Source organism: Gluconacetobacter liquefaciens (assembly GCF_003350405.1).
GTDB classification, from domain to species: Bacteria; Pseudomonadota; Alphaproteobacteria; order Acetobacterales; family Acetobacteraceae; genus Gluconacetobacter; species Gluconacetobacter liquefaciens.
The window spans coordinates 57,672-147,303 of record NZ_QQAW01000009.1 but is presented as its reverse complement, the minus strand read 5'-3'; the positions used below and the strand labels follow the sequence as shown (position 1 = coordinate 147,303).

88 protein-coding genes, 1 tRNA gene and 2 pseudogenes (1 of these 91 running past the window's edge) are annotated in these 89,632 nt (G+C 64.7%); 27 read left to right on the top strand and 64 right to left on the bottom strand.

Annotated features, from left to right (window positions below; all coding sequences use genetic code 11):
• The 4 genes from C7453_RS15015 to C7453_RS15000 all read right to left on the bottom strand — a co-directional run.
• Positions 1-272 (bottom strand): 1-deoxy-D-xylulose-5-phosphate synthase N-terminal domain-containing protein (locus C7453_RS15015; RefSeq protein WP_281271506.1); only part of this gene is annotated, 272 nt, incomplete at its 3' end.
• A gap of 5 nt (positions 273-277) precedes the next feature.
• The gene (locus C7453_RS15010) at positions 278-1,213 is read right to left on the bottom strand and encodes a polyprenyl synthetase family protein (protein WP_114728419.1); all 936 of its coding nucleotides are present in this window, start codon (positions 1,211-1,213) and stop codon (positions 278-280) included.
• 7 nt (positions 1,214-1,220) lie between these two features.
• Entirely contained in the window at positions 1,221-1,451 is a 231-nt protein-coding gene (locus tag C7453_RS15005; RefSeq protein ID WP_114728417.1) for an exodeoxyribonuclease VII small subunit, read from the bottom strand.
• Between the two features lie 142 nt (positions 1,452-1,593).
• Entirely contained in the window at positions 1,594-1,839 is a 246-nt protein-coding gene (locus C7453_RS15000) for a sulfurtransferase TusA family protein (RefSeq protein WP_114728414.1), read from the bottom strand.
• A gap of 126 nt (positions 1,840-1,965) precedes the next feature.
• On the opposite strand from C7453_RS15000, the gene C7453_RS14995 reads away from it, so the two are divergent.
• Complete coding sequence (locus C7453_RS14995; protein ID WP_114728455.1) at positions 1,966-2,880, top strand: ROK family protein; 915 nt, start codon at positions 1,966-1,968, stop codon at positions 2,878-2,880.
• Between the two features lie 96 nt (positions 2,881-2,976).
• On the opposite strand, the gene C7453_RS14990 is transcribed toward C7453_RS14995, so the two are convergent.
• Entirely contained in the window at positions 2,977-3,768 is a 792-nt protein-coding gene (locus C7453_RS14990; protein WP_114728412.1) for an RlmE family RNA methyltransferase, read from the bottom strand.
• Positions 3,765-4,886, bottom strand: coding sequence for a Ppx/GppA phosphatase family protein (locus C7453_RS14985; RefSeq protein WP_408871603.1), 1,122 nt, complete (start codon positions 4,884-4,886; stop codon positions 3,765-3,767). The genes C7453_RS14990 and C7453_RS14985 overlap by 4 nt, the downstream gene beginning before the upstream one ends.
• Before the next feature lie 181 nt (positions 4,887-5,067).
• Here C7453_RS14985 and C7453_RS14980 point away from each other — a divergent pair.
• A tRNA-Gln gene (locus C7453_RS14980) sits at positions 5,068-5,141 on the top strand.
• Between the two features lie 151 nt (positions 5,142-5,292).
• Here C7453_RS14980 and C7453_RS14975 read toward each other — a convergent pair.
• The 6 genes and pseudogenes from C7453_RS14975 to C7453_RS14950 all read right to left on the bottom strand — a co-directional run bounded on the left by C7453_RS14975 (position 5,293) and on the right by C7453_RS14950 (position 13,630).
• On the bottom strand, positions 5,293-5,952 hold the full coding sequence (locus C7453_RS14975) for a YoaK family protein (protein WP_114728408.1): 660 nt from the start codon (positions 5,950-5,952) through the stop codon (positions 5,293-5,295).
• Entirely contained in the window at positions 5,952-7,121 is a 1,170-nt protein-coding gene (locus tag C7453_RS14970) for an oxalate decarboxylase family bicupin (protein WP_114728453.1), read from the bottom strand. The genes C7453_RS14975 and C7453_RS14970 overlap by 1 nt, the downstream gene beginning before the upstream one ends.
• A gap of 320 nt (positions 7,122-7,441) precedes the next feature.
• Positions 7,442-8,948 (bottom strand): annotated as a pseudogene (locus tag C7453_RS14965) (YifB family Mg chelatase-like AAA ATPase).
• 241 nt (positions 8,949-9,189) lie between these two features.
• On the bottom strand, positions 9,190-10,689 hold the full coding sequence (gene sthA / locus C7453_RS14960) for a Si-specific NAD(P)(+) transhydrogenase (protein ID WP_114728406.1): 1,500 nt from the start codon (positions 10,687-10,689) through the stop codon (positions 9,190-9,192).
• A gap of 429 nt (positions 10,690-11,118) precedes the next feature.
• Positions 11,119-12,576 carry an alpha/beta hydrolase family protein gene (locus C7453_RS14955; RefSeq protein WP_211311080.1) on the bottom strand — a complete coding sequence of 486 codons (1,458 nt, stop codon included), beginning with the start codon at positions 12,574-12,576 and terminating at the stop codon, positions 11,119-11,121.
• A gap of 208 nt (positions 12,577-12,784) precedes the next feature.
• Positions 12,785-13,630, bottom strand: a complete 846-nt coding sequence (locus C7453_RS14950; protein ID WP_114728402.1) for an aldo/keto reductase — start codon at positions 13,628-13,630, stop codon at positions 12,785-12,787.
• A gap of 143 nt (positions 13,631-13,773) precedes the next feature.
• Between C7453_RS14950 and C7453_RS14945 the strand changes: the two genes are divergently transcribed.
• Positions 13,774-15,042, top strand: a complete 1,269-nt coding sequence (locus C7453_RS14945) for a cation:proton antiporter (protein WP_114728400.1) — start codon at positions 13,774-13,776, stop codon at positions 15,040-15,042.
• Positions 15,043-15,241: 199 nt separating this feature from the next.
• Entirely contained in the window at positions 15,242-16,498 is a 1,257-nt protein-coding gene (locus tag C7453_RS14940) for an outer membrane beta-barrel protein (protein WP_245949066.1), read from the top strand.
• A gap of 60 nt (positions 16,499-16,558) precedes the next feature.
• On the opposite strand, the gene C7453_RS14935 is transcribed toward C7453_RS14940, so the two are convergent.
• The 4 genes from C7453_RS14935 to surE form a co-directional block, all read right to left on the bottom strand.
• Positions 16,559-17,347 carry a GIN domain-containing protein gene (locus C7453_RS14935; RefSeq protein ID WP_114728398.1) on the bottom strand — a complete coding sequence of 263 codons (789 nt, stop codon included), beginning with the start codon at positions 17,345-17,347 and terminating at the stop codon, positions 16,559-16,561.
• 42 nt (positions 17,348-17,389) lie between these two features.
• Positions 17,390-17,974: a DUF1700 domain-containing protein gene (locus C7453_RS14930; protein WP_114728396.1), complete on the bottom strand. Its 585-nt coding sequence runs from the start codon at positions 17,972-17,974 to the stop codon at positions 17,390-17,392.
• Positions 17,971-18,306 (bottom strand): PadR family transcriptional regulator, encoded by a 336-nt coding sequence (locus C7453_RS14925; RefSeq protein ID WP_114728394.1) that lies wholly within the window; start codon positions 18,304-18,306, stop codon positions 17,971-17,973. The genes C7453_RS14930 and C7453_RS14925 overlap by 4 nt, the downstream gene beginning before the upstream one ends.
• A gap of 216 nt (positions 18,307-18,522) precedes the next feature.
• The gene (gene surE / locus C7453_RS14920) at positions 18,523-19,302 is read right to left on the bottom strand and encodes a 5'/3'-nucleotidase SurE (RefSeq protein ID WP_114728449.1); all 780 of its coding nucleotides are present in this window, start codon (positions 19,300-19,302) and stop codon (positions 18,523-18,525) included.
• A 273-nt stretch (positions 19,303-19,575) separates the two neighbouring features.
• Here surE and C7453_RS14915 point away from each other — a divergent pair, with 273 nt between their 5' ends.
• The 3 genes from C7453_RS14915 to C7453_RS14905 all read left to right on the top strand — a co-directional run bounded on the left by C7453_RS14915 (position 19,576) and on the right by C7453_RS14905 (position 24,005).
• The gene (locus C7453_RS14915; protein ID WP_170143240.1) at positions 19,576-20,055 is read left to right on the top strand and encodes an RNA polymerase sigma factor; all 480 of its coding nucleotides are present in this window, start codon (positions 19,576-19,578) and stop codon (positions 20,053-20,055) included.
• Positions 20,052-20,894, top strand: coding sequence for a FecR family protein (locus C7453_RS14910; protein ID WP_114728390.1), 843 nt, complete (start codon positions 20,052-20,054; stop codon positions 20,892-20,894). The genes C7453_RS14915 and C7453_RS14910 overlap by 4 nt, the downstream gene beginning before the upstream one ends.
• A 276-nt stretch (positions 20,895-21,170) precedes the next feature.
• Entirely contained in the window at positions 21,171-24,005 is a 2,835-nt protein-coding gene (locus C7453_RS14905; RefSeq protein ID WP_211311079.1) for a TonB-dependent receptor, read from the top strand.
• A 15-nt stretch (positions 24,006-24,020) separates the two neighbouring features.
• On the opposite strand, the gene metC is transcribed toward C7453_RS14905, so the two are convergent.
• Together metC and C7453_RS14895 are read right to left on the bottom strand one after the other, a co-directional pair.
• Positions 24,021-25,211, bottom strand: coding sequence for a cystathionine beta-lyase (metC, locus tag C7453_RS14900; RefSeq protein ID WP_245949070.1), 1,191 nt, complete (start codon positions 25,209-25,211; stop codon positions 24,021-24,023).
• A gap of 47 nt (positions 25,212-25,258) precedes the next feature.
• The gene (locus C7453_RS14895) at positions 25,259-26,131 is read right to left on the bottom strand and encodes a sulfurtransferase (protein WP_114728386.1); all 873 of its coding nucleotides are present in this window, start codon (positions 26,129-26,131) and stop codon (positions 25,259-25,261) included.
• A gap of 220 nt (positions 26,132-26,351) precedes the next feature.
• Between C7453_RS14895 and C7453_RS14890 the strand changes: the two genes are divergently transcribed.
• Positions 26,352-27,422 carry an AI-2E family transporter gene (locus C7453_RS14890; RefSeq protein ID WP_114728384.1) on the top strand — a complete coding sequence of 357 codons (1,071 nt, stop codon included), beginning with the start codon at positions 26,352-26,354 and terminating at the stop codon, positions 27,420-27,422.
• Between the two features lie 62 nt (positions 27,423-27,484).
• Positions 27,485-28,120, top strand: a complete 636-nt coding sequence (locus C7453_RS14885; RefSeq protein WP_245949069.1) for an endonuclease/exonuclease/phosphatase family protein — start codon at positions 27,485-27,487, stop codon at positions 28,118-28,120.
• Here C7453_RS14885 and cls read toward each other — a convergent pair.
• Positions 28,111-29,526, bottom strand: coding sequence for a cardiolipin synthase (gene cls, locus C7453_RS14880; RefSeq protein WP_114728380.1), 1,416 nt, complete (start codon positions 29,524-29,526; stop codon positions 28,111-28,113). The two genes, C7453_RS14885 and cls, sit on opposite strands and share 10 nt — an antisense overlap.
• A gap of 97 nt (positions 29,527-29,623) precedes the next feature.
• On the opposite strand from cls, the gene C7453_RS14875 reads away from it, so the two are divergent.
• Positions 29,624-30,043, top strand: coding sequence for a YraN family protein (locus C7453_RS14875; protein ID WP_114728378.1), 420 nt, complete (start codon positions 29,624-29,626; stop codon positions 30,041-30,043).
• Between the two features lie 38 nt (positions 30,044-30,081).
• Here C7453_RS14875 and C7453_RS14870 read toward each other — a convergent pair whose 3' ends face one another.
• From C7453_RS14870 to purB, 10 genes are all read right to left on the bottom strand, one after another.
• On the bottom strand, positions 30,082-30,363 hold the full coding sequence (locus C7453_RS14870; RefSeq protein WP_114728376.1) for a hypothetical protein: 282 nt from the start codon (positions 30,361-30,363) through the stop codon (positions 30,082-30,084).
• Positions 30,364-30,554: 191 nt separating this feature from the next.
• The gene (gene grxD, locus C7453_RS14865; RefSeq protein WP_114728374.1) at positions 30,555-30,890 is read right to left on the bottom strand and encodes a Grx4 family monothiol glutaredoxin; all 336 of its coding nucleotides are present in this window, start codon (positions 30,888-30,890) and stop codon (positions 30,555-30,557) included.
• A 58-nt stretch (positions 30,891-30,948) separates the two neighbouring features.
• Entirely contained in the window at positions 30,949-31,182 is a 234-nt protein-coding gene (locus C7453_RS14860) for a BolA family protein (RefSeq protein WP_114728372.1), read from the bottom strand.
• A gap of 28 nt (positions 31,183-31,210) precedes the next feature.
• Positions 31,211-33,424, bottom strand: coding sequence for a phosphoribosylformylglycinamidine synthase subunit PurL (purL, locus tag C7453_RS14855; RefSeq protein ID WP_114728370.1), 2,214 nt, complete (start codon positions 33,422-33,424; stop codon positions 31,211-31,213).
• Positions 33,421-34,122 carry a phosphoribosylformylglycinamidine synthase subunit PurQ gene (purQ, locus tag C7453_RS14850; protein ID WP_114728368.1) on the bottom strand — a complete coding sequence of 234 codons (702 nt, stop codon included), beginning with the start codon at positions 34,120-34,122 and terminating at the stop codon, positions 33,421-33,423. Before purQ ends, purL begins: the two co-directional genes overlap by 4 nt.
• A complete protein-coding gene (locus tag C7453_RS14845) occupies positions 34,119-34,496 on the bottom strand; it encodes a Rap1a/Tai family immunity protein (RefSeq protein ID WP_114728366.1) in 378 nt (125 codons plus the stop codon). Before C7453_RS14845 ends, purQ begins: the two co-directional genes overlap by 4 nt.
• Entirely contained in the window at positions 34,493-34,735 is a 243-nt protein-coding gene (gene purS / locus C7453_RS14840) for a phosphoribosylformylglycinamidine synthase subunit PurS (protein ID WP_114728364.1), read from the bottom strand. Before purS ends, C7453_RS14845 begins: the two co-directional genes overlap by 4 nt.
• Positions 34,732-35,496 (bottom strand): phosphoribosylaminoimidazolesuccinocarboxamide synthase, encoded by a 765-nt coding sequence (gene purC, locus C7453_RS14835; protein ID WP_114728362.1) that lies wholly within the window; start codon positions 35,494-35,496, stop codon positions 34,732-34,734. The genes purS and purC overlap by 4 nt, the downstream gene beginning before the upstream one ends.
• Before the next feature lie 156 nt (positions 35,497-35,652).
• Positions 35,653-36,384, bottom strand: coding sequence for an NRDE family protein (locus tag C7453_RS14830; protein WP_114728360.1), 732 nt, complete (start codon positions 36,382-36,384; stop codon positions 35,653-35,655).
• Between the two features lie 24 nt (positions 36,385-36,408).
• On the bottom strand, positions 36,409-37,764 hold the full coding sequence (gene purB / locus C7453_RS14825) for an adenylosuccinate lyase (protein WP_114728358.1): 1,356 nt from the start codon (positions 37,762-37,764) through the stop codon (positions 36,409-36,411).
• A gap of 235 nt (positions 37,765-37,999) precedes the next feature.
• Between purB and C7453_RS14820 the strand changes: the two genes are divergently transcribed.
• The 4 genes from C7453_RS14820 to C7453_RS14805 are packed head-to-tail and all read left to right on the top strand — an operon-like array spanning position 38,000 to position 41,647.
• Positions 38,000-38,590 (top strand): YjbE family putative metal transport protein, encoded by a 591-nt coding sequence (locus tag C7453_RS14820; protein ID WP_114728445.1) that lies wholly within the window; start codon positions 38,000-38,002, stop codon positions 38,588-38,590.
• Between the two features lie 33 nt (positions 38,591-38,623).
• Positions 38,624-40,645, top strand: coding sequence for a lytic transglycosylase domain-containing protein (locus tag C7453_RS14815; RefSeq protein WP_245949065.1), 2,022 nt, complete (start codon positions 38,624-38,626; stop codon positions 40,643-40,645).
• On the top strand, positions 40,642-41,121 hold the full coding sequence (locus C7453_RS14810) for a phosphatidylglycerophosphatase A family protein (RefSeq protein ID WP_114728356.1): 480 nt from the start codon (positions 40,642-40,644) through the stop codon (positions 41,119-41,121). The genes C7453_RS14815 and C7453_RS14810 overlap by 4 nt, the downstream gene beginning before the upstream one ends.
• Before the next feature lie 28 nt (positions 41,122-41,149).
• A complete protein-coding gene (locus tag C7453_RS14805) occupies positions 41,150-41,647 on the top strand; it encodes a CinA family protein (RefSeq protein ID WP_114728441.1) in 498 nt (165 codons plus the stop codon).
• 58 nt (positions 41,648-41,705) lie between these two features.
• Here the strand turns inward: C7453_RS14805 and C7453_RS14800 are convergent, their stop codons facing one another.
• The 7 genes from C7453_RS14800 to pdhA all read right to left on the bottom strand — a co-directional run bounded on the left by C7453_RS14800 (position 41,706) and on the right by pdhA (position 48,882).
• Positions 41,706-42,044 (bottom strand): hypothetical protein, encoded by a 339-nt coding sequence (locus C7453_RS14800; RefSeq protein ID WP_141288869.1) that lies wholly within the window; start codon positions 42,042-42,044, stop codon positions 41,706-41,708.
• A 98-nt stretch (positions 42,045-42,142) separates the two neighbouring features.
• The gene (locus C7453_RS14795; RefSeq protein WP_114728352.1) at positions 42,143-42,640 is read right to left on the bottom strand and encodes a type II toxin-antitoxin system RatA family toxin; all 498 of its coding nucleotides are present in this window, start codon (positions 42,638-42,640) and stop codon (positions 42,143-42,145) included.
• Positions 42,640-43,629 carry a lipoyl synthase gene (gene lipA / locus C7453_RS14790; RefSeq protein WP_114728350.1) on the bottom strand — a complete coding sequence of 330 codons (990 nt, stop codon included), beginning with the start codon at positions 43,627-43,629 and terminating at the stop codon, positions 42,640-42,642. Before lipA ends, C7453_RS14795 begins: the two co-directional genes overlap by 1 nt.
• Before the next feature lie 127 nt (positions 43,630-43,756).
• Positions 43,757-45,166, bottom strand: a complete 1,410-nt coding sequence (gene lpdA / locus C7453_RS14785) for a dihydrolipoyl dehydrogenase (RefSeq protein WP_114728348.1) — start codon at positions 45,164-45,166, stop codon at positions 43,757-43,759.
• A gap of 71 nt (positions 45,167-45,237) precedes the next feature.
• Positions 45,238-46,506, bottom strand: a complete 1,269-nt coding sequence (locus C7453_RS14780; protein WP_114728346.1) for a pyruvate dehydrogenase complex dihydrolipoamide acetyltransferase — start codon at positions 46,504-46,506, stop codon at positions 45,238-45,240.
• Between the two features lie 12 nt (positions 46,507-46,518).
• A complete protein-coding gene (locus C7453_RS14775) occupies positions 46,519-47,853 on the bottom strand; it encodes a pyruvate dehydrogenase complex E1 component subunit beta (protein ID WP_114728345.1) in 1,335 nt (444 codons plus the stop codon).
• A 3-nt stretch (positions 47,854-47,856) separates the two neighbouring features.
• On the bottom strand, positions 47,857-48,882 hold the full coding sequence (gene pdhA, locus C7453_RS14770) for a pyruvate dehydrogenase (acetyl-transferring) E1 component subunit alpha (protein WP_114728439.1): 1,026 nt from the start codon (positions 48,880-48,882) through the stop codon (positions 47,857-47,859).
• Between the two features lie 271 nt (positions 48,883-49,153).
• Here pdhA and C7453_RS14765 point away from each other — a divergent pair, with 271 nt between their 5' ends.
• Entirely contained in the window at positions 49,154-50,572 is a 1,419-nt protein-coding gene (locus C7453_RS14765; RefSeq protein ID WP_141288867.1) for a helix-turn-helix domain-containing protein, read from the top strand.
• 24 nt (positions 50,573-50,596) lie between these two features.
• Here C7453_RS14765 and moaC read toward each other — a convergent pair whose 3' ends face one another.
• The 6 genes from moaC to C7453_RS14735 form a co-directional block, all read right to left on the bottom strand.
• Positions 50,597-51,106, bottom strand: a complete 510-nt coding sequence (moaC, locus tag C7453_RS14760) for a cyclic pyranopterin monophosphate synthase MoaC (protein WP_114728341.1) — start codon at positions 51,104-51,106, stop codon at positions 50,597-50,599.
• A 3-nt stretch (positions 51,107-51,109) separates the two neighbouring features.
• Positions 51,110-51,970 carry an indole-3-glycerol phosphate synthase TrpC gene (gene trpC / locus C7453_RS14755; RefSeq protein ID WP_114728339.1) on the bottom strand — a complete coding sequence of 287 codons (861 nt, stop codon included), beginning with the start codon at positions 51,968-51,970 and terminating at the stop codon, positions 51,110-51,112.
• Between the two features lie 2 nt (positions 51,971-51,972).
• Positions 51,973-53,088 (bottom strand): anthranilate phosphoribosyltransferase, encoded by a 1,116-nt coding sequence (trpD, locus tag C7453_RS14750; protein ID WP_114728337.1) that lies wholly within the window; start codon positions 53,086-53,088, stop codon positions 51,973-51,975.
• 6 nt (positions 53,089-53,094) lie between these two features.
• Complete coding sequence (locus C7453_RS14745; protein ID WP_114728335.1) at positions 53,095-53,691, bottom strand: anthranilate synthase component II; 597 nt, start codon at positions 53,689-53,691, stop codon at positions 53,095-53,097.
• Positions 53,692-53,835: 144 nt separating this feature from the next.
• On the bottom strand, positions 53,836-55,404 hold the full coding sequence (trpE, locus tag C7453_RS14740; RefSeq protein WP_371858479.1) for an anthranilate synthase component I: 1,569 nt from the start codon (positions 55,402-55,404) through the stop codon (positions 53,836-53,838).
• Positions 55,401-57,329, bottom strand: coding sequence for a peptidylprolyl isomerase (locus C7453_RS14735; protein ID WP_114728333.1), 1,929 nt, complete (start codon positions 57,327-57,329; stop codon positions 55,401-55,403). Before C7453_RS14735 ends, trpE begins: the two co-directional genes overlap by 4 nt.
• 224 nt (positions 57,330-57,553) lie before the next feature.
• On the opposite strand from C7453_RS14735, the gene tpiA reads away from it, so the two are divergent.
• From tpiA to kdsA, 4 genes are all read left to right on the top strand, one after another.
• Positions 57,554-58,297 (top strand): triose-phosphate isomerase, encoded by a 744-nt coding sequence (tpiA, locus tag C7453_RS14730; RefSeq protein WP_114728331.1) that lies wholly within the window; start codon positions 57,554-57,556, stop codon positions 58,295-58,297.
• 35 nt (positions 58,298-58,332) lie between these two features.
• Complete coding sequence (gene secG, locus C7453_RS14725; RefSeq protein WP_114728329.1) at positions 58,333-58,671, top strand: preprotein translocase subunit SecG; 339 nt, start codon at positions 58,333-58,335, stop codon at positions 58,669-58,671.
• 104 nt (positions 58,672-58,775) lie between these two features.
• A complete protein-coding gene (locus C7453_RS14720) occupies positions 58,776-60,407 on the top strand; it encodes a CTP synthase (RefSeq protein ID WP_114728327.1) in 1,632 nt (543 codons plus the stop codon).
• The gene (kdsA, locus tag C7453_RS14715; protein WP_114728325.1) at positions 60,404-61,234 is read left to right on the top strand and encodes a 3-deoxy-8-phosphooctulonate synthase; all 831 of its coding nucleotides are present in this window, start codon (positions 60,404-60,406) and stop codon (positions 61,232-61,234) included. Before C7453_RS14720 ends, kdsA begins: the two co-directional genes overlap by 4 nt.
• A 57-nt stretch (positions 61,235-61,291) precedes the next feature.
• On the opposite strand, the gene C7453_RS14710 is transcribed toward kdsA, so the two are convergent.
• Complete coding sequence (locus C7453_RS14710) at positions 61,292-61,765, bottom strand: DUF3429 domain-containing protein (protein ID WP_114728323.1); 474 nt, start codon at positions 61,763-61,765, stop codon at positions 61,292-61,294.
• 182 nt (positions 61,766-61,947) lie between these two features.
• Between C7453_RS14710 and eno the strand changes: the two genes are divergently transcribed.
• Both eno and C7453_RS14700 read left to right on the top strand, forming a co-directional pair.
• Positions 61,948-63,228, top strand: coding sequence for a phosphopyruvate hydratase (gene eno, locus C7453_RS14705; protein ID WP_114728321.1), 1,281 nt, complete (start codon positions 61,948-61,950; stop codon positions 63,226-63,228).
• A 112-nt stretch (positions 63,229-63,340) separates the two neighbouring features.
• Positions 63,341-63,670 (top strand): FtsB family cell division protein, encoded by a 330-nt coding sequence (locus C7453_RS14700; RefSeq protein ID WP_114728319.1) that lies wholly within the window; start codon positions 63,341-63,343, stop codon positions 63,668-63,670.
• A 209-nt stretch (positions 63,671-63,879) separates the two neighbouring features.
• On the opposite strand, the gene rpmG is transcribed toward C7453_RS14700, so the two are convergent.
• The gene (gene rpmG, locus C7453_RS14695; RefSeq protein ID WP_114728317.1) at positions 63,880-64,047 is read right to left on the bottom strand and encodes a 50S ribosomal protein L33; all 168 of its coding nucleotides are present in this window, start codon (positions 64,045-64,047) and stop codon (positions 63,880-63,882) included.
• Between the two features lie 159 nt (positions 64,048-64,206).
• Between rpmG and C7453_RS14690 the strand changes: the two genes are divergently transcribed.
• Positions 64,207-65,412: a molybdopterin molybdotransferase MoeA gene (locus tag C7453_RS14690; RefSeq protein WP_114728315.1), complete on the top strand. Its 1,206-nt coding sequence runs from the start codon at positions 64,207-64,209 to the stop codon at positions 65,410-65,412.
• Positions 65,413-65,551: 139 nt separating this feature from the next.
• Positions 65,552-66,298 carry a transcriptional repressor LexA gene (gene lexA, locus C7453_RS14685; RefSeq protein ID WP_114728313.1) on the top strand — a complete coding sequence of 249 codons (747 nt, stop codon included), beginning with the start codon at positions 65,552-65,554 and terminating at the stop codon, positions 66,296-66,298.
• Between the two features lie 128 nt (positions 66,299-66,426).
• Here the strand turns inward: lexA and C7453_RS19460 are convergent, their stop codons facing one another.
• From C7453_RS19460 to C7453_RS14665, 4 genes are all read right to left on the bottom strand, one after another.
• Entirely contained in the window at positions 66,427-66,600 is a 174-nt protein-coding gene (locus C7453_RS19460) for an RcnB family protein (RefSeq protein ID WP_245949067.1), read from the bottom strand.
• A 585-nt stretch (positions 66,601-67,185) separates the two neighbouring features.
• Positions 67,186-68,589 carry a dethiobiotin synthase gene (bioD, locus tag C7453_RS14675; RefSeq protein ID WP_114728309.1) on the bottom strand — a complete coding sequence of 468 codons (1,404 nt, stop codon included), beginning with the start codon at positions 68,587-68,589 and terminating at the stop codon, positions 67,186-67,188.
• Complete coding sequence (locus C7453_RS14670; RefSeq protein ID WP_245949064.1) at positions 68,586-69,263, bottom strand: alpha/beta fold hydrolase; 678 nt, start codon at positions 69,261-69,263, stop codon at positions 68,586-68,588. Before C7453_RS14670 ends, bioD begins: the two co-directional genes overlap by 4 nt.
• Positions 69,253-70,449 (bottom strand): aminotransferase class I/II-fold pyridoxal phosphate-dependent enzyme, encoded by a 1,197-nt coding sequence (locus C7453_RS14665; protein WP_114728305.1) that lies wholly within the window; start codon positions 70,447-70,449, stop codon positions 69,253-69,255. Before C7453_RS14665 ends, C7453_RS14670 begins: the two co-directional genes overlap by 11 nt.
• Positions 70,450-70,527: 78 nt before the next feature.
• On the opposite strand from C7453_RS14665, the gene C7453_RS14660 reads away from it, so the two are divergent.
• Complete coding sequence (locus C7453_RS14660) at positions 70,528-71,793, top strand: adenosylmethionine--8-amino-7-oxononanoate transaminase (RefSeq protein ID WP_114728303.1); 1,266 nt, start codon at positions 70,528-70,530, stop codon at positions 71,791-71,793.
• Positions 71,794-72,006: 213 nt separating this feature from the next.
• On the opposite strand, the gene C7453_RS14655 is transcribed toward C7453_RS14660, so the two are convergent.
• Positions 72,007-72,441, bottom strand: coding sequence for a DUF4167 domain-containing protein (locus tag C7453_RS14655; protein ID WP_114728301.1), 435 nt, complete (start codon positions 72,439-72,441; stop codon positions 72,007-72,009).
• Positions 72,442-72,880: 439 nt separating this feature from the next.
• On the bottom strand, positions 72,881-73,762 hold the full coding sequence (prmC, locus tag C7453_RS14650) for a peptide chain release factor N(5)-glutamine methyltransferase (protein WP_114728299.1): 882 nt from the start codon (positions 73,760-73,762) through the stop codon (positions 72,881-72,883).
• Positions 73,763-73,792: 30 nt separating this feature from the next.
• Here prmC and C7453_RS14645 point away from each other — a divergent pair, with 30 nt between their 5' ends.
• Positions 73,793-74,257, top strand: a complete 465-nt coding sequence (locus C7453_RS14645) for a hypothetical protein (RefSeq protein ID WP_114728297.1) — start codon at positions 73,793-73,795, stop codon at positions 74,255-74,257.
• Between the two features lie 67 nt (positions 74,258-74,324).
• On the opposite strand, the gene prfA is transcribed toward C7453_RS14645, so the two are convergent.
• The 6 genes from prfA to C7453_RS14615 form a co-directional block, all read right to left on the bottom strand.
• Positions 74,325-75,383 (bottom strand): peptide chain release factor 1, encoded by a 1,059-nt coding sequence (prfA, locus tag C7453_RS14640; RefSeq protein WP_114728295.1) that lies wholly within the window; start codon positions 75,381-75,383, stop codon positions 74,325-74,327.
• A gap of 3 nt (positions 75,384-75,386) precedes the next feature.
• A complete protein-coding gene (gene hisS / locus C7453_RS14635; protein ID WP_114728293.1) occupies positions 75,387-76,637 on the bottom strand; it encodes a histidine--tRNA ligase in 1,251 nt (416 codons plus the stop codon).
• Between the two features lie 109 nt (positions 76,638-76,746).
• Positions 76,747-77,889: a flavodoxin-dependent (E)-4-hydroxy-3-methylbut-2-enyl-diphosphate synthase gene (ispG, locus tag C7453_RS14630; RefSeq protein ID WP_114728291.1), complete on the bottom strand. Its 1,143-nt coding sequence runs from the start codon at positions 77,887-77,889 to the stop codon at positions 76,747-76,749.
• Between the two features lie 133 nt (positions 77,890-78,022).
• Complete coding sequence (locus tag C7453_RS14625; RefSeq protein ID WP_245949062.1) at positions 78,023-79,177, bottom strand: helix-turn-helix domain-containing protein; 1,155 nt, start codon at positions 79,175-79,177, stop codon at positions 78,023-78,025.
• Positions 79,174-80,253 (bottom strand): NAD(P)H-dependent flavin oxidoreductase, encoded by a 1,080-nt coding sequence (locus tag C7453_RS14620; RefSeq protein ID WP_114728289.1) that lies wholly within the window; start codon positions 80,251-80,253, stop codon positions 79,174-79,176. Before C7453_RS14620 ends, C7453_RS14625 begins: the two co-directional genes overlap by 4 nt.
• Entirely contained in the window at positions 80,253-81,509 is a 1,257-nt protein-coding gene (locus C7453_RS14615; protein WP_114728287.1) for an aspartate kinase, read from the bottom strand. The genes C7453_RS14620 and C7453_RS14615 overlap by 1 nt, the downstream gene beginning before the upstream one ends.
• 157 nt (positions 81,510-81,666) lie before the next feature.
• On the opposite strand from C7453_RS14615, the gene ubiG reads away from it, so the two are divergent.
• Positions 81,667-82,422 carry a bifunctional 2-polyprenyl-6-hydroxyphenol methylase/3-demethylubiquinol 3-O-methyltransferase UbiG gene (ubiG, locus tag C7453_RS14610; RefSeq protein WP_114728285.1) on the top strand — a complete coding sequence of 252 codons (756 nt, stop codon included), beginning with the start codon at positions 81,667-81,669 and terminating at the stop codon, positions 82,420-82,422.
• Positions 82,423-82,426: 4 nt separating this feature from the next.
• On the opposite strand, the gene C7453_RS14605 is transcribed toward ubiG, so the two are convergent.
• The 5 genes and pseudogenes from C7453_RS14605 to C7453_RS14585 form a co-directional block, all read right to left on the bottom strand.
• On the bottom strand, positions 82,427-83,656 hold the full coding sequence (locus C7453_RS14605; RefSeq protein ID WP_114728283.1) for a lactonase family protein: 1,230 nt from the start codon (positions 83,654-83,656) through the stop codon (positions 82,427-82,429).
• Between the two features lie 33 nt (positions 83,657-83,689).
• Positions 83,690-84,226, bottom strand: a complete 537-nt coding sequence (locus C7453_RS14600) for a DUF2147 domain-containing protein (RefSeq protein ID WP_114728434.1) — start codon at positions 84,224-84,226, stop codon at positions 83,690-83,692.
• A 53-nt stretch (positions 84,227-84,279) separates the two neighbouring features.
• Positions 84,280-84,720: a DUF1178 family protein gene (locus C7453_RS14595; RefSeq protein WP_114728281.1), complete on the bottom strand. Its 441-nt coding sequence runs from the start codon at positions 84,718-84,720 to the stop codon at positions 84,280-84,282.
• Positions 84,721-84,739: 19 nt separating this feature from the next.
• Positions 84,740-85,001 (bottom strand): annotated as a pseudogene (gene grxC, locus C7453_RS14590) (glutaredoxin 3).
• A 75-nt stretch (positions 85,002-85,076) separates the two neighbouring features.
• On the bottom strand, positions 85,077-85,907 hold the full coding sequence (locus C7453_RS14585; protein ID WP_114728279.1) for a ComF family protein: 831 nt from the start codon (positions 85,905-85,907) through the stop codon (positions 85,077-85,079).
• A 41-nt stretch (positions 85,908-85,948) separates the two neighbouring features.
• On the opposite strand from C7453_RS14585, the gene C7453_RS14580 reads away from it, so the two are divergent.
• The gene (locus tag C7453_RS14580) at positions 85,949-86,821 is read left to right on the top strand and encodes a methyltransferase domain-containing protein (protein WP_114728277.1); all 873 of its coding nucleotides are present in this window, start codon (positions 85,949-85,951) and stop codon (positions 86,819-86,821) included.
• Positions 86,822-86,954: 133 nt separating this feature from the next.
• Here C7453_RS14580 and moaA read toward each other — a convergent pair whose 3' ends face one another.
• The 3 genes from moaA to pgmG all read right to left on the bottom strand — a co-directional run.
• Positions 86,955-87,971 (bottom strand): GTP 3',8-cyclase MoaA, encoded by a 1,017-nt coding sequence (moaA, locus tag C7453_RS14575; protein WP_114728275.1) that lies wholly within the window; start codon positions 87,969-87,971, stop codon positions 86,955-86,957.
• Positions 87,972-87,980: 9 nt separating this feature from the next.
• Entirely contained in the window at positions 87,981-88,166 is a 186-nt protein-coding gene (locus C7453_RS14570) for a DUF3553 domain-containing protein (RefSeq protein ID WP_114728273.1), read from the bottom strand.
• A 126-nt stretch (positions 88,167-88,292) separates the two neighbouring features.
• A protein-coding gene (pgmG, locus tag C7453_RS14565; RefSeq protein WP_114728433.1) for a phosphoglucomutase/phosphomannomutase PgmG crosses the window boundary here: on the bottom strand, positions 88,293-89,632 show its 3' portion. It continues 64 nt past the right edge of the window; 1,340 of the gene's 1,404 nt are visible here — the last part of the coding sequence; its start codon lies beyond the right edge, outside the window; it ends in the stop codon at positions 88,293-88,295.

The window sequence follows — 89,632 nt, the reverse complement described above, 5'->3', positions numbered from 1 at the left end:
ACATCCCAGATGATGCGGTCGTCGGGCGTGTCGAACACCGCGTGCAGCGCCACCGTCAGTTCCACCACGCCCAGCGAGGCGCCCAGATGGCCGCCGGTGGTCGAGACCGCATCGACCGTCTCGGCCCGCAATTCCTCGGCCAACTGGCGCAACTGGTCCACCGACAGGTTCCGCAGGTCGCGCGGCGCGCTGACACGGTCCAGAAGCGGAAAGCGGCCCTTCGTCGGGATCGCGTCGTTCGGGATTTCGGCGTGGCTCTTGTCTTCGGCCATGGTCTTCAGCTCCTGCGATCGACGACGTAACGGATCAGGTCCCGCAACCGGTCGGCTTCGGGCCCGAAGATATCGAGATGGGCTTCCGCCTGTTCGGCCACGCGCCGCGCCTCGCGGGCAGCCCCCTCCACGCCCAGCAGGGCGACGTAGGTGGATTTGCCAGCCGCCTGGTCCTTGCCGGCGGTTTTGCCCAGTTCCTCGGCGCTGGCGGTGGCGTCCAGCACGTCGTCGGCAATCTGGAAGGCAGCGCCCAGGTCACGCCCATAGGCGGCGATGCGGGCACGAACCGATGGATCGACCTGCCCGAGAATCGCCCCGGCCTCGGCCGCGTAACGGATCAGGCAGCCGGTCTTGAGCGCATGCAGGCGCTCGACTTCCGGCAGGGAAAGCGAACGGCCTTCGCCTTCCATATCGATCATCTGGCCACCGACCATGCCGGCTGCCCCCGAGGCAGCGGCGAGGGCGGACACCAGGCCGATGCGGATGGTCGCGTCGGAGTGGGTGGCCTCATGAGCCAGAATCTCGAACGCCATCGTCTGGAGGGCATCACCCGCCAGGATGGCGGTCGCCTCGTCGAACTTGCGGTGCGTCGAGGGCTGGCCCCGGCGCAGGTCGTCGTCATCCATCGCCGGTAGGTCGTCATGCACCAGCGAATAGGCATGCAGCATCTCGACAGAGGCCGCGACGCGATAGGACCGGGCAGCATCGACATCGAACAGGCTGGCGACTTCGGCCGTCAGATAACCGCGCAGGCGCTTGCCGCCGCCCAGCGTGGCATAGCGCATGGCGTCGATCACCCGGCCTTCGGCGCCCGGCACCGGGGGCAGCAGGCTGTCGATGGCGGCTTCGACGGCCGAGGCCCGTGTCGACAGGGAAGACCGCAGCAGGCTGGCGCGGTCCGCGGTCTGCCCTGTCCGGGCGGTCGCTGTGGTGTGGCTCATCGGTACGTCAATCCATCGATTTCGTCTCCAGCGCGCCATCGGCCCGCTGGATGATCGCCTGAACGCGGGCGTCGGCCTCGTTCAGCTTGCTTTCGCAGTGTCGTCGCAGAGCCGCCCCACGCTCATAGGATGCGATGGCATCCTGGAGGCGAAGCTGTCCGCCTTCGAGCTTGCGCACGATATCTTCGAGCTGCGCGAGGGCGTCCTCGAAGGAAAGCTGGGACAGATCTTCCGTCATTGGGTGCGGTACTTCCATCATGAGGCGCAGGAATTACTCCCAGGTGGCCGCTTCTGCCAAGGGCATAGGGCGGATAGGGGGATTTTGTGCCGGATGTGGCATTTAGGGCACGTCTTTGGAACGAACAGGCAAGTGCGGCGTCCTAAGTGGTTGCCGCCGCTTCGGGTCGGCGCCTGATCACGAAAGAGAGCACACCGCCATCCTCGCCGAAAGCGATCAGCGCATGGCCCGTTTCACGGCAGAATGCCTGGAAATCGGCAACGCTGGCCCGGTCGGTCGCGATCACGCGCAGCCGGTCACCCGGCTGCATGCTCCGCAGGGCCCGATTGGCCTTGAGGACGGGCAGGGGGCAGCTCAACCCTTTGACGTCGAGCAGCGTCTCGCTCATGGCAGCGGGCTCCGGAAGGCGGCAGCGGATCACGAACCCTCTGCCTGGGGGTGACTTTACGGCACGAAAGGTCGCACCATAGAAGAAATGGCGACCATGGAAAATATCACGGCTGACGGGATGGATATGACCGGCTATCGGATTGGAATCGATTTTGGCGGAACGAAGATCGAAATCGCGGCGTTGGCTCGCGCGGACGGCCGGGAACTGGTCCGACGACGCATTGCCAATCCCGGACATTACGCCGGCGCGGTCACGGCCATTCGCGATCTCGTCACCGCCATGGACGCCGAACTGGGCGGCACGGGCACCGTGGGGATCGGTATTCCGGGCTCGATCAGCCCGGAGAGCGGCCTGATCAAGAATGCGAACGCCACCTGGCTGAACAACCAGCCCTTCGGGCGGGACCTGACCGAATCCGTCGGGCGCGAGGTCCGGGTCGAGAATGATGCCAACTGCTTTGCCCTGTCCGAGGCCGTGGATGGTGCTGGTGCCGGCCGACGCGTCGTGCTGGGGGTGATTCTCGGTACTGGGATGGGCGGCGGACTGGTGGTGGACGGCAAACTGCTGACCGGCGCTCACCATATCGCCGGCGAGTGGGGGCACATCCCGCTGCCCTGGCCGCGAATCACGGAAATGCCGTTCCCCAAATGTTTCTGCGGCAACGAAGGTTGCCTGGAACGATTCCTGAGCGGCCCGGCCCTGGCACAGGACTGGAAAGGACCGGGCCATCGCGACACGGCAGGAATCGAGGCGGCAGCCGAGGCGGGGGACATCGCCGCCATCGGCGCGCTCGACCGCTATGTGGACCGCCTGGCGCGTGCCTGCGCCATGGCGATCAACTTCCTTGACCCGGATGTCGTCGTGCTGGGTGGCGGGGTGTCGAACCTGCTCTCGATCTACGCCCGCGTGCCGTTGCTAATGCCCCGCTACGTCATCACGCCCCAGTGCAATACACCTGTCGTCCGCAACCTCCATGGTGACAGTTCCGGCGTGCGCGGCGCGGCCTGGCTCTGGTCGGCGGACGAGGTGGCGGCGTAAGAGGCCTGTAGCGGCCACTCTCGCTGCCGAGCACATTTCTGCTCAGATTCTAACTCGGGAGTCGAACGGGGGGTGGTTTGCCCCCCTTTCCAGACTCTACTCTTCCGATTGTTTCTGCAGGACCCGATCTGGTCGAAAACCGGTCGCGACCACATACAGTTCGCTCGATTCCTTGCGGCTGGCCGGCGGCTTGGCGTGGCGAACGGTCGCGAAAGCGTGCTTCATCGGTTCCAGCATCTGCTTCTCAGACCCTCCCTGAAAGACCTTCGCCACGAAGGTGCCCCCCGGTGCCAGCACCTTTAGAGCAAAATCCAGGGCCAGTTCCGCCAGGCCAAGGATGCGCAAATGGTCCGTCGGTGCGTGGCCGGTCGTATTCGGCGCCATATCCGACAGGACCAGATCGGCCGGGCCGCCCAGCAATTCCGTCAGCTTGTCCGGCAGATCGGGGTCGTTGAAATCGCCTTCGAGGATCGTAGCGCCGGAAACAGGGTCGACCGGCAGCAGATCGACGCCCACGACATTGCTCGCACCGCGCTTGACGGCCACCTGCGTCCAGCCACCTGGTGCCGCGCCCAGATCGACCACCCGCATGCCGGGCTGGATCAGATGGAAGCGGTCATCCAGTTCGATCAGCTTGAAGGCCGCGCGCGACCGCCATCCCTGCTTGCGGGCGGCCTGCACGTATGGGTCGTTCAGTTGTCGGTTGAGCCAGCGCTGCTGGGCCGTGGTGCGCCCCCGCGCGGTGCGCAGCGATACGGCCTGGCTCCGGGTCGAGCGTGCGGCGCCGGAATCCGCCGCCGCATCGCCGGTACCGGGGGCCGAACTGCTGCTAAGGGCCTTGCCGGGAACCCGTGACTTGCCACCACCGGCGGGAGGACGACGCTTCATGGAAGCGATACGCCCATCGCCGGCGGCCGGGATGCGGCAAAGGGCAGGGGAGACGGTGACGACGGCATGGCCACACTGGTCGAATCGTTAATCATGCGCAGCAGCATACCATCACGCAGGCCGCGATCGGCCACCATGATTTCCGGCACCGGCCATACCCGGTGAATCGCCTCGAAGATCGCACAGCCCGGCATCACATATTGGGCACGGTCTGGGCCGACGCATGGGTGCTGGCTCAACCCGACCGGCCCCATGGCAGCCAGGGTACGAATCGCCTCCAGGGCCGGCCCAGCCTCCAGGATCGTGCCATCCACCGCCGTCCGGCTGTAGCGCGCAAGCGACAGGGCAATGCTGGCCAGGGTGGTAACGGTGCCGCTGGTGCCGATCAGGCTGACATTGCCGCGGCTGATTTCGCGGCGAATGCAATGCACGGCCTCGAACGCCCGCAACTGGTTGGCGATCTGCTCGACCATCCGCTGGTAGCCCTGTTCGCTGAACGCGCTCTCGCCGAACTGCTCCGCCTGGGTGATCACGCCCGCCGGCAGGCTGAGATAACCGCTGAGATCCTGGCGGCGGGTATGCCGGTCGGTGCGGACCCACGCGATTTCAGTCGAGCCACCACCGATATCGAACAGCAGCGCGCGGGTGCGCGTAGGGGACACGCGGTCGTCATGCAGCAGGGCCGAACAGCTTTCCATCGCCAGTTCGGCTTCCTCGCGCGAGGAAATCACGGTGATATCCAGCCCGGTTTCCTGGCGGGCGCGCTCGATAAAGGCCGCGCCGTTGCCGGCGCGGCGGCACGCTTCGGTCGCGACCGCGCGGTAGCGATACAGCCGTCGGCGCTCCATGCGCATGGCGCAGATTCGCAATGCGTCGATGGTGCGATCCATCGCATGGGGGCTGAGTTCCCCGGTCCGTTGCAGGCCTTCGCCCAGCCGAACGATTCGGTTGAAGCTATCGACGACACGAAAGCCATCCGCATGCGGGGCAGCGATCATCAGCCGGCAATTATTCGTTCCAAGATCAATCGCGCCGAACATGCCAAGCATGCCGCGATTCGGCCGAAATCCCGAAGCACGGGGGAGTCGCGTCGCCTCCTGGCCATCGCGCCAGGACATCGTACTGTCCATCGGACGGTCCCTCTGCCACCACCGTATGGAGTATATACTGTGTGCTGACCCGCACGCAGGGCAAGACAAATATGTCCGATTGCAAAAACAGCACGGAAAGGTGCTTGTCACGCTCCGTGGCCGATGCTATCAGCCCCTCACCGCACGGCACTAAGCCCGGTCACCCGGTTGGGGGATAGTTTAGCGGTAGAACTACCGGCTCTGACCCGGTCAGCCCTGGTTCGAATCCAGGTCCCCCAGCCAATATTGCTTTCTAAATTGATGTATGAAACACGCTTTTCGGACAGAAAAGCCGTGTACGCATGTCCTTGAATGCGGAAGATGCGCCTTCCATGGTCGCCTCACGCCGGGGAATGATTGCTGCCATTGTCAGGTGATGGCAACGACCCTGTGTTCAATCCTGTTGCAGGTCGTCAGGGCAGAGAAAGCAGAGGCCGATCAGGAGCGGGACCGGCAACAGGAAGTAGCCGGATGTCGCCTGACGCATGAGGACGGAGAGAAACGCTCCGGCGACGCAGCCTGCCCAGCCGAGGCCGGGCAGGGCGGCGGCCAGGGAGAAGGCAGGCTTGCCGCGCTGTGCGTTCCAGAGAAAGCCCACGATGTTATCCGCGAATTTGACAATGTTGTTCGTGACGACGATCGTCTGCACAGAAACGCTGGAGAAGCGGGACAGCACCTCGCCCTGCATGGCCATTGCGACGGTCAGCAGCAGGGTTTCCGCTCGCGACCCCGTGGCGGCGGCATGCGACCAGTGCAGGCATTGAGCCAGCACCAGAAGGGCTGCGATCCACAGCCATTCGTGACGATAGGCGCGCAGGCTGCGGCGCAGCAGGCTGGCGGCGAGGGCTCCGCAGAAAAACAGGCCGAGAACGGTGCCGATGGCAGCCACCTTCGGCCAGTCCTGCGCGGCAAGCGAGATGCCGAAATTGGTCGAGTTGCCGGTCATGGCGGCGCTGAAGATGCCGTGGAGTTCCACATACCCCACGGCGTCCACGTATCCGGCGACGAGGCTCAACGTCGTCACCCGCAACGCCGAGCGCGTCGTGGGGAGCATCAGACGATCAGGGGCTTGTCCTGGCGCAGTTTCGACAGGGTGTCCTCATCGAGGTTGAGGTGCTCCTTCACCATCTGGCGCGGTGACAGGCCGAGCCATTGGTTGGCCGAGAAATCGGCGAACCGGTCGCTCTTGAAAGCTTCCAGGAACACCATCGGCTCGTCGCCGATATTTTCCAGATAATGACCCATGCCCAGCGGCACATATCCCACATCGCCGGCACAGTAATCGAAGGTCCGCGCCTTGCCGCCGGATGCGAAAACGGTCATGCGGGCACGGCCACGGACGAAATACTGCCATTCGTCGTTGTTGGGGTGCCAATGGAGTTCACGCAGCCGCCCCGGTTCCACAACGTTGATCGCGGCGGCGATGGTGGACGCCGCCGGAAAATTGCGTGAATCCACGACCCGCACGGTCCCGCCGGCGGCCTGGGCGGGCTTCTGCTTCAGGAAGCGATGGGTGTACTGGATTGGCGACGGCCCCTGAGGGCACTTGATTGCGTCCTGCTTCGCGACCGTGGGTTCGGTGCCGTTGAAGATCCAGCGCGTCTTTTCGACCTCGGTGGGCAGGTGGGCGAACGCGGATTCCGGGACGCCGAAATTCTTCGCGAGGATGTGTCGCGGCGTGTGGGCGAACCAGTCGCTGACAAGAAACGTCTCGTTTTCCGAGAAATTCGCATCATCGAAGACCAGCAGGAATTCGCACCCTTCCTCGCCGAGCCCCTGGATGGAATGGGGAATGCCGGCCGGGAAGTTCCAGATGTCGCCAGCCTCGACATCATCCACGAAGGGGCGCCCCTCGGTGTCGATGGCGGTGACGCGGGCCTTGCCTGCGATCATGAAGCCCCATTCGGCTTCCTTATGATAATGCAGTTCGCGGTATCCGCCGGGCTTGAGGCGCATGTTGACGCCGGCAAGCGTGGTAGCGGCAGGGAGTTCGCGAATGGTGATTTCGCGCGCCCAACCACCCGAGCCAAGGCGATTGCGCGCGTCGGCGTAGGAAAATTTCAGGTTTGGAATGGTTCCGGCATCGGTATCCGGCGACGCAAGCAGATCGGGCACTTCGCGTTCGCGGGGAAGATTGCGCGGGCCGAGAATGCTGGCGCCGCGATCGCCACGAATGGGTTCCGGCGCTTCGGGCTTTGAAGTGAGCCAGGGAAGATCGGTCATCGGAATTGCCTCCTGATCAGCCGTTGTTTTGACATAATATGTCACAAAGAGCCGATCATCGTTGACACGGATCAACGAATCCGATTGCTCACGCCCCTGTGACCTTTGCCTGCTCACGTCTTACGATCCAGTGCCGCGCGGGCGCCGGACGCTTTCATGGGTCTTCTCGTCTTCGGGAGGCGTTAAATAATAAATGAAGTAATTATAAAATAAAAAAGTCGTTTAATATATATTATGCCAATTAATATTTATAATTTCTTCCATTTTTGTAGTAAATAATCCATTTATTTAAGTAATGGCACCGCAAAACGTAATGTCGATTACGAACGTCGGTCCGGTCGACGCAGCCGGTAGGTCAGGGCCTCGGCGACATGGGGCTGGCCCGTTTCTGTGTCTCCGGCCAGATCGGCGATGGTGCGGGCGACGCGCAGCAATCTTGTAAATCCACGCGCCGACAGGCGCAGCCGGTCAGCCGCCCGCACGGCATAATCGCGGGCGAGGGCATTGATGGGGAACAGGTCGGGCGGTGCCTCGGCATTGGTCAGTCCGTCCTGGCGCGCGGCCTGGATCTCGCGCGCGGCGGCGACGCGACGCGCCACCACGGCGCTGCTTTCACCGGTGGGCAGACCAGCCAGTTCGGCGGGCGAGACCGGTTCGACATGTACGCTCATATCGATCCGGTCCAGCATCGGGCCAGAGATACGGGATGTATAATCCCTCGCCACAACGTGGTGCCTTGCGGCATTCCTGCGTCGCATCTCCCAGATAGCCGCATCGGCAGGGGTTCATGGCCGCGATCAGTTGAAAGCGGGCAGGGTAGGTGACATGCCCCGACGCCCGCGCCACCGTAATGGTGCCGGTCTCGATCGGCTGGCGCAGCGCCTCCAGCGCCGGGCGCGAAAATTCCGGCAGTTCGTCGAGAAACAGCACGCCCCGATGCGCCAGGCTGACTTCGCCGGGCCGTATCCGACTGCCACCACCCACCAGCGCAACCTGGCTGGTCGAATGGTGCGGATCGCGAAAGGGGGGCCGAAAGATGGGCAACCCCATGGGCAACTGGCCCGAGATGCTGTGAATCCGGCTGATCTCCAGGATCTCGGCACTGGTAAGGTCGGGCAGCAATGAAGGCAGACGTGCCGCCAGCATGGATTTGCCGGCACCGGGTGGGCCGGTCATCAACAGGGAATGCGCGCCGGCCGCCGCGATTTCCAGCGCCCGGCGCGCCGTTTCCATGCCGCGCACATCCGCCAGATCAGGCCCGCTTGCAAGGTCGAACGGCAGGCGAGCCGGCAGTTCGACCGATGGCAGAACCTGTTCGCCGGTCAGATGATTGACCAGTGTCAGCAGGCAATCCGCCGCGACGATATCCAGATCGTCGCCAGCCCAGCGCGCTTCGGGACCTTGCTGCGCGCCGCAGATCAGGCCGCGCGACTGGTCGATCGCGCTCAGGGCGGCGGGTAGCACGCCGGGTACCGGATTGATCCGTCCATCCAGCGATAATTCGCCGATCGCGCCATAGCGTCCGCTTTCCTCGGGCGGGACGACAGCCATTGCCGTCAGCAGGGCCAGCGCGATCGGCAGGTCGAAATGCGATCCTTCCTTGACGATGTTGGCGGGCGCCAGATTGACCACGATCCGCTTCGCCGGCAGCGCCAGGCCCATGGCCGCCAGTGCCGCACGTACACGCTCGCGCGCTTCGGCCACGGCCTTGTCGGCCAGACCGACGATCAGGAACGATGGCAGGCCAGACGCAAGCTGTACCTCGACCCGTACGGGAATGGCGTCGATACCCGACAGGGCGAACCCCAGTACGGAAGAATTGGTCATGCAGCCCCGATCGCCGGAAAATCCCGTATCGTCATGTTGTAACCCAGAAAGCCGCCTGCGGAACCCCATGGCAGCCTCCATCGTGGCGCACATATGAGTTGGCATAATATATATTATACAACATTTGGCTGTTGGCGAGGCCCGGATGGAATGCTCCTCCCACGAAGGCCGTGTCGCTGTCGAGACCCCGTTACGGCACGTCTGCGCGTGTCGATCAAGCCAACCACCTTAGCCCCCATTGTCAGGGCGTTTTTTTGGGGCTTCCACTGCCTGGTCGACGTGTCGCGCGTCGTGGCGCCGATTCCGGTGGAGAGATCGCCGGCAAGATGCCTTCCACGGCATCACGCGGCGTAATCCGGTTCCATACATCCAACGCCGCAATCTTGTATGCCTCGGCAAAGGTCGGATAGTTGAAGGTCGCTTCGATGAAATATTCGACGCTGCCATCGAAATTCAGGACCGCCTGACCGATATGGATCAGTTCGGTCGCCCCTTCCCCCACGATATGCACGCCCAGAAGGCGGTGCCCCTCCAGCCCGACGACGAGCTTCAGGAACCCCTCCGTCTTGCCCATGATCACACCGCGCGAGGTCTCGCGGAAACGAGCGATCCCGGTTTCGTAAGGGATTTTCCGTGCCCGAACCTCCTCTTCCGACAGGCCGACGGTAGAGATTTCAGGTACTGCATAGATGCCATAGGGAAAGAATTTCGGCGCGGCGGGCACGGGCTGGCCACAGGCATGGCAGGCCGCGATACGGCCCTGTTCCATGGAGGTAGACGCCAGTGCGGGAAAGCCGATGACGTCGCCAGCGGCGTAGATATTCGGAATTTCGGTCTGGAACGTGATCGGATCCACCGTCAACCGCCCACGCGAATCCGCTTTCAGTCCGGCGGCCTCCAGATCCAGGGCCTCCGTCGCGCCCTGTCGGCCTCCCGTATAAAGCAGCAGATCCGCGCGCACGCGCCGGCCACCCTCCAGGATGGCCACAGGCTGGTCCGCCTCGACCACAATCGATTCCACCGTGCTGCCCAGACGGAAATTGACGCCGCGATCACGCAGTTGATGCACGAATTCTTCCACCGTTTCATGGTCGATGAATTCCAGCACATGTTCGCGCTGATCGATGATCGTCACCCGCACGCCCAGCGCGCTGAAGATCGTCGCGTATTCGATGCCGATCACACCCCCGCCGATTACGGTCAGCGAACGTGGCAGGCAGGTCAGGCGCGTCATGCCATCGCTGTCGATGATCCGGGCATCGTCGAAAGGCACATAAGCCGGCCGGTGCGGTATGGAGCCCACGGCAATGACGATGGCGCGCCCGCGCACCCGTTGCTCGGCCCCCTCACCTTCCGCGATCGCCAGCGTATGGCGATCGAGAAAACGCGCTGCCCCCTTGGTCACGGCAATGTCGTTGCGAGCGAACTGATGCTCCAGCACCTCCACCTCGCCCTGAATGGTCTTGCTCAGGCGCATGCTCAAATCCTGCGCCTCGATACATTGCTTCACGCGGTAATTGACGCCGTAGAATTCGCGTTCCCGCCAGCCGGTCAGGTTCAGGATCGTCTCGCGCAATGTCTTGGAAGGAATGGTCCCGGTATGAACCGACACGCCGCCAACCTGGGCCTGTCGTTCGATCACCAGCACCGATCGGCCGAATTTCGACGCCTGTACGGCCGCCCGCCGTCCCGAAGGGCCGGAGCCGATGACGATCAGATCGTAATCATACACATCGCTCATAATTCTCGGCCCCCAAGCAGACCCGCAAATGGGGCACCTGACAGAAACATGACGTCGCCACCGCCCCCCGGGTTGCCTCGGAAACTATTTGCAAAGTAACCCTGCAACTGCGCTCCGCAGGGAAGCCGCGGTCTACCAGATGATAGACGTGTCGTTTCGTCCCGCTCCACTCGGTTTTCAAGATGACGAAACTCATCCGATATTGGTGACGGAATATCTGTCCGGTTGCTTTATCGCGCCGCCATGACATGCGAAGAGGCTCGAAAGCACCCTGTGTCTCGTCGTGCGTCTGCACGCCTCGCAGACGCCGCTGGACCCCTATCGCGACATCCATCGCGGTATGGGTTTCGGGCTACTTCGCGGCGCGTGCGGGCCTGTCCGTCATTCCGCACGCACCACGGGTGGGGCAGGTGCAGCAGCGCCAACTCATCACCGCGCTCGGATGGGCGCAGAGGGCCCTGCGCCTGCCGACGCTGTAGCCGGCACTATAGTGTGCGCGACGATCCAGTCTTCCACCGTTCGCAACGCGATCGGGGCAATGGTCTCCCTGATCGTGCCGTATTCTGACGGTAGCCCCGTCTGGGCTGTCTGGAACAGATGGTTCAGCCCCGGCAGTTCAAGCACCTTCGCGTCGTGATCGTTTCGCAGGGCAGCCTTGATGGCCACCAGATTGGTGTTCGCTTCCACCTGCATGTCTTTCGATCCACCCAAAGCCAGTACCGGACAGCGCACCTTTTCAAGGTCGGTCCGGGGATCGTAGGCCAGAAACCAGCGGAACCATGGTGACGAAACGACCCTGATCTCGGGCGGCACTGTGTCGGATGGGTGTCCATGCGCGGTGCTGACTGTCTGCCATGCCTTCAGTAACGCAGCGTCGGCCTCCGTCTGGTCCCGTGTGGTTTTGACCGCGTCATAGAGTGCCCCCATCGTTGCCGCCAATCGGTCCACCCGCGCATCAGGCGCGCCTGTTGCCAGTTCAAGCCGACGCTTCTGCTGGAGAAGAAGCTGTTCCCCCGGCTCGCCGGAGCCCGCGAGCATGACGATAAAAGCGACTGCCGGGTCGTGGGCCGCCAGCATGGCGGCAATGTTCGCGCCTTCACTATGGCCCATCAACCCGACGCGGTGCGGGTCGATATCCGCGCGGGAACGCAGGAAGGCAAACCCTGCCGCGGCATCTCCCGCGAAATCCGCCGTGGTCGCCCTGGCCACCTCACCCGTCGATCCCCCGATCTGCCGATCATCGACGCGCAGCACCGCAATGCCTCGCCTTGTCAGCACATCCGCCCAGAGCAGGAACGGCTTATGGTCGAACACTGTCTCGTCCCGGTCCTGCAAGCCCGACCCCGTGATCAGCAGCACTGCCGGAAAAGGGCCGGCCCCTGCTGGCAGGGTCAACGTGCCAGTCAGATGGGCGTGGCCCGCATCATTATCGTAAGCGACTTCCTCGCTCCGATAAGGAAAAGGCGGGCGCGGCGTTTGCGGACGCAGGGCGGCGCGATCGGGGGGCGTTCGGCCGCGCGTCATCGTCAGAGGCAAGGCGCCTGCCCCTTGAGACCATGTTCCGCGCAGGGTCTGGCCATCCGGTGAAAGGGTCGCATCATAGGCCGCCTGCGGAACCGCGAGGCGGATCGTCACCGCACGTCCCTGCTGCGTGACGGCCTGGGCATGCAGGCCCAGCGCGCCCTGGCTCGGACTATCCAGGGTAGCGGCCCACTGCCCGGCCGAACCGGTAACATGCAGAACCAGCGGAAGGCTATGGCCGGGCAACGGCGCCAAGACGCCCGCCCAGTCGCCCGACAGGGTCGGTTCCGGCCCGGCAGCCCATGCCATGGTGGGCATGAAGGACAGCAGGACTGCGGCAAGCAGCCGCACCTTCGCTCCCCGCATCACGGCGCTTTCCCCAGCTTTCATCCGGTGTCGAAGAAATATATCGGTCAGGAGGCACCTTTGAACCTTGCTCGCGAAGAAAAGCAAGGAAGTCCGGACCTGAACGGAAAAACGTTTAGGGACCACGCACGAACCACGAAATCCCTCAACGAAGAAAAGTCTCTTTCCTTCTTTTTCTTTGGAAAAAGATGGGTCTTCCTGGCGAAGTTCAGAATTCTTCGTAACGGGCGGGGTCCTGATCGAAGGTCCGGCCATCGGGCCGTGCCAGCGTTGCGATTTCGGCCATGTCGTCGGCGCTCAGTTCGAAATCGAACAGCGAAAGATTTTCTACCTGCCGGGCGGGGCTGGCAGCCTTGGGCAACGATACGGCGCCAAGCTGCACATGCCAGCGCAGGATCACCTGGGCAGTCGTCCGCTGAACTCTCTCGGCGATCTTCTGGATAACAGGGTCCTTCATCAGGTGGTTGGCGCGGCCGAGCGGGCTCCAGGCCTCGGTCACGATGCCGAGCGACCGGTCGAAGGCCAGTTGTTCATGCTGCGGAAAATAGGGATGCAGTTCGACCTGGTTGACGACCGGGATCACGCCGCTATCCGCGATAATCCGCTTGAGGTGCTCCGGCAGGAAATTGCAGACGCCGATCGAACGCACTAGCCCGCGCCTGCGTGCCTCGACCAGCGCATTCCAGGCTTCGGAGTAGAGGTTCTTGCTGGGGTTCGGCCAGTGGATCAGATAGAGATCGTAGTAATCGAGCTGCGCGCGATAAAGCGATTCTTCGACCGTGGCGATAGCCTCGTCGAAATGGTGGTGCCGGCCCGGCAGTTTCGAAGTAACGATCAGGTCCTGGCGCGGCACGCCGGCCTTGCGGATCGCGGCGCCGACCGCGCCTTCGTTTTCGTAATTGAAGGCGGAATCCAACAGGCGGTACCCGTTGCGAATGGCGGAGACCATTCCCTCGACGCCGGACGAACCATTCAGCTTGTAGGTCCCGAAGCCGATGGCGGGAATGGTGCTGCCGTCGTTCAATTTCAGCTCGGGAACAGCAACCTTGCTCATTCAGAAACTCCTTGCTCGGATCGGTTCATAAGGCGGACGCCACAGGGGCCTTCCAGTCCTAACGGGTAAGCCGAAGCGCCGTTCCCCCTGAACGGGACTTCAGGTGCCTTGACAGAGACACGCTCACCCTGAAGGCATGAGTCATGAACGCTCTCGGTCTTTTCGCTATCCTCACGACGCTGTCCACCCTGTTCAGCATTGTCAACCACCGGACGCTGCGCCTGCCGATGACGATCGGGGTGCTGGCGATCTCGCTGGCCGTATCGCTGGCGATCATGGCCCTGGAAGCGTTGTTTCCGTCCCTCGACCTGCATCTGGTCCCCCGTGCGCTGCTGGGGGCGATCGACCTGCCCCGGACCCTGCTGGACGGCGCGCTGTCGCTGCTGCTGTTCGCGGGTGCGATGCAGGTCGATCTGCACCACATGCTCTCGCGCATCATCTCCGTCACCGCGCTGGCGGTGCTGGGCACGATATTCGCGGTCGGATTGCTGGCCGTGTCCGCATGGTGCGTCTTTCCGCTGGTCGGGGCACCGGTGCCGTTCGTGTGGTGCGTGGTGCTGGGGGCGATCCTGGCGCCGACCGACCCGGTATCGGTGGTCGGTATGCTGCGGCGGCTGGGGCTGCCGGCCCCGTTGCAGGCCATCTTCGCGGGAGAAAGCCTGTTCAACGACGGCGTCGGGGTCGTGATTTTCGGTGTCACGATCGGGCTGGCCACCGGCGAGGTCGCGTCGGTCTCCACGGCCGATATCGCGACCGATTTCCTGCTTCAGGCCGTTGGCGGCGGTCTGCTCGGCGCACTGACGGGCTGGATCGCACTACGTCTCGTCCGGGGCGTGGATGATGCACATATCGCCCTGCTGGCCACGCTCGCCCTGGCCTCCGGCACGTTCGCGCTGGCCAACGCCCTTCATATGTCCGGACCGATCGCCGTGGTCGTGGCCGGCATGAGCCTGGGCACACGCCATGGCCATGCCGCGATACAGGACCACGCGCGCACCGAACTCCTGGCATTCTGGTCGATGGTCGACGAAGTGCTGAACGCCATGCTCTTTCTGCTGATCGGTTTCGAGATCCTGGAGATCACGCCGCGCCTTTCGGCGTTGCTCGCGACCCTGGCTGTCATACCGCTGTCGATCGCGGCGCGCGGACTGAGCGTGCTGTGCGCGACGTTGCCGGTCTATCTGCGCAACCGCGACCGCTGGCGGGCCCTCGCCGTTCTGACATGGGGCGGCCTGCGGGGCGGGATTTCGGTCTCGCTGGCACTCGGGCTGCCGTCCGGTGCGTTGCGCGACACGCTGCTTCCTGTCTGTTACGGTATCGTGGTGTTTACCATTCTCGTGCAGGGGCTGACGATGGAACGCCTGGTCGGGCGGCTGTATCGCCCGGTTCCGGCCGGCACCGACGCGGCCTGAGCCGAATATTCCGTCGGCACGGCCCAGGCGCGCGCGTCGCGCGGGTTGTCCGCTGCAGGCCGGACAGGCTACAGCCAGCAACAGAACGCTATCCTGTTGTTAAAAGAGTATATTTTTATTCCGAAACGAACAGGATGCCCCGCCGGGCCGCATGCCATATCCGGCGGGTGTGTATGCCTGCGCATCGGAGAACGGGATCATGACGAGGGCCATGCAGAGCATCTTCCGCCAGTCAGGGGGCGCACTGCGGCTGGTACTGGCTGTCTCGGGCGCCGTCCTCGCCGGCGGCGTGGCCGGTGCCCGCGCCGACACGGTCCAGGACTGGTGGCATGATGTCACGCTACATGGCCAGATCGAGGGTGGTATCAGCGCCAACCCTGCCCGACCGGCAAACGGCAATAATTTCGGCGCATTCATCGGCGACCATGCCAATCAGGCGCAACTCGACCAGGTCACCCTGACCGTGGCACGGGCGGTGGACCATAGCGCCTCCACCTATCAAATTGGATTCAATATCAAGGCCCTGTACGGCGCCGATGCCCGCTATTACGAGATCGCCGGCATCACGGACCGGATGATGAACGGGCGTTACCAGTTCATCCCCGCCGAAGCCCATCTCGACGTGCACCTGCCCTGGCTCACGCGCCATGGACTGGACATGCAGGCCGGCATCCTGCCCTCGCCGATGGGGATAGAAACGCTGGACCCGGCTACCCGCCCCTTCTACACGCTGGCCTACACCACCCAGTATTCAACGCCATTCGAACATGCCGGGGCGATGTTCCAATGGCATGCCACCGAGCGGTTCGACGTGCTGTTCGGGGTCGATACCGGCAACCAGGTCTCGTTCGGACGCGGCGACGACAACGATGCCGCCGCAGGTTATTTCGGGCTTTCGGGCAACGGTTTCGCGGACGGACGCCTGTCCTTTACCTATCTGGGCCGCGTAGGGCCGGAAAACGCCGTGCGTGCGTTGGGAAACCGGGCCAACAGCGCGCAGCGGTTCTGGAACGACCTCGACATCACCTATAAAATCAATAACCGCCTGTCGGTAACCGGCGAATTCAACGCGATGCATGATGAGGGCATCCGGGCCGATACCTACAGTTTCGTCAGCTTCCTGAGTTATACGGTCACACCGTCGCTGACATTCAATTATCGGGGCGAGATCTATCGCGACAATACAGGGCTGATCGTGACCAGCTTCCTGGACAACAACGCCTATATGCGCGCGACGCTCGGCCGGCCCGCCGATACGCAATCCGCCCCGCCGACGACTTACGGCGCGCTGACGCTGGGCCTGACCTGGCATCCTTTGCTTGGCCATGGTGTCAGCCTGTTCGAAATCCGGCCGGAGATCCGTTTCGATCGCTCGCTCAGCAATACAACCCCGTTCAACGACCTGCGGAATGCCGGCCGATTCACGTTCGGCGGGGATGCCGTGCTCGGCTTCTGACGCGCTCGGCATGGTGGAGAGGAGGACAACCACCCTCCTCTCCTGGCATCCCCCGCCTTCTCAGAGCTGCACGTCTCCCGCGCCTTCCTTCACCTTCGGCGCGTCATCGTCGTTGTCTTTGTCGTGGTCGTCATGGTTACCGTCATCGACCGTGATGGAGCCGATTCCGTTGACCTCCTTGGTCAGGGACGCCGGCTTGCGGGTCAGGTTCACCGCGCCCACGCCACTGAGACGGACGGAAGCGTGCCCGCTGGGCCCGATGCTGACATGCCCGGCACCCGAGATCGCGACATCCGCGTCCCGCACGACCATGTCCGACAGATTGGCCTGCGCCGCCCCCGCGACCTTCAACACCACCATGTCCGCCTTGCCATGCCCCGTCAGGCTGCCCGCACCCTCGACCGTCAGGGACAGGCGATCCACCGCCACATCGTTCAGCGTCAGCACGCCGGCGGAGCGCAGGGTTACCGTCTTCAGGGCCGGGGCAGTCACCACGATCCGGAGATGATGGTCGTGCCAGCGATGGTGCCCGGCATAGTCGAGGGAGAGCACATCGCCATCCAGCTTCACCCGGTCCACGAGAGCGCTGGCTCCAGTCACTGTAATGCCGGCCGTCGGTCCCTGCGTATAGACGATGCTGGCCGGAAGTTCGAACGTCAGCGCTTCGCCGCCCTTCCAGTCCAGCTTGTGCGAGACCGTCGGCGCCGCCGTCGGGCCGCCGTCATCGTCATCCAGCAGGTCCCAACCCGAGACATTCCAGGATAGGGGGCCGCGCACGGCCGCCACGGCGAAGCAGGTCATCGACAGAAACGCGCCGCCGACCGCCACCAGTATAAGTCCACGAATCATGGCTCTCTCCTCGCGCTTATCGGCGCAGTTGGACATGTTCTGTCAGTCGCGCAGCGGCGCATTGCTGCCCCTTGCGATCAGCCGGTAATGGGCCCGCCCGTAGCGGACCAGCAGGTTGACCAATCCGATGGTGAACAGGATGCAGAGGGCCGTCAGCGCGGCCCCGCCGCTCATGACGCCCAGGCTCAGAAGCCCGGCCTGCAACCGGTCGCCGGTGAAGCCGGGCAGATTGGTGATGAACGCAAAAGGCAGCATCAGCCCCCCGCCCAGCGCGGTGACGAGCCCGACCAGCAGGAAGGCGAACAGCGTGCTCACCACGCTGACCAGCACCGGCAGCACGACGAACAGGTCCAGCGCCGCCAACCCGATAATCCCCACGATCACGCCCAGTGCGGCAGCCAGGCTACGCTCGTCCTCCCACCGGCGCAGGCCGGCTTCGGCGCGCAGTTCCCTCGCCAGACGTGCCGGGTCGCCTAGCGAGGCCGCGACATCGGCATCGCTGCGACCGGCCGCGCGCCCGGCATCGAAATGCCCTTCGTAGTCGGCAATGATGTCGTCGATGGCCGATCGCGGCAGCCCCCACAGGCCGCTCCTCAGCCTCCGGAGAAACGAATCCCGCTCATTCATGATGTCTTCTCCAGATCCAGTTCCAGAATGGCGGCGACGGCGCGCGTAAAATCGGTCCAGGCCGCCTTCTGGGCATTGAGGTTTTTTCGGCCGCCTTCGGTCAGGCGATAATATTTTCGCGGGGGGCCGGATGAGGATTCGACCAGGTAAGTGGAAACCAGCCCGTCCTTCTGCATCCGGCGCATCAGGGGGTAGATCGTTCCCTCACCCATATCGATAGCGGCGGACAGACGGCTGGCGATGTCGTAGCCGTATGAGTCCGACCGCGCGAGGAGTGCGAGAACACAGAGTTCCAACACCCCCTTCTTGAACTGGACGAGATTGCTGTCCACGACGCCTCGATCCTTGAAAGGGCTCCGCACCGCACGGAACCTGTCTATGCAAGGTAGCCATCATTGGCCGGTTCCATGCAATAGTTTTCTCTGATGATCGCAGAATTTGGACACAAAAAAAGCCGGACAGGACGGCTGAGTTTGTTACATTAAAACTTAAGAAAAATAGTTTAATATATTGATTTTAAATAATATATACAGCGTATACGTTTAAGATCACACCTGTGCCGCGCGCATCCGTTCCAGCACGCCCTGATCGGTGCGTTCGTAGCGCAGCGGCGTGACCGACACCTTTCCGGACAGAACGGCTGCGGTCTCGGTCCCTTCGTCATCAGTGGTGGAAGACCGGGTCAGGCTCAGCCAGTGATAAGCACCGTTACGCGGATCGGTGCGCGCCGTGATCGAGGCACCACCGAGCAGGCCCGTCCCTTGGCTGGTCAGCACCAGCCCATCCACCTGTTCGGGCGAACGATCCGGGAAGTTTATGTTCAGGCAGGCATCGCGCGCCCAGTCGAGCCGCACCATCTCGCGAATGACGGAAGGCGCCACGGCTCGCGCCGTCGCCCACCGCACCGGCTGATCGCGGGTGAAAAGCTGGCTCAGCGCGATCGAGGGAATGCCCAGCAGCAACCCGGTCATCGCGGCGCCCACCGTTCCCGAAAACACCGTTTCCATCCCCAGGTTGGCGCCGCGATTCACGCCGGACAGGATCAGGTCCGGCGGCTGCTCGGCCATCAGATGCCTCACGCCCATCACCACGCAGTCGCCCGGCGTACCCGTGACGCCATAGCGCCGCTCGCCCCGCTGGCTGACCCGCAGCGGGTCATGCAGACTGAGCGCGTGCGAGGTGCCGCTCTGGTCCCTTTCGGGCGCCACGACCCAGACTTCAGGAGCCAGTGTCGTGGCAATGTCGATCAATGCGCCAAGTCCCGGTGCATCGATACCGTCGTCATTGGTCAGAAGAATTCGCCGCGCGATAAAATCGCCATCCATCATGTCATCATTCCCATCGGCTGCCATCGCTCGCCATCGAGGCGAAGGGCCGGGTTGCCCTGTTCAGGGCTGCGCCTGACACTATGTCCCGAATGACCCATAATGTCTGCCGCCTTTCAAGCGCATGGCCGTAAGGGCAGCGGGAAGGCCCGGCAGGAACTCATGAAGTTTTCATGATGGATATCGCGCTCGCAGTCAGCCTTCCCTATCATTCGGAATGTGAGCAAGACACCACCAATCGCGCTGAACGGCCCATCGATTGCCGACGGAGACGATTTGCGTCGATCCCTTCGGCGTTTCGTCGAGGGACGGTTACGCGATCCGGCGGACAGCGAAGACCTGGTGCAGGAAACCTACCTGCGCCTTCATGTCTATCGGCGCACGCGCAGCGTATCGGACGTGAAGGCATTCTGCTTCGAAGTCGCTCGTAACCTGATCCATGATTACCGACGCCGCCGGCAGGGCGATCCGGTTGTCGAGATTCTGCCTGAGGACGTCGCCTGCCCGCAGCCACGCGCGGATGAAATCATGACGCACAAGCAGCGCGTGGACAGCATGGTCGCCGCCATGTGCGACATGTCCTCTCTGCGCCGGGAAATCTTCATCCGCCAGAAACTGGACGGACATAGCACGCAGGAGATCGCCGAACAGATGGGCCTGAGCCGGGCCTGTGTGGAAAAACATGTCACACGGGCCATCGCCACCCTGCGGGACGCGCTGCACCGAAAGGGTTTCGATACGGGGAATGCGGGATGAGCCCGACATCCGGAAAGCGGTCGGATCTGCCGGACGATCCTGCATTGCATGAAGCCTTGGCACGTGTCGCCCAGATGGGGCGCCTGTCCGACGGGCAGATCCGCGCCATGCGCCAGCAGCGCAGGCGCCGGCTCGGGGCCGCTGGATTAGCGATGGTGGTCTGTGGCGTAGGTCTGTCCACGCTCCTGACCGTCCCAGGCAAGGTGCATTATCAGACGGAACGGGGTCAGCAGCGCGATATCGTTCTGGCCGACGGTTCCGCACTCCACCTGAATGGTGATTCCAGCATTGATGTTCGCCTCGGGCGCTCCCGCCGCAACGTTGCCCTGACGAAAGGCGAAGTCTTTTTCGACATCGTTCATGATCCGAACCGTCCTTTCGAGGTGCAGGTCGGGGACGTGTCGGCGCGGGTGCTGGGCACGGCCTTTGATATCAACATGATGCATCATCATGTCGAACTGGATGTCTATCGGGGCGCGGTTCGCTTCGCGCATGCGCTCTCTCCGACATCCGAAGGTGTCGTGGTCAAGGCAGGCTATCGCGCGTTTTACCACGATGGCGCGGTTGGAACGCCTGACCGCTTCGACCCTGCGGAAGCGGACCGGCGAGAGGGGTGGCTGGATACCCAGGGGATGTGTCTGGGCGACCTGGTGGAGATGCTCAACCGCAGCAAAGGTCCCGTCATCTTGCCTCCAGCGGGCACATTAGCGACAACGCCGCTCTCTGGCCGTTTCAAGCTCGACGATCCGGTGCATCTGCTCCGGGCCATTGGCGACGTCTATCGATTTTCAGTCGTAGAAAACGATCGCAGCCTGCAATTGGTCCCGCGGCACGAGTGACGTCGGTCGAGTCATAAAAAAGAAACATAACACAATAAAAAGCTTCGCAATTTCCTGTGTCCGGTTTGGGAGGCGCATACCGTCTTCCGTTCCGAGGGCCGCATGGATGGCCTGCGGAGACAGATCATGCGTTGCAATAAAGTTCGATTGGCCGTCTTCAGCTTTGCGACGGCACTTGCCACGGTTACGGTTCGGACACCGGCCCTGGCGGAACAGGGTGGACTGCCTGACCGTCAACAGGTCTTTTCCATCCCGCCGGGAGATCTGCGGACGGCCTTGTCCCAGTTTTCCCGGATGACCGGCATTCAGGTCATCGTGTCGCCCGACTCCGTCGCGGGGCGTCACACGAACGGCGTGACTGGAACCTACCGGGCGCGCGAGGCATTGATGCTAATGCTTGGCGGCACGCAACTGACCCCCAGTATCAATGGAGGGATCGTGGCCCTGCGTACTGGACCAGATGTGTTGCCCGCGCGCGATACGGATCGTCATGCGGCGCTGGATCGCCCGAACGGCATCACAGCCAACGCGGGTGAAAACATCGTGGTCTCGGGTTACCGGGCGAGCCTGCGTGCGGCCCAGGACTACAAGCGCAACGCGGTTGGAATGGAGGACGATATCCTGGCGCAGGATATCGCCTCGTTTCCCGACCTGAACCTCGCGGAGTCCTTGCAGCGCATTCCCGGCATCACCATCAACCGTGACAGCGGCGAAGGGCGACAGATCACGCTGCGGGGCCTTGGGCCGGATTTTACCCGCACGCAGTTGAACGGCATGGAAGTTCTGAGCAATACGGCGTCCGGCATGGATAATCGCGGCGGTGTCAGTCGCACGCGCGCGTTCGATTTCAGCCTGTTCGCGTCAGAACTCTTCAATCGCGTATCCGTCCAGAAATCCTATGCGGCGGATCAGGATGAAGGCGGCATTGCAGGCACCGTGCAGCTCTATACCGCCAAGCCGTTCGATTATCCCGGCTCGAAATTCGTCGTTTCAGCGCAAGGACAGAACAATACGAATACCAGCGGTGTCACGCCACGTGTGGTGGCCATGGCATCCGACCGCTGGGGCGATTTCGGTGCGCTGGCGTCCATCGCCTATTCCGAAATTCACAGCAACGAGTATGGATATCGTAACTGGGGATGGAACAAGGTCCAGTACAAGCCCGGCAATATCGGGCCCGATATTTCCCCCGAAACCGCCGCCTTGCTGGAGGGCGGCACGATTTACGCGCCGCAGGCCGAGTCACCCTCAACCTGGTGGACCGACCGCAAGCGATTGGGGGCGACAGCGGCCCTGCAATATCACCATGACCGCTTCAAGGCCGATATCGACCTTCTTTACGGCCGTCTGAGTGACCACCGGGACGATTATGCGATTGCCGCAGCAGGGAGCAACGCCCTGACCGGTACGCCGATCGGTGGAACGCAGGTGATTCAGTCAGCCACGATCGTCGGCAACACGCTGGAAGCCGCGAACTACACCGGTGTCGACCAGCGCAGCGAACACCACATCATCGACAACCATACCGATTTCTATCAAGCGGTGGGAAATTTCAGTTGGCAGGCGACCAACCATCTGAAATTCACGGCACTAGGCGGTTATGAGGAATCCGATTTCCGCCAGCCTGTCTTCGACAAGGTGTTCATGGAGGCCAAGAATCACGCCTTCGGATTCAACAATCTGTCCGTCGAACCATACAATATCTACGGTTTTGATCTGAAAAATCCCGATGCCTGGCAGCTCCAGCGCCTTGATACTCAGGAAAACTCTATTACGAGTCGCTACGCCAACGGCAAGCTGAATGGTATATACAAGCTCGACCAGCATTCGAGCTTTGAAGTGGGAGGCGAATACAAGGACTTCACGAATGGCGGCTATCAGTATAACAACAAGGTCTTCCACAATATTCCAACCGACACGATCATTCCCGACAATCTGAAGGAAACGATACGGCGTAGTAGCCAGATCGATTATATCGTTGGCAAGGTCAACGGCGTATTCGACTATATCGGCGATCCGAGAAACCTTAACGCCAAGTATCTGATGGCCGGAACCGATTATCAGGTCGAGGAAAAGACATGGGCAACCTATGCCCAGTACGACCTCGACACGGAGGTGTTCGGCATGCGCCTGCGGGCCAATGCCGGAGTTCGCTATTACAACACGGACCTGATTTCCACCGGTCATGTCGTGACGACGACCAATGGTGTCAGCCAGTTGACGCCCATCGTGGCAACCGTGAGCCGGCACAGCGTCCTGCCTGCCGCCAACATGGCGTTGAGCGTGACCCGTTCCCTGCTGTTCCGCGCCAGCGTGAACCAGAACGTCAACCGCCCTGCTCTTGCCGACCTGGCCGCCGCCGGCACGCTGACGACCCGTCCGAATGGAGGCACCGTTACCTTCGGCAATCCGTATCTCAAGCCTTACAAGGCGACATCGGTCGAAGGCGGATTCGAATATTACATGCAGAACAAGGGTTTCGCCTCCTTCAGCTTTTTCTACAAGGATATGCAGAGCTTCACGACCACCCAGAACGTGCAGATCCCATACAGCCAGACCGGCCTGCCCATGTCGCTCCTGGTGCAGGGAGAGGATGCCAATACGATTTTCGACGTATCAAAGCCCGTGAACGGCCCAGGTGCCGATATTAAGGGAGTCGAAATCGCCTTTCAGCATGATTTCGACTTCCTGCCCGGATTTCTCAGGCATTTCGGTATCAATATGAACGGGACGTGGTTCGACGGTCATCAGGTAGCGATCATCAATGGTGTCAATCATCGGATCCCGCTACTGAACCTGTCGAAATGGGCTGCAAATGCCACACTGTATTACGATACCGACAAATGGGGTGCCCGTATCTCGACGGCTTACAGAAGCCGTTACCTGACCAGTACCGGCAGCAACGGCAATGTGGGTGACGGCATCCGGGCCACCAATAATGTCGACGCCCAAGCCCATTACAACGTCACTCCCCATGTCCGGGCCGTCATCTCCGCCATCAACATCACCAATCAGCCGATCGAACAGTTTGCCGATCTGACGGCCAATAGAACCGAGGCATACACGACCAACGGGCGCAACTTCACCTTCGGTGTCACGGCGGACTTCTGACCGATTTCCGTAGCCTTACGATGCCGCACCTGTCAGCACATCGAGACCTGCTGACAGGTCGGCGATCAGGTCTTCGGGGTTTTCCAACCCGATATGCAGGCGGAACGCCGGGCCACAATCCGGCGCATCCGGCGCATCCGGCGTGCAGGTACGCACCACGCCACCGGTCGTGGGCAGAACCAGGCTTTCATAGCCGCCCCACGAAGCCCCGATTCCGAACAGGGTCAGGGAGTCGATCATGGCAACCATCGCCTCCTGGCTGTAGTCCGGCCGGAACACCACGCCGAACAGGGCCGAAGCGCCGCTGAAATCGCGTTGCCAGATCTCATGCCCCGGGCAGGATGGCAGGGCCGGATGCAGCACACGCGCGACTTCCGGCCGGTCGGCCAGCCACAGCGCCACGTCTATGGCGCTACGAGACTGGCGTTCCAGCCGGGCGCCCATGGTGCGCAGGCCGCGCAGGGTCAGCCAGCAATCGTCAGGGCCAGCCACCTGCCCAAGCTGGATGCAGGTGTCACGCAACACATGCCAGTCCTGCTCGTCCGCCACCGAAACCGCGCCGATGATGCTGTCCGAATGGCCGGCCGGATATTTGGTCAGCGCCTGCACCGCGATATCGACCCCATGATCGAACGGGCGGAAGATCCCGACACCCCAGGTGTTGTCCAGCATCAGCCGCGCGCCATGCTCATGCGCGACATCGGCGATCATGCGGATATCCTGAACCTCGAACGTATGACTGCCCGGACTCTCGGCTACCACCACCTGGGTATTGGGCCGCATCATCGCCCGCAGCCCCTCGGCATCGGTCAGGGGCGGATAATAGGTGGTTTCCACCCCGAAGCGGCGCAGCACCGTATTGGCGAAACGCCTTGTGGGGCCATAAACCGAGTCCGGAATCAGGCAATGACCGTCCCTGCCCAGGAACGCCAGCAGCGGCGTGGTGCAGGCGGCCAGGCCGGACGATACGATCTGGGTATGGCGCGCGCCCTCGATCGCCGCGATCGCGGCTTCGAGTTCATGCTGGATCGGCGTACCCATGGCGCCATAGATCAGCTCGTGATCATAGCGCCGGGTGCCATTGCGGTTCATGTCCGCCACCGTCGGGAACAGCACCGTCGAGCCGCGGGTGGGCGGCTGGTTGACCAAAGTGCCGCGGGCATCGGGCGGCAGGTCGCGGGCCAAATGAACCAGCAGTGTGCCCATTTCGCGCCACCCGCGCGAAACGGCCTGGTGCAGGGCGTCGCGGTCGGTCACGAAACGGCACTCCGTCCCGGCCCGGTTTCCACCGGTGCGCCAGGTGTCGAGCCCCATTCGGCCCATGAGCCGTCATAGAGCGCATCGCCCGTACGACCGCAGATCGCGAGCCCCAGCGACAGCACCGCCGCCGTCACGCCGGAACCGCAACTGGTGATGACCCGTCGATCCTCGGTCACCCCGGCTTCGGCAAAACGAGCCCGCAGGGCTTCGGGCGGCAGGAAGGCGCGATGATCGTCCAGAAGCATTCCGAACGGCAGGTTGCGCGCGCCCGGCATATGGCCCGACACGACACCAGGCCGGGGCTCCACCACTTCGCCCGCAAAGCGCCCGTGGGCGCGGGCATCGAGAATCAGCCGGTCTCCATGCCGCACATGGTCGCGCATGTCACCCAACCCTGCGACCAGCCTGAAACGTGGCGTCGGACGAAAGGCGACAGCTTGCACCGCCTGTGGCGCGCCTTCATCCACCGGGCCACCGGCACGTTGCCAGGCCGGCAGGCCGCCATCCAGCACCTGCACGCGCTCCAGCCCGAACAGGCGGGCCAGCCACCATCCCCGGGCCGCCGATGCCGCGTTGCCCTGATCGTAGAAGACCACATGAGCGGCGTCCGACACGCCCAGTTCCCCCGCCAGCGTCGCAAAGCGCGCCTGGGTCGGGATCATGTGCGGCAGAGGGGAGCCCGGGTCGGAAAACTGCTCGATATCGAAGCGGCGGGCTCCCGGCAGGCGGGCTTCGACGAAACGCTGTGCCGGATCGAACGTCTCACCCGGCAGCGGCATCGTGGCATCGAGCAGGACGAGGTCCGGCGCAGAGAGGATATCCCGCAGCCGCGCGGGCGAGATCAGGGGATGAATGGACGCATGCATCGATAAGGGCCCCATCACGGTTCCATGCTGTCCGGGGCCCAGACGGAGCGACAGGGCAGCCGCAGCACGGATCGTCCTTAGCTGAGTGGCTCGGTCCCGATCAACCGTCGGTGTCTCGGCGGCCCGCTATGCGGCGCATGCCCTTTACCATCCCGGTGCGGTGCCACATCATCGAACGGGGCCGAATGCGCTCCGGCGTCGCAAACCATGGCGGGAATGAATGACCGAGCGCATCATGATGGGATTGTTGCTGGGCGGGGTGGCCTTCGGGTGCGGCGCCATCCTCTATCCCTTCATGTCGGCGCTGCTGTGGGCGGCGATCCTGACCTTCGCGACATGGCCGATCTACGTGCGCATCCGCCGGAACACCGGGCCGGCGGTCGGCGCCGTCATCATGACGGCGCTGACCACGCTGATCGTCGCCGTGCCGTTGGTGATCGTGGTCAGTTCCAGCATCGCCGACCTTCCTGGCACGTTCGAACGCCTGACCGCCGGGCTGACCTCCGTCCACCTGCCCCCGCCTGCGTGGCTGTCGCGCATTCCCCTGATCGGCCCCGACCTGACAAACAAATGGACCCAGTGGGCGACCGATCTGGGTCATGCCGAACATATGCTGCTGCCTTATGCCGGCAATATCGCGCAATCCATGCTCAGCGGCCTGATGCTGGTGGCCAGCGGCCTGGTCCATCTGGGCATGGCACTGTTCATCGCCTTCTTCTTCTGGCTGGGCGGCGACGCGCTGGGGGCGACATTCACCGCCGTCATCCGGCGCATCGCCGGCGCCTATGCCGACCGCATCATCGGCATCATCGGCCGGACCATCCGCGGGACGGTCTATGGTATCCTGGGCACCGCAATCATCCAGGGCGTGCTGACGGGCCTTGGCTTCGCCATGACCGGCCTGCCGCAACCGGTCCTGTTCGGCATGATCACCGCCGGCGTCGCGGTCCTGCCGGTCGGCGCGCCGCTGATCTGGATTCCGGGGGCGCTGGTCCTGATGCTGACGCATCATCTCTGGCGCGGGATCTGCCTGGTGGCGTTCGGCACCATCATCATTTCCGGGGCGGATCATATCATCCGGCCGATGTTCATCTCGCGCGGCGCGCAACTGCCCTACCTGCTGACGGTCCTGGGCGTGCTGGGCGGAGTCTGGACCTTTGGCGCGCTGGGGATCTTCCTGGGGCCGGTGCTACTGGGCGTCGGCTACACGCTGACGGCCGAATTCGCTGCCAACGTACCGGGTCGGCCGAGAGAAGCCGCCCGGATAGAGGAGACCTTCATCGAACCATGAGCATCACGCACCCCTCCCCGCTGCTGCCCCCGCGTCCCGGGCAAAGTCCGCGCCCGGCCCATATGCCCGCGCCAGTCATCGGGTCGGAACGCAAGATCGTCAGTTGGAACCTGCTGCGCCGTGTCGGCGCCACCCCGCGTGATGTCATTCACCTGATCGAGGAGGAACGGCCGGACCTGCTGCTGATGCAGGAAGCGACCGAGGATTTCGATGCCCTGCCCCACCTGATCGGCGGATATTACGCCCGCGCGCCCCTGCCCGGCCGCATTCACGGCGTCGCATGCTGGAGCCCCGGCCCGTTCCGGCGCCCGCCGCTGGCCTGCACCCTGCCTTCCGGCCCGCTGGTGCGCCGGGTCGCGCAGGTGATCGAATGCGCGGCGTTCGGTTTCTCGGTGGCAAACGTCCATCTGTCGCACGGCCAGATCATGAACCGCCGCCAGTTGCGCCGGCTGGTCCAGATCCTGCCCTCACACGCCGCCGTGCTGGGAGATTTCAATCTGGTCGGCCCGACCCTGATGCCGAGCTTCCGCGATGTCGGCCCCCGCGCGCCCACCCACAGGATGGTCGACATGGTGCCGATCCGGATCGACCGCTGCCTGGTGCGCGGCCTGATCTGCACCCAGGCGCGGGTGCTCAACCATTATGCCTCGGACCACCGGCCCATCGCGGTGCGGCTGGAACGCTCGGCTCACAGATAGGGCAGCAACAGCCGGGCCGCCGCATCGCGCAGGCGGATCGGCAGCGTCCGGCGGTCCAGATCGTAATGGGTCAGGCGATCATGACGGTGCACGACGATGAAATCGTCGATCCGCGCCGCCAGGGCATCGTCATAGGCTTCCAGATTGATTTCGAAATTCAGGCGCAGGCTGCGCACGTCAAGGTTGGAGCTGCCCACGCAGGTCCAGTGCCGGTCCACCACCATCAGCTTGGAATGGTTGAAGGGCGGCCGTGCCTGCCAGACACGACAGCCCGAATCGAGAAAGCGCGGCAGGTTGGCCGCGCGCGCCCAGTCGATCAGCGTGTGGTTGCTGTGTCGCGGCACTACGATATCGACCTCGATCCCGCGCAGGGCCGCCAGCGCCAGCTCACTGAGAAACCGTTCGCTGGGCAGGAAATAGGGTGTCATCAACCGCACCGACTGCCGGGCCAGCGTGATCGCCTGGAGCATGGTGTATTCGATCTTCTCCAGGTCGGAATCCGGCCCCGCCGTCACGATCCGCGCCAGCGTGTCGCCCTTCCATGTGACTTCGGGGAAGAGCGAAAGTGGCAGGTCTTCGCCCCAGGCAAAGGACCAGTCCCGCGCGAAGGCTTCGGTCAGTTGATGGACGACCGGGCCTTCCAGCCGGAAATGCGTATCCGCCACCGGGTGGCGGGGATGAGTCGCCATCAGATTCTCTACTCCGATGTTCAGCCCGCCCATGAAGCCCAGATGCCCATCGACCACCAAAATCTTCTTATGGTTGCGCATATTGATGAAGGGCATGCGCCACGGCAGCATCGAATGCATGAAGCGCGCCACCGGCACCCCCTCCCGGCGCAGCGCGGCCGCGACGGGGCAGCGGAAATAGCCGCTGCCGATCCCGTCCACCAGCACCCGCACCGCGACGCCACGCCGATGGGCGCCGATCAGCGCGGCCAGGAACCGCGCACCGGCCGCATCGCCGCGAAAGATGTAGGAACAGAGCAGCACGCTGCTGGTGGCGCCTTCGATCGCCGCCAGCATCTGTGGATAGACCTCGTCCCCGTTATGCAGCATCTCGACATGGTTGCCGCCCATCAGCGGTCGCCCGGTCAGCTTGCCCACCATATGCGCCAGCGGGGCGAAGCTGCCCTCTTCGGCGCGCTTCCAGCGGGAGGAGAGCGTGCGGCTGTGCCAGGAGGCCCGCCCGATCAGCTTGCGCGCCCGACGATGGACGCGATTGATGCCGAACATCGCGTACAATGTGCCGCCGGTGAACGGCATCAGGATGGTAATGCCGATCCACCCGATCGCGGCGCCGACATCCTTCTTGTGCAGCAGCACATGCACCGTCACCAGGGCCGCAACCGCAATCCGGGATAGAAACACCAGCAGAAGAACGGTTTGCCAGTACACGATCAGCATGCGTCAGTTCGATCCATGATGATGGGCGGCGGCGTTGTCGAATCGGGCGCTGCGGGGCACAGTTCAAGCCGACGCGGAGAGAGGGTCAGGACGATTGATGGTGCAGCCGGAATGGGGCAAGGATCAACTCTCGGCCGGCTTGCGTACCCGAAGGCAGGTCCGCGGCGCGGCATCGCATGTACGCGGCCTGCAAGCCGAACAGGCTGCCATGGCCTGGCTGCTGAAGGGCGGGTGGACGATCCTGGGCCATCGGGCCCGCACGCGTTGGGGAGAGATCGACCTGGTCGCCCGTCAGGACGACCTGCTGGCCTTTTGCGAGGTCAAATGCCGCCCCTCTTACGTCGAGGCGGCGGAAAGCCTGACCCGTCATCAGATGCGCCGACTGGCGAACGCGGCCACGGCATTGTGCGCCGCGCATCCCGACTGGGTGTGCGGACAGATGCGTTTCGATGTCCTGCTGGTCACCGCCGACGGAACTGTACACCACATCGTCGACGCCTTCAGGCCGGAAGCATAGGCGCCCCGGCCATCCGCGACGGATGGGCGTAGCCCGGATCAGGTACGCTGACGCCCTTTATGGGCCGGACGCCGGACAGAGGCTGCGGCATGGGGATGATAGACAACATTATGAACCAGGCCGCGCGAGCGGACGGTTGCATGAGCCGAATGGCGGTCGCTGATCGAGGCCACATGCACAACACGCGCATCATGGCGATAGGCGACATGCCGCACCGGCGCGGGGATCGCGGTCAGGGCATCCAGAGTCAGCCGCCCGGCTTCATCATTCGTCACCACATGGGCCTGTGCGGCATGAGGGGGGGCAACAAGCAGGAACATTCCAGCTCCGAATGCGCCGAACGCGGTTTTCCTGAATAGAGCCTGGAACATCCATCACCTCACACCAACCATATCAGGAAAAGCTAAACGAAAGGCGGGGTGGACGACAAGGGAAAGGGCACGGTTCCACTATAAAAAACGGGCTGGTCACACCGACCGGCCCGTTCTTCAGATCGCGATGAACGAAGGGATCAGGCCGAGGCCGATACGATCCCCTTTTCCTCGAACAGCTTTTCCAGTTCGCCGGTCTGGAACATTTCGGTCACGATATCGCAGCCACCGACGAATTCGCCCTTCACATAAAGCTGCGGCACCGTCGGCCAGTTCGTGAAATCCTTGATTCCCTGGCGCAGTTCCGGGTCTTCCAGCACATTGGCGGTCTGGAACGGAACCCCGGTATGGTTCAGGATCTGCACCACGCGGGCCGAGAAGCCGCATTGCGGGAACAGGGCGGTCCCTTTCATGTACAGCATGACCGGGTTGGTATCGATATCGTTCTGGATGCGCTGCGCGATGGTTTCAGCCATATTGTTCAGTCCTGTGCAGTAGGCGGCCGGGGGCGACCGCGCAATGGGGGCGCTTGTTTCAGTCCGGCGCGGTGGTTTGCAGGGCCAGGGCATGCAGTTTGCCACCCATATGCCCTTGAAGCGCCGCATAGACGATCTGATGCTGGCGAACGCGCGACAGCCCTCGGAAGGACTCGCTGACGACGGTGCAAGCATAATGATCGCCGTCCCCTGCCAGGTCTTCGATACTGATCGAAGCATCCGGCAGGGCGGTGCGGATATAGGTTTCAATCTCCTGTGCCGTCATTGCCATCGGCGTTCCTCCTTCGCGACCAGGTCGCTCAATCGTCCATCAGGGCGGGGAAAAATGCCGAATTGACCGCTTTCATCCGCGCCTTCGATATTGTGGCGCCGCTGGGCAAAGTCAAACCGTCTCCCCCCACCTGGCCGAGGGTCCGTGTTTCCACACCGGCCGATGTCGCGGCAACGGTAAAGGCCTCGGCGTCGCGCACCGCCACAACATATCGTGACTGGTCTTCGCCGAACCAGAACGCCTCGGGCCGCATGCCCGATTGCGGCGCCGAGAGGATGCACCCGGCCTCACCCACCATGGCCATCTCGGCCAGTGCGACCAGAATGCCGCCGTCCGACACGTCATGGCACGCCAGGACATGACCGGCTTCGATCTGCTGGCGGACGAAATCGCCGTTCCGGCGTTCCGCTGCCAGATCCATCGTCGGCGGGGCACCGTCTTCGCGCCCATGGATCTCGCGCAGCCACAGCGACTGGCCGAGTTCACCACGGGTGGCACCCACCAGCACCAGCGTGCCTTCAGCCGGCATGGCCAGGCCGATGGCACGGTTCACATCCTCCAGCACGCCCAGGCCACCGATGGCCGGCGTCGGCAGGATCGAGACCGACGAACCGTCGGGCGCGCGGGTTTCGTTGTAAAGCGAGACATTGCCGCTCACGACCGGGAAATCCAGCACACGACACGCCTCGCCCATGCCTTCGATGGCGGCGACGAACTGCCCCATCACCTCGGGCTTTTCCGGCGAACCGAAATTCAGGTTGTCGGTCACGGCCAGCGGACGCGCACCGGTCGCCACGATGTTGCGCCACGCCTCGGCCACCGCCTGCGCCCCGCCCTGCCGGGCATCCGCCCGGCAATAGCGCGGCGTGCAGTCCGTGGTCAGCGCCAGACCCAGCGACGTGCCCTCGACCTTGACGATCGCGGCGTCGGCGGCACCCGGCCGCTTGACGGTCTGGCCACCCACGGTGCTGTCGTACTGGTTCCACACCCAGGCGCGGGAGGCCAGGTCCGGGCAGCCGATCAGCCGGATGAGCGCCTGCTCGATCCCGACCGGGTCGGTAATCTGGCCCAGCGGCGCGGGCTCGGGCGACGGCGCGGTCGGGCGACGATAGAGCGGCGCCTGGTCGGCCAGTGGGTCCAGCGGGATATCGGCTTCGACGCGCCCCTGATGGCGCACGACGATATGGCCGGTATCGGTCAGATGGCCGATGATCGCGAAATCCAGTTCCCACTTCTCGAAGATCGCGCGGGCGAGTTCCGTCTTGTCCGGATGCACGACGATCAGCATGCGCTCCTGGCTTTCGGAGAGCATCATCTCGTAGGCGGTCATCCCGCGCTCGCGCTGCGGCACGGCGTCGAGGTCGAGGTCGATCCCCACGCCGCCCTTGCCCGCCATCTCGACCGAGGACGAGGTCAGGCCGGCCGCGCCCATGTCCTGAATCGCAACGATCGCGTCGGTGGCCATCAGTTCCAGGCACGCCTCGATCAGCAGCTTTTCCACGAACGGGTCGCCGACCTGCACGGTCGGGCGCTTGGCCAGCGCGTCCTCGTCGAACTCGGACGACGACATGGTGGCGCCATGGATACCGTCACGCCCGGTCTTGGAGCCGACATAGACCACCGGATTGCCGATTCCGGCGGCGGCGGAGAGGAAGATGCGATCCTGGCGGGCAATGCCCACCGTCATGGCATTGACTAGCGGATTGCCGTCATAGGCCGGATGGAAATTGATTTCCCCGCCCACGGTCGGCACGCCGACGCAGTTGCCGTATCCGCCGATGCCACGCACCACGCCATCGACGATGCGGCGGGTCTGCGGGTTTTCCGGACTGCCGAACCGCAGCGCATTGAGATTGGCTACCGGACGCGCGCCCATAGTGAATACGTCGCGCAGGATTCCGCCCACACCGGTCGCAGCACCCTGATAGGGCTCGATGAACGACGGATGGTTATGGCTTTCCATCTTGAAGATGGCGGCCAGTCCCTGCCCGATATCGACCACGCCCGCATTCTCGCCAGGGCCATGGATCACCCACGGTGCCGTCGTCGGTAGCGTACGCAGCCACACGCGCGAGGATTTATAGGAACAATGTTCCGACCACATGACGGAAAAGATGCCCAGTTCGGTCAGGCTGGGCGTGCGCCCCATGATCGAGAGCACATTGCCGTATTCTTCGGCCGTCAGCCCGAATTCCCGTGCCAGGGCTTCGTCGACGGGCTTCTGCCCCGTTGCGCTGCTCATCGGACCAGAGCCTCCACCAGCCCTTCGAACAGGGGCTTTCCATCTTCGCCGCCCATCAGCGGGTCCACCAGATCCTCGGGGTGCGGCATCATGCCGCAGATACGCAGATTGGCACTGAGCACGCCGGCAATTGCCTTGATGCTGCCATTGGGATTGGTCTGCGCATCGCTCTCATCGATGCGACCGTCGGGTCGCGCGTAGCGGAATGCGACGCGGCCGCTGTCTTCCAACTCGCGGATCGTCGCGTCGTCGGCGATATAGTTGCCATCGCCATGCGCCATGGGGGCGCGGAACACGTCGCCCGTCTTCCAGCGACGGGTAAAGGGCGTATCATCACGCTCGACCCGCAGATGGCAATCCTGCGACAGGAAGCGCAGCGCGCCATTGCGCAGCAGCGCTCCCGGCAGCAGACCGGCTTCCGTCAGGATCTGAAAGCCGTTGCACACACCCAGAATATGGCCGCCAGCCTCGGCAAAGCGGCGGATCGGGGCCATGATCGGCGCATGCGCGGCCATGGCGCCGCAGCGCAGGTAATCGCCGTAGCTGAACCCGCCGGGCAGCACCACGAGATCAAGGTCCGGCAGATCGGTTTCGCCATGCCAGATCATCACCGGCTCGCGTCCGGTCACGACCCTCAGCGCGATCGCCATGTCACGTTCCCGGTTCGTGCCCGGAAAGACGACGATTCCGGCCTTCATTTGCCGCCACCGCAGGGATAGGCCTCATGAAGGGCGGTAAAGGTCAGTTCTCCGACAGGCTTGGACAACTGGTCGGTATGGCCACGCAGCCAGGAGACGACATGCCCGCGCATCTCGGCGCTGGTTACGCCAGCCTTGATGCAGAAGCCGGTCGGCGCGGTCTTGTCGCCTTCGTTGCGGTCATAGACATGCGTCAGAGCAACAGAGTCGGCCAGGCCGGAGAGGTAGGCATCGCAGATCGCAACGCTGGGGGCGCGGCTGCACAGTTCCAGGAACCGCCCACCCTGCAAATTCGAGACGCGCTGGGCCATGGCCGACGCCGGCAGGCCAGCCGCCAGGGCGGCGACCAGCAGAATGGAACGACGGGCGCTCATGCCACCACCTCGGTCACAAAATCCTCGATCACCAGATTGGCCAGCAGGCCGCGCGCCATGGCATCGGCTTTCTCGCGCGCCGCGGCGGGGTCGGTCTCGTCCAGTTCCAGTTCGATCACGCGGCCGATCCTGACCTCGCCCACACCACCGAAGCCCAGCACATGCAGCGCATGGCCCACGGCCTTGCCCTGCGGGTCCAGCACGCCGTCCTTCAGCATGACCGTCACGCGTACTTTCATTGCATCACCTCCGGCCCCTTCATGTCGGAATTCGTGGCCTCGGGCAGGATGCCGAGCCGCCAGGCCACTTCCTGATATGCTTCCTCGACACGGCCCAGGTCGCGCCGGAAGCGGTCCTTGTCCAGCTTCTCGCTGGTCTTCGCGTCCCACAGACGGCAATTGTCGGGCGAGATTTCGTCCGCCAGGACGATGCGCATCTCGTCGCCTTCCCACAGCCGGCCGAACTCGAGCTTGAAATCGACCAGCGTGATCCCGATGCCGACGAACAGCCCGGTCAGGAAATCGTTGGTGCGCATGGTCAGCGCAACCATGTCGTCCAGATCATGAACACTGGCCCAGTCGAAGGCCGTGATATGCTCTTCGCTGACCATCGGGTCGTTCAGGCTGTCGTTCTTGTAGTAATATTCGATGATCGTGCGCGGCAGGCGCGTGCCCTCGGGAATGCCCAGCCGCTTGGCCAGGCTGCCGGCGGCGACGTTGCGCACCACGACTTCCAGCGGAATGATCTCGACTTCACGAATCAACTGCTCGCGCATGTTCAGGCGGCGGATGAAATGGGTCGGAATGCCGATATCGTGCAGGCGCATCATCAGATGCTCGCTGATACGGTTGTTCAGCACGCCCTTGCCGGTGATGATCCCCTTCTTCGCCCCGTTTCCGGCCGTGGCATCATCCTTAAAATACTGGACCAGCGTCCCAGGTTCCGGACCCTCGAAGAGGATCTTGGCTTTTCCTTCGTAGAGCTGACGACGGCGGGCCATACTCGTCCTTACATGCGGCTGATGGAGGGCATGGGCTGCATGTCCTCCGATATGGGAGCCCCGTGAGGCCCCCGGAATGCGACTGCCTCATAGCAATGATTGGTCGCGGAAGATACTATTCCCTTGACGGCACGCCATGACGGTGCCGCCGGTCGCTCAGGCGGAGAGATCCACCGCCGCATAGCCCACGCGGTCCGGCGCGCCGGCTGCGAAATGCCAGGACGGCGTGGCGGCCGGATCGGCCGGCAGGCCGATGACCGATGAACTGCATGTGCCGAATCCCGCGCGCGGCGGAATGTTCAGTTCGCTTCCGGCCGGTAGCGAACGGTCGGAGAGCAGGCGCGTCCAGTTCGTCCAATCCGGCGGCACAGGGCGCTCGGCTTCGCGGAAGCGTGGCAGGTGCCGGCCGATCCGCGGGATCGACATATCGTCGGGCTCGGTCGTCGCGGCCATGTGCGTGCCGGGTTCCAGCGCCCTGACCTCCGGCGTGGCATAGCCGAGACCGGAGATGAAATAGGCGTTGTCGCGGTCGGCCACCATCATGTTGAACGACCGCCACGCCCCGGCATCCAGGTTGCCGATGGCCCGCGCCGCCTCGGCCGCCGTGGCATGTTCCAGCGCCAGCAGGGGCAATTCGCCGCGCGAACGTTTGCCCGGCGCCGGGCCCAGACTACCCACCCGATTCATCACGCCGGCAACGACGCCCGCATCGTTCAGGGCCAGCCAAGACCCGCCGGCCAGCCTGTCCCGTCCGCCGACCACCATGGGCCGATCCGGCCAGTGGCGGCCGGGCGCGTCCCATATGCGGTCCAGCCGTTCGTCACGGTTGGCGCCGAACAGCAGGGGCCAGGGGGCGCCGGGGGCAAAGGACAGGACGATCGTACACATACGGGCTCTGGCTGCTCCTGTGCCTCAGCCGGCGCGCGCCGGGCCGGCTTCGCCGAAGACGCGGGTATAGCTGTGATCCAGCGCACCCAGATGGGAATCGCTGTTCATCGCCGCATCCAGCACCTCGGCCGGCACGCGGCCCGCCACTTCGGGGTCGGCATCCAGGTTTTCGCGGAACGTACGGCCATCGGGCTCGCCCAGTCTGGTCCATGTCGCCATGGCATTGCGCTGGACGATCCGGTAGGCGTCCTCGCGCAGGATGCCGGCCCGCGCCAGCGCCAGCAGCACCTCGCCGGAATGCACGACACCGCCCAGGCTTTCCAGGTTGGCCAACATGCGATCCGGATAGATCACCAGCTTCTCCATCATGCCGGCCAGGCGAGCCAGCGCGAAATCCAGCCCGATTGTGCCGTCGGGGCAGATATTGCGCTCGACCGACGAGTGGCTGATGTCGCGCTCGTGCCACAGCGCCACATTCTCCAGCGCCGGGATGACATGGGCACGCACCAGTCGCGCCAGTCCGGTCAGGTTTTCCGACAGCACCGGGTTACGCTTGTGCGGCATCGCCGACGAGCCCTTCTGGCCCGGATGGAAGAATTCCTCGGCCTCGCGCACTTCCGAACGCTGAAGATGGCGCACTTCGATCGCCAGCCGCTCGATGCCGCTGGCGATGACCGCGAGCGTGCAGAAATAGGCGGCATGGCGGTCACGGGGAATCACCTGGGTCGAAACGCCCTCGGGTTCCAGCCCCAGCTTCTCGGCCACGAAGGTCTCGACGCGCGGATCGACGTGGGCGTAGGTACCCACCGCGCCGGAAATGGCGCAGGTAGCGATTTCGGCGCGGGCACGCACCAGCCGCTCGCGATTGCGGGCGAATTCGGCGTAATGGCCGGCCAGTTTTAGGCCGAACGAGGTCGGCTCGGCATGGATCGCGTGGCTGCGGCCGATGGTCAGCGTGTATTTATGCTCGAACGCGCGGCGCTTCAGCGCCTCCAGCACCGCATCCAGATCCGCCAGCAGCATGTCGGTCGCCTGGACCAGTTGCACCGACAGGCAGGTATCCAGCACGTCCGACGACGTCATGCCCAGATGCACGAACCGGCTTTCCGGCCCGATCTTCTCGGCCAGCCAGGTCAGGAAGGCGATGACGTCATGACGCGTCTCGGCCTCGATCTCATCGATGCGGTCCAGATCGGCCTGCGAGAAGGCGGCCATGGCGGCATCGCCCTTCTCGCGCACCACACGCGCGGCCTCCGCCGGCACGCCGCCGTACTGCGCCATGGCTTCGCACGCCAGAGCCTCGATTTCGAACCAGATCCGGTACCGGTTCTCGGGGGCCCAGATGGCGGCCATGGCGGGACGGGTATAACGCGGAACCATCGTGCTCGGCTTTCTCTCTTCGACCAGATGCCAATGGGCGGCATCGTCACGTCATGCAGCAATCCCGGATCGATCGACATCTGCTCCGGGGACGGGGCTGCCCCTTTAGCCGATTTCCCGCGCCACGTCTTCCTTCGAAAGCGGCAGAGCCCTTGCCCGGTTGCAACGGGAATGGTCAACATCACGCGGCACCGGCCGACAGGCCGACGGATTATTCTCTATCGGGAGCGAGACCATCTTCACCCTCTCCGCGCTGGCCTCGCTGTTGCAGGTCATTCTGATCGACCTGACCCTGGCGGGCGACAACGCCGTGGTGATCGGCCTGGCCGTGCGCGGCCTGCCGCATCCCCTCCGGGGGCGCGCCATCCTGGCCGGCGTCGCGGCAGCCGCGATCATTCGCGTCTGCCTGGCGATCGTCGCCGTCCAGTTACTGGCCATCATCGGCCTGACCCTCGCCGGCGGCATTCTGCTGTTGTGGGTCTGCTGGCGCATGTTCCGCGAACTGCGCCACCAAGAAGCCCCCGCGACCTCCGATGAGGCGCCGCCCGGCGCGCTGCGTTCCGCCATCATCCGCATCATCGTCGCCGACCTGTCGATGAGCCTCGACAACGTACTGGCCGTCGCCGGCGCGGCCGGCGAGCATCTGTGGGTGCTGATCTCCGGCCTGGCGGTCTCGGTCCTGATGATGGCCCTCGCGGCCTCGCTGATCGCACGGCTGCTGGAACGGTTCCGCTGGATCGCCTGGATCGGGCTGCTGATCGTGCTGGGTGTGGCGATCGAACTGATCATCAAGGGCGGCGGCGAAATCTGGCACGTCGTGTCATGATCGTGCGCCACGCCTGCTGACATGAGGCCCACCATGCCGCCATTCGCTACGCCACCCGCCCAGCGTCGCGTTCCATCGCGCTCCTGGGGCGGTCTTGCGCGCGTCGCGGGCATCGCGGCGTGGATGGTCCTCTCCTGCCTGTCTTCCCCCGCTACCGCCCGTGATATCGCCAGCGACATGGCCGCCGCACCCACCCTGTCTCCGGCGTCGGGCGACGTGGCGGCACGGGTCGAGACCTACCTGCATCTCCTCTCTCCCGAAGGCGGGAGCATCAGCGACTATCTGGCCTTCCTCGACCAGCAGCCGACGTGGCCCCGTCGCGCGGCGATGCTGGACCGCGTCCAGAGCCTGATGGCACAGGCCCCCGTCGATGACGGCGCCCTGGCACGGGCCTGCACCACGCTGCCGCTCACCTCCGCCCCCGCTCTGGTGGCCTGCGCCCGCCTGCCTGCGCCACCGCCCGGCCTGATGGCCCATGCCCGACAGGCCTGGGTGGCGGGAAACGACCGGGCGACCGATGAGGGCCCGTTTCTGGCAGTCTTCGGCTCCGCGTTCACGGAAGACGACCAGTGGCAACGGTTCAACCGCCAGGAACTGAACGGCCATGCGGATGCCGCTCGCAGGCAGGCCGCCCGGTTGCCCCTGGCGCGGCGGGCGCTGGCGCTGGCCCGGCTTGCCTTGCGAACCGCCCGGCCCGATTCCGGCGCGTCCGCCGGAATGTCCGCGCTGGCGACCGTACCACCCTCGCAGGCCGATGACCCGATCCTGATCCTGGACCGGCTGCGCTGGCTGCGGCGAACGGGACAGGCCGACGAGGCCGCCGCCCTCTGGCCGCAATCCGGCCTCGCGGCCGAGAGGCGCATGCCCCTGCCCTCCTTCTGGAGCGAACGGGATTCGCTGGCGCATGAAATGCTGCTGGCCGGCCGCGATCAGGAAGCGCTGTCTCTGGCGGTCACGACCAGCGACATGAGCCTGGCCGCCCGGAACGATGCCGATTTCCTGGCCGGCTGGATTCTGCTGCGCCGTCTGCACGACCCGAAACGTGCCGCGGAACGGTTCCGATCACTCTGCACCTCCCGCGCACTGATCAAACGCAGTCGCGGCCTGTACTGGACCGGTCGCGCGCTGGAGGAGGCCGGCGACACCAAGGGCGCGCGCACAGCATGGCAGCAGGCCGCCGCCATGCCCGGCACCTTCTACGGCCAGATGGCGCTGTCGCGACTGGATGGGGACGCGGCCAGTCCCCTGCTATTTCCCGAACGCTCCGGCGCGCTGGTTCGCGACCGGCTGGACAGCGTGCCCATGCCGACGTGGACCAACGACGACATGCACCGTTTCGAGGCCAGCGATCTGGTGCAGGCGGCCCGGCTTCTGGCTGCCCAGGGCGACCTGCCCCATGCGCGCGACTTCCTGCTGTTGCAGGATTCGCGTCAGGATAATGCCGTCGGCCATGCCCTCGCCGCGATGCTCGCGGTGCGGCTGGGCATGCCCGACGTGGCGGTGGCGATTACCCGCCGCGCGGGCCGTGACGGAATCGCGCTCCTGCCGCTCGGCTGGCCAACGCCGTTCCGGGCCACTCTCCCGGAGGAATTGCCTGCTGGCTTCGTCATGGCGGTGATCCGGCAGGAAAGCAGTTTCGATCCCGGCATCGTCAGTCCGGCTGGGGCCTACGGGCTGATGCAGCTTCTGCCGGGCGCGGCGCGGGACGTGTCGCGTTGGGCTGGCCTGGCGACCGGCACGGTGACTGGTGCCAGCCTCACCGACCCGAGGCTGAACATGCGAATCGGCACCGCTTATCTCTCCCGGCTGATGCGCAAGTTCGACGGAGCGATTCCCTATGTCCTGGCGGCCTACAATGCCGGGCCGCACCGCACTGACCAGTGGCTGGCCTCGGTTGGCGACCCTGCGCATGCCGACCCCACGCCCACCGCCATGCTCGACTGGATCGAGAGCATTCCGTTTGCCGAAACCCGCAGCTATATCCAGCGCGTGGAGGAAAACCTGGCCGTCTACCAGGCCCTGGCCTCCGGACCCGGATCGGAGGCTTCTCCATGACCCCTGCCCGCCTTGTCGCCAGTTTCGGTGGCTGCGGCTTTTCGCCCGTCGCACCGGGGACGGTCGGTTCCCTGGCGGCGCTCGTCTTCGGCCTGCTGTTCCTGCCCCACCCTTTCGTCATGGGCGTGGCGATCCTGCTCTGCTGTGCGATTGGCTATATGGCGACGGCGCGGGTCAGCGATGGCGAGGACCATCAGTGGATCGTGATCGATGAAGTCGCGGGCATGTGGATCGCGATGTTCCCGCTGACGTTTGGCCCCATGCCGGTGGACCCGCTATGGCTCGACCGGCTCGATATCCTCTGGCTGCTGCTCGCTTTCGCGCTGTTCAGGCTGTTCGACATCACCAAGCCCGGTCCCGTCGGCTGGTTCGACCGGCGACATGATGCAATCGGCATCATGGGCGACGATATCGTGGCCGGCATCATCGCGGCCCTGCTTCTCGCAACCGCGCGGATGCTGATCGTCATGGCCTGAAAGCCTCGTGGGGTGCCTCATGACGTCCATGCTGAACGAAACATTATTGGCCCAGGCGGCGGATGTGCTGGACCGGATGCGCCACGCTGGCGTGCGGGCCGTCACCGCTGAAAGCTGCACCGGCGGACTGGTCGCCGCCGCACTGACCCATCACGCGGGATCATCGGAGATGATCGAAGGCGGATTCGTCACCTACTCGAACGCGATGAAAACCGCGCTGCTGGGCGTTCCGCCGACGCTGCTGGCCCGTCACGGGGCGGTCAGCGCCGAAGTCGCGGCGTCCATGGCGCGGGGAGCGCTGGCCCACGCACCGGATGCCGATCTCGCGGTCTCCATTACCGGCATTGCCGGCCCAGGCGGCGGTTCGGCGGAAAAACCGGTCGGGCTGGTCTGGTTCGGGGCCATCCGCCGCGACGGCGAAGGCAGCACCGTCTCCCGCCACTTCACCGGCGATCGGGAAACCATTCGCCGACAGGCCGTCGAACAGGCTTTGGACCTGCTGACGGAACTGACGGACGCCACATGAAAATCGTTCCGGCCCGACCCTCAAGGCCGGACCGAAATGCCTGTCTGGATGGCCAGGCTTACTGCGGCGAACGCTCCGGCATCGTGGGCGCCGACGGGGTAGGCGGCGAAATCGTCCCGGTTCCCGCAGGAACGGTTGCGGTAGGCTCAGTGCCAGGAGGAACGACCCCGGACGGAACGGCGCCGGGCGGGACCGACGCCTCGGGTGGCGGCGGATTGCCGGCGCGGGCGGTGGCGAGGCTCTTGGCGTTCAGATCATCGGTCGTGGACGATCCCGTGGCCGCTTCCTGATGGTCTTTATGGTGATGATGATGGTGGTGGTAAGGCTCCGCGAGGACCGGCGTACCGACAACCAGGGCTGCGGCGACAATCATCGGACCGAAAGACAATTTCATCACGATCGTTCCTCCAAAGGCTGGGACGCGCCCACATGCGGGCACGCGGCGTCATGACGGCCCGGGGCCATCATACCACCTTGCGCCAATGCCAACGTCCTTCAGGCACCTCCGGTTCCGGCTGGCTGCGCATTCGTGGGCTGCGCCAATGGCTTCTCGGTCGCGGGCGGCGGCCCATAGATATCACGCGCCCGCCGGATGAAGGCCGAGACCATCAAGCGCACGGCCTCGTTGAACACCACCCCGATCGCCGCCTGCAACAGGCGCGAGCGGAACTCGAAATCGACGAAGAAATCGACCAGGCAACCCCGTGGGTCCGGCGTAAAGGTCCAGACATTGTTCAGGTAACGGAACGGCCCTCTTTCATAGCGCACGCGGATGCGCGTGGGATGTTCGAGGTCCACGCGGCTGGTAAACGTCTCGCGGAACGGACCGAAGCCGATCGTCAGATCGGCCACCAGTTCGGTCTCGGTGCGGGTGCGCACCCGCGCGGCGGCGCACCAGGGCAGGAATTGCGGATATTTGCCGACATCGGCCACCAGGTCGAACAACTGCTCCGGCGCATAGGCAATCAGGCGACGTTCCGCATGCGTCGGCATCAGACGCTCTCCGCCCCGCTGCGTACCGCCGCCAGCTTCGCCTCGCGCGCCGCGCGCAGTTCGGCGAAGTCGGAATCGGCATGGTACGAGGACCGGGTCAGCGGCGAGGCGCTCACTTGCAGGAACCCCTTGGCCCGCGCCATCGCGGCATAATCGGCGAATTCGTCCGGCGTCACGAAATGCTTGACCGGCGCATGCTTCACCGTCGGCTGAAGATACTGGCCCAGCGTGATGAAATCGACATCCGCCACCCGCAGATCGTCCATCACCTGCAGGATCTCGGGCCGTTCTTCACCCAGCCCGACCATCAGACCGGATTTGGTGAAGATCGACGGGTCATGGCGCTTCACGTCATCCAGCAGCCGCAGTGACTGATAATAGCGCGCGCCGGGGCGGATGGAGGTGTACAGCCGCGGCACGGTTTCCAGATTATGGTTGAACACATCCGGGCGCGCCGCCACGACCACTTCCAACGACGCCGGCTTGCGCAGGAAATCCGGGGTCAGGATCTCGATCGTGGTCGTGGGCGACGCCGCGCGCACCGCGCCGATGACGCGGGCAAAATGCGCGGCCCCGCCATCGGGCAGATCGTCGCGATCGACCGAGGTAATGACGACATGGCGGAGGCCCAGCTTGGCCACGGCTTCGCCCACGCGCTCCGGCTCGCCGTCATCCAGCGGGTTGGGCATCCCGGTGGTGACGTTGCAGAAGGCGCAGGCACGGGTGCAGATCTCGCCCATGATCATCATGGTGGCGTGGCGCTGCGACCAGCATTCGCCGATATTCGGGCACGCCGCTTCCTCGCACACCGTCACCAGCTTCTGCTCGCGCATCAGGGCACGGGTCTCGTGATAGACCGGATGATTGGGCGCCTTGACGCGGATCCAGTCCGGCTTGCGGGCGATGGGGTTGTCCGGCCGATGCGCCTTCTCGGGATGACGGAGCAGCGCACCGCCTTTTCTATGGTCGATCACCACGCGCGTGGACATAAGGCAGAACCCATAAAGCAGACAGACAGCCAGAAGTGGAACGTCGCGGGGGGCGCGTCAAGCAAACATCCCCCCTCCCCGCGCGCCGGCGATCAAAAGCTCTGGAGCAGCCTCCCGGCTTCTCCATTCAGATGTGCAGCGCCCCGTCATAGGCTGCCAGCACCGCCTCATGCATCGCTTCCGAGATGGTGGGATGCGGAAAGACCGTTTCCTTAAGTTCCGCATCGGTCAGTTCCGATGTACGGGCAATGACATAGCCCTGGATCATTTCCGTCACCTCGGCACCGATCATGTGCGCGCCCAGCAATTCGCCGGTTTCGGCGTCGAACACCGTCTTGACCAGCCCCTCTGGCTCGCCCATCGCAATCGCCTTGCCATTGCCGATGAACGGGAAGCGGCCGACGCGCACCTTGTGCCCGGCCTCCTTGGCGCGGGCCTCGGTCAGACCGACCGAGGCGATCTGCGGCCGGCAATAGGTGCAGCCGGGGATATTCAGCGGGTCGATCGGGTGGACATGCCGCCCGGCGATCGCCTCCACGCACATCACCCCTTCATGGCTCGCCTTGTGCGCCAGCCATGGCGGGCCGGCCAGATCGCCGATGGCATAGATGCCCGGCTCACCGGTGAAGCATGTCGCATCGACCTTCACATGCGTCCGCTCAACGGTGACGGCAGTGCCTTCCAGGCCGAGATTCTCGACATTGCCCACAATGCCCACCGCCGAAATCACGCGGTCCACGGTAATGGCGTGCGTCTTGCCGCCGGCTTCGACCGACAGGCTCACATTATTGGCGCCCTTGGTGATCGGGCCGAGCTTGGCCCCCGTCAGGATCGTCATGCCCTGCTTGACGAACGCCTTGTGCGCCAGCGCGCTGATTTCCTCGTCCTCGACCGGCAGGATGCGGTCCAGCACTTCGACGACCGTCACCTCGGCGCCCATGTTGCGATAGAACGAGGCGAACTCGATACCGATCGCGCCGGAGCCGATCACCAGCAGCGATTTCGGCATTTCGGTCGGCACCATCGCCTCGCGATAGGACCAGATCAGCTTGCCGTCAGGCTCCAGCCCCGGCAGCACGCGGGCCCGCGCACCGGTCGCCAGGATGATGTTCTGCGCACTCAGCGTCGCAACGGGCTTGCCGTCCTTGGTCACGGACAGCAGGCGGCGACTGCCATCCTTGCCCGCCAGCGCCCCGAACCCGTCGAAGACCGTGACCTTGTTCTTCTTCAGCAGATGCCCGACGCCAGAGGAAAGCTGGCCGGCCACCTGGCGCGAACGCTTGACCACCTTTTGCAGGTCGAACCGCACATTGTCGGCCGCGAAGCCGAATTCGCCCAGATGGTGCAGCAGGTGATTGATCTCGGACGCGCGCAGCAGCGCCTTGGTCGGGATGCAGCCCCAGTTGAGGCAGATTCCGCCCAGATGATTGGCCTCGACCACTGCGGCCTTGAGCCCAAGCTGGGCGGCGCGAATCGCGGCGACATACCCGCCGGGACCGCCGCCGACGACGACGAGATCGAATTCTGTCTTGTTCATTGATGTACGTTCCCGGAGCAGGATGCCGGTGCAGAAAAGCCCGTGGCCCGGACAAGCCGGGCCACAGCGGTTCAGACGACGAGGCTAAGCGGCGATTCGACCACCGAGCGGAAGGCAGCGACCCATTCGGCTGCCAGGGCGCCGTCGACCACGCGATGATCGACCGACAGCGTTACCGTCATGACGGTGGCGATCGCGAGCGCATCGCCCTTCACCACCGCCCGCTTCTCGCCCGCCGCGATGGCCAGAATGGCGGCCTGCGGCGGATTGATGATGGCCGAGAATTCCTTGACCCCATACATGCCCATGTTCGAGATCGAGAACGAACCGCCCTGGAATTCCTGCGGCTTCAGCTTGCCGGCGCGAGCACGGGCGATCAGCTCCTTCGCCTCGTTGCTGATCTGGCTCAGCGACTTGCGGTCGGCATTGCGGATGATCGGCGTGATCAGCCCATCGGGCACCGACACCGCGACCGAGACATCGACATCGTCATACAGGATGGTCGCGTCCTCGGTGTAGGACGCATTGACCTTCGGCACCCGCCGCAGCGTGACGGCAACAGCCTTGATCAGCAGGTCGTTGACCGACAGCTTGAACGCCCCCGGCCCTTCGGCTGGCGAGGACGCATTGAGCTGAGCGCGCAGGGCCAGCAACGCATCCAGTTCCACGTCCATGGCGACGTAGAAATGCGGAATAGTCGATTTCGCCTCGGTCAGCCGGCGGGCGATGACCTTGCGCACCGAAGAATTCGGCACCGCCGTATGCGGCACGTCGATCGTCGGCGTCGACTGCGGCACGACCTTGGGAGCAGCCGGCGCGGCAACCGGCGCGGCCACAGCCGCCTCGACATCGCGGCGCACGATGCGGCCATTCGGGCCACTGCCCTTCACCGTAACCAGATCGACACCCTTCTGGGCCGCGATACGTCGAGCAAGCGGTGAAGCAAAGACCCGCCCCGCCTTGGGCGCGGCCTCGGCAGCCGGAGCAGGAGCCGGCGCGGCTGCCGACTTAGCCGATGCCACGACCGGCGACGCCGCAGGGGCGGTAGAAGCCGCTTCCGGTGCCGCGGCGGTCGGCGCCCCATCGGGCACCGCCTCACCGTCCGCCACCAGAATGGCGATCGGCGCATTCACCTTAACGCCTTCGGTCCCGGCCTCGACCAGGATACGACCCAGCGTCCCCTCATCGACGGCTTCGACCTCCATCGTCGCCTTGTCGGTCTCGATCTCGGCGATCACGTCGCCAGAGGCGATAGCCTCGCCTTCCTTCTTCAGCCAACGGGCCAGTTTGCCCTCGGTCATGGTCGGCGATAAAGCCGGCATCAGGATGTTCACGGACATGGCGCGCGTTCCTCAGACCAGCTTGCGGACCGCATCCACCACCCAGGTCGGGTTCGGGAGGGCCAGCTTTTCCAGATTTGCGGCGAAGGGCATCGGCACATCGGCCCCGGCGACCCGCGCAGGCGGTGCATCGAGATAATCGAACGCATGTTCGATGACCTGCATCGCCACTTCCGCGCCGATCCCGGCAAAGGGCCAGCCTTCCTCGACGCAAACGAGGCGGCTGGTCTTCTTCACGCTGGCGACGATCGTCTCGGTATCCAGCGGGCGGATGGTCCGCAGATTGATCACTTCGGCCGAAATCCCCTGCTCGGCCAGAATCGCGGCGGCTTCCAGCGCGGTGCCGACCATGATCGAGAAGGCGACGATGGTGACGTCCGTCCCCTCGCGCTCGATCTTGGCGCGGCCGATCGGCAGGATGAAATCATCATCGACCGGGCACGGGAATTTCTGGCCGTACAGGATCTCGTTTTCCAGCACGATCACCGGGTTCGGATCGCGGATCGCGGCCCGCAGCAGCCCCTTGGCATCGGCCGACGACCAGGGCGCCACCACCTTCAGGCCCGGCACATGGCCGTACCAGCTCGCATAGCATTGCGAATGCTGGGCGCCCACACGGGCGGCGGCACCATTTGGGCCACGGAAGACGATCGGGCAGGAAATCTGTCCGCCCGACATGTAGCGCGTCTTGGCCGCTGAATTGATGATGTGGTCGATCGCCTGCATCGCGAAATTCATGGTCATGAATTCCACAATGGGCTTCAGCCCCGTCAGCGCAGCGCCGACAGCCATGCCGGTAAAGCCATGTTCGGTGATCGGCGTGTCGATCACGCGCTTCTCGCCGAATTCGTCCAGCAACCCCTGCGAGACCTTGTAGGCCCCCTGGTATTGCGCGACTTCCTCGCCGATCAGGAACACGTCCTCATCCCGCCGCAGTTCGGCGGCCATGGCGTCGCGCAGGGCTTCGCGCACCGTGATCTCGACCGCCTCGCCCCATTCCTTTTCGGGCGCGACCGTCGGTGTAGCCGGCGCGGCCTGGGCCGAGGTTGGAGCGGCCTGCGGCGCGGCCGGAGCAGCGGCCTTGGTGGCCGGCGCGGCTTCCGCACCGTCCGATTGCAGGTTCGCGATCGGCGTATTCACCGCGACATGCTCCGTACCTTCCGGCACCAGGATGTCGCCCAGCGTTCCTTCATCGACGGCTTCGACTTCCATCGTCGCCTTGTCGGTCTCGATCTCGGCGATCACGTCACCGGCGGCGATATGGTCACCGGGCGTCTTCAGCCAGCGGGCCAGTTTGCCCTCGGTCATGGTCGGCGACAGGGCAGGCATCAGGATCTGCGTGGTCATCGTTCAGCCCTCCACCAGCACATCGGTCCACAGTTCCGACGGATCGGGTTCCGGGCTGCTCTGCGCGAAATCGGCCGCATCGACCACAATTGCCTTCACCTTGTCCTCGATCGCTTTCAGTTCCGCCTCATCGACACCGACGGACAGCAATTCACGACGCACCCGGTCGATCGGGTCGTGGTTCTTGCGCATCTCGTCCACCTCGCTGCGCGGACGATATTTCGCCGGGTCGGACATGGAATGGCCGCGATAGCGATAAGTGGCCATTTCCAGCAGGAACGGCCCCTTGCCGGCACGGCAATATTCGACCGCCTCCCGCGCCGCCTGCCGCACGGCTTCCACGTCCATGCCGTCGACCTTGCGCCCCGGAATCCCCCAGGGCTCGCCATTGCGCCACAACGCCTTCGAGGCCGAGGCCCGCTCGACGCTGGTGCCCATGCCGTAATGGTTGTTCTCGATCACGAACACGCAGGGCAGCTTGTGCAGCGCCGCCAGATTGAAGCTCTCATAGACCTGGCCCTGGTTGGATGCTCCCTCGCCGAAATAGGCGATCGAAACCTCGTCGGTACCGCGATATTTGTTTGCGAAGGCCAACCCGATCCCGAGCGCGACCTGCGCGCCGACGATCCCGTGCCCGCCATAGAAATTCTTCTCGCGCGAGAACATGTGCATCGACCCGCCCTTGCCGCGGGAATAGCCACCCTCGCGCCCGGTCAGCTCGGCCATGACGCCACGCGGGTCCATCCCGGCGGCCAGCATCTGACCATGGTCGCGGTAGGAGGTAATAAGCTTGTCGCCCTGCTTCAGCTCCATCTGGATGCCGACGACCACGGCTTCCTGGCCGATATACAGATGACAGAAGCCGCCGATCAGGCCCATGCCGTACAATTGGCCGGCGCGTTCCTCGAACCGGCGGATCAGCACCATGTCGTAAAAGGCGTGCTTCAGTTCGTCCGTGGTGAAGATCGCATTATTCCGGTCGGGGGCGAAAACGCCCGCGTCAGTGCCGGACGGTTTTTTATCGTCCATGATTTTTCTCCCTTTTTGCGCACCGCGACGCCGGAACGGGATGATGTCCCCGCTCTCTGGCGCTCCGGTCAGATGGTGTTCACTCAATTTGCCGTGTTTACGGATCGGGCGTGCGGTTTTCCCGATAAACCGACCTGCGACGGCAATGGCGGAATCCGACGGCAGATTTACGATTTTCATTACCTTTTTATCGTGCTGAAAGCCGTCCTCAAAGGCGGAAAGAGGTGTAGGGTCGGAAACAAACCGAGCGCATTTGGTAAACGGAGTGAACGTGAGCGACAGCAGCGGCCGAAAGATGTTCTGCGGCAACAGGGTGCGCGCGCTGCGCACCGCGAATGCGATCTCGCAGAGGATGATGGCCCAGCGCCTGGCCATTTCCGCCAGTTACCTCAATCAGATCGAAAACAACGCCAAACCGGTCCCTAGCCGGTTGCTGATGGCGCTATGCGACATGTTCTCCGTCGCCCCGAGCTATTTCGGCGATGACGGTGAAATCCGGATGCTCCGGCTTCTGCGGGAGGCATCCAGCGACCCGATGTTCCGGTCCTCGCTGCCGGAACGCGAGATTCATGGCGCTATCAGGGACAATCCCGCTTTCGTGAAGATGTTTCTCGAACTCTATCGTTCGGTCAGAACCATGCACGAACAGGGCACCGAGAGTCAGCCCGACAAACGGACGGAAGCCGAGCGCGCCTCGGCATGGTCCAAACTCTCCTCGGCCTACGAGATCGTCGGCGACTGGGTGCAGGCTGAACGAAACTATTTCGACACGCTCGACCGTACTGCCGAACAATTGTACGAAACCGCCCGGCTGGATACCGACACGATCGGAACAGGGCTGGAACGCCATCTTCGCGATCGCTTCGGCGTCACGGTCTCCACGACGACCATCGAGCCCGTCATCGCCAACAGCAGCCCCTGCCATTTCGACAGCACCGAAAAAACCGCCCGCTTCGTCCCTGGCCTGTCCGGCCCGACCCGGACATTCTGCATGGCCCGGCTGATCGCCCATCTGGGATATTCCACGCTGATCGACGAAGCCGCCCGTCACCCGCTCCTGTCCGACGAGAACACCCGTTCGATCGCCCGCGCCGCAATGGCCAATTATTTCGCGGGCGGGCTCATGATGCCCTATGAATTGTTCGCGGCGAAAGCCAAGGCGTTCAAGCATGATATCGATTACCTGCAAACGACCTTCTCGGCCAGTTACGAGCAGGTATGCCAGCGGCTCTCGTCCCTCCAGCGTCCGGGCGCGGAAGGGGTTCCCTTCTACTTCATCAAGGCGGATGTGGCGGGGAATGTACTGAAAAGCTACAGCGCCAACCGTTTCAGCCGCGCCCGTTTCGGGGCGTTGTGCCCACGCTGGAACGTCTTCGAAAGCTTCTCCGCCGCCGGCAAGCTGATCATCCAGATTTCGCAGGATACCGAAGGCGGCCTGTTCATCAGCGTGGCGCGGGCCGTCCTCCCCCACCCTCAGTCATTCTTCGACCGCCAGCCGAAACGCGCGATCGTCCTGGGCTGTTCCGTCGCCCATGCGGACGAAGTTGTCTATTCGTCGATGCTCAACCTGCACGATCCGCGCACATTCATCTCGATCGGCCCCGGCTGCCGCTCATGCGTCCGTGCCGATTGCGAACATCGCGCGATGCCGCAGAGCGGTTTCTTCTTTCAGCCGGCGGCAAACGCCTGACCAGGCGGTCTCATAGGGACGGCCCTATTCCGATGCGTGCGCCGGCGCCTCTGCCCGCTGATACGGCCCGGATCGTCCACCCGATTTATGGATCAGGCGGACATGGCTGACTGTCATGTCCCGATCCACCGCCTTGCACATGTCATAAAGGGTCAACGCACAGACACTGACCGCCGTCAGGGCCTCCATTTCCACCCCGGTCTGGGCGGTCGTGCCGACACGGGCCTCGATCTCGATCCCGCTTCCATCGCCGGAAGGCGTCAATTCCACGCGCACGGAACTCAGGGCCAGCGGGTGACAGAGCGGAATGAGGTCCGAGGTCTTCTTGGCCGCCATGATACCCGCAATACGGGCAACCGCCAGCACATCACCTTTCTTCATACCGCCAGAGAGTATCAGTCCCAGCGTTTCGGGCCGCATCGTCACCAGCCCCCGTGCGACGGCCTGCCGTTCGGTCACCGGCTTGCCGGCAACATCCACCATCACGGCATGGCCGTTCGCGTCGAGATGCGTCAGATCACCCGCAACCGGCACGATTCAGGCATCACCCAGCAAGGCGCGGGCCGCCGCGCCCGGCGACGGATGACGCAGCAGGCTTTCGCCCACCAGAAAACCACTGGCCCCGACGGCATTGAGCCGCATGACGTCATCATGCGTACGGATACCACTTTCGGACACTACGATCCGATCCGGCGGGACCAGAGGCGCAAGTTGAAGCGTCGTCTCAAGATCCGTCTTCAATGTCTTGAGATTGCGGTTATTGATTCCGATCAGCGACGTATCCAGTGCCAGAGCCCGGTTCAGTTCGGTCTCGTCATGCACCTCGACCAGAACGTCCATATCCAGGCCACGCGCGATATCCAGCAGCTCGGCCGCCTCGCTGTCGGTGAGGACCGCCAGGATCAGCAGGACGCAATCCGCACCGATGATGCGGCTTTCATGTACCTGCCAGGGGTCGAGGATGAAATCCTTGCGCAGGATCGGCAGCGAACAGGCATCGCGCACCCGTTGCAGATCTTCTGCGCAACCATGAAAGCACGACCCCTCGGTCAGCACCGAAATGCAGGCGGCCCCAGCCTTTTCATATTCGGCGGCGATACCCGCCGGATCGTAGTCGGCGCGCAGAATCCCGGCCGACGGCGAGGCTTTCTTGATTTCCGCGATCAACCCGATCTGGCGGTCGGCCGTCCGCTGCTTCAGCGCCTGGCCGAAACCACGGGTGGGTGTGCTGACTTCGCGAGCCCGGGCCGTGACCTCCTTCAGAGGCGTCACGGTCGCCCGTTGCGCGACATCGACCCCGGTCCGGGCGCAGATGCGCGCAAGGACGTCCGGAAGTCCATCCGGGTCCGAGGCGGTGCCGCACTCGTTCTGAGCGGGATTCGTCGCGGTATCGTTCATGATCAACCCTGTATGAATTCGTCCCGCACGGGCGGCATGCCGGCGCGCGCGGATTTCAAGACAGCCAGTGCAGACCCGTCATCCAGAACACGGGCCGCCTCGGCGACCAATGCCCGCAAAGATGCGGGCTGCACTTCCCCTTCTTTCAGAATGTTCCCACGTCCGGCCACATGCAGCGCTGCCGCCGCGTTCAGCAGGACCGTATCCCGATAGGCCCCGCGGGCACCGGCGAGCAATTCTTCCAGGGCGGCAGCGTTCTCGGCAGGTCCTCCGCCCGCAATCGCCGAAATCGGTGCCGGAGGCAAACCGGCATCACCGGGCTCCAGCACGAAATCATACAGAACGCCGTCCTGCAAAGCCACGATCGCGGTGGGTCCGGCCAGCGTCAGTTCATCAACACCCTGCCCCACGCCGCATGTGCCATGGACGGCCCATGCGCACTCCGAGCCCAGAAGCTGCAACGTCTCCACGACCGGCCGCAGCCACGCCGGATCGAACACCCCAACCAGTTGACGCGTAACGTCGGCGGGATTGCACAGCGGGCCGATCAGGTTGAACAGCGTCCGCATCCCCAGCGCCGAACGCGCAGGTGCGGCGAAGCGCATGGCCGGATGGTGCGAAGGGGCCGCCATGAAGACCAGGCCACTCTCGTTCAGCCGTGTCGCGATCACGGCCGGGTCGTCCGACAGTGCCACGCCCAGCGCCCCCAGCACATCGGTCGCTCCCGAACGAGACGACAGCGCCTTGTTGCCGTGCTTGGCCACCGGTACCCCCAGCGCCGCCAGCACGAAGGCAACGGCGGTCGAGATATTCAGCGTTCCCAGCCCGTCACCGCCGGTTCCGCAGACATCGATCGTGCCCGCCGGTACCGGCGCCACCCGCCGCATGCGCGACCGCACGGCGCGCACGGCGCCCAGCAATTCGGCCCGCTGCTCACCCCGCACCCGCAGCGCCATTAGAAACGCCGCGATCAGCATGTCCGGGATGCCGCCATCCATGATCAGGCCGAACGCCTGTTCGGCATCGGCCTCGTTCAGGGTTTCCCCAACGGCCAACCGGTTCAGAATGGTTCTAAAGGCGTCGGTCGGGGTGACAGTCGGGGCCGGCGTACCATCCATCTTCTGTCAGGCCGCCTTTCGCGGCGTATTGAGGCCGCGCGCAATCGCCAGAAAATTGGCCAGGATGGCGTGCCCCTGCTCCGACGCGATACTCTCGGGATGAAACTGGACGCCAAACACCGGCAGCGTCCGGTGGCGAAGCCCCATGATCACGCCATCCTCGGTATGCGCCGTGGCCACGAGGTCGGGCGGCAGCGTATCGGGTTCGACCGTCAGGCTGTGATAGCGGGTCGCCATAAAGGGATCGGGCAACCCTTCGAACACGCCACTGCCATCATGAAAGACCGGGCTGACCTTGCCATGCATGGGCACCGGTGCCCGGACCACAGTGCCACCGAAGACCTGCCCGATAGCCTGATGCCCCAGGCAGACGCCGAAAATCGGCACATGACCAGCCGCGCGGCGGATCAGGTCGCAGCAGATCCCGGCCTCGTTCGGCGAACGCGGGCCGGGCGACAGGACGATTGCCTCGGGCTTCAGCGCCATCGCCTCGTCAACCGTCAGCGCATCGTTGCGCCGCACGTCGCACCGTTCCCCCAGATCGCCCAGATAATGGACGAGATTGAAGGTGAAACTGTCGTAATTATCGATCAGCAGGATCATGGCGACATGATGGCCTGCTGTTCCAGCCCGGTCAAACAACAGTTCAGAATTTCATCGAAATAATACGTACCGTCCAAAATTGGATCGTTTGTTACGAAAATCAGACGAGAACGTATAATTTTATAACAAAAATAGACAGTGCGGTCAGTCCGCATTGCCTCCGCGCGCAAACCGCACCGCCACTTCGGCCGCACGGAACAACGCACGAGCCTTGTGCTGGGTTTCCTCATATTCCGCATCGGGCACGCTGTCGGCGACCACGCCGCACCCGGCCTGCACATGCATCTGCCCGTCCTTGACCACGGCCATCCGCAGACCGATGCAGGTATCCATCTCGCCATTCGCACCGAAATAGCCGATGCAGCCGGCATAGGTGGCACGGCGGGTCGGCTCGACTTCGTCGATGATCTCCATCGCCCGGATCTTCGGCGCGCCGGTCAGGGTGCCGGCGGGGAAACCCGCGACCAACGCATCCAGCGCCTCCAGCCCAGGCCGCAATTCACCTTCGACATTCGACGAGATATGCATGACGTGGCTGAACCGCTCGATCACGAATTTCTCCGTCACCTTCACGCTGCCGACCGAACAGACCCGCCCGACATCATTGCGGCCCAGATCGATCAGCATCAGATGTTCGGCCAGTTCCTTGGGGTCGGCCAGCAGATCCCGCTCCAGCGCCAGATCCCCCTCCGCCGTGCGGCCACGCGGCCGGGTGCCGGCCAGCGGCCGCACCGTCATCCGCCCGTCGCGCAGGCGCACCAGGATCTCGGGGGAGGACCCGACGAGCGTGAACCCGTCGAAGGCCAGGTGGAACAGGAACGGCGCTGGGTTGATGCGGCGCAGCGACCGATACAGCGCCAGCGGCGGCAAGGTGAAGCGGGTCGAGAATCGTTGGCTGGGCACGACCTGAAAGGCATCACCGGCCGCGATATACTCCTGGATGCGCCGGACCATCGCGCAGAATGCCTCGCGCGTGAAGTTCGAGCGCGGAGGCTCCAACGGGCCGGTATAGTCCGGCTGGGTCTCATGTAGCGCCAACGGCTCCGACAGCGTCCGGCGCGCCAGCGCAATCAGGTCTTCCGCTGCCTGCCACACCTGCTCGGGCGCGCGGTCCGGGCTTGGGCGCACCGGTACCGCCAGGATCAACTCGTCCCGCACAGTGTCGAAGATCGCGAACAGGCCGGGGCGGATCATTACGCCCTCGGGCAGGTCCAGATCGTCGGGTGGGCTGTCGGGCAGATGCTCCATCTGCCGCACCATGTCGTATCCCAGATAACCGAATAGGCCGGCCGTCATCGGCGGCAGCCCCGCCGGCAGCACCATCCGGCTGTCGCGGATGATCGCGCGCAGCGAGTCCAGCGGCGCCTCCGCAACCGGGACGAAACCGGTAGGATCACGGTCGGGCGCACGATCGATCGCCGCCTTCCCGTCATGGCAGCGCCAGATCAGGTCCGGCAGCAGGCCGATCACCGAATAGCGGCCCCGCGCCACCCCGCCCTCGACGCTTTCCAGCAGAAAGGCGTTGCGCGCCGGACTGGCATCGGTCGCGCCTGCCAGTCGAGACAGGCGCATATAGGCCGAGACCGGCGTCAGCAGATCGGCGGCCTCCACGCTCCAGACCACGCTGCCCTCTCCCTGTCGCAGGGCGGACAGCGCCGCCTCGCGTTCCTCATGGGTCGGCGCGGCGGGAATGGTCTGAACGATGGTTGTCACGGGCTGCTCTCTCCGGCGCCGCCGGTCCCGCTCACCGAGGACAGGGCCGATTTCAGGGCGCTCATATTGGTCTTGGGCTTGACCACCTGCTGAAGGGCTGCGGCGTAGGACATCCCGATATCATCCGCCAGGGCCTGCGACATGGCGCTGCGGATACGCCCGACGCGCATCGCCTCCGTGTCCGGCGCGGGGTGGGTAATCGCGGTCAGCGTCGCGACATAAAAACCGTCAGGCCCATCCAGCATCATCGTCTGCCCCGTCTTGTCGAGGCGGAAAGCCAGTTGAGCCAGTTCTTCGGGCACGCCCTCCACCGCCTGTCCACGCGCCAGCGGCGCCGGATGTTCGACCGGCTGGCCGGCGGCAGCCGCCGCGACACCGCCATGGTCCTTGGCCGCAACATACAGCGCGGTGGCCGCGACATTGGCCGCATGGCGGCGGGCCTCGTCGTCCCAGGCGGCGCGCACCTGTGCGGCGGCCGCGTCGAAGGGCTGGACCTGGGCCGGCATGATGCTGTCGACCGCGACCGCGTACCAGCCATTTTCCGGCCCCTGGACCAGCGTGGGATTGGCCCCCTTCGCCTGGCTGAAGACCTTCTCGATGATCGCCTTGCGCAACGCGAGCGATGCCGGGATCGGCGCGGTCTCTCCCCCCTGGGTCATGCCCTGCGCGTTCAGCGTGCCAGCGATGGCCGCCGCGCCCAGATTGTCGGGAATATGGTCCAGTCCGCCGCCGGCGATCGCGTCCTGGAGCTTCTGCACGCGCTGGCCGATCAGTTCCACGGCCTGACCTCGGGCGATCTGCTCGCGCAGTTCCTGCCGGGCGGCATCGAACGTGGTCACGTGCGGCGGCGTGACCAGCGTAACCTTGAAAACGACCCAGCCGGTATCGACCTGCACCGGCCCCTGAAGGTCGGCGACCGGAGCGGCGAAGACCAGCTTGCCCAGCCCCGCCGAGGGAATGCCCACCTGGCGGACATTATCCATCTGCACCGTGGCAGAATCCTTGGCGTCGGCCTGGATGCGGTCCCAGTCGGCACCGGCTTTCCACTGGTCGGCGATGGCCTGCGCGCGTGCCTGGGTGGGCGCCGTCACGATCTGCACGGTACGGGTTTCCGGCACGTTGTATTTCGCGGCCTCGGCCTCATACAGCCGCTTCAGTTCGGCATCGGGGATCTCGACCGACTGCGCCACGCTGTCGGGCGACAGCACGACGATGCGCGCATGGCGATATTCGGGTGTCTGAAACAGCCAGGAATGATTGTCGTAGAAGCGATGCAGTTGCGCCGCATCGGGCGTCGGGACCACCTGGGCTGTCAGCGGAAAGCGCACCAGATCGATGGTCCGGGTCTGGGCATCGAAATCGAACACATGGCGGACCATGGTTTCTGGCGCACGGGCACCGTTCTGGAGCGGTTCGACCAGTGCGCGCACCGCGAGGTCGGCGCGGATCAGATCGAGCAGGCGCTTTTCGGTCATGCCGATCTGCTGAAGGCGCGAATCGAACAGCTTGCGGTCGAATCGGCCGTCCGGCCCCTTGAAGGCCGGCAGCCCGAACACTTCCTCGCGCAGCGCATCATCCGGCACGGTCACGCCCAGCCGCTCCGCCGACAACGTGATCTCGGACTGCATCAACAGCCGCTGCAACACCTGCTCCGCCGCCTGTCGCCGCGTCGCGACCGGCAACTGCGACGGGTCGGTCATCCCTGATTGGCGGGCGACCTGCTGCAATTCGTTCTGCACGGCCGAGAGGAAATCCTCTGTGGTCACGGTCTGACCGCCCACCCGCACGATGACATCGGCGCGCTCGCTGCCGATATTCGACAGGACGTCGCCCACGCCCCAGCCGACAAAGGCCAGGAACAACAGGCCGGCGATAACGCGCCCCAGCCAGGAATCGACAAAGACGTGACGCAGGAAGGAAATCATGAACGGCAATATCCGGGCGAAGGCGGCACAAGCGACTATGGCGACCGGATGGCCGCCTTATTCGGCCGGGCACCATAAGGATACGGCCCGCGATTGACCAGAACCCTATGCGCGGGTGCCGCGTTGGCGCGTGGCCATTGTGCTGGCGCGGTGCGCATGGTGTACGGTATCGGCGACCGGGCGGCGCACATGGCCCCACAATACAAACTAAGGGATCAAGCCACATGAGGCAGATGATCGTCGGCAACTGGAAGATGAACGGGCTCACAGCCCCGTCGCGCGACCTCGTGAGCGCGATCGCACAGGGTCTGAAAGCCATTCCCAACCCGCCGCCGGTGGTGGTCTGCCCGCCCTTCACCCAACTGGCGGCCATAGGGCCCCTGCTGAAGGGCACCGGCATCGCGCTGGGTGCCCAGAACTGCCATCACGAACCGTCGGGCGCGCATACCGGCGATATCTCGGCCGCCATGCTGGCCGAACTGGGCGTGGAATACGTCATCCTCGGCCATTCCGAGCGTCGGCGGGAACATGGCGAGCTCGACGAAACGGTGCGCGAGAAGGCCGTGGCCGCGATGGAAGCCGGCCTGACGCCGATCGTCTGCATCGGCGAGAGCGCCGACCAGCGCGCCGCTGGCGAGTATCAGGACGCCGTCGGCTGGCAGATCAAGGGCTCGCTGCCCGACAATTTCAACGGCATCGTGGCCTATGAGCCGATCTGGGCCATCGGCTCGGGCGTGCCGGCATCGACGCAGGACATCGCGGACATGATGGGCTTCATCCGCGCCGAGCTCACGCGCCAGTTCGGCGAGGCCGGGAAGACCATGCGGATTCTCTATGGCGGGTCGGTCAATGGGCGCGAAGCCCCCACCATTCTGCCGATCGCGGAGGTCGGTGGTGCGCTGGTGGGTGGTGCCAGCCTGAAGGCGGACGCATTTCTGCCGATTGTCCGCGCCGCCATTGACCTGTAAACGGTCGGTCTGCGCCGCCCTATCGGAAGTCGAGAATGATCACCGTCCTGCTTTTTCTGCACCTGTTCGTCACCCTGGCCCTGATCGGAACCGTCCTGATCCAGCGCAGCGAAGGCGGCGGCCTGGGTATCGGCAGCAGCCAGGGCATGGGCAGCTTCATGTCCGGGCGCGGAACGGCCAATCTGCTGACGCGCACCACCTCGGTCCTGGCCGGCATCTTCATGGTGCTGTCGCTGACCCTGGCGGTCATGAACCGGGGTGCCGCGACCGGTGGCGGCCATGACATCCTGGCCCAGCCGCCCGCCCCGACGGCCCCCGCGCCCGCTCCCGCCGCCCCCCCGGCCGTGCCGGCGGCACCAGCGGCCACGCACTGAAGAATGGGCTGTCTTCCCCACGGGAGGCAGCCTTTTTTTATCTCCGCAAACGCGATGGTTATTCGCTTTGCCCGGCAGGTCGAAACGGTGTAGGGAGGCCATCCATGACGCGGTTTGTATTCATCACTGGCGGCGTGGTCTCCTCTCTCGGTAAAGGCATTGCCTCTGCAGCCCTCGCGGCGCTGCTGCAGGCACGCGGTTACCGGGTCCGGCTACGCAAGCTCGACCCCTATCTCAACGTCGATCCGGGCACCATGAGCCCGTATCAGCACGGCGAAGTCTTCGTAACCGACGACGGCGCAGAGACCGATCTCGACCTCGGGCATTATGAACGCTTTACAGGCGTGCATGCCACCCGGGCCGACAACGCCACCACCGGCCAGATCTACTCGGATGTGATCGCGCGCGAACGGCGCGGCGATTATCTGGGTGCCACGGTGCAGGTCATCCCCCACATCACGGACGCCATCAAGGAAGCCGTGGTCGCGGGTACGGAAGACCTGGATTTCGTGCTGGTGGAAATCGGCGGCACGGTCGGTGACATCGAAAGCCTGCCCTTCCTCGAAGCCATTCGCCAGTTGCGCAATGACCTGGGCGCCGGGCAGACGATGTTCGTCCACCTGACCCTGCTGCCGTGGATTCCCTCGGCCGGCGAACTGAAGACGAAGCCGACCCAGCATTCCGTGAAGGAACTGCAGAATGTCGGCATCCAGCCCCAGATGCTGCTCTGCCGGTCGGACCGGCCGATACCGGATACCGAACGCCGGAAGATCGCCAATTTCTGCAATGTGCGCCCGGAAGCCGTGATCGCGGCGCTGGATGTCGACACGATCTATGCCTGCCCGATCTCCTACCATGCCGAAGGCATGGACAACGAGGTGCTGCGCCATTTCGGCCTGCCCTTCGACCAGGAGCCCGACCTGTCACGCTGGCACCGGGCCCTGGATGCGATTCGCAACCCCGAGGGCGAAGTCCGCATCGCGGTCGTCGGCAAATACACGGCTCTGCTCGATGCCTATAAATCCCTGATCGAAGCCCTGCTGCATGGCGGCATCGCCAACCGGGTGCGGGTCAAGCTGGACTGGGTTGAAGCCGAGACGTTCGAAAAGTCGGAAGACGCGCTCGAAGCCCTGCACGACGTGCACGCGATTCTGGTGCCCGGTGGATTCGGCGAACGCGGCGCGGAAGGCAAGATCCAGGCCGTGCGCTTTGCTCGCGAGCATAACATCCCGTTCCTGGGCATCTGCTTCGGCATGCAGATGGCGGTCATCGAGTGCGCCCGCAATCTCGCGGGCCTCCCCGATGCCTCTTCCACCGAGTTCGGCCCGACCGACGAGCCGCTGGTCGGCCTGATGACCGAATGGGCCCGTGGCAACGAATTGCTGCGCCGGCGCGAAGGCGGAGAGTTGGGCGGGACGATGCGCCTGGGCGCCTACCCCGCCAAACTGGCCGAAGGGTCGCGCGTCGCTGAAATCTACGGCCGGACCGACATCCGCGAGCGGCATCGTCATCGCTACGAGGTCAATGTCCATTACCGCGAGAAGCTGGAACAGACCGGTATGCGATTCTCGGGCATGTCGCCCGACGACATCCTGCCGGAAGTGGTCGAATATCCTGATCACCCGTGGTTCGTCGGCGTGCAGTATCACCCGGAACTGCTCTCCAAGCCGTTCGATCCGCATCCGCTGTTCTCCGGTTTCGTCGGTGCGGCGGTCAAGAAGATGCGCCTGGTATGACAGCACCCCGCTCGCTCGCGATCGGTGATCTGCCGGTCGGCAATCACCTGCCGTTCGTCCTGATCGCCGGCCCGTGCCAGATCGAATCCGAAGCCCACACCATGGAAATGGCCGAGGCGCTGTGTGCGATCGCGCGCGAGACCGGGGTCGGGATGATCTATAAAAGCTCGTTCGATAAGGCGAACCGCACCAGCATCGGTGCGGCGCGCGGCGTCGGCATGGCCAGGGGGCTGGACATCCTGGCCCGTGTGCGCGAGCGATTCGGCATACCCGTCCTGACCGACGTACACGCGGCCGAGCAATGCGCAGCCGTGGCCGAAGCTGTCGACGTGCTCCAGATTCCGGCCTTTCTCTGCCGCCAGACAGACCTCCTGCTGGCGGCGGGCGAGACCGGGGCTGCGATCAACGTCAAGAAGGGGCAGTTCCTGGCACCGTGGGACATGAAGAATGTCGCGGCCAAGATCGCCTCGACCGGCAACGAGCGGATCCTGCTGTGCGAGCGCGGCACCAGCTTCGGCTACAACACGCTGGTCAACGACATGCGCGGCCTGCCGATCATGGCCGAGACCGGCTACCCCGTGGTGTATGACGCCACCCACTCGGTCCAGCAGCCTGGTGGCCTTGGCGGGTCTTCGGGCGGCCAGCGTGAATACGCTCCCATTCTGGCCCGCGCGGCGCTGGCGATCGGTGTGGCGGCCGTCTTCATTGAGACCCATCAGGACCCGGACCACGCCCCCAGCGACGGCCCGAACATGATCCCGATCAGCGAGATGAAGCCCCTGATCGAGCGCTTGGCCAGCTACGACCGCCTGACCAAGACCTTCTGAGCAATCCGGCCGGCACTGCGCGCGGGCGGCGAGTCCGCGCGCAGTGCCGCAAGACTGTCAGGACAGACTGACCAGCATCGCCAGCCCCAGGCAGGCCATGAAGACGGCGGTAAGCCACAACCGCAGGGCCAGATAGCCCGAAGGCAGTTCTCCCCGGCGCCACGCCGCCCGCTCTGCCAGGAACAACCCGAAAAATCCCGCCAGCAGCACAGCCAGCCCGATCGACACATGGCCAAGGAAAGTTGCATGGCAGGCCAGCCAGCCGAGCGGCAATGGCAGAGCCCCCATCAGCAGCCGCCGATTGTCGCGCCCCGTGTCCAGACGCGTCCCCGTGATCAACATGGGACGGTCCAGCGCCAGCCCCCAATGCACGGCGCCGCTGAAGGCCAGCACCAGGGCGGCATATTCCACCAGCCCCATGGTCATGCCCGGCACCGCGCCGGAGGAAAACAGTCCTCCTACGGCAAGGGCGATGGCTGGAATCGGGCTGACAATTCCCATCAGAACCGTTGGAAGCGGCAGGCGTTTCATGTTCTTCTTCCTCCTGCCCTGCTATTATCGCTTGGCTCGCCGCCTGCCCATGATACCGATCACAGGCGGCAGGAGAATTTTGCCTGGCATGTCGGGATGACCGCGAGGACATCCCGATCGCCGTTGCATGTCGCGGCCGACCTGCAACGGGCCCAATAGTCATAAACCGAGGAATCAGACCCATGAGTGCTATCGTCGATATCGTCGCGCGCGAAATCCTGGACAGTCGCGGCAACCCGACCGTGGAGGTCGATGTCGAACTGGCATCCGGCGCGAAGGGCCGGGCTGCCGTCCCGTCCGGGGCATCGACGGGCGCGCACGAGGCGGTCGAACTGCGTGACGGCGACAAGTCCCGCTACGGCGGCAAGGGCGTGCTGAAGGCGCTGGAGAATATCGAGGGTGAAATCCTCGAAGCCCTGCAGGGGGCCGAATCGGCCGATCAGGTCGCGATCGACGAAGCGATGATCGATCTCGACGGCACTCCCAACAAGGCCCGGCTGGGCGCCAACGCGATCCTGGCCGTCTCGCTGGCGGTCGCCAAGGCGTCGGCAGAGGAATTGCAGGTTCCGCTCTATCGCTATGTCGGCGGCGTGTACGCCCGCACCCTGCCAGTACCGATGATGAACATCGTCAATGGCGGCCAGCATGCCGACAACCCAATCGACATCCAGGAGTTCATGATCCAGCCGGTGGGCGCGCCCACCCTGGCCGACGCGGTGCGCGTGGGGTCCGAGATCTTCGCCCAGCTCAAGAAGAACCTGTCGGCGGCCGGCCACAACACCAATGTCGGCGACGAAGGCGGCTTTGCCCCCGGCCTGAAATCGGCCGACGAGGCCCTGGGCTTCATCACCAAGGCCGTGGAAGCCGCCGGCTATCGTCCGGGCGAGGACGTCACCTTCGCGCTGGATTGCGCCTCGACCGAATTCTACCGCGACGGCCGCTACGTCATGGAAGGCGAAGGCAAGAGCCTGGATTCGGCCGGCATGATCGGCTACCTGGCCGACCTCGTCTCCCGCTACCCCATCGTGTCGATCGAAGACGGTCTGGCCGAAGACGATTGGGAAGGCTGGGCCGCCCTGACCGCCACCCTGGGCAAGACCGTCCAACTGGTCGGTGACGATCTGTTCGTGACCAATCCGGAGCGCCTGCGTCGCGGCATCAAGGCTGGCGTCGCCAATTCGCTGCTGGTCAAGGTCAACCAGATCGGCACGCTGAGCGAGACTCTGGAAGCGGTCGAGATGGCGCATCGCGCGGGCTACACGGCGGTGATGAGCCACCGTTCCGGCGAGACCGAGGATTCGACCATCGCCGACCTGGCAGTCGCGACCAATTGCGGGCAGATCAAGACCGGCTCGCTGTCGCGCTCCGACCGGACCGCGAAATACAACCAGCTGATCCGGATCGAGAACGAACTGGCGACTGCCGCCCGCTATGCCGGCCGCACGATCCTGAAGACCGCCTGAAGACTTTGGCCCGATTCGGCGGCATACGCGGAAAACTGTTTCCCGCCGCCGCCGAATCGGGGATAGTACACAACAGATTTGGTAGCAGGCTGAAATGGGAGAAAGACTGACCATGCAGATCGGCCGGATTGTGCGGCGGACCCTCCGTATGGTCGTCCCCCCTTCCCTGTTCATCGGCCTTACCGCCTATTTCGGCGTCAACGCCATGCAGGGCGACCACGGCATTCACAGCTATCAGGCACAGTTGCACCTGCTGGACGAGGCCCGCGCCGCACAGATGGACGCGGTCTCGGAACAGAATGCCTGGACCCGCCGGGTCAGTGGGCTGAAGGAAAAAGCACTGGACCGCGATACGCTGGACGAACGGTCACGCGCGATGCTGAACCTGGCGCGGCCCGGCGAACTCGTCATCCCCTACGGCCCGCACGACCGGCTATTCTAAGCGGCTGCCTGCAACGTCATCCCGCCGGCGATCCTGAGGGATATTTTCCGCGCTTCGCAGCACTCTCGCTCGGGAGGCTGAATTTTCAAACAGCCGCCACCAAGCGCACGCGCGTACCAACTCCTGAAACGAAAAAGGCCGGGCACCCCGCAGGATGTCCGGCCTCTTTTTTCGACCTATCCCACGCGCAACGCGCGGGATAGAGCGGATTATTTGATCTTCGCTTCGCGGAAGGCCACATGCTTGCGCGCAACGGGGTCGTATTTCCGCATCTCGAGCTTGCCGGTCTGGGCACGGGCATTCTTCTTCGTGACGTAGAAATACCCGGTGTCTGCCGACGAGACGAGCTTGATCTGAATGGTGTTGGTCTTGGCCATGGAATCCTCAGCACTGCTCCGCCGCTGCTGGAACAATCAGGTGCAGCAGTGGTTCAAGTCGGCGGAAAATGCGCATACAGAGCCCTCAGGTCAAGCGTTAGTCGCACGAATCGAGCAGATATGTGTGCATGCCCGCCGAATAAGGGAGAATTGGGACCGATGCTGAGTGTCGCCGAAGCCCAGGCACGTATCCTGGCAGATCTCGTACCCACGGGGCCGGAACTGGTACCGCTGGCCGATTCCTGGGGACGAATCGCCGCCACCGACATCTTTGCCCGGCTGGACAACCCGCCGGCCGATGTCTCGTCCATGGATGGCTATGCGGTGCGGGCAGCCGATTGCATGCCGGACAGCATCCTGTCGCTGGTGGGCGAGAGCCCGGCGGGCCATCCCTTCTCCGGCCAAGTCGGCCCCGGTGAAACCGTGCGTATCTATACAGGCAGCCTGGTTCCCGATGGCGCCGACGCGATTCTGATCCAGGAAAACGCCCATGAGGATCAAAAGGCGGTCACGGTCACCGTTCCGCCGGCTTCCGGGCAGTATATCCGCCGCCGGGGACAGGATTTCGCCCAGGGGCAGATCGTCGTCCCGGCCGGACGGGCACTGACGGCACGGGATATCGGGCTAGCGGCGGCGGCGAACCACGCCTGGGTTCCCGTGCACCGACGCCCGGTCGTGGCCATCCTCTCCACAGGCGACGAAATCGCGCTGCCGGGCGAACCGATCGCGCCGGGCGGCATCGCCAACTCCAATACCCCGATGCTTGCCGCCCTCGTGCGCGCCTGCGGCGGCATACCGGTCATGCTCCCGTCCGCACGGGATACCACATCGGATATCGCGCGCCTGGCCCAGGGGATCGAAACCGCCGACCTGCTGCTGACCGCAGGGGGCGCCAGCGTCGGCCGCTACGACCTGGTGCAACAGGGGCTGGAGCAGATCGGGCTCTCGGTCGATTTCTGGAAGATCGCCATGCGTCCCGGCAAGCCGCTGATGCATGGCCGGATCGGCCGGGTGCCGGTCCTGGGGCTGCCGGGCAATCCGGTGGCCGCCCTGGTCTGCGGCCTGGTCTTCGCCCTGCCGGCGATTCGCACCCTGGCCGGGCACACGACCCCGCACCTGCCCGAGGATCTGGCGAGTCTGGGCGGCGACCTGCCGGAGAACGACCGGCGGGCCGATTATCTGCGCGCTACGCTCTCCCGTGCGCCGGATGGCGGCCTGATCGCGACGGCCTTTAGCCGACAGGATTCGGCAATGCTGCACATACTGGCCCGCAGCGAGGCCCTGATCATGCGGCCGCCACATGCGTCCCCCGCACGCGCAGGCGAGCCTTGCCGGATCATCAGGCTGGACACACTCTCGATCTGATCCCCCATTTCCATAACGGCAATGATATTGACGACCGGGTGGGAACCAATATAGAACACAACAAGGCGGTTTCCTGTTTGTTCCCTTCTGTTGACAACGGATTGGCCGACTGACGGAACGACTGGGTCACGGGGTGCCAATGCTGACGCGCAAGCAACATGAACTGCTGCTGTTCATCGATCGGCACCTGAAACAGACCGGGTTCTCCCCCTCCTTCGACGAAATGAAGGATGCGCTGAACCTGCGATCGAAATCCGGCATTCACCGGTTGATTTCGGCATTGGAGGAACGCGGTTTCCTGCAACGCCGCCATCACCGCGCCCGGGCGCTGGAGGTCCTGCGCCTGCCGGAAATGGCCTCGCCCGCCACGCCACGGGAGCCTGCGGGTGCCACCATGGCGACCAGCCCCGCGCCAGACGCGGTCGATCATTCCTTCGTGCCCAACGTCATCAAGGGCGATTTCGCCAACCGGCTGGCGGGCGCGCCCATCGCCACCGATGCCGAGGCGGTCAGCCTGCCGTTCTACGGCCGTATCGCCGCCGGCCAGCCGATCGAGGCGTTGCGCGAGACCGGGGCCCAGGTCTCGGTTCCGATCAACCTGCTGGGCCGTGGCGATCACTACACGCTGGAAGTCGCCGGCGATTCGATGGTCGAGGCCGGGATTCTCGACGGCGACACCGTCATCATCCGCCGGGGCGACACCGCCGATAACGGACAGATCGTGGTCGCACTGATCGACGACCAGGAAGTCACGCTGAAACGGCTACGCCGACGTGGCAGCACAATCGCCCTGGAACCTGCCAACGCACGTTACGAATCACGCATCGTGCCGTCCGACCGGGTGCGCATTCAGGGGTCGTTGGTGGGTTTGCTACGCCGTTATTGATGAAGGCGTTAAGGGGGCTCGGAGACGTCAACGAAGCTTCGGGCCCGTTGGTTCTGGAAGGCTGCCAGCCTTCCAGAACCATCAAGGACCAGAGACCTGCCGCGCGAAGCGGCAGGCCGTCAGTGTGGTCAGTAAGGAGCCGGTCCCATGGGTCCCGCTCCATAAGAGTTCGCGATCACGTTGGAAATAATACCCGTCGCCAGGGCCGTCAGCAGAAACTGGTTTCCGTACTGGACCCAGTAATATCCGGGCGGCGGCGCATAAAGGCCGCGATAACGCCGCCAATCCTGCACCTGCCACATGCCCGAACGAGGCCCGTCATAGCGGTCCCCACGTCTCCACATCCGGCCGCCGCCATACTGCGGTCCGCCACGGTCATAGCCAGGACCGCCGCCGGGACCACCAGGACCGCGACGATCACCCCGGTCGCCCGGCCCGCCACGTCCGTCATAGCCGCCAGGGCCGCCACCGGGGCCACCACCGCCGCGATTACCCGGCCCACCACGCCCGTCATATGCGCCGGGCCCGCCGCCGGGGCCACCGCGACCACGACTATCGCCACGATCACCCGGACCACCGCGCCCATCATGTACGCCCGGGCCGTTGCCAGAGCCATTGGAACCATCCGGGGCACGTTGCGCGTCAGCAGTACCCGAGGCACCCACAATCAGACAGCCCAGAACCAGGCCGGTCATCAGTTTTGCTTTCACCGGATTCTCCTTTACTGGTGCGGATCATGTTGCCCACTTGTGGCGAAATCCAGACGCAATCGCGCATGCCGCGTTACAAAATGTGCGGAAAAAGGCGTGGCATAGACAACCGATCGTCGCGCTCGCCCAAACGCCCGACATTCTACCGGGATCACGTCGCCGGTCGGAATCCCGCTTTCAAACCGCCTCGAACGGCGGCAGCAACCGGGCCAATTCATCGACCTGCGCCGGGCCGATCCGGTCCAGATGGGGAAATTCTGCCAGCACCCGCGCGCCGCCAAACAGGCTGATGGCGCGTCGCGCTTCGGGGGATGGCGGTCCGTTCAGCACCACCCCGGCAATGGCAACTCCCCGCTGACGCAGGGCCTGCAAGGTCAGCAGCGTATGGTTGATCGTCCCGAGTTGGCTGCGCGCGACCAGTACAACCGGCAGCGCGAAGCGGGCGATCAGGTCGATCATCATGCAATCCGGCGCAACAGGCACCATCACGCCGCCCGCCCCTTCCACGACCAGCGTCCGTTCGCCCCGCGCAGCGGGCAGGCGCAACGCGGCGGTATCGAGCACGATATTTTCCCGTTCGGCGGCATCGAAAGGCGAAAGCGGCGCGGCCAGCACCGCGGCGGGTGGATGAAGGCGGTCCGGTTCCAGCCCGGCCAGCGCCGTCACCGTCACGCTGTCCGCGATGTCCTCGGCAATTCCGGTCTGGAACGGCTTCCAATACTCCGCCGCCCAGGCGCGAACCAGGCAGGCCGATACCAGCGTCTTGCCGACACCGGTATCCGTGCCCGTCACGAAGACCCCCTTGCGTGCAGGCGTCCGAAACAAGCCGTAGCCGACGCCGTACGTCACCGTCACGCCCGACGGCGTTTCCAGATCGCGCAGCAGGCGGCGCATCATACCCGGCGCGACCGGGCGCACGCCCTCACGCGGCAGCGAGGCGCCGATCTGGCGCAGTTCGCGCACAAAGGCCAGCGCCGTTCCCGGACGATCGAGAATCGTCTCGACTTCCCAGAACCCCTGCCCCACATGCGGCCAATCCTCCGCCAGCCGCTCCGGGGTCGGATAGGCCGGAATTGCGCAATCCTGGCCCGCGGCCGCATGAACAAGCCGCCACTCGTCGAAGCTACCGTCGCAGAGGGTGGAGAACGCCATCATGCCGCCGGGCGCCAGCATGGCGGCCAGTCGCGCCAGAGTCGCGGCGCGGTCCGTAAACCACTGCATCGACAGGCTGGAACAGATCAGGTCGTATCCCCCGCCCGCCGCTTCCGGCGCCTCCGCATCCAGCACCAGACCGCGCACTTCGCCCTGCCCATGCAGCCCCTCAAGACGGTAGAGCGCGCGGTCGCGCATTTCCGGCGCCAGATCGCTCACCGTCAGGTCCGCATCAGGAAACAGGCGGTGCAGATACTGGCTCAGAAACCCCGTGCCGCATCCCAGTTCCAGAATGCGCGTGGGCGCGCTGCCGGCGGCGACAATCCGTTCGGCCAGCCGCGCGGCGACCAGGCGCTGCACCCGCGCCGCATCGTCATATGTCTCGGCCGCACCGAAACGGGCAGCGATCCGCTGCTTGCGCACGCTCATGGCCGGCCCGTTTCCGCCATCAGGCGGGCGATCGCAGCGGCACATCGGTCAGGGTGAGTCAGCGGCAATAGATGCCCGCCCCCCTCGATCCATTCGACCGGTACACGGTCGCGGAAGCCGGCCTCGACCATCGCGGGCGGGGCAATCGGGTCCTCCCCACCAGCCAGCACGCGAATCGGCGGCAAAGCGGCATCCGCCTCCCCGTCCAATACGCCGCGCGCGTCGGCATCCCGCAGCAATTCCAGCGCCTGGTCCAGCCGTCCCGCCCGCGCCGGACCAGGCGCTGGCGTCGCGATTCCCGCACGCCCGCGAAAGGTCGCGACCACATCATCCGGATGCTGCTCCAACCCGCGCATCATGCGCTCGATCACACGACGCGGAATGCCCTGCGGATAATCGGACGTGGCGCCGAACCGGGCGAAACCGTTGATCAGCAGCATCCCGACGCAATCGGGAGGCGGATTCAACAGCAGCCACAACGCACCCAGCGAATGGCCAACCGCCACATGCCGTCCTGCCGGCCGCGCCGTCATGTTCTCAGGCCCGAAGAAGCCGAAATCCAGCATCGTCGTCTCAACCCGGCCCAACCGTGCCCGAACAGGCTGCCAGAAATCGGGCGTAAACCCCCAGCCATGGACAAGGAACAGCGCCGTCGGCGCAGCATCATCGGACAATGCCATGCTCCCGCGCCCCCTCGTCGAGTGCTCGTAGCAGACGGTCGAGCATCCCCGCATCATGCGCCGCGCTTAACGCCAGCCGGATACGGGCTGTCCCAGGCGGCACAGTCGGCGGCCGAATCGCGCCACCCAGAATGCCTTGGGCGGCCAGCGTGCGAGCCAAGGCAAGCGCCTGCCCGGCATCTCCCACCATCACCGGCACGATCTGCGTGGAGGACAAGCCGGTGGACCAGCCCCGCCCCCCCAGTTCCGTCCGCAAATGCGCCGCCAGAGACGCCAGATGGCTGCGCTCCGCATCCAGTGTCGGCACAAGGTCCAGCGCGGCATCGATTGCTCCCAGCAGGGCGGGTGGCAGCGCGGTGGTATAAATAAAGCCCGAACACGTACTGACCAACCAGTCGCACAGCGCGCGCGAGCCCGCGACATAGGCACCGAACCCGCCCAGTGCCTTGCTGAAGGTGCCCATCACCAGATCCACCCCGCCGGCCTCGGCGGAAAGGCCCCTTCCCTCCGGCCCCAGCACGCCCGTCGCATGCGCCTCGTCCAGATACAGGAACGCCTCATACTGGCCGGCCAGCGCCTTCAGGGCGACGACATCCGCCCGGTCGCCATCCATGCTGAACACGCTTTCGGTGATGATGAAGCGCAGACCCTTCCGGTCGCGATGCCGCTCCAGCATCTGTTCCAGATGGCCGAGATCGTTATGGGCAAACCGGATCTGACGGATACCGGCTGCCTGACAGCCATGATGCAGGCTGGCGTGGTTCAGCCGGTCGGTAAACACCACGGCCGGCGCGCCGGTCGCTTCCATCGACAGCCGGAACAGGGCCGGCAGGATCGCGGCATTGGCCTGCCACCCCGATGCCAGCAGCAAGGCGGCCTCAGTCCCCTTGAAACGCGCGAGTTTTTCTTCGACCAGCCGATGCTGTTCGCTTGTTCCCGTCACCAGGCGCGATGCCCCGCTGCCGGTACCGAACCGTTGCGTCCAGTCGATGGCACGCGCCTTCAGCGCCGGGTGGACGGACAGGCCCAGATAATCGTTGGACGAGAAATTCAGCAGCGTCGCGCCATCATGCCGGACCAGTACGGGGCCATCGCGCTCCAGCGGACGCAGAGCGCGCCGCAGATGATTGCGGGACAGTCCTTCCAGCGCGGTCTGGAAAAATGCATCGAAACGGGTCATGAAGCGATGGTTTGTGCCGGACCCTATGGACCCGGTCAATTCCAGTCTGCCGTCCGTCCCCCAAGGAGACCATGCCCCATGACCGGACCGGACTGGTTCGATGCCGGCCTGCCGCATATCTGGCTGCCCTACACCCAGATGCAGACGGCCTCGCCCCCCATACCCGCCATCGCGACGGGCGGCTGCCGGATCAGCCTCGCCGATGGGCGCGAACTGGTGGACGGCATCGCCTCGTGGTGGACCGCCTGCCATGGCTACAATCACCCCCATATCCGTCAGGCGGCCATCGACCAGCTTGCGCGCATGCCGCACGTCATGTTCGGCGGCCTGGTGCACGAGCCCGCGTTACGCCTGGCCCGACGGCTGGCGGACCTGCTGCCGGGTGACCTGGAGCGCGTCTTCTTTTCCGATTCCGGTTCCGTCGCGGTCGAGGTCGCGATCAAGATGGCGATGCAATACTGGCTGAACCGGGGCCAGTCAGGGCGAACCCGGCTGGTCGCGTTTCGCGGCGGCTATCACGGCGATACGCTGGCCACCATGGCGGTGTGCGACCCGGAGGAAGGCATGCACAGCTTGTTCGCCGGCATCCTGCCCCAGCATTTCATCACCGACCTCCCGCGCGACGACCACACGACCGCCGCGCTGGAACGGCTGATGGAAACCGAAGGGCAGAACGTGGCGGCAATCCTGGTCGAGCCGCTGGTCCAGGGCGCGGGCGGCATGCTGTTTCATGACCCCGCGACCCTGCGGCGCCTGCGCGACATTGCCGACCGCCACGGCGTGCTGCTGATCCTGGATGAGATCTTCACCGGTTTCGGCCGCACGGGCACCATGTTCGCGTGCCAGCAGGCGGATATCGTACCGGATATCGTTACCCTGTCGAAGGCATTGTCCGGCGGCACCGTGCCATTGGCCGCCACCGTGGCACGAGCCCATATCTTCGCGGCGTTTCTGTCGGACGACCCAATGCATGCGCTGATGCATGGCCCCACCTTCATGGCCAACCCATTGGCCTGCGCCTGCGCGAATGCCTCGCTGGACCTGTTCGAACGTGAACCGCGCCTGGACCAGGTCGCGGCGATCGAGGAGCAGATGCGCGACGAACTGGAGGCATGCCGCTACCTGCCGGCCGTGCGTGACGTAAGGGTCATGGGCGCGATCGGGGTGGTCGAACTGGACCGCATAAACGACATCAACCGCCTGAAGACCAGGCTGGTCGAACAGGGCGTATGGGTGCGCCCATTCCGCTCGATCGTTTACCTCACACCGGCTTTCACGGTGACGAACGCAGAACTGGCCCGGCTGACGGGCGCGATCCGCACCGTGCTGGCCGAAGCCCCCTGAGAGCCTGACCGGACATGCGCGCTGGCGGCGATCCAACGCGCGTTTCCTGCGCTTCGGTGCTCATGGCCATCAAGGCCACTCCGCTCCGATGCTCGGAAACACACGTTGGGCGCGGCCCGAAACGAGCCGCGCTCACTCGCCAGCGCGCATGTCCGGTCAGGCTCTGAGAGGGTAAAGACACGGACCGGCGTTTACCGCCGGTCCCCGGATCAATCAGGCTTCGACGGGAGCAAGTTCCGAATCCGACCCCGGACGGTTTTTTTCGACTGTCGCTTCCTCGCCGCCATCCTCGGCCGCGTCATCACCCTCCGTCACCGCCATCGGGCGCTGGCGGACATGCCGCTCCTGGCGTTCCTGCTGATTCTGCTGCGCCGCCTGGGCCATGGCATTCAGAATGCGGAAATAATGTTCGGCATGCTGGAAATAGGCTTCGGCCATAACGCGGTCGCCCGAGCCGCTGGCATCACGCCCGAGCTGCAGGTATTTTTCAAACAATTGCTGGGCGGTGCCACGAATACGCAGATCCGGCCCATTACTGTCGAACACATGGTTACGATTGAGGGGGATCTGGCCGTTCTGCTGGCGTACACTTCCGCCATTGCTGCCGCCCGAACGATGGTGCCGGCCCCGCATGCGTTTCATGTTCATAAGCTGTCGCAGCACTTTCCTGTTAACGGTCGCTCTTTGCCTGCGCCCGCCGGGGCCAACCATCCCCTATTGTCATTCTGAGTGCCTGGCGTGCAGCCCGGCATCTGATCCTGCAGCATCATGCAACGACCCAGGCCCCTGCACGCACCCGTGCGGTCATTTCCGTTTTCATGCATTCAGGATCGGTATGCGACATCTCGGAAAGGTAAAAACCCCCGTCCGCATTCCATCGGTAATCTATGCCCTTATATCCGCTCTGCCAAATGGTTTTTTACTCCATGGCAGGTGAGAAAGCCGGTTTGACGGCAATCCAGCGCGCATTGCCCATGCATCGGGACCTGTGTCCCCCAGTCCGCGCCACTCCGATGCCCGCAAACCTGGGCTGACCACCCCGTCGCGCGGCATTCCCGCCCGGTGGCCCGCTTTCCCGAAAAACCGCTCACGACCGCCGATGTCGCATCACGACCGCACGCGGAATTCCCCCCAGATCGGCGCGGACATCCACGATTTCCAGCCCGGATTGCCGCGCCAGCGTCGGCATGCTGTTTTCCTGCCCGATCCCGATTTCGAAAACAGCAACCCCATCATGCGCTAGAAGCAGAGGTAGGGCGCCGGTCAGCAACCGATAGGCATCCAGCCCATCCGCGCCGCCATCCAGCGCGCGTACCGGCTCATAATCCCGGACATCCGGCATCAGGCCGGCCAGATCGCCCTGCGGAATATAGGGCGGATTACTGAATACCACGTCGAACACGCCGCGAATCGATGCAGCCCAGTCGCCGGCCAGCATCGCGCTTCGCCCCTCCAGTCCGGCCCGTCGGGCGTTGCGCGCGGCCAGGCGCGCGGCATCGGGTGCGATATCCACCCCCACCCCCCAGGCCGCGCCATACTCGCTCAGCGCCGCCAGCAGCAGGCAGCCGGCCCCGGTTCCCAGATCGAGCACGCTGCGGACCCGTTCGCGATCGGGGCAGTAATCCAGCAGGGCCTCGATCAGCGTTTCGCTGTCGGGGCGGGGAATCAGGGTCGCGGGCGAGGTTTCCAGTTCCAGAGACCAGAAGCCGGCGCGTCCGGTAATGTGCGCCATCGGTTCGCGCGCCGCCCGGCGCCGCACGGCCGCCACAAATCCGGCTCGCTCGGAATCGGTCATCCGCGCGCGCGCCAGCAGGCCCGCAAGATCGGTGCCGAGAACGTGGGCCATCAACAGCCGCGCCTCGCGACGCGGATCGTCCACGTCGGCGTCGCGCAATCGCGCCCCGCCCCAGCCAAGCCATGTCCGCAGATCCGCCTCATCACCCGGCACCGCCAGCGCATCCTCTTTCATTTCAGGCGAAATCCGTCCTACTCTGGCACCATGATGCCGCAGTCTCGTTCATGGAAAATCCTTATCTTTCTTGGCGCGGGCGCGGTCCTGGCGTCAGCGTCCCGCCCTGCGCTGGCAGGCACCTTCACCGTCGTTGACGGTCGCGCGGACAATGAGATTTCTGAAATCTCCCGCCTTTATGTCGACGAACAGCTCGCCGCCACGATCCGGCTCGACGCATCGGCGCCGCAACGGGCCGTCCACGTCGAGACCGCCGCCGGGCGTATCAACCACACCTATGCGCTATGCGGTGAAATTACCATACGCACGCCCGATGGCCGGACGGAAACGCATGAGGTCAATGGCGGCGGCATCCTGCACCATCCGGAAGGGCGCACGCTGAACGCGCTGGGTACCCGCAACTTCACCGAATTCTATCTGGCCGACCCGGACGACCCCTCGGTGGTCGAGCGCCAGCCCGGCCGGTCTGAAATCTGCTCCGTTCCAACGTCCTGAAACCCCGCTGCAACTGCGCGCAGGCAGCGATCCGGCGTGCATTTCAAGCCAGGTTCTGCAAATTGCGTTATAAGCCCTCGGCGGCCAGCAGGCTGGCCTGCTCGTCCTGGATCAGGGCGTCGATGAATTCGTCGAACTCGCCCAGCATCACGCGATCGATCTTGTAGGCCGTCAGGTTGATCCGGTGGTCGGTCACGCGACCCTGCGGGAAATTGTAGGTGCGGATCCGTTCCGACCGGTCTCCGGTCCCCACCTGCGACTTGCGGTCGGCGGCGCGGCTGGCATGGGCGGTGGCACGCTCGCGCTCGTACAGCCGCGACATCAGGATCTTCATCGCCTTGGCACGGTTCTTGTGCTGGCTTTTTTCCTCCTGCATCGCCACCACCACGCCGGTCGGCAGATGGGTGATGCGCACAGCACTCTCGGTCTTGTTGACGTGCTGCCCACCCGCGCCAGAAGCCCGGTAGACATCGATGCGCAGGTCGCTGTCATTGATCTGGACATCCACCTCACCCGCCTCGGGCAACATGGCCACCGTCACGGTCGAGGTATGAATACGGCCCTGGCTTTCAGTTGCCGGCACGCGCTGCACGCGGTGCACGCCCGATTCGTATTTCAGGCGCGCGAACACCCCGCGCCCCGCGATGGTGGCCATCCCCTCGCGCAGACCGCCCAGTTCCGATTCGTCAAATTCCATCACCTCGAATCGCCAGCCACGAAGAGCAGCATAGCGGCGGTAGGCATCGAACAGTTGCGCCGCGAACAGGGCGGCCTCGTCCCCTCCGGCAGCCGGGCGAATTTCGAGGATGGCGCTGCGCTCGTCGGCCTCGTCGCGCGGCAGCATGGCAATACGGATATCCTGGCGCAGTTCCGCGATCCGGTCGTGCAGATCGCCCAGTTCGGCCTCGGCCAGTTCGCGCATTTCCGGATCGGCCAGCAACGATTCGGACTGAATAGCTTCCCGCTCCGCCTGACGCAGCGCACCAATCCGGCTGACGATGGGCTCCAGTTCGGCATATTCGCGCGACGCCTTGCTGAATGCCTCCCCCACCACCCCCCGGGCAAGCATGTCCTGCAATTCTTCCGACCGGCCAACGATCCGGTCCAACCTGTCGTCAAGACTCATGGTTCAGCAGCCAACCGCTCCGGCCAGATACGGCGCGACCGCGTCCAGCGCCAGTTCGTTCTGCGACCCTTCATCCAGAGCCTTCACCTGGGCCACGCCGCGCGCCACTTCATCATCGCCGATCAGCACGGCATGGGTGGCACCGATGCGATTCGCCCGTTCCATCCGGCGCTTGGCATTGCCGCGATAGGCGATTTCGGCGCGCACGCCATGGGCGCGCAGGGCCTGCAACAGCGTCACGGCCGCACCGCTGGCGCCCTCGCCCAGCGGCACCACCGCCACGGGGCGCGGCGCTGCGGGCGCGCTGTCCAGCAGCAGCGCCAACCGCTCGATCCCGCCGGCCCAGCCAATGGCCGGCGTGCGCGGGCCGCCCATTTCGGCCACCAGCCCATCATAGCGGCCACCGGCCAGCACCGTGCCCTGGGTACCCAGCTTCTCGGTCACGAATTCAAAGGTCGTGTGCCCGTAATAATCCAGCCCACGCACGATGCCCGGATTCTCGCGGAACGGCACACCCAACACATCCAGCGCCGAGCGCAGGTCGTCCCAGAACGTGCGGGCCTCGTCGGTCAGGAAGGCACCGATCAGCGGCGCATCGGCCACCAGCGCCCGGTCCTGTGGCGCCTTGCTGTCCAGAATGCGCAGCGGATTGCGCTCCAGCCGGGCACGGCTGTCATCGGACAACTGGTCCTTGAACTCGGTAAAATAGGCGACCAGCGCGGCACGCCAGGCGGCGCGGCTCTCGGTATCGCCCAGCGTGTTCAATTCCACCACCGTATCGTCGGCAATGCCTAGCGCCTTCAGGATATCCCGCCCCATGGCGATCACTTCCGCATCGGCCAGCGCCTCGGCCGCGCCGATCAGTTCGGCACCGATCTGGTGGAACTGCCGATACCGTCCCTTCTGCGGGCGCTCGTAGCGGAACATCGGCCCCGCATAGAACACTTTCTGCGGCAGGGACTGGGTCAGGCCATTGGTCACCAGTGCGCGGCACACACCCGCCGTGCCCTCGGGCCGCAAAGTCAGGGATTCACCGCCCCGGTCCTCGAACGAATACATCTCCTTCGACACCACGTCGGACGTATCGCCCAGCGAGCGCGCGAAGACCCGCGTATCCTCGAAAATCGGGGTAGACCACTCATCGAAGCCGTACAGGCCCGCGATACGCCGCGCGGTATCTACCACATGGGCATGGCGCCGCTGCCCCTCGCCGATCAGGTCATGGGTACCACGGACGGGTTGCAGGCTGCTCACGGATCGATGTTCCTGTTTTCTGAATCATAGATGTGTTCCGCCCCGAACGGGGCGGAACACAATAAAGGACGGCAAGTCTCCACCCCGACCCGCCGGGTCGGGCGCGTCCTTACTGGGCGGCGACGACCGCCTCGGCGGCCTTCGCGGCCTCTTCCTCGGCCCGCAGGATCTCGGCCTTCTTCTCGACCATCTCCACGATGTGCTCGATCATCGAATCCGCCGCGATCGTATGGTCCTGCCGGCCGGCGGCGTAGACCATGTGGCGGCCCGAACCACCGCCGGTCACGCCGATATCCGTCATCAGCGCCTCGCCGGGGCCGTTGACCACGCAACCGATGATCGACAGCGTAAGCGGGGTCTGGATATGCGCCAGTCGTTCTTCCAGCGTCTGCACGGTCTGGATCACGTTGAAGCCCTGCCGCGCGCAGGACGGGCAGGAAATGATCTTCACGCCGCGATGGCGCAGGCCCAGCGACTTCAGGATGTCCCAACCGACCAGAACTTCTTCCTCGGGCTCGGCCGACAGCGACACGCGCATGGTATCCCCTACGCCGGCCCACAGCAGATTACCCAGCCCGATGGACGATTTGACCGTGCCAGCCCGCTTGCTGCCCGCCTCGGTGATGCCGATATGTAGCGGGTGATCGCACACTTCGGCAAGCTGCTGATAGGCGGCCACGGCCATGAAGACGTCCGACGCCTTCACGCTGATCTTGAATTCGTGGAAATCGTGATCTTCCAGGATTTTGGCATGCTCCAGCGCGCTTTCGACCAGCGCCTCCGGGTTAGGTTCGCCATATTTTTCCAGAAGATGCTTTTCCAGTGACCCGGCATTCACGCCGATGCGGATCGAACAGCCGTAATCCTTGGCCGCCTTCACCACCTCGCGCACGCGCTCCGGGCTACCGATATTGCCCGGATTGATGCGCAGGCAGGCCGCGCCGGCCTGCGCGGCCTCGATCGCGCGCTTGTAGTGAAAATGGATGTCGGCAACGATCGGCACATTCACCTCGCGCACGATCTCGGCCAGCGCGGCGGTGCTTTCCTCATCGGGGCACGACACGCGGACAATATCGACGCCCGCCAGTTCCGCCCGCCGGATCTGCGCGATCGTCGCCTCGGCGTCGGTCGTCAGCGTGTTGGTCATGGTCTGGACGGAAATCGGCGCGTCGCCGCCCACCGCCACCTTACCCACGTGGATCTGCCGCGACTTGCGCCGTTCGATATACTGATAGGGACGATAGCTGCTCATTGTCTGCCCTCCGGATGAGGCGATGATAACATTGTTCTATCCGCCGGCATGACGGCGCGCCGCCTTTCCGTGCATGCTTCCTGCCAAAAACCGGTCCCTTTGGCCAGACCGGACGCGACCGCTCCCGGCCCTTTCACTGTCCGCCTGCCGCTGGCGGCGGTTTGGGCACCTGCGGCTTCGCCGCACTTTCAGCCGGCTGAGGCTGCGCAGATTTTGCCGGCTGCGCCGCCGGAGCAGGCACCGACGCCACGATCGCGCCGCTGCGGACGGCATCGCGCGTCAGCGGCAGGTTGCGCCGCACCGCGCCATTCCGGCCCAGTGGCTGGGTCGTCACACCATCGGCGCTGACCACCAGCCCGCCGGCATTGCCCACCGTCAGCAGAAGATCGGTCTTGTCCTGCGGCGCGGACCAACTCTCGCCTGCCTGCAGGATATGGTCATAGATCACGGGCCCGCCAGCAACCCTGACCTGCACCCATGTCTGGGCCGAGGCCGTCAGAACGATCTGGCCAAGCGCCGTTCCGGCTGCCGGAGCCGCAGGAACGGGCGCCGGGGCCGTGCCCGGAGCCACCGGTTGCGCCATCGCCGGCGTACCGACGGGCGCCGCCGCATCATCCGGGCTGTCGGCCGTTGCGGCCGGCACGCCCGGCTCGGCATGGCTCCCCGGTGCCGGCGTGGGTTCCGCGGGGAGATCTCCATCGGTGATCGCCGATTTCTCCGCCCCCGACAGCGGCCGTGGCGGAATGGGCGCCCGTTCCGGCGGCAGGACCGACGCCACCTGCGGCGAGGTCGCCGCCTGGCGCGTCATGCCCGGAATGGCCGAAAAAACGGAAGGAACGGGTTGCGGCGGCGCGGACTGGCCACCCGTCATGCGGTACCAGCCGACATAGGCCAGCACGATGATCACTCCCCCCAGCAGCACCATGACGCCGACCGGCATCGCACCGCTGGCGGCCGGAGCCGGAAAGGACAATTCGGGCTTGCAGTCGATTCTGCCCCGCGCTTCGCTTTTGAAGCGCGCAACCAGCGCCTCGGCATCGAGGCCGAGCGCCTGGGCATAGGTGCGCAGAAAGCCGAGCGTATAGACGTTCCCCGGCAGGTCCTTCACCCGGTCGTCTTCCATCGCTTCGAGAAAGGACAGCCGAATCCTCAGCCAGGCCGCCACATCGGGCAACGCCCAGCCAAGCTGCTCGCGCCGTGCCCGCAGCGTCGGGCCGACGTTCCCGGCGCCTGCCGAGGCCCGCGCGCCGGAATCGTTCAGCGTCGTCCGGCTATCCTCACCACTCACGACTCACCCGTTACCCTGTCACGCCGAACGAGGGCATCGACGGCCTGCTCGACCAGTTCGGCAATGATGTCGGCAACCGGCTGCACAGCAGTGATCATTCCGACCGACTGCCCGGCCATGACCGAGCCGTTTTCCACATCGCCCTCGATCACCGCCCGGCGCAGCGAGCCGGCCCAGAAATGTTCGATGTCGAGTTGGGCGGCCTCTTTCGTCAGGTCGCCATCCAGATAGCGGCGAATCGTCTCGGCCTGATGGCGCAGGAACGCCCGCCCCCCCTCGTTCGACAGCCCACGCACGGGAATCACGGGAAAACGCTCGTCCAACTGCACCGAGGTCACCGCGTCCCGCGCGTTGGCACGGACGAAGGCGGCCTTGAAGCGTTCATGAGCGATGCTTTCCGCCGACGCGGCGAAACGGGTGCCGAGCTGCGCGCCGGCCGCCCCCTGCTCCAGATAGGAGAGAATGGCCTCACCCCGCCCCAACCCGCCGGCCACGAAGACCGGGACCGAGCGAATGTGGGGCAGCACTTCCTGCGCCAGCACGGTCAGCGAGACCGGCCCGACATGTCCGCCGGCTTCGGCGCCTTCGATCACCAGCGCATCGACGCCCATGCGGACCAGCCGCTTGGCCAACACCAGCGCCGGCGTAAAGGCGATGACTTTCGCGCCCCCGTCTTTCAGCGCACGGATCGCCGGCCCCGGCGGAATGCCTCCCGCCAGCACCACATGCGACACCCCTGCCGCCAGGCAGACCTGGACCAGATCGTCCAGACGCGGATGCATCGTAATCAGGTTGACGCCGAACGGACGGCTGGTCAGGGCCTGGGTCGCCGCGATTTCCTCGGCGAGGCGATCGGGCTCCATCGCACCGCAGGCCAGTACGCCGAAGCCGCCGGCATTGGAAATGGCCGAGACCAGATGCCGTTCGCTGACCCACGACATGGCACCGGCCATGATCGCGACCTCGCTCCCGAGGAAGGCCGTGCCGGCTGCCCACAGGCGGTCAAGGCGGGCACGGGCGGCCGCCCGTTCCGTGGCGTCGCCCGGCGATTGCGTCACGAGGGTTTCCATCGCCATCAGGCCGCCGCGTCGAGGCCGTAGGCCGTGTGCAGCGCCCGCACGGCCAGTTCGGTATATTCCGACGCGATCAGCACCGAGACCTTGATCTCGCTGGTCGAGATGACCTGGATATTGATGTTGCGGTCGGACAGGGTGCGGAACATCAGGTTCGCCACCCCGGCATGCGAACGCATGCCGATCCCGACCACGCTGATCTTCACCACATCGTCGTCCGTCACCAGTTCGCCATACTGGATGACGTCCCGGGCTGCTTCCAGCGCCTGGATGGCGCGCGCCAGATCGGTCTTCGACGTGGTGAAGGTCATGTTCGTCAGGCCGTCGGCGCCGGTGCTCTGCACGATCATGTCGACATTCACGTTCGCCGCCGTCAGCGGGCCGAAGATCGCGGCCGCAATTCCGGGTCGGTCCGGGATCCGCCGCACCGACAGCTTCGCTTCGTCGCGTGAATAGGCAATGCCGGCGACCAGTTCCTTTTCCACGATCTCGTCCTCATCCACCACTAATGATCCGGGCAGGTTGTCTTCCGACGGGGCGGAGCCATCGACGAAGCTCGACAGCACCTGTACGCGCACCCGTTCCTTCATTGCCAGTTCGACGCTGCGGGTCTGCAACACCTTGGCGCCGACCGACGCCAGTTCCAGCATTTCCTCGTAGGTGATCTTATCCAGCTTCCGCGCCCTCGCAACAATGCGCGGGTCCGTGGTGTAGATTCCATCGACATCGGTATAGATGTCACACCGGTCGGCCCCGATGGCGGCCGCGATGGCGACGGCCGAGGTATCCGACCCGCCGCGCCCCAGCGTCGTGATCCGCCCATCGGCGGCAACCCCCTGGAAACCGGCAATGACCGGCACCTGGCCGGCCTGCATGCGCGCCACCAGCGCCTCACCGTCGATCGAGGCGATACGCGCCTTGCCATGCGCCGCATCGGTGCGCAGCGGAATCTGCCAGCCCAGCCACGACCGGGCCTCGACCCCGATGGTCTGCAACGCGATGGCCAGCAGGCCGCTGGTGACCTGCTCGCCGGTCGCGACGACGGCATCATATTCCCGCGCATCGTGCAGCGGCGACAGTGCCTGGCAATAGCCGACCAACTGATTGGTCACGCCCGACATGGCCGAGACGACCACCGCGACCTCGCACCCTGCCTCGACCTGTTTGCGCACTTTTTCCGCCACCGCGCGAATTCGGTCCAGATCGGCCACAGAGGTGCCACCGAATTTCATGACGATCCGCGGAGTGTGACGGGACATCGAAAGGGCTCTCCAGTTCGGCGCGCGGGCCGTTCCAGCCCATCCGGGGCCTCGGGGGCGTCGGACGGGGCATTGCGGTTATCTGCAAGGCGCGTCACATACCCTTCCGCCGCTGCGCCGTCCAGCGGCAGAAGCCAGATGGAGAGGTGCAGACGCCATGCAGGTCAACGATTCGGTCCATTCAGACGGCCCGTCCGTCGTTCAGGACGAAATCGCCCGCTTCAGCGCCCTCGCCGATCGCTGGTGGGACCCTTCGGGCCCGATGCGGCCGCTGCATGCCATGAACAGCCTGCGCCTGGACTGGGCCCGGCGCCATCTCCCCGCCCCGCGCGCCGGAGAATCCGCGCCCGTGACACGCCTGCTGGATATCGGCTGCGGTGCCGGCCTCGCCAGCGAGGGCCTGGCCCGCATGGGCTATGATGTGCTGGGCCTGGATGCTTCCGATGCCGCCATTGCGGCCGCCCGCGCACATATGCTGGCCCATCCACTGCCGCCGGGCGCGGGCCCGCTCGCCTACCGCGCCGGCAGCGCCGAGGATCTGTATGCCGAGGGCGCCCGCTTCGACGCGATCACGGCGCTCGAAGTCATTGAGCACGTCGCCGATCCCGCCGCCTTCCTCCGTCTGCTGGCCGGCATGGTCGAGCCCGGCGGCGTCATCATCGTCTCGACCCTCAACCGCACGCTGCGCTCGCTGGCGACGGCCAAGATCGGGGCGGAATACATCCTGCGCCTGCTGCCGGTCGGCACCCACGAATGGCGCAAATTCATCACGCCGGCCGAACTGGGCGCCTATGCCGGCCAGGCCGGATTGCGAGTGTCCGACATCGCGGGCATGGCCCCCGGCCTCAGCGGCTGGCGCGAAAGCCGGGATCTCGGCGTCAACTACATCGCCAGCCTCGCCGTGCCGGAATAAGCCCTCAAAGCTGGAGAAACGCGAACGTCGTAGGGCTGCCCACGGCGGTGAAATGCCAGGTAAAGTCCAGCGCGCCGGTTTCGGGATCAACCCGGAACGATGTGACGGAATCGCTGCGCTGGTTGGCACAGAACAGAAACGTGCCCGACGGGTCGAACATCATGGCCCGTCCATAATCCGCATGCATCCACACTTCGTCGATCAGCGTCAGCAATCCGTCCGAACCCACACGGAAAACGGCCATGGAATCCCCCAGCCGGTTCGACGCGTACACATATCGTCCATTGGGTGACAGCAGGATTCCCGCCGCCAGCGTGCTGCCCTGAAAATAGGACGTAACGGTGCTGACCCGCTGCTGCGGCGTGATCGTACCGGTCGTCGGATCGAACCTGGCCACGACGATCTTGGAATCCTGTTCGCACAGGATGTAGAGCGTTCGCCCGTCATGGCTGAAGGAGAAATGGCGTGGCGCCGACCCCGGCATCAGGGAGAGGAAAGGCGTCGCGGCCGGTTTGAGCTTGCCCGTCGCCAGATCCAGCGTCCAGACATAGACCCGGTCCAGCCCGGCATCGCAGGCCAGGACAAATTTGCCTGACTGGTCGCTGGCCACCATATGGACATGCGGCCCCGAATGGTCGCTGACCGCGAAATTGCCGGGTGGGTTGTCCTCGGCCCGTTCGGGCATGCGCGGGCCGGAATTCTTCACGATGTCCGTCGGCTCGCCCAGGCTGCCATCCGGCCGGATGGGCAACACGCCCACGCTGCCGCCGACATAGTTGGCCACCAGGACATACCGGCCGGAATGATGGACGCTGAGATGGGCCGGCACCGCCCCACCCGAGGATACGACATTCAGCCGGGTCAGTTCACCCGACAGCCGATCGACCGCAAACGCGGTGACGCTGCCATCATGCCGTCCGTTGAAATCGTCGATCTCGCTCAACGCGTACAGGAAACGGTTATCGGCGGAGAGCGTGATGAAAGACGGGCTGGCAATGTCCGTAAAAGTCGAGATCGGCGCCAGCGCGCTGGTCGTGGGATTCATCTCGAACAGCGCGATGCCCTGCCCGTTCCCCGCCCCACCGGGCGGCGCATGTTTGTTGTAGCCGCCGATATAGCACAATGTCCGCGCCCTGGCCGGAATGGCGGCCCTGACGGGCCACGATGCCGCAAGAGGAATACCCGACGCGGCCAACCCGGCCATCAGGCCGCGTCGTGAGATGATTGAGGTCATGTCGCTCACGAATCCAGTTGAGAAAGAGGCGGCTCACTGCATCAGGCAGCGCGCTCCGATCGCGCCGTCATAGCGTGTCCAGGTATGGGTTTCGCCAAACAGGGGAATGCCCACATAGCCTCTGAGTTTCAGCACCCCGTCACGCGGCGACCAGATCTGGGCCTGGTAGACCTTCCCGCTGTCCGGATCGAGGATATGCCCGTTCCAGCGGCCGGCATCGTCCGAATCGGGAACGAATCCGGTCAGCATCAGCAGACCGCATTCCGATGTCCCGTCCTTGGCCTTCGGAATTTCACCGGTATAGCGCATGCCGACCAGCCGACCGCAGAGTTCACCGCCGCAGGCCCGGATCTCGAAGACACCGTCGCGCTCGCGGGTAACCCATTGCCCCAGCACCGGCGAGGCATCCCGCGCCGCGGCAGTTTCAGCCGCCTCCGCCGAAAGCGGATGGCCCGCCAGCTGGCCCAACATTCCCATCATGGCGCCCAGGGCGGCCAGCGACCGTACGCCCCGGCGCTTCCCCTGCGGGAAGCGGGTCATGTCGGCCCGTCGGCTTGTTCTGTCATGCATGCGTTCCACCTCGACTTCCGGCCTCCGGGCCCGGCTCCCTTTCCAGCGTCCGATCAACCGTCCGCACGCGGGACCCACGGTATGGCCATGATCTCGACACCCTCATCGACCAGGCGATCACAATCCTCTTCCGATGCACGTCCGTAAATGCCGCGCTGTTCGCCATCTCCATGATGGATCTTCAACGCTTCCTCGGCGAATTTATCGCCCACATTCTCACATCGTTCCTCGACATATTGCCTGACGCGCTGCATCGCGGCCATCATCGCGGCAGGAATGGCAGCCCCGGCCTGAGGGGACGGCCGCGCCGTTTCCGGCACGCGCGTCGGCGCGGTCCGCACAGCCGGGGCCATCAGCGCCCGCACAACGTGCGACGTGCCGCATTGTGGGCAGGAGAGCAGGTTGCGGCGAGCCTGATCGTCGAACGCGGCACTGCCGGGAAACCAGCCCTCGAACTCATGCCCGGCGTCACACCGCAACTGATAACAGATCACGCGCGCCCCCGATGCCCGATCAGGCCGCGCGCAGCAGCGGGTCAAGTTCTCCCTGCCGTTCCAGCGCCATCAGGTCGTCGCAGCCACCGATATGCCGCCCGTTGATGAAGATCTGCGGCACCGTTGTCCGCCCCCCCCGAACGCTCCCGGGCCTCGGCCCGCTCGGGCGTGCCGTGCAGGGCGCGGATTTCAGTGAATGGCGCGCCCTTCTGTTGCAGCAGGCGCACGGCGCGCACGCAATAGGGGCAGCCTGGCTGGGTATAGATTTCGATGCTGGGCATTCCGACCCCCGAAAAAGAAAAGTAGCCTATTCTGAAGACATAGCGCATTTGTGCCGTGGCACTATACCGTTCGCATCATTCGCCGGCCGTTCTCCCGCCGTCCGATCCCACCCGCGCGGGATCGGGCGCACGGGCAGCCACCAGCACGTCCACCGAAACCGCTCCGGCCGCCAGCACCGCCCGCGCACAGGCGCCCAATGTTGCTCCCGTCGTCATCACGTCATCGACCAGGATGACGCGCCGGCCTGCCAGCCGATTCCGACGCGACGGGCGGGCCACGATCGCCCCGCGCAGCACCTCCTGGCGCGCCGCCGCCCCCAGGCGGGCCAGCGCGGGCGTCCCGCGCACACGCTGTAGGGCATCCGGCACCACCGGCAGATGCGCGATCCGCCCGATCGCCACCGCCAGCAGCCCGGCCTGATTATAGCGGCGACGGAACAGCCGCCCCCTGTGCAGCGGCACAGGCACCAGCAGATCGGCTTCGGCCAGCAGTTCACGTCCGGCCCGCACCATATGCCGGGCCAGCAGCGGCGCCAGATCGGTACGATCTGCATATTTCAGCCGCAGGATCAGCACGCGCGACCGTTCGTCATAGATCATGGCGGCCCGGCCGTTCCGCCATGACGGGGGATGGTCCAGGCACGGCGCACAGCTACGCCCAGCACTGCCAGGAGCCGACGCCGAAAAGGGCTGGCCACATCGCGCGCAGCATGGCTCGGCGATAAAGCGCATGGCACGGAAGCAGTCGGGACACAGCAGGCCGGCACGATCGACCGGCTGATGACAGGCCGGGCAGTCAGGTGGCAGAAGAAGGTCGAGCACGCGCGCCGCGATGCGCCGTGGCAGGCTACCCGCCTCGCCATGCGCCGATCGGGTTTCCCCCGCGTCCCGTGTCGTGCCAACCATCACGCAATGGTGCCATTGGCATCGCCCATCCGGAAGGGCACATGCGAGCCATGAACGATCCCGTGATTTTCGACCGCGCCGCCGTGCGCCGTCATCGCGATCGCGCCGCCCCTCTGGTGCATGCGGTCGCACCGATCCTGCAGGAAGCCGCGGACCGGCTACTGGACCGGCTGGACGACACGACCTACCGCTTCAGCGCGGCGCTGGATATCGGCGGTCGCGGCGTGGTCGCACCCCTATTGCGCGCACGCGGGATCGAGAGCGTCGTGTCCTGCGACCTGTCGCCCAGGATGGCGCAGGTCAATGGTGGTAAGGTCCTGTGCGCCGACGAGGAATGGCTCCCCTTCGGCCCTGACAGCTTCGACCTGGTGGTCGCCAACCTGTCGCTGCACTGGGTCAACGACCTGCCCGGCGCGCTGGCGCAGATCCGCCACACACTGAAGCCCGACGGACTGTTCCTCGCCAGCGTGCCTGTCCTGCCGACCCTGGCGGATCTCCGCCGCGCCTTGACCGAGGCCGAGTGCACGCTCACTGGCGGCGCTGCCCCACGGGTCTCCCCCTTTCCCGACCTGAAGGACTGTGCCTCCCTGTTGCAGCGCGCAGGCTTCGCCTTGCCGGTCGCGGATGTGGACATATTGCCCCTCGCCTATCGCTCGCCCATGGCCCTGCTGCGCGACCTGCGCGCCGCCGGCGAGACCAACGCCCTGAAATTGCGCAGCCGCCAGTTTCCCACGTCCGCTCTGTTCGCTGCCGCCCTGGCAAGCCTGACGCCGGAGGCAGACGACGCCTATCTGTCCGTTCCGCTGCGCGTTGCCATCATGACCGGCTGGGCCCCGGCGGAAAGTCAGCCCCAGCCGCTCCAGCCCGGCGCCTTCACGATCTCGCTTGAGGACGCGATCAAAAAAATTGAATAACAAATTGAACTTATAATAAATTTAACCCACACACAAAATCAGCCGGCCGACAATCTGACGAGTCTTTCCTATGGACTGCGCACGTGAAGTCGCGCGGCCCCTCACCTGGCAGGCCGCCTTTGCAACCAGCCTCCTATCCGCCGGTCACGCTCATATGCCGACGCATGGCGGCGGGATCATCCGCACGCCGCCCGATGACGAAATCATGGCCCTTCGGCTTGCGCAGGATCGCCGACTGCACGAGGTGCAGCAGTTCGGCATCGCTGGCCCCTTCCCGCAGGGGGTGCCGCAGGTCCGTCGCCCCTTCATCCCCCAGGCACGGATAAAGCTGCCCGGTGCAGGACAGACGCACCCGGTTGCAGCTTTCGCAGAAATTATGGGTCATGGGCGTGATCAGCCCCAGCTTCCGCCCGGTTTCGCGCACGCGCAGATAACACGCCGGCCCACCCGTACGCTCGGCCAACGGCTCCAGCGTCCAGCGCCGCGACAGTTCGGTCCGCACGGCAGAGAGTGGCAGATAGCGATCAGTGCGATCCTCGCCTGTCTCGCCCATCGGCATGGTCTCGATCAGGCAGAGATCGGCCCCGATTTCACCACACCAGGCCAGCAGCGTGTCGAATTCATCGTCATTCACCCCCGCCATCGCCACGGTATTGATGCGGATCGCCAGCCCCGCCAGCCGTGCCGCGCGCACACCCGCCAGGGTCTGGTCGAGATTCCCGCGCCGGGTAATGCGACGAAATTTTTCAGAATCAAGGGAGTCGAGGCTGATATTGACCCGCCGCACACCCGCGCCGGCCAGCATTCCGGCATGCTCGGCCAGCCGCGAGCCATTGGTCGTAACGGTCAATTCATCCAGATGACCATTCCCACCAGGCCGGTGCAGCCATTTTCCCATGGCCTGGAAAAAATCGCCGACATCCCGGCGCACCAGCGGCTCTCCCCCCGTCACGCGCAGCCGCGTCACCCCGCTGCGGATAAAGGCGGCACAAAGCCGCTCCAGTTCCGCATAGGTCAGGATCTCGGCCTTGGGCAGAAACGACATGGTTTCCGACATGCAGTACACGCAGCGCATGTCGCATCGGTCAGTGACCGAAACCCGCAGATAGGTCACGGTCCGACCGAGAGAATCGAGGAACGGCGTACCCATGCCAACCCTTCAGGAAACGACCGTCAGCATGACGACCGATGCATCGATCAGCATCTTGCCCTGATCCTCGAAATTGACCGTCACCCGATGGGCAATGGCCGACTGCACCTGCCCCAGCCCCCATTCCGGATGATCGGGATGACGGACGAACTGCCCAGGCTCCAGAAAAGAACGGAAAGGCAGCGCATCGGCCATGCGGCAAGAATCTCCGGAAACCAGCCGCCAATCCGGGCCGAAGGCAACACATGGCAGCAAAGATGGCCGGGCAGGATACCAGCCTGAACCGGGATATTCAAAGGCCGCGTAGCGCATACAGCCGGTTCAGTGGCTTCCGCTGGAAAAATCGGGCGCCGCCACGCCTGACCGTTCGAGTTGCACGGTCAGGGCCGCCTTCAGCCGTTCCAATCCCTCAGGGCTGGCGCTTTCCGCCCGCGCGACCAGCATGGCCTGGGTATTGGAGGCCCGCAGCAGCCACCACCCATCCGCATCAGTCACCCGCACGCCGTCGATCGTCGTCATATCGGCGCCCGCGTCGGCCAGTCGCGCCGCAACGTCTTCGATCACCACAAACTTGCGGGCATCGGCGCAATCGAACCGCAATTCGGGCGTACTGACCATCTTGGGCAGCGCGTCATGCGCTGCCGACAATGCCCTCTTCATCCGGGCAACAACGCCCAGCAGGCGAACCGCCGCATACAGCCCGTCATCGAACCCATACCACCTGTCGGCGAAGAAGAAATGGCCCGACATCTCGCCGGCCAGCGGGGCACCGGTTTCCGCCATCCGCGACTTGATGGGCGAATGTCCGCTGCGCCACATCAGCGGCTGCCCACCAGCCCGGCTCACCTCATCGAACAGAACCTGACTGGCCTTCACATCGGCGATGATCATGCTGCCCGGCCGAGCCTCCAGCACGTCACGGGCCAGCAGGGCGAGAATCTGGTCGCTCCACCAGATTTCGCCCCGATCATCCACCACACCGATCCGGTCGGCATCGCCATCGAAGGCAATCCCGATATCGGCGCCGATATCCCGCACCGCAGCAATCAGTTGCATCAGGTTCCGGGGAATCGTCGGGTCGGGATGATGGGCCGGAAAACGGCCGTCGATCACACCGTTCAGAATGGTATGCTCACCCGGAATATGCCGCACCAGTTCGGCCAGAACCTCGCCAGCGGCACCATTCCCGTTGTCCCAGACGATTTTCAGCCGCCGCTCGCCGCCATCCCAGCCACGCGCCAGCCGCTCGACATAGTCCGCCTGAACATCGACATCCCGCACGCTGCCGAGCCGCTCCGGCACCACGTCGCCGCGCGCGGCCATGTCGCCCAGTTCGCCGATACGGGGGCCGAAGAAGGACTCCCCCCCGAGGATCATCTTGAATCCGTTGTGATCGGGCGGATTATGACTGCCGGTGACCATGACCGCCCCGTCAGCCTTCAGACTGGCGGAGGCGAAATACAGCATCGGCGTCGGCCCGCGACCGACACGCAGTACCTCGACCCCGGAAGCGACGGCCCCATCGACCAGGGCCGCCTCCAGTTCGGGTGAGGATAATCGGCCATCATATCCGACAGCGACGGTACGACCGCCCTCGCGGACCACCACGCTGCCGAAGGTCCGGCCAATCGCATAGGCGTCGCGCGGACCAAGGGTCGTGT

What these genes read in the sequence shown, in the direction of transcription:
- purQ (WP_114728368.1), bottom strand. Translation starts at nt 34,122, where the DNA reads ATGAAGGCCGGAATCGTCGTCTTTCCGGGCACGAACCGGGAACGTGAC.
- C7453_RS14815 (WP_245949065.1), top strand. Translation starts at nt 38,624, where the DNA reads ATGCCGCCATTCGCTACGCCACCCGCCCAGCGTCGCGTTCCATCGCGC.
- C7453_RS14985 (WP_408871603.1), bottom strand. Translation starts at nt 4,886, where the DNA reads ATGTCCTGGCGCGATGGCCAGGAGGCGACGCGACTCCCCCGTGCTTCG.
- C7453_RS14890 (WP_114728384.1), top strand. Translation starts at nt 26,352, where the DNA reads ATGACCGAGCGCATCATGATGGGATTGTTGCTGGGCGGGGTGGCCTTC.
- C7453_RS14955 (WP_211311080.1), bottom strand. Translation starts at nt 12,576, where the DNA reads ATGCGGGGAGCGAAGGTGCGGCTGCTTGCCGCAGTCCTGCTGTCCTTC.
- C7453_RS14775 (WP_114728345.1), bottom strand. Translation starts at nt 47,853, where the DNA reads ATGACCACGCAGATCCTGATGCCTGCCCTGTCGCCGACCATGACCGAG.
- lexA (WP_114728313.1), top strand. Translation starts at nt 65,552, where the DNA reads ATGCTGACGCGCAAGCAACATGAACTGCTGCTGTTCATCGATCGGCAC.
- C7453_RS14830 (WP_114728360.1), bottom strand. Translation starts at nt 36,384, where the DNA reads ATGTGTACGATCGTCCTGTCCTTTGCCCCCGGCGCCCCCTGGCCCCTG.
- C7453_RS14870 (WP_114728376.1), bottom strand. Translation starts at nt 30,363, where the DNA reads ATGTTCCTGCTTGTTGCCCCCCCTCATGCCGCACAGGCCCATGTGGTG.
- eno (WP_114728321.1), top strand. Translation starts at nt 61,948, where the DNA reads ATGAGTGCTATCGTCGATATCGTCGCGCGCGAAATCCTGGACAGTCGC.
- C7453_RS19460 (WP_245949067.1), bottom strand. Translation starts at nt 66,600, where the DNA reads ATGTGGCAGGTGCAGGATTGGCGGCGTTATCGCGGCCTTTATGCGCCG.
- C7453_RS14970 (WP_114728453.1), bottom strand. Translation starts at nt 7,121, where the DNA reads ATGACCGATCTTCCCTGGCTCACTTCAAAGCCCGAAGCGCCGGAACCC.
- C7453_RS14600 (WP_114728434.1), bottom strand. Translation starts at nt 84,226, where the DNA reads ATGCATGACAGAACAAGCCGACGGGCCGACATGACCCGCTTCCCGCAG.
- C7453_RS14990 (WP_114728412.1), bottom strand. Translation starts at nt 3,768, where the DNA reads ATGAAGCGTCGTCCTCCCGCCGGTGGTGGCAAGTCACGGGTTCCCGGC.
- C7453_RS14860 (WP_114728372.1), bottom strand. Translation starts at nt 31,182, where the DNA reads ATGGCAATGACGGCACAGGAGATTGAAACCTATATCCGCACCGCCCTG.
- metC (WP_245949070.1), bottom strand. Translation starts at nt 25,211, where the DNA reads ATGGGCACACTGCTGGTTCATTTGGCCCGCGACCTGCCGCCCGATGCC.
- purS (WP_114728364.1), bottom strand. Translation starts at nt 34,735, where the DNA reads ATGAAAGTACGCGTGACGGTCATGCTGAAGGACGGCGTGCTGGACCCG.
- C7453_RS14580 (WP_114728277.1), top strand. Translation starts at nt 85,949, where the DNA reads ATGCGAGCCATGAACGATCCCGTGATTTTCGACCGCGCCGCCGTGCGC.
- kdsA (WP_114728325.1), top strand. Translation starts at nt 60,404, where the DNA reads ATGACAGCACCCCGCTCGCTCGCGATCGGTGATCTGCCGGTCGGCAAT.
- C7453_RS14690 (WP_114728315.1), top strand. Translation starts at nt 64,207, where the DNA reads ATGCTGAGTGTCGCCGAAGCCCAGGCACGTATCCTGGCAGATCTCGTA.
- C7453_RS14645 (WP_114728297.1), top strand. Translation starts at nt 73,793, where the DNA reads ATGATGCCGCAGTCTCGTTCATGGAAAATCCTTATCTTTCTTGGCGCG.
- cls (WP_114728380.1), bottom strand. Translation starts at nt 29,526, where the DNA reads ATGCTGATCGTGTACTGGCAAACCGTTCTTCTGCTGGTGTTTCTATCC.
- purB (WP_114728358.1), bottom strand. Translation starts at nt 37,764, where the DNA reads ATGGTTCCGCGTTATACCCGTCCCGCCATGGCCGCCATCTGGGCCCCC.
- prfA (WP_114728295.1), bottom strand. Translation starts at nt 75,383, where the DNA reads ATGAGTCTTGACGACAGGTTGGACCGGATCGTTGGCCGGTCGGAAGAA.
- pdhA (WP_114728439.1), bottom strand. Translation starts at nt 48,882, where the DNA reads ATGGACGATAAAAAACCGTCCGGCACTGACGCGGGCGTTTTCGCCCCC.
- C7453_RS14605 (WP_114728283.1), bottom strand. Translation starts at nt 83,656, where the DNA reads ATGACCTCAATCATCTCACGACGCGGCCTGATGGCCGGGTTGGCCGCG.
- C7453_RS14735 (WP_114728333.1), bottom strand. Translation starts at nt 57,329, where the DNA reads ATGATTTCCTTCCTGCGTCACGTCTTTGTCGATTCCTGGCTGGGGCGC.
- C7453_RS14885 (WP_245949069.1), top strand. Translation starts at nt 27,485, where the DNA reads ATGCCCGCGCCAGTCATCGGGTCGGAACGCAAGATCGTCAGTTGGAAC.
- C7453_RS14935 (WP_114728398.1), bottom strand. Translation starts at nt 17,347, where the DNA reads ATGATTCGTGGACTTATACTGGTGGCGGTCGGCGGCGCGTTTCTGTCG.
- lipA (WP_114728350.1), bottom strand. Translation starts at nt 43,629, where the DNA reads ATGTCCACGCGCGTGGTGATCGACCATAGAAAAGGCGGTGCGCTGCTC.
- C7453_RS15005 (WP_114728417.1), bottom strand. Translation starts at nt 1,451, where the DNA reads ATGACGGAAGATCTGTCCCAGCTTTCCTTCGAGGACGCCCTCGCGCAG.
- tpiA (WP_114728331.1), top strand. Translation starts at nt 57,554, where the DNA reads ATGAGGCAGATGATCGTCGGCAACTGGAAGATGAACGGGCTCACAGCC.
- purC (WP_114728362.1), bottom strand. Translation starts at nt 35,496, where the DNA reads ATGGCCCGCCGTCGTCAGCTCTACGAAGGAAAAGCCAAGATCCTCTTC.
- moaA (WP_114728275.1), bottom strand. Translation starts at nt 87,971, where the DNA reads ATGGGTACGCCGTTCCTCGATTCTCTCGGTCGGACCGTGACCTATCTG.
- C7453_RS14845 (WP_114728366.1), bottom strand. Translation starts at nt 34,496, where the DNA reads ATGAGCGCCCGTCGTTCCATTCTGCTGGTCGCCGCCCTGGCGGCTGGC.
- ispG (WP_114728291.1), bottom strand. Translation starts at nt 77,889, where the DNA reads ATGAGCAGCTATCGTCCCTATCAGTATATCGAACGGCGCAAGTCGCGG.
- C7453_RS14875 (WP_114728378.1), top strand. Translation starts at nt 29,624, where the DNA reads ATGGTGCAGCCGGAATGGGGCAAGGATCAACTCTCGGCCGGCTTGCGT.
- C7453_RS14895 (WP_114728386.1), bottom strand. Translation starts at nt 26,131, where the DNA reads ATGCATGCGTCCATTCATCCCCTGATCTCGCCCGCGCGGCTGCGGGAT.
- prmC (WP_114728299.1), bottom strand. Translation starts at nt 73,762, where the DNA reads ATGAAAGAGGATGCGCTGGCGGTGCCGGGTGATGAGGCGGATCTGCGG.
- trpD (WP_114728337.1), bottom strand. Translation starts at nt 53,088, where the DNA reads ATGGATGGTACGCCGGCCCCGACTGTCACCCCGACCGACGCCTTTAGA.
- C7453_RS14660 (WP_114728303.1), top strand. Translation starts at nt 70,528, where the DNA reads ATGACCGGACCGGACTGGTTCGATGCCGGCCTGCCGCATATCTGGCTG.
- purL (WP_114728370.1), bottom strand. Translation starts at nt 33,424, where the DNA reads ATGAGCAGCGCAACGGGGCAGAAGCCCGTCGACGAAGCCCTGGCACGG.
- C7453_RS14710 (WP_114728323.1), bottom strand. Translation starts at nt 61,765, where the DNA reads ATGAAACGCCTGCCGCTTCCAACGGTTCTGATGGGAATTGTCAGCCCG.
- ubiG (WP_114728285.1), top strand. Translation starts at nt 81,667, where the DNA reads ATGCAGGTCAACGATTCGGTCCATTCAGACGGCCCGTCCGTCGTTCAG.
- C7453_RS14810 (WP_114728356.1), top strand. Translation starts at nt 40,642, where the DNA reads ATGACCCCTGCCCGCCTTGTCGCCAGTTTCGGTGGCTGCGGCTTTTCG.
- C7453_RS14615 (WP_114728287.1), bottom strand. Translation starts at nt 81,509, where the DNA reads ATGTCCCGTCACACTCCGCGGATCGTCATGAAATTCGGTGGCACCTCT.
- bioD (WP_114728309.1), bottom strand. Translation starts at nt 68,589, where the DNA reads ATGAGCGTGCGCAAGCAGCGGATCGCTGCCCGTTTCGGTGCGGCCGAG.
- C7453_RS14910 (WP_114728390.1), top strand. Translation starts at nt 20,052, where the DNA reads ATGAGCCCGACATCCGGAAAGCGGTCGGATCTGCCGGACGATCCTGCA.
- lpdA (WP_114728348.1), bottom strand. Translation starts at nt 45,166, where the DNA reads ATGAACAAGACAGAATTCGATCTCGTCGTCGTCGGCGGCGGTCCCGGC.
- C7453_RS14720 (WP_114728327.1), top strand. Translation starts at nt 58,776, where the DNA reads ATGACGCGGTTTGTATTCATCACTGGCGGCGTGGTCTCCTCTCTCGGT.
- C7453_RS15000 (WP_114728414.1), bottom strand. Translation starts at nt 1,839, where the DNA reads ATGAGCGAGACGCTGCTCGACGTCAAAGGGTTGAGCTGCCCCCTGCCC.
- C7453_RS15010 (WP_114728419.1), bottom strand. Translation starts at nt 1,213, where the DNA reads ATGAGCCACACCACAGCGACCGCCCGGACAGGGCAGACCGCGGACCGC.
- C7453_RS14940 (WP_245949066.1), top strand. Translation starts at nt 15,242, where the DNA reads ATGACGAGGGCCATGCAGAGCATCTTCCGCCAGTCAGGGGGCGCACTG.
- secG (WP_114728329.1), top strand. Translation starts at nt 58,333, where the DNA reads ATGATCACCGTCCTGCTTTTTCTGCACCTGTTCGTCACCCTGGCCCTG.
- C7453_RS14585 (WP_114728279.1), bottom strand. Translation starts at nt 85,907, where the DNA reads ATGGTTGGCACGACACGGGACGCGGGGGAAACCCGATCGGCGCATGGC.
- C7453_RS14945 (WP_114728400.1), top strand. Translation starts at nt 13,774, where the DNA reads ATGAACGCTCTCGGTCTTTTCGCTATCCTCACGACGCTGTCCACCCTG.
- C7453_RS14795 (WP_114728352.1), bottom strand. Translation starts at nt 42,640, where the DNA reads ATGCCGACGCATGCGGAACGTCGCCTGATTGCCTATGCGCCGGAGCAG.
- C7453_RS14665 (WP_114728305.1), bottom strand. Translation starts at nt 70,449, where the DNA reads ATGACCCGTTTCGATGCATTTTTCCAGACCGCGCTGGAAGGACTGTCC.
- C7453_RS14700 (WP_114728319.1), top strand. Translation starts at nt 63,341, where the DNA reads ATGCAGATCGGCCGGATTGTGCGGCGGACCCTCCGTATGGTCGTCCCC.
- C7453_RS14995 (WP_114728455.1), top strand. Translation starts at nt 1,966, where the DNA reads ATGACCGGCTATCGGATTGGAATCGATTTTGGCGGAACGAAGATCGAA.
- sthA (WP_114728406.1), bottom strand. Translation starts at nt 10,689, where the DNA reads ATGAGCGATGTGTATGATTACGATCTGATCGTCATCGGCTCCGGCCCT.
- C7453_RS14570 (WP_114728273.1), bottom strand. Translation starts at nt 88,166, where the DNA reads ATGGCCGATGCGCTGCCTTTCCGTTCTTTTCTGGAGCCTGGGCAGTTC.
- C7453_RS14655 (WP_114728301.1), bottom strand. Translation starts at nt 72,441, where the DNA reads ATGAACATGAAACGCATGCGGGGCCGGCACCATCGTTCGGGCGGCAGC.
- C7453_RS14975 (WP_114728408.1), bottom strand. Translation starts at nt 5,952, where the DNA reads ATGCTCCCCACGACGCGCTCGGCGTTGCGGGTGACGACGTTGAGCCTC.
- C7453_RS14745 (WP_114728335.1), bottom strand. Translation starts at nt 53,691, where the DNA reads ATGATCCTGCTGATCGATAATTACGACAGTTTCACCTTCAATCTCGTC.
- rpmG (WP_114728317.1), bottom strand. Translation starts at nt 64,047, where the DNA reads ATGGCCAAGACCAACACCATTCAGATCAAGCTCGTCTCGTCGGCAGAC.
- grxD (WP_114728374.1), bottom strand. Translation starts at nt 30,890, where the DNA reads ATGGCTGAAACCATCGCGCAGCGCATCCAGAACGATATCGATACCAAC.
- C7453_RS14620 (WP_114728289.1), bottom strand. Translation starts at nt 80,253, where the DNA reads ATGGCGATGGAAACCCTCGTGACGCAATCGCCGGGCGACGCCACGGAA.
- trpC (WP_114728339.1), bottom strand. Translation starts at nt 51,970, where the DNA reads ATGAACGATACCGCGACGAATCCCGCTCAGAACGAGTGCGGCACCGCC.
- surE (WP_114728449.1), bottom strand. Translation starts at nt 19,302, where the DNA reads ATGATGGATGGCGATTTTATCGCGCGGCGAATTCTTCTGACCAATGAC.
- C7453_RS14950 (WP_114728402.1), bottom strand. Translation starts at nt 13,630, where the DNA reads ATGAGCAAGGTTGCTGTTCCCGAGCTGAAATTGAACGACGGCAGCACC.
- C7453_RS14930 (WP_114728396.1), bottom strand. Translation starts at nt 17,974, where the DNA reads ATGAATGAGCGGGATTCGTTTCTCCGGAGGCTGAGGAGCGGCCTGTGG.
- C7453_RS14780 (WP_114728346.1), bottom strand. Translation starts at nt 46,506, where the DNA reads ATGTCCGTGAACATCCTGATGCCGGCTTTATCGCCGACCATGACCGAG.
- C7453_RS14805 (WP_114728441.1), top strand. Translation starts at nt 41,150, where the DNA reads ATGCTGAACGAAACATTATTGGCCCAGGCGGCGGATGTGCTGGACCGG.